Genomic DNA, 115,343 nt, shown 5'->3' with positions numbered 1-115,343 from the left:
TTGTCCAAAACCAAAAATATCAGACTTATATTCGGTCTGCACTTTTAGTAAGGTATGCTCCACTTCCTGTTTAATGCTCTGTGAAGTTGCCTGTTCCAGCATTGCTATTACCGCTCGATCTGTTATTTCTACGTTAGCGGTTTCTTCGTCCAGCATACCGGTCATAGTGATTTTTACTTTGATTTTTATATCATTACCGCTGATCTCGACCTCATTTTTACTTACGGCTTTTAATATTTCTAGAGAGCTGGTCCCGTTACTATTAGGGGTAGGGGATATAACGATACCACTATGTACTTCGCCGATTATCCAGTTGTAGCCTCTTGTTTCCTCACCGTTCAAAAATCCGACCAATCGGTCCTTTTTAAACACGGCTGCTCCTTCAGGGCTCAATTCGTATTCTTCACTTTTCCCTGTTCCTATTTTGGCCTTCTTTACTTTCTGTAGTACCGTAACAACAGGGTTTATACCATTGCCGCTATATGTCTTTAAGAAATCGATAACTTTGGAATCCACGCTTTTCGCATGGACTTTATATTGCCTAAGTATGTCTTCGAGATAGCTTGAAGGAATAATGTTGATTCCACTGGCAATAGTCATACCATCGGCAGCAGAAACATCTTTTACAATTACTAAATGCATTGCTATTCTCGCCTCATGGTCGCGTAAAATCATATCTAGATTTTCTGCCAACCCGTTTCTGGCAAGTTCTTCACTGAACAAAAATCCTTTGGCGTGTGCCACGAATAGCTTGCGATCAAACCGCAACGGTGCCTCGCGGAATGTTTCGGCAACACTTCTGCCGGTAGCTTGTACGTACTTGACGGGTTCAACTTGTTCGCCACCACTCTGAGTGGTTTTTTTGGGATTAATGATCTCAAACGTAGTTTTGATGCCATCATTATCAGCGTCTACGCCTACCAGGCCGACAATTCCAAGCGTATTTAACTCGCGACGATTCCAGCACCCGGTAAGCGATAAAGCTAATACTAATATTATGATGCTGGCAAGCATTTTTTTGCGTAGGCTCATTTGTTTTCCCCCCGCCGTTGTTGGTTGTCCTTGGCAATAGCTGGCGGCCTTTTTTTCATCGCCCATAGCGGAAATCTAAGATAAAAATCCAGAAATACGCCTTGATCAGAAGGTGCTAACGAGGAGGTATAGGGAACACCAAAGGAACGCAACGAAACTGCGTGCAACACAATGAGGAATAAGCCGCACACGACACCATACAGGCCCATTACGCTGCCTGCAATTAAGAAAAGAAATCGATAAAACATGATAGCTTCCGATAAAGCCGGCACGATAAACCCGGCAACTCCGGTAACGGCAGTAACAATAACCACGGGAGCACTTACAAGACCGGCATTTACCGCGCTTTCGCCAACAATCAGCGCACCGATGATACTGATTGCCGATCCTACTGCCCGGGGAAGTCTGATGCCTGATTCACGGAGCAACTCATAAAAGACAACCATGATAAGCATTTCCGCCCCAGCCGGAAAGGGTATATCCGAGATTGAGCCAGCCATGCGCAATAGTAGTATTGTTGGAATCATTTCCTGATGGTAAGTCTGAAGCGCGACATATAAACCGGGTACAAAGATACTAAAGAATAGTGCTGTAAGCCGGATTATTCTCCACCCTGCTGCCATGAATGGCCGCATGTAATAATCCTCACAGGTTTGCAGTGTCTCGACAAGCAAGTGGGGAACAGTGAGTACATGCGGAGTCCCATCACAAAATATGGCTACCCGGCCTTCGAGTAGTTTGGCCGCCAGAATATCAGGCTTTTGGGTATTGGCAATAGTCGCCAGTGGCGAGAACGGACTATCTTCGATAAACTGTTCAATATAGCCTGTTTCCAGTATCGAATCGGTATCAATCTTATTTAGCCGTCTTCTCACTTCCCCCAGTACTGCCTGGTTTACAATGCCAGCAATATAAGCGATAGCAACATTGGTATTTGTCTGCTTGCCAAGGTTGATATTTTCAAATACTAAGTTGGGGTTTTTTATCTTCCGCCGTAATAAACTGGTATTTGTTCTGATATTTTCAATAAAACCTTCACGGGGCCCCCGAATAACTGACTCGGTATCAGGCTCAACTACCGCTCTGTTTTCCCATTCTCTGGAATCGATAAGCAGGGCTGTATTTACTCCATCAACAAACATAGCTGCATTACCATTTACTAAATCATCTATAATTGCGGACATTTTTTGAGTTTGAACCACGCTAGCTGCAATTAAGCTTGTAATAGTTTTTGGGTCAAGAGGCGTATTTGCTTGCAGTTCTTTCGATTTTGTAATAAAAGAATCAACAACATCGCGTCGTAAGGTTTCCTTATTTACTAGCCCGTCAATATATACTATTAAGAATTTTACACCCGATGAGGTAGCAAATTCATTAAACAAGACGTCGCCACTTTTTTTGAACGCATCCTCCAAAAATGTTTTATTGGCCGCTACGGCTGAAAAGACAGTTACATCTTCTACGTGTCTAAGTTGGGCAATAATCTGGGATAGTTCGCCTGTGGCTTTCTTGCTTTCTATAATTAGTTGTCTAAGAGCATCAAGCTTGTTCTTGATTGTGGCATGTGAATCTTCAGGCATCACATGCGATAGCGTATTTATGGGACAGTTTGGCTCTTTCATTACCATACACCACCTAAAACTACCTGCATATGTTAGTATTACACTATACGGGGCTTTTACTCAGGGTTACTGGTTTATGTAGTAGGAAACACTTGATAAGGTATACGAAATCAGCCGGCAAACAGAGTATAAGTAAATTAAGTAAGAAGGTGTTTCTACGTATATTTATGTAGATCTATGTGAACGGTTTGCCTGTGAAATGTGCGGCACCTGTTGCCGTAATTCCTGGCAGGTAACCTTGAATGAAACCAGCTATCGCCGCAATGAAGCATTGTTTAGCAGCACTGGCCGCAAGGCTGAATTTGACCAGGCGTTTATCAGGCTGAATGAGGCTGCAGGGTATGGTGAATATGCCTATATTGCCAAACAGGATGGGGGTGGTTGTTGGTTTTTGGATGAGTGCAACCGCTGTCGGTTGCATAAAGAAGCCGGTCACAGCCAGCTTGATGCCGTTTGTCAGACTTATCCACGTTACCCGATGAGTACCTCACGGGGAATTGAACTGACGTTCAGCTTCAGTTGTCCGGCTGTATTGAAGCTGGCTGACCGAGAGGCACCGCTGGTTATTAAGAGAGGCGACCAGCCGCCAATTGCGTTCCCGAAGAATAACTACGCTGTCGAAATTTATCCTCAGCAGCAGTCAGCCTGGGAACCACTGCATTACTACTTTGAACTGGAAACTCATTTTATCGATATCCTGCAGTGCCGGAGCCTGCAGCTTGATGAGCGTCTGGACTTGCTGACTAAAACAGTTAAAGCAATAAATGATTTACCCCAGAACGAAACCCTTGCCAGAGAGCTAACAGCCTTATATAATCGTAATTATGACTGGCTGGAAAAGCTGGCTGCTGATAGGCTGCCGTTAGCAGCAGGGCCGGGAGCGTTCTTGCTGGAAAATTTTTTAGTGAGTTTTATCTTTAGAAAACCTTTCTATCTTTATGGTTTGGAGAAAACATTACTACTGCTTGAACGTATGTGGCAGCAAATGAGTAATACCAAAGATATTGCTGCAGCTATCATGCAGTTTGAATTTCAATATGGTCATAACCGTCAGGCGTTGTGGCGGTAAAGAAAATGTGTATGGAATAGTAGTGAATTAGTGTTAAGGAATAATTTATGGTATGATGGTATTGGACTTTGTAATGGTACCTATTTTCGGAGTTGAAATTAGTCTGACAAATAGTATTATAGGTGGGAGAAAACAATGATAAGTGTTACGAAACTTCTATTTTCAACTGAATATTTTGGCGATTCGTTGCGCTACAACCAAAATTCCAAGGGAGCGCGCCATGGGGTTACCTGCGATGCAGGACCGGTTGTTGTCTGGAATTCTACGAGAACCTGCAATCTTAAATGCCGTCACTGCTATATGGATTCGGATGCGAAAAAATACCAGGGTGAATTAACCACCAATGAGGCCAAGCAGTTTATTGATGACTTAGCAGAATTCCGGGTTCCGGTCTTGTTGTTTTCCGGTGGGGAACCGCTTATCCGTCCGGATTTTTTTGAACTGGCAGCCTATGCTGCTGCCAGGGGAATTCGCCCGACACTGTCGACGAATGGTACTTTAATTACGCCAGAAGTTGCACGAAAAATCAAGGAGATCGGTGTAGGTTATGTCGGTATTTCTTTGGACGGTTTGCGTGAAGTAAACGATAAGTTTCGCGGTAAAGAAGGCGCTTTCCAAACCGCAATGCAGGGAATTCAAAACTGTGTTGCGGCTGGCCAGCGTGTAGGGCTGAGATTTACCATAAACCGTCACAACCTGCAGGAATTAAATAATATCTTTGATTTTATTGAAACGGAAAAAATTGATCGCGTTTGTTTTTACCACTTAGTGTACTCCGGGCGCGGCAACCAAATGATGGATGAAGATATAACTACTGCTGAATCCCGCCAGGCTATGGATATTATTATTAACCGGACCCGCGACTTTGAAGAACGCGGGTTGGTTAAAGAGATTCTAACAGTTGATAACCATTGTGATGGAGTATACCTTTACCTGAAAGCACTTGACGAGAATAATCTTGCATTGGCTGAGAGAATAAAAGCCTTGATTTCACTTAACGGCGGTAACCGCTCAGGAATTGCTTTTGCGGAAGTGGATCCAAGCGGGTTTGTTCATCCCGACCAATTCACCCAACACCATACCTTTGGTAATGTGCGGGAACGAAAATTCGGGGAAATCTGGACTGATCTGACGAATCCAATTCTTAGCGGACTTAAAGACCGAAAACCATTGCTTAAAGGCCGGTGCGCTGCTTGCCGGTACCTTGCTATTTGTAATGGGAATTTCCGGACGCGGGCTGAGGCAATGACTGGGGATTTCTGGGAGGCTGATCCCGCATGTTATCTTACAGACGAAGAAATTGGGATAAGATAAGACTGGTTATTGCAAAGCCAATGCCGTTACTGACTAGGTGACGGCATTTTTGACGCTTAGATTTCATGCAAATTTTCCGTGGAACCGGAAGTTCGACTAGCGGATTTGGCTGCATAGTGGAGAATTATCTACGGACAGCACGACACAAGCTGGCGAAGCAGCCTGTAACATGTAAAGGGGTGTTAATATATTCATCAGCTCAGACAAAGCGAAACTGCACGACTGCAAAGTATGCAGGCCAAGAAACGGAAGCAGCTGGAACAAGCGAATGATAACTTTCTTGAATCTGATGACACTTTTTACTTTATAGCGGGATATACTGAAAATGGATTTCTTTTGGGATTACGTGGCTGGAAGCAGATCAATGAAACGTCCCCGTTGACACAATTGCTGTGTTTGACTAAAGTATGAGAAAAACATCCCTCTGTTGCGGCAGAGGGATGTTTTTCTGGTAATAATATTCTCTCTCACCCTTTTGGGGGATCTCTTTGGATAACAAGTGCTCTAAGATTAGAATTGAACCTGCACCTTTGAGACGATTATTTTAATTACTTGCCAGGAAAAGGTAAGATGCGGGATCTGTTTGACTCGAAATTGAGAAAATAATTTGGGAGGTAAGAGAGAAATGAAAATCGTTGCGTTTAATGGAAGTCCGCGTGGTAAGGCAGGCAATACCGACCGCATTCTGCAGCCCTTCATGGCAGGCGCGCGAGAAGCGGGAGCAGAGACGGAAACGGTATACCTTAAGGACAAGACAATCAACCACTGTGTCGGTTGCTTTTCCTGCTGGTTGAAAACACCTGGGATATGTGTTTATCAAGACGACATGGCCCAGGTGTTGGAAAAATTCCGAAAAGCGGAATTGGTGGTTTATGCTACCCCGCTGTACATTTATACAGTTAGCGGGTTGATGAAAGATTTTATGGATCGTGCTATGCCACTCATTCGTCCATACATCGTCAAACGGGGTGATCAGTACATTCACCCAACACGGTACGAGGAAGAATGGCCTAAAAAAATGGTGCTAATCTCAAATTGTGGGTATCCGGCGAGGCATCACTTCGCAGGTCTGGTTGAGACATTCCGTCAGTTCTCCGCTTCTGCTCCCGATCTTGAACTGGCAGCCAGCATTTTATGTGCAGCCGGAGAATTATTTAGCAATTCCCAAAATGAAGGAATGCTGCAGTGGTACACTGATGCTGTGCGCCGCGCAGGACGGGAGATGGTGGAACAGGGGCGTATTATGTCGGAAACACAGGAAGTGCTGGATCGTGACCTTATTGATCCGGAAACATATGCTCACGGAGCTAACGCCTACTTTGATAGTATCATTGGCTGCCAGCCGGATCTTAAAGCCGCAGATGATACTTGAGTTGAAAAAAGAATCAAATGTAATAAAAAACATCTTTTGCTGCGGCAGAGGATCTCAAGGTATATTGCCAGTTAAGATGTAGAATATTTTGTATAAATATTCTACATCACCCGTTTGGGTGATACATTTTGGATAAAGAAGTGTTATAAAGTAAGGAACATCCCATGTTCCTTACTTTAGTTTCAAAAAGGGAATTTCTGATGGGACACATTATAGGTGCCAAAGAAAGACGCTAGGATTTAGTTAACAAAAAAATTGCTTATTTTACCTTTTCGCGGCGATGGGCATTGCCCAAGTAGTGTTTTTATTAAGTACTTGCAGCAGCGTGTTTCCAATATTTTCAGAGGTTCCAGGTGATTCTCAATATCGCTTGGGCCCTCTATTTGTTTATTTATTGCGTTATGCAGGAAAAAACAAAGAATCCACGAAGTAAAAAAACAACAATTATATAAATAATTGGAGTGAAGTTATGAAGCTTTTAGGTGTTGAAATTGCGGATGGACTACCGGATGAGAAGTGATGGCCTGAGCAAAATGGTTTCTTTGCCTGATTATATAATTACTGAAGAGATTTGTCAGTATGACCATTTTAAAGTCTGCCGGGCTCGAAAAATTTATGGCCAACGACCGATTATTATTAAAGCCCTTACGGCTGGAGCCAACCAGCTTGATATCGCGAAAATCATTAACGAATATGAAATTACCCGCAACCTAGGCATTAGCGGAATTATCAAGCCGATAAAACTGGAATGGTCTGGACTAACCGTTGCTTTGATTGTGGAAGATATCACGGTTATACCGCTTAAAGAATACATGCGTGCTAATCAACTGGACCTATCTGGCTTTTTTTTCATTGCCATTCAACTAACAGAAACGCTGGGAGAACTCCACCAAAAAGACATTATCCACAGGGACTTAAAACCAGATGCCGTTTTTATCCACCCTGATACAAAGCAGGTAAAAATCGCAGATTTCAGTATCGCAACCATTATGTCACGGAAAGGTCACTCTGAGTTGCCTTCTCATACTTTTTCAGGAACTCCGGCCTATATGTCTCCAGAACAGATTGGCCGAATGGGTACTATTGACCACCGCAGTGATTTGTATTCTTTGGGAGTCGTATTGTACGAAATGCTGATCGGGAGACTTCCTTTACATGCAGACAATGACGTGCAGTGGGTCCACGCACACATGGCCAAAAAACCAGTAGACCCCGGGAAAATTAATCCGAGTATTCCCCTGGCAGTCACCGCAATTATCATGAAGCTGCTGGCCAAGACTGCCACAGAGCGCTACCAAAGCGCCGCCGGCCTTTTGGCGGACCTGGAAGAATGCCGGCGGCAGTGGAGCCAAAGCAACACGATTGAACCGTTTACCCCCGGCCAGCGTGACTTTGCCGGAAGTTTTCAACTTCCCCGCAAACTCTATGGACGGGAAAAAGAAGCAGCGGCTTTAACAACTGCTTTTGAGCGCGCCTGTTCTGGACAAAGCGGACTAATGTTGGTGCACGGCTATGCAGGCACCGGAAAAACGGTATTGATTCAGGAAACACTTCGCCCGCCGGCGACCAAAAAAGGCTATTTTATAACCGGAAAATCCGACCAGCTTCAGCGGAATAATCCTTATGCCACCTTCATTCAGGCTTTTGGTAATTTGCTGCGCCAAATATTAACAGAAAGTTGGGAAAGGCTGGCTGGCTGGAAAAGAACACTTAACCGGGCGCTGGGTAAGAATGGAGCAATAATTACCGAAGTCATTCCGGAAGTTGAATTGATTGCAGGACCGCAGCCTGCGGCGGAAAGACTGCAGCCACGTGAAGCCCAAAACCGCTTCCGGCTGATATTCCGCAATTTTGTCCGTGCTTTTGCCCAGAAAGCGCACCCGTTAGTCATCTTTCTGGACGACCTGCAATGGGCGGATCCGGCGTCACTGGAATTGGTCCAGTGTCTGAGCGCAGATACAGACATCCGTTACCTGTTGCTGCTCGGTGCTTACCGGGATAATGAAGTAACCGGTACTCACCGGTTGTTAACTGCCATTCAAGAACTGCAAACAGCGGACATCTTGGTACAGCAGTTGGCGTTAACGCCTTTAACGCCAACTCGTACCGGACAATTCATCGCCGATACCTTACACTGTGAACAGGCGAAGTCAGCACCGCTGGCAGAAATTATGCACAGGAAAACGGGCGGCAACCCTTTTTTCCTTGGACAGTTACTACAGTCGGCGTATGAGGAAAATCTCCTGGTTTTTAATTTAAAAGACGGCTGTTGGGAGTGGCAAACGTCAGCTATTCAGGATATGTCACTGACCGATGATGTGATTGATTTTATGCTCGGCAAGCTGCAAAAACTTCCGGCTGCGACCCGCAATGTGTTGCAACTCGCCGCGTGCATTGGCAATATATTCGACTTAAAAACTCTGGCCATCGCTTGTGAACAGACACCTGGGCAAACAATCGCCGCTCTCCGGTTAGCGATTGCGGAAGGGCTTATATTGCCGTTAAATGCTCCAGGTCAGACGCAGGAACCATTATACCGGCTGGACGACGCCCTAGTTGATTTTGCCGCCAAATATGAGTTTCTACATGACCGCGTTCAACAGGCAGCTTACTCACTGATTCCGGAAGAGGAAACAAAAGAAGCGCATGTAAAGATTGGCCGGTTGTTTTTGCAGAGTATGGATCGGGATGAACTGAACGAAAAAATTTATGACATTATGGACCACTTGAACCGTGGTCTGGATTTAATCCATGACCAGGCCGAAAAAATCAAACTGGCCGGCTATAACTTACTGGCCGGCAAAAAGGCTAAAGCCGCTATAGCGTATGCAGCAGCTTTGAACTATTTTAAAATCGGTATAGTTCTTCTCCCTGATGATGCGTGGCAGGATTATTACCAAGTAACTTATGACCTTTATCTGGAGCGTTTTCAGTGTGAACATCTTTGTGCTCATTTCGACATAGCAGAAGTACTATTTGATTTAATTTTATCCAAGGCTAAGACAAACCTGGAAAAAGCCAATCTATATGAAATAAAAATCTTATTGAATTTAGGAATTGAAAGATATCAGGAAACACTACTCCTGGGAATAAAAGGATTAAACCTGCTGGGTGTCAATTTGCCGGAGAGTCCCGGGAAATTCGCATTGCTCAAAGAACTTTTACCGGCTAAATGGCACCTGCAGAGCCACAAGCTGGGCGATTTTGCTAATCTGCCGGAAATAACCGATCCGGTGCAAAATGAAGTAATGAAGCTTCTCTTCACTCAGGCGCTTGTTGCCAGTATCGTCAACCCGGAATTATATACATTTATTTTGCTAAAAATAAATAACCTTTCCCGGAAATTCGGCAATACTTATTGCTTTACGCTTAGCTCTATGTGTTATATTTTTTGCGCTGGCAGAGTGTTGGGTGATTATAAAACAGTGCTCGAATATAAAAAAGATGTCCAGCAACAGTTTGAACAATACACCAGCAGTTTTGATAAATACCTGCTCTATCATTCGATTGGCACCTATGTAAGCCACTGGACGGAACACGTTCAAACCGGCATTGATTACTTACAAAAGGCTGTTGATCATGCGCTTGAAGGCGGGAAACTGCTTTTTGCCGGCTATGCAATGACCCTGCTTATTGAAAATAAATATATTTCAGGGGTTTCTTTGGCCGATCTCTACCAGGAATGCCAGCAGTATTATCACTTTTCCAAACTGGTAAGGCTTTTATATTATCAAACGCTGATAGCAAATTTACGGGGCCTGACCGGTGAAAACGCAATGTTCGGCAATGAGAATTACGCTGAAGAAACTTGCCGGGAATTAAAAGACCACAAAAAAGCAGTCATGGCCCGGGATTTTGCTAAAATACAATTGTCATACCTGTATGGCGATTACGGAAATGCTCTGGCGACAGCGGAGCAAGCTCAGCAAAACATCAATGCAATTAAGGGGTTTTTGCTTTCCGCCGAATACAGTTTCTATTATTGCCTGGCAATTACTGCAAGGTTTGATGGCCTGCCGGTAAAGCAACAACAAAAATACCGGAAAATACTAAAAAAGCACCGGGATTTGCTGCAAAAATGGTCTGACTCCTGCCCGGCGAACTTCTTGCATAAATACCTGCTGGTTGCCGCCGAAACGGCCCGCCTTGACAACAAGGACAGCGCTGCCATGGCTTTATATGACCAGTCGACCCAATCTGCCCGGGAGAATGGCTACATACAAAATGAAGCGATCGCCGGCGAGTTGTCAGCAAGGTTTCACCTAGCTAAAGGCCGGGACAAGATTGCTCAAGTCTACCTGTCTGATGCCTGTCATAGATATCTCAAATGGGGAGCAACCAGAAAGGTGAGGTATCTTAAAGACCAGTACCCGCATTTGCTGGGTGGCACATCCCCTCAGGAGGAAGTGCTGAAAACTGCGGAAATATTGAAAAATGCCTGTCGCTTCACCGGTGCCGGTGTCAGCGGCTTCGCCAGTGATCCGGACCTGTGCACTATACGGAAGGCAGTGCAGAAACTGGCTGAAGGAACAGAACCGCCGGCATTGCTGAAAAGCCTCCTGGAAATAGCTTGCGAGAATGCCGGAGCCGATAAAGGATATTTGATATTGGGAAAAAGCGAAAATCTGCTCAGCGAAACTGCCAAAAGTGGTAAACCGTATCCTGCAATAACGCTAATATCGCACTCGGTAGGAAAAAGAGTTAACTTCTCCCGGACGACGGTCCGCTATGTTGCCCGGATGCTTGAACCTGTGGTGCTTAACGATACGGAACAGGCCGGCATTTTCGCCGGCGACCCCTATCTTGCCGGACCTTGTCCCCAATCTATTATCTGTCTGCCACTGTTATGTCAAGGCTTATTTGTTGGCGTGCTTTATCTGGAAAACACATTGATGTGTCAGGTGTTTACACCGGACAGGCTGGAAATGTTAAAACTTTTGGCAAGCCAAATGGCCTATATTCAAAAATTGCAGTTATCCGTAACCGAGGATGCCGCCGCTGTAACGGAGAAAACACCACTGTTATTGGCTGACTTCCTTACCGAACGAGAATTGGATGTACTCAGACTGATAGCTGCCGGTATGTCCAACAGGGAAATTGCCCAGGAACTGCAGTTGACGGTGAACACCGTTAAGACTCATATTCTCAATATTTATGGAAAACTCCAGGTGAACAAGCGAGTACAGGCCATAGCTAGAGCCAGAGAATTAAAACTGATAACCAAAGAATAAATTTTTAATCTTCACCCTTTGAGGTGATGTTCTTTCAAGGTAAGTGGTGTAAGTTTAGAAGGAAACCTAGTTATAAGTTTAGAAGGAAACCTAGTTATATATAGGAGGAATAAATTATGTCGAGAGTAAGAAAAATTATGGCAGATTTTTATGAAAAAATGGATCCGAAAAATACCCTTGAACAGAGTCGCCAGGTGTTTGCGGAAATTGGTAGACAAGAACAACTTCCAGAAGGTACCACAGTTGAAAAGATACTTGCTGCAAATTTACCGGCAGAGTGGGTAAAGGCGGCCAATGTTGCGCCCGAGAACGAACAGGTGATTCTCTATTTCCATGGAGGTGCATTTACACTTGGCTCCTGTGATACGCATCGCCGTCTCGCTGCGCTCATTTCCGAAGCCAGCGGGGTACAGGTATTGGTAATTGAATACCGGCTGGCCCCGGAGCACAAATATCCTGCCGCTAACGATGACTGCCTTGCAGCCTATCGCTGGCTCATTGAAAAAGGTATTTCCGCTGGGAATATTATCATCGGCGGAGATTCATCAGGCGGCACTCTGACGTTAATGACTTTGCTGTCACTACGTGACGCAGGCGATCCGCTGCCGAAAGCCGCATTCTTCTTGTCACCGCTTTTGGACATGATCTACTTTGACGGCGAATCATATATCAGCCGGGCAGGGCTGGATGTAAGCACATTAGAAGCTGCCAAGTCAGTTACCGGGTTTTATGTTGATGCTGCGCTGAAACCCTTACCGCCGATTTTATCACCACTCAATCAAGATTTGCGTGGATTACCTAATCTATTCGTCCAGATTGGTGACCACGAGGTATTGTTGAGTGACTGCACCCGCTTGGCCGAACGGGGCAAAGCGGCCGGCGTCAATGTCACGCTGGATATTTGGGACGAAATGTGTCATGGCTTTCAGTTCTTGTCGGCATTCGTACCTGAGGTAAAACCGGCTATTGATAACGTAGGTCAGTTTGTGAAGATACAATTTAATGAAGTAGTTAGTGCAAAGCATACAAGTGATTGAGAAATTTAAGCCGATGCCGCCGGATGTTTTTGCTGTTAAAGCCCTGAATGCTGTTGCCAGGAATGAAGCAATCATTGTTATTCCGAGCCGGTGGAAATTTTTTTGATGGCTTGACCGGTTATCCCAACATGGAATTTACGCCTAACTCAACAGAGAGTCGCTGAATACTTTAAAAAGTGAGGGGTTTTAAGATGTCATCAAGCCATTCTTGATTTACTGGACATACTCAAGCCTGATGCAATAATAGAATTCTGTAACTGGGGTTGCAAAACTTCCAGCGGGGGTTCAGCCCTTTTGCAGAAAACTTTACAGGCAAATGGAATATCATCTTTAGTTTTGGAGGGCGATAGTGTCGACCGTAGAAACGGACACAGCGGGCAGCAGCAAACCAGGCTGGAGGCCTTCCTGGAAATGGTCAGGCACCAAAGTAGGAGGAGGTAATAGGGTGCTGGGCTATGTGTGTAAATATACCCCCATCGAGGTGCTGCAAGGCTTCGGTGCAGAGGTGGTAAGAATAGACTCTGCCATTACCGGTTTTGCCAGAGCCGATGGGCTGCTGCATCCCAACATTTGTGTTTATGCCAAGGCTGTTTTGGAAGAGCTCTTGAGCAAAACTGAGGACAGAGACTTAGACGGCATTATTTTGGTACCCTGTTGTGACAGCATCAGAAGGTTGTACGATGTGTTGAAAAGCCACTGGGGTGGCAAGTTTGTCTATATGATAGATGTACCGAGAAAAATTGATTTTTTTGCCGTCAGATTTTTTGTTAATGAAATTAAAAAGTTGATAAGTAGCTACAGGGATTTTACCGGCAAGAACTTTGACGATAAATGCCTGTTGACAATGCTTCCTGCTAGCAGATATGCTGCTAAAAACGAGGCAGTCAACCTCGCTCTTATGGGGGCACGGTGCAAAGACTCAATCTTCGATACTATAAAGAAAGCTGGGGCCGAGGTGGCCTATGATTTTACCTGCACGGCCAGTCAGCGAGACTTTGTAAGGCATACCTTTACGGCTAATGAGGATAATGCTCTTTTTAGCTATGCTCACAGCCTGCTTCATACTTATCCCTGCCTACGGATGGCAAATATCGACGGACGATTAGGGTGGCTGCAAAAGGATATCGGCAATATAGCCGGTATTATCTACCATATAGTCAAATTTTGTGATTTTTACTCCTATGAGTATGCCCAGTTAAAGAATAATCTGAGTGTACCGGTCTTAAAGCTTGAAACAGACTACACCGAACAGTGTGAAGGCCAGATACGAACGAAGATAGAGGCTTTTATCAAAACCTTAAAAGCACAAAGACAAGAAACTTCGAATTTCAAAGTGCCAAGTATCACTGGGAAAACGTATTTTGCAGCAGGAATAGATAGCGGCTCTACCTCCACTAACGCCGTTATTATTGATGGTTCTATGCGAATTATTTCTTACGCGGTAGTACGGACTGGGGCTAAAAGTATTGACAGTGCTAATAAAGTGTTTACTGAAGCCCTCGCTAAAGCCAATCTGACCCGGGAGCAGGTGTCTAGGATTGTAACCACCGGTTACGGGAGGAGCAGCATACCTTTTGCAGATAAACACGTCACCGAAATTACCTGCCACGGCAAAGGTGCCCATTTTATCAATAACCAGATTAGCACGGTCATTGATATCGGTGGGCAGGACAGTAAAATTATCAGGCTTAATGATAAGGGGGAAGTCGTTGATTTTGTCATGAATGATAAATGCGCCGCCGGGACAGGAAGATTCTTGGAGATGATGGCTAGAGCCCTGGAAATATCCATTGAAGAAATGGGGCCAGTTTCCCAAAAATGGCAGGAAGAGATCAACATTACCAGTATGTGTACCGTCTTTGCCGAGTCGGAAGTTATCTCATTGATTGCCCGGAATAAAGAAAGGGCGGATATCATCCATGGCCTTTGCAACGCTGTGGCCCGCAAAACTGTTTCCCTGATGGGGAAAGTGGGGAAAGCAGGAGAATACATGATGACTGGTGGCGTCGCCAGGAATGCCGGGGTGGTCAGATCAATTGAGGCCATGGTAAGGGAAAGAATTTTTATCTATGACCAACCCGAACTAGTAGGGGCAATAGGTGCTGCGCTCATAGGGTTGGAAGAATGGAATAATGATGTATTATAAATAAAAAGATATTCTATAAAGCATTCCTCTGCTGCGGCAAAGCCGATGTTTTCGCCGTCATCATGAAATTAAAGAAAAGGTATTATACATTTGTGACGTATAACGCAGTTTTCTCCCTATTCCGTTTGGGTTCGATTTCTAAGATACATGTTTGGGAGGAGGTAAATGATTAATTGTTTTCTGCGCAAGCGCAAATTATATTATTTTAGGAGGCTTAACTAAATGGTAACAGAGATTTTAAGATCGCGAATTTGCCGTCGGTCAATATTAGCTATCGTGTTGATTGGTGTTTCTTTGCTTACTCAGATCGCATTCGCACAAAATGGGTTAACAAAAATAGCGGATAACGTTTATTGTTATGTAGACACAAAACCCATGATACCGCAAAATAGTTTTGCTGCCAACACCGGAGTCATTATCGGCCAAGACGGGATCGTAGTTGTCGATACTCTTACTTCGGCCAAAGAGGGGCAGCGGCTTATCAATGACATTCGTGCGATTTCTGATAAGCCTATAAAGTATGTCGTCATTACCCACTGGCATTCTGACCATGTCCTGGGCAGTTCGGAGTTTGTGAAGCTCGGGGCAACTATCATTTCCCAAGAGACCGACAAAAATAACCTAAAAAAGGCCGGCCCAACTATGCTGCAGTATGTCCAAAATAGTTGGGGACTTACGGAAAAAGATATGGAAGGAACGACCATCGCCTACCCTACCCTGACCTTTAACGAGCAAATGGAAATAGACCTGGGCGATCAGACAATTAAGCTAATCTATCCTGGGCCTTCTCATACGGATGGTAGCATCCTTGTCTATCTGCCTGGCAAAAAGATCCTGTTTACCGGCGACATCTTGTTTACAGGCTATCACCCCTATATCGCCGATGGGAATATCCCCAGTTGGCTTACCGTGCTTGACTATATTCAGAAGATGGATGTTGATCAGATCATTCCGGGGCATGGTCCAATATCCGGTAAAAAGGATATTGCAGACATGAAGGAATACCTGGGTATTTTTGATAAAAATGCCAAAAAACTCTGTGCAAAATCAAACGATATTGAGTACATCTTCTCCGAACTTAAAAAGGTCCTGCCACAGAGAGATAGCGAAATGATGATACAAGGGAACCTCAGGATAAAGTATCTGAATAATAAATAACAGCCAAATAATAATGGAGCAAGATATACTTATTTGGGTTCCAGGGGATTTTGAATATCGCCTGGAACCTCTATTTATTTTATTCATTGCACCGTGCAGGAAAAAGCAAAGAGTCCTCGAAGTGAAAAAATAACATTTTTAAAAATAACTGGAGTGATGGTATGCAACTATTAGGGGTTGAAATTGCATATGGACTATCGGATGAGAAGTGATGGCCTGAGCAAAATGGTTTCTTTGCCTGATTATATAATTACTGAAGAGATTTGTGAGTATGACCATTTTAAAGTCTGCCGGGCTCAAAAAATTCATGGCCAACAGCCGGTTATTATTAAAGCCCTTACGGCTGGAGCCAACCAGCTTGATATTGCGAAAATCATTAACGAATACGAAATTACCCGCAACCTAGGTATTAGCGGAATTATCAAGCCGATAAAGCTGGAATGGTCTGGATTAATCGTTGCTTTGATTGTGGAAGATATCACGGTTATACCGCTCAAAGAATACCTGCGTGCTAATCAACCGGACCTATCTGGTTTCTTTTCCATTGCTATTCAACTGACGGAAACGTTGGGTGAACTCCATCAAAAGGGCGTTATTCACAGGAACTTAAAACCCGATGCTATTTTGATTCACCCTGATACAAAACAGGTAATAATAGCGGATTTCAGCATCGCAACCTTTATGCCCCGGAAAGGTCACACTGAGTTTCCGCCCCATACTCTGGCAGGAACCCCGGCCTATATGTCGCCGGAACAGATTGGCCGGATGGGCAAGGCTATTGACCACCGCAGCGATTTTTATTCCCTGGGAGTAGTGTTATACGAAATACTGACTGGACAGCTTCCTTTCCAGGCAAGCCATCAACTTCAGTGGATCTATGCCCACATTGCCCAAAAACCGGTTAACCTCAGAGATATCAATCCTGACATTCCGCCTGCGCTTTCCGCCGTCATCATGAAATTATTGGCCAAAATGGCCGGAAAACGATATCAAAACGCCTTGGGACTTCTGGCAGACTTGGCAGAATGCCAGCGACAATGGAACCAGAGCGGAGCGATTCAGCCGTTTATCCTCGGGCAGGTAGACTTGTCTGGACGTTTTCAGTTTCCTAACAAGCTTTATTGTCGGGAACGGGAGATAAAAGTTCTCACAGATGCCTTTGAAAGTGTGCGTTTAGGCCGGGCTGGACTGGTGCTGGTGTATGGGTATGCAGGTACCGGAAAAACGGTATTGATTCAGGAAGGATTTAGACCTCTTGCGATCAAAAAAGGATACTTGATAACCGGAAAATCAGACCAGCTTCAACAGAACATCCCCTATGCCCCGTTTATTCAGGCGTTTAGAGATTTGATGCGGCAGTTTTTGACTGAAAACCAGGAGAGTCTTGTTGCTTGGAAAGAAAAACTTTTGCGCGCTCTGGGCCGGAATGGCGCGGTGATTACCCAAGTTATTCCTGAAGTAGAATTGATTATTGGGACCCAACCGCCAGCTGAATTACTTCAGCCGCGGGAAGCTCAAAACCGCTTCCGATTGGTATTTAGAAATTTCATCCGGGTATTTACCCAAAAAGAACATCCCTTAGTCATTTTTCTGGATGACTTGCAATGGGTCGATTCCGCATCACTAAATTTGCTCCAATACTTATGTGAAGATCCGGACAGTCACAACTTGTTTTTTATCGGTGCATACCGGGATAACGAGGTAACCGGCGTGCACCCACTACTGCTCACCCTGAATGAACTGCAAAAAATGAAAATCCCTATACAACATATATCACTGGCGCCCCTGGATCAAGCCTGCACCTTTCAATTTGTCGCCGATACCTTACACTGTTTAAGAGGGACTGGCAAGTCACAGCTGCTAGCAGAAATGCTTTACCGGAAGACAGGCGGCAACCCCTTTTTTCTTGGTCAGTTGTTACAGTCCGCGTATGAGAAAAATCTTCTGCGCTTTAACACGAATGACCGGTGTTTGGAATGGGAGTCGGCTTCTATCGATGAAATGCCCATGACTAACGATGTAATTAATTTTATGACAGACAAGTTGCAAAGGCTTCCGGCCGAAACCCGTAATGTCTTGCAGCTGGCCGCTTGCATCGGTAATACATTTGACCTAAAAACGCTATCCCTTGCTTGTGAACAGACACCTGGCCAAACAATTGCCAACCTCCGGTTGGCAATTATTGAAGGCCTCGTACTGCCCAGAAATGGTTTTGACCATACTTATCGATTGTTCTGTCATGTATATAAGGCTATCAATTCTGAAACAAAATACGAGTTTTTGCATGACCGTGTCCAGCAGGCAGCTTATTCCTTGGTCCCGGAAGAGAAAAAACAGGAGATACACTTGCAAATTGGCCGGTTGCTTTTGCAAAATACGGCTCAGAATGAACTGGATGAAAAGATTTTTGACATTATGGACCACTTGAACCGCGCTCTGGATTTATTCGATTACCTGGCTGAGAAGATTAAATTAGCGGAGTACAATTTGCTAGCCGGTCAGAAGGCCAAAGCTTCAACTGCTTACGGTTCAGCGCTGGAATATTTTAATTCCGGCATAGCCCTCCTCCCTGACAATGCTTGGCAGGAGTATTACCGCTTGACTTATGACCTTCACCTGGAACGTGCTCAATGTGAGTATCTTTGTGACCATTTCGACACAGCAAATCAATTGTTTAATTTTCTAATGGACAGGGCTCAAACAAACATGGAAAAGGCCAATATCTGTCTTATTAAAATGACTTTGAATTTAGGAATTAAAAAGTATCATGAAACGCTTCAATTAGGAATAAAAGCCTTAAAACTGTTGGGGTTCGATTTGCCGGATAACCCTGGAAAATTTGCTTTTATCAAGGAAGTTTTGCTGGCAAAATGGTACTTGCGACACCGCAGATTGACCGATATTACTAATTTACCGGAAATGACCGATCCAGTGAAAAAGAAAATTATTCGGCTTCTCATAACCCAAGCGTGTGCGGCAGCTATGATCAATTCAAGATTATGTATGTTCATTATGCTAAAAGTTGCCAATATATCTATTAAGTATGGCAATACCGATTTTTCTCCTACTGGCTATATCAACTACACTGTCTTTTTCGGCAATGTGCTGGGAGACTATAAAACAGGGCATGAGTTTGAACAAAAGGCCTTAAAACTTATTGAGAAATACGATAATAGTTTTGCCAAGTGCATATTCTATTTTACTGCCGGCATATATGCCAGCCACTGGACTAACCATGGCAGCACCAGCGTTGATCACTTGCAGAAAGCTGTTGATTATGGTCTCGATGCGGGAGAATTGCTGTTTGTCTGGTATGCGAAGACCTTGATTATTGAAACAAAGTATTTGCTAGGAGCTTCTTTGCCCGAGCTTTATGAGGGAGGACAGCGCTACTATAACTTTGCAAAACGGGTGAGACTATTAAATTATCAATTACTGATAGCCAATTTAATAGGATTGGCCGGAAACCTTGAAACCCTAAGCAATGCTGATTACACGGAAGAAGATTTCCGAAAATGCTTACAAGAAGATCATACAGCTATTATGACTTATCATTTTTCAAAAATCCAATTATATTACCTCTATGGTGATAACGCGAAAGCCTTGGCCCTGGTGGAACAAACTTGCCAAGACTTTAAGATAATCAGCGGTCTATTGCTTGCCGCCGAGTACATTTTCTATTGTTCCTTAGTAATAACTGCTAGCATTGACCAACTGCCGAAAAACCAACAGAAGAAATACCGGAAACTACTTAGAGAAAACCAGCAACGGATGAATAAGTGGTCAAATTCCTGTCTGGCAAACTTTCTCCACAAATACCTGCTGATTGCCGCCGAAATAGCTCGCCTGAACGGTGAAGACAATGAAGCCATGACCTTGTACGACCAGTCCATTCAATCTGCCCGCGAAAACGGCTATTTGCAGAATGAGGCTCTCGCCAACGAGTTGGCAGCCAAGTTTTATTTCGCCAAAGGACGGGATAAAGTTGCTCAAGTCTATCTAATCGACGCTCGCAGCGGATATACCAAGTGGGGAGCCAACAGAAAGGTACAAAATCTTGAAATCCAATATCTGCATCTGCTGGCTGGAACATCTATTGTAGATGAAGAGCTTGAAACCATAGAAATATTAAAAAAAGCCTACCAAGTTGCTGATGGTGGCAATAACGAAGCTACTGGTAAACTGGAACTGTATACTGTCGTGCAAGCGGTACAGAGAGTAGCTGAAGAAACAAACCCAGCCAAATTGTTGAAAAGCGTTTTAGATATTGCTATTGAGAATGCCGGAGCTGATAAGGGTTATCTAATTCTGGAGAAAGATGAGATACTGTTTATTGAAGCCGCTAAAGACAATGGTCCACACTCGGCGGCGACAGTAACACCACTTCTCCTGGAAAAAAGCGTTAATCTCTCACAGATGATGGTCCGCTATGTTGCCCGGACACTGGAACCCGTAATCGTAAATGACATCAAACAAGCTGGAATCTTTGCTAAAGATCCCTATATTATTCAGTCGTGTTCAAAAGCTGTTGTTTGTCTGCCTTTGATCCTTCAGGGCATACCTGTAGGGGCCCTGTACCTGGAAAACAGCCTGTTGACCGGAGTGTTCACACCGGAACGAGTGGAAGTATTGCGATTGTTATCCAGTCAAATAGCCTATATCCAGAAGCTGCAAGCATTTCTAGCAGAAGCTGCCGCCACAGTAGACGCTACCCCGTTGCCAATGATTGAGCCGCTCACAGAGCGGGAACTGGATGTCTTACGCCTAATTGCCGCCGGCATGTCGAACAAGGAAATTGCCTTGAGATTGAAGCTCACTGTAAATACCGTCAAGACCCATATCCTGAATATATATGGCAAGCTGCAGGTGAGCCGGAGAGTACAGGCCGTAACCAGGGCTAAGGAATTAAAGCTGATAAACTAAGAAAAACATTCCTCTGCGCTGTTGAAGGGATGTTTTTTTGAAAATATCACATCTCACCCGTTTGGGTGATCCTCTTTGGCTAATAATACAGTAATTTTAAAATTAGCCTATGTATCTAAGGATATCAAGTATTAATAAAAAGACTGTTATTATTAAAGGAGGTGTTTGATAATGTTAACTGTAAGTGCAAAGTGTACCCAATGTGGTACTTGCGTAGAAGTATGCCCGGCTATGGGAATTATTGAAATGCGGCAGCAGGGGCTGGAACTGCTTTTGCCGGAAGTATGTGTTAAGTGTGGGCATTGTGTTGCGGTATGCCCGGTAGGGGCGTTAGATCATCCACAGGTACCACTTAGTAAACAAGTGCCTGTAAATGATCTTCCTGTGCTGGACCCGGCGGCTGCTGCCCGTTTTTTAAGATCGCGCCGGTCGATCCGCTCTTACAAGCAGGAGGCCGTCCCGCAAGAGCTATTGCTGCAACTGCTGGATATTGCCAGATTTGCACCATCCGGTTGCAATAGCCAGGGTCTGTCATACCTAGTCGTTACTAAGCGGGAACTGATGGCAAAGCTAACTGAGGTGACGGTGCAATATCTGGAAGAACAAATTGGGAACAACGTGGATTGGGTTATGCCGTTCAAGGGTTCTGTGGACGTTTACCGAAACACCAAACAAGATGTTATCCTGCGAGATGCACCACATTTGATTGTTGCCATGGCTCCCAAAGAGCATTTCCTCGGACGGGACAATGCGCGCCATTCATTGGATTATGTTGAACTATTCGCGCCAACCCTAGGGCTGGGAACTTGTTGGGCCGGCTTATTGGAGATATGTGGTTTTACCGGTTATCCTGAAATGTACCGGCTGCTGGACATCGGGGAAAACATGGCTATAGTCGGGGCGCTGATGGTGGGCTATCCCCGCTATACTTACCAAAGGCTGGTTGATAGGAATCCGTTGGAAGTAACCTGGCGATAAGAATCGATAGGGGAGGAGGAAAAGGAAAATGGCAACCCAACAAATGGTAACTATTGGACAGGGGAACAATAACGCTGTACTCAACGTTCCACTGAAATCGATCGATCTGGCAAAATGGTTTTTTAGCCTTACGGATGAGGAATACAGAGCATGTTCGTCCGGACATAACGGTATGGTACAAGGCCGTCTACCGAGTGGTAAGCGAGTTGCGGTAAGTGTCGAAACAATTGGTGGTAATTTTATTGTGAATAACTTTATCGAGGACCTAGCTCAGCCTGATCACGTACGCACTGTATCCAGCTCGGTTATGTGGATCGGGGGACCGGATGGAACCTTTTCAGTATTGGTTAAAGTTACCTGGGAACTTAAAATTGCAGCTGAGTCTGCCCAGTCATGTAGGCTGACCTGTAACGTTATGGCTGAGACGGCAGATATGACGTTCCTCTCAATGCTTCAGAATCTTCTGCCTAGTGATTCTGATCCGACGCACGAACATTTCATCAGTGAGACCCCTCTTTTCGCAGCAGACATAGAGCAAAAAGCAAAGGCCGGGATATTTTATTAAGGAGAGGAAAGAGAAATGAAGATTACTGTTATAAATGGAAGTCCTAAAGGTAAAGACGGCAATACCAGTATAATGGTGAACTCTTCTCAATACTTCTGAAGCAGCAGTACGGCCGATTATTGAAAAGTACCTGCAACTTTTAGAAACGGCAGGCAAAGAAATTGTTACTAAGAACAAGCTAGCGGAGGAAACGGAAAAATTGCTGGAACAGAACTTTATTCCTGATGATATTTATATAGAACAAGTTAACAATTTTTTTGATGGTTTACTAACTAAGCTAGAACATCCTTACTTGAAAGCGTAGAGAGAAGTGGCAGGTACAACTATTGCTTTGGATTGGTTAACTCCGGAACGTGCCGCATCTCTAGCTGAAATAATACAAAAGAAATCGATCTATATACAACGCGTTAAAGATTTTTGCAGGCGGATAACGCTAGTGGTGCAATACACCATCCGTCTGTTAGGTTTGTTAAACCACAAAGAACACAAAGAGCGCAAAGGGATACGAAGTGTAGATCGGAATATATAAAAACATTATTGGAAATAAACTGTCAACAACCCGTTCCTCAACAGTTTCATTTCATGAGCGTGAGAAAATAGATTGCATCTCTGTGCGCTATGCGCAAAGATGCAATCTATTTTTTCTCACACTTTATTTTTGGTATAAGGTATAGTTACTCAGGGTAGTACCATTTTGGTCGATAAATTGGATATGAATTGGATTGTCAAAGTTTAACGTCAGACGGTCAAGGGCGATAACGTCATTATTGATAGTTGGTGAGAGTCGGTGGTTTTCCAGGGGGCTTTTTGTCCTGATGGTAACAGTCAGGTTATTGCCTGTTTGGACAACCTTTTCAATACCAATGCCGTAACCTTTACTAGCTACTGATCCGATATGTGCGTAGAGTACAAGCTGCCGGCCAAAATTAATCGGTTCTACTTTATCGACAATGATGCCAGGAATATCTGCAATATCGGCTGATTCAGGCTTGGAGAGTAAAACGCCGACTTTCATATCTGCCGGGTAGACACTTTCGTGCCAGGTCCAATTGGTAAAGTTGTTGTTGTTATATAGTGTCTTCTTAGTAACCGTTGTTACCGGTGCGGTAGCTGCGCCTAGCGTTCGATAACCATAGAGGCTGGCTGGACGATAGGTGGCAGGGTATTTGCTGTTGCCGATGCCGCGAATTGTGGTGATTATCCATTTTGTGCCGCTTCTTTCCAGATCAACTTTAAAGGTTTGGCCACTGGTTTTTACCTGGACAATGGCTTTGCCACCCGAATTTGACAATAGTGTGAAGCTATCGTCGTAAGCATCAAACCCGAAGGTGGCCGCATTATCTTTTACAACTTCTACCGGGTCGCCTAAGTGGATAACACTATCATCATGACCGCCGGTAACGACCTCTGTTACACTATTAATTTTCCAGTCATCAGCTGTTTTGCTTAGACGGACCTTGTAGGTTTTGCCCCTATCGGTGCGAACCACGACCACAGCTTCTGTCGAACTATGCCATTGTAGTGAAAAACTGTCATGCCGGGCATCAAAGCCATAGGCAGTAGCTGCTGCCTTGACGGCGGCTATTGGTGAAGACTGCTGCTCAGCGGGGCGTTCTTTATCACGGTCACGGTTCGCAGCATTCTCTTGAGTAGTTTCCCTGTTATTATCTTGTTGGCCTTCAGTGGGAGGATTGGCCTCAGTACTCGGAGACGGGGCTGTGATAGCTGTATTCTCTGCAGCATGAGCATGGGACAGGGGAAGTCCTGGCAGCATAGCTGAGGTTACAACAGCAGCACCGGCAAGGGCGGCCACTAGACGCTTGCACCTGCGTTTGGCACTTTTTCTACGGCTGGTGTGCTTCATAGTCTGCTCCTTTCTATACCAAGTTTTTATTATTGTCTGCCAAAATAGAAGATAGCAACCGCGACAGTTTATGGATGATTAGCCAATTTTAAAAAAAACAGGATCAGACAAAGTGAGCGCTCGTTTGTCTTAAAAATGTATTATTTGAGGCCGCCTGAGGGTAGCCTTTTTTGTTTTAGTTAAAAAACTTTGCTGACTATGGCAGGATTTTATCAAATAAAGTAGAAATCTACCGGAGTTTTGAATAGTAGTAAAGCGGTAGCTATCTTAAAGGTGGGAAAGGTTGGGTTTATTATCAGGCTGGTTTGTTGGGATGAATTTTACACGGAGTTGCAGCAGGATTGCAAACTCTTTATTTTCATAGTAGGAGTCTTCTGTTTATTTCGCGTTGGCTTTATCGTGGTCATGCATTCCTTTTTGAGCGAAGCCGTGACCGTGAGCGACATTGTTTCAGCACTATATTATGGTTTGCGAATCAGCTTGAAAAGTGCGGGAATGCTGGTGCTGGTGCCGTTTGTTTGTTGTACGGGCGTGCGCTTGTTTCTTCCCTGGAAGCGGCTTAGCCATATTCGCTTTTATCTAGGGGCGGGTTATGTTACGATACTTAGCTTTTTATTTCATGCGCGTATTCCCTACTACCAGGAATTTCGTATGGCCTTTAATCAATTATTGTTCAATACGTTAAATGATGATGTGACGGCAATTGTGCATACTGTTGTCGAGCAGTATAATTTGCCTGTCAGAGTGTTATTGGCGAGCATGACAGCCTTGTTATTGTGCAAAGTACTGCAGCGGTGGTTGGCTGCTAAAACCTTCAGCTTCCCCCGGTTATCTAAATGGTATCAAAACATTGCTATTCGTGCGGCTCTGCTTGTAGTCATTTTTTATCTGGCTATTTTTATTCGGTTTGGTGGAACCATGACTTATGCCTATAATATCGACTGGGAGAATTCCGGAGTTACTAAAGATCAGCTGCTTAATGAAGCTATTTTGGATGATGTGCAGGCATTGTATCGGGCCTATGTTTTACATGAACGGGTTTGTTCTTCTACTGGTCTGGATATGGAGCCGGCGCGGCTAAATGATTATGGCAGCTATCTGGCGGGAAAACAAGTGAATTCCGTTAATTTGGATGACTTTTTACGCAAAAAAGTAATAGTAGGAACAGAGGCGCCGCCCAGACAGGTATTTCTTATTATTGCCGAAAGTTATGCCAATTGGCCGCTACTGCCCCAGTACAGTAACCTTGCTATTGCGGGCGGCATGAAGGAGCTCATTGCGCAAGAGGACGCCGCCTATGTACCTAATTTTTTACCAAATGGTATGAGTACTATTTCCGGCGTAATGGGTGTACTTACCGGCTTAGCTGAGGCTAACCTGTATCTAAACTATTTGCCGGAGTCTTACAAAGAACCGTATGCTACTGCACTGGCACCACAGATGAAGCGGCTGGGCTATACTGCTGATTGCTGGTATGCAGGGCCTGCCACCTGGGAAAAAATCAGAGATTTTACGCTGGCACAGGGCTTTGAATCATTTCATGGTATGGGCGATTTTACTAGTGGAGGCGGCAATGTTTGGGGTGTAGATGATGCCGATTTGTATCAAGCTGTGCTTGGACAAGTGAAGAATGACAAACCTGGTTTCCATGTTATTATTACGGTATCCAATCATTCGCCCTATACGGTCGATCTGGCCAAGGAAGATTTTGATCCTGCTATTGTTACTGCCGGCTTACCAGATAAATGTAAGAATGACCAGGAGCTTATTAAGAAGCTGGGGCATTTTTGGTATGCGGATAAAATGTTGACCAAGTTTGTTAAAGAGGCCCGTCAGCAGTATCCGGACAGCCTGTTTGTTATTGTTGGCGACCATGCTGACCGGGTTAATGTGGAGACAAATCCAGCCATGTTTGAGCGGTATGCCATCCCCTTTATTGTCTATGGCAAAAATATCAGCAAAGAGACTTTTCCTGAGCAAACGGCAGGCAGCCATATTAATGTTATACCAACCTTGCTGGAACTTGTTGCTCCTAGCGGGTTTGAGTATTATTCTGTGGGACGCAGTCTGACAAATGGCAATGATTTTGGTATGAATTATGGTTTTTGGATTACGCCAGGCTATATGGGCAACGCCGATAATGATTACAAAGAAACGCACTTGTCCAAGACTGGCCTCTTACCGCCAGACCAGGATAAAATTCGCCAGGAAATTGATTCGGCCAGGGCTATATCCTGGTGGCGAATAAAGTACGGAAAAATGTTGCAAACGGTAAAATCAATTTAAACTATGTAACCTAATGTGATATACTAATATTTGGATAACAAATAAAAGAAGAGAGTGATCTTATGAAAAAATATGTAACTACGTTTATCTTGCTGCTTACATTATTGGTACTTTCAACGGCAGGTTGTGCCGGCAGCAATACCAGTTTGCCTAAGCAAGCAGAGAATACTCTGCCACAAACACAAACAGATGGTTCCACGAAGAAAAACAGTGTAGCATTGTTCGAAACCTCGCAAGGCAATTTCCGGATAGAATTGTTCGAAGATAAAGCTCCGCAGACCAGCAAAAACTTTATTACCCTTGCCGATAAAGGGTTTTATAATGGCTTGATTTTCCACCGGGTTATTGCCGACTTTATGATTCAAGGCGGTGATCCCAAGGGTAATGGCACAGGTGGCCCCGGTTATACAATACCTGATGAATTTCACAGCGACCTCAAGCATTCGGAAGGTGTCATCTCGATGGCAAATGCTGGTCCCAATACCGGCGGCTCCCAGTTTTTTATTACGCTGAAAGCAACACCCTGGCTTGATAACAAACATGCCGTTTTTGGCAAGGTAATTGAAGGTATGGATGTTGTTCAGGCTATCGGCAAAGTTAAGACAGGCCCGCAGGATAAACCAGTAGAAGATGTTGTTATTAAGAAGATTACTATTGAACAAGCCAAGTAGTCTGTAAGCAAGACAAGCTAAAGCCGGGATCTTTAGGTTCCGGTTTTTGGTACATGAAGAAAGTATAAGTATTTTTAACCGCAGAGACGCAGAGTACGCAGAGGGAACGTCTCGATATACATCTCTCTTCTGCGCTCTCTGTGGTTAGCCGTATCTTCAAGGGCGCGATAGCGCTTTTTTATATCGGTATAATACTATTGCAGCGAAAAATAGATTACCTTTGACATGAGGGGTGTGTATGTTTATTGCTGAGTAATGGGGCTTATTTGCGGAGTGTGAAAGTAGAACGCGAGCAGATAAAATCGCCGGCAGAGTATCCGTTTTGCCTGCCGGCATTTAAGGATTTAGATAGTATTGAGTTTCATCCTAAAGTGACGATGATTGTGGGCGAAAATGGTACGGGAAAATCCACATTTTTAGAGGCCATTGCGGTGGCTTGGGGATTTAATCCGGAGGGCGGAACCCTTAATTTCAATTTTGCGTCCAGACCCTCTCACTCGGAATTATATCAATATATCCGCCTTGTGAAAGGGATTAAAAGGCCTCGCACTGGTTTCTTTTTTCGGCTGAAAGTTTCTATAATTTAGCGACAACAATAGAAGAGCTTGACCGGGAAGGTGCAGGTGCGAGAGTAATCGATTCTTATGGTGGGCGGTCACTTCACGAGCAATCACATGGAGAAGCATTTTTTGCAACTTTTATGAACCGGTTTGGGGGACAGGGCCTATACATCTTAGATGAGCCTGAAGCAGCGCTATCTCCATTACGTCAAATGGCTATGATTTCGCGGATTCATGAGTTGGCTCAGCAGGATTCACAGTTTGTCATAACAACTCATTCGCCGATTATTATGGCTTATCCTGATGCAAAGATAGTACAGCTGACAGAAACCGGCCTGGCAGAAATTGAATATGAGCAAACTGAGCATTATGTTATTATGCGTGAATTTATTAATAACCGGGAAAAGATGCTGAAGATATTAATGAACACTTAGAAAATATAGTGTAACATAGGCAAATGGAGGGAGAACTTTGGAACTACAGACAATCGAACAAGCGGTGATTGACTTTATCGCCGGTACACCGCTTAATGCTGCGGCTGAAATTGGCCTGGACAAAATCTATGATAAACCGTTGGTAGGTGTGTCTCGTGCAGAGGATGCTTTATTTGAGACGTTAAAGGCAGATAATATTGTCGGCCCCAATCATTTGTCACCGCGTGAATGGCTGCCGGCGGCTCAAGCAGTAATCGCTTATTTTTTGCCTTTTAGTCAGGCTGTACGGAAGGCTAACCGGCGAGGTGAGCTGCCGGCTGCTGAATGGCTGTATGCGCGGATTGAAGGCGAAATGGTCAATGACGCTCTGCGCAAGTATTTGGTAGAGTGGTTTCAAGCGGCCGGTTATCAGGCTGTAGCGCCAGGGCTTGATGAACGGTTTGCTGTAATTAATCGCAAAAGCAATTGGTCTGAGCGGCATATTGCCTATATTTCCGGGTTGGGTACCTTTAGTTTGAACAGATCATTTATCACTAAGGCCGGTGCTGCCGGGCGGCTGGGCAGTGTTATTGTCACGACAGATATTCTTCCTACGCCGCGCAGTTACCAGACCTATGATGAATATTGCAGTAAATGCGGTGCCTGTATCAAGCGCTGCCCGCCCCAGGCCATTGATGCTACAGGCAAAAACAATGATATTTGTGCTAAGTATCTTGACGGCACAGCGGTGCGCTATAAACCACGCTATGGCTGCGGTAAATGTCAGACTGCCGTGCCATGCGAAGCGACTGTACCGATTAAGTCTTTTCCAAAAGAACACAATATACTGAGAGTTATGCCGTAAATGCAAGATTTTTAATACAAACATTAACCCCGTTTACGCAAACGGCGCTTTTTATTGTTTCCAAACTTTAATACGGTAAAGTAAAATAAGGGTAGAATTTAGGGAGAGTGGAGGAGTTAGAGTGAGAAAATTAATAGCAGCTATGTTAGTGTTACTGGTGGCCGGAATGTTGGTAGCCGGATGCGGCGGAGCCGACAAGAAAAAAATTGTGGTTGGCCTTGATGACAATTTTCCACCCATGGGATTCCGGGATGATAAAAACAACATTATCGGTTTTGACGTCGATATGGCGAAAGAAGCTACCAAGCGTATGGGCGTAGAAGTTGAATTTAAACCTATTGATTGGAATAGCAAAGAAGCAGAACTGAGTGGTAAACGGGTCGATGTGCTATGGAATGGTTTGACGATTACGGAAAAGCGCAAGGAGAATATCCTCTTTACCAACGCTTATATGGAAAATCGCCAAATTATTGTTGTGGCCGCTAATTCGCCGATTAAAACCAAGGCTGATTTAGCTGGCAAAGTAGTAGGTACGCAGGAAGGCAGCAGCAGCATTGAGGCTATTGAGAAAGATGCTGCTGCTATGAAGTCGTTTAAAGAACTCAAGAAGTTTGGCGACAACGTAGCTGCACTTATGGATTTAAAGACCGGCCGTCTCGATGCGGTCGTGGTGGACGAAATTGTTGGCCGGTACTATATAGCTAAAAAACCGGGCGAATACACGATCTTAAAAGATAACTTCGGTTCAGAGGAATATGGTGTAGGCTTGCGTAAAGAAGATAAAGAACTTTTAGGCAAGCTGCAAAAGGCTCTGGATGAAATGAAGAAAGACGGTACCTCAGCAAAAATTTCCCAGCAATGGTTTGGCGAAGATATTGTGAAGTAAGGAAGACATAAATGGACTATGTACTAGGAATTCTGTCGCCGCTTCTGGAAGGCACGGTAGTGACGCTGCAAATGTTTTTTGCCACTATTGTCCTTGCCTTGCCTCTGGGTTTGCTATTGGCCTTGGCCCGTATTTCCCGGTTCAAGGCCCTGAGCAGTGCGGTCGGTGTATACATTTGGCTGTTTCGGGGAACGCCCCTGATGCTGCAACTCCTGTTCATCTATTTTGGGCTGCCGTTCTTACCCTATGTTGGTGTGCGGCTGCCTGATTTTTCGGCGGCGCTATTGGCCTTTGTACTCAACTATGCCGCTTATTTTGCTGAAATATTCCGGGCAGGCATTCAATCCATTGATCGCGGTCAGTATGAAGGCGCCAAGGTATTGGGCATGACCTATATGCAAACAATGCGCCGTATTGTTTTGCCTCAGGTCATTAAACGCGTGCTGCCGCCGGTGAGCAATGAAACCATTACGCTGGTCAAAGATACTTCCCTGATCTATGTTCTGGCTATGAATGATCTGCTGCGGACAACCAGAGCCATTGTACAGCGGGATTTTAATACAATGCCATTTATTGTTGCTGCCGTATTTTACCTGATTATGACATTGGCACTTACCTGGTTGTTTCAAAAGCTGGAAAAGAAGTATGCTGTATATGACGAGTAGGAGCAAATGGCGATGAACATGATTAAAGCAGTAAACATTCATAAACAGTTTAACCAACTTGAAGTTTTAAAAGGCATATCGCTTACGGTGGACAAAGGCGAGGTTATTGCTATTATCGGTCCCTCCGGTTCAGGCAAAAGCACTTTTTTGCGCTGCCTGAACCGCTTGGAAACCATTGATCAAGGGTCTATCGAGATTGAGGGCGATGTGCTGGTAACAGATAGCGGTCAGGGAAAAGTCAACTATGCCGCTGAAGCCGAGGCCAGACAGATTTGCCGCCGGATGGGGATGGTATTTCAACAGTTTAACCTTTTCCCCCATCTTACTGTGCTGGAAAACGTTATTGAAGCGCCGATTACGGTCAAAGGCTGTAAACGCGAGGATATTGGGCCTCAGGCTGAAGAACTTTTGCGCAAAGTCGGGCTAGCTGAAAAACGCGATGTTTATCCCTCACGCCTGTCAGGTGGCCAAAAACAGCGAGTGGCTATTGCCAGGGCGTTGGCCATGAATCCGGACATCATGCTGTTTGATGAACCAACCTCAGCACTTGATCCGGAACTGACCGGCGAAGTTCTGAAATCCATGCGTAAGCTGGCTGAAGAACATATGACCATGATTGTTGTTACCCATGAAATGGCGTTTGCCAGAGAAGTAGCCAACCGGGTTATTTTCATGGACAATGGCGAGATTGTTGAAGCAGGGTCGCCGGACGCTGTATTTGGTTCGCCGTCACAGGCCCGGACAAGGGCCTTCTTACAGAGGGTAGTGTAGGTAAAGAGTATTAAAAAGCGAGATTGTTTCACTGATACCCCAGTGAAACAATCTCGCTTTTGGTTTCGTGTTGTTACTAGATGCTGCTGTTGTTTACTTTTTCAAACTCATCAAGAATTATCTGTGCTGGTGGAGTATCAAAAATACTCACAACATAAATTGCCAGACAGGACAAGATAAAGCCAGGCACGATTTCATACAGCCCAAACAGTGCCAGTTGTTTCCAGATAAGTACGGTGATGCCGCCGACAACAATGCCTGCTAAGGCACCGTTACGGGTCATGCGATTCCAGAAGAGTGATAATATCAGTGCTGGGCCAAAAGCAGCGCCAAAGCCGGCCCAGGCATAGGATACCATATCTAATACGAAGTTATTGGGGTCAAGGCCGATAAGAACGGCAATAACGGTAGCGCTAATTACAGTCATACGACTAACCCAAACCAACTGTTTTTCACTGGCGTTTTTGTTAATTAAGGCTTTATAAAAGTCTTGGGATACAGCTGAGGCTGTGACTAACAGCTGGGATGAAGCAGTACTCATGACAGCTGCCAAAACGGCCGAGAGAATAAGGCCGGCAAAAAAACTGGAAAAAAGATCATGAGTCATAACCATGAATACAGTCTCGACTGCCGAACCTGTGAGCGGTTGTTGTAAATAGACCCGGCCTACCATACCGACCAGCACGGCGGCTGATAATGACAGGACAACCCAAGTCATAGCGATATGGGTCGCTTGCTTGATTTGTGCAGATGATTTAATAGCCATGAATCTGACTAAGATGTGCGGCTGACCGAAATAACCAAGTCCCCATGCCAACAGAGAAATAATAGCAATAAGCGATAACGGCTTACCTTCAGGGGTGGTAAAAGGATTAAACATTTCGGCATTTAAGGTAGCTAGAGCCGCAACAGTAGTTGCGGGGCCGCCCATCATAAAGGCGGCGGTGACTGGTACAGCCAGAATGGCAAAAAACATCATGACGCCTTGCACAAAGTCTGTCAAGCAGACAGCCATGAAGCCGCCGAGAAAGGTGTAAAATACTACGACAAAAGCGCCTAAAATCATTGCCCAAGTATAGGGAATGCCAAAAACGGTGTTAAATAATTTTCCACCGGCAACAAAGCCTGAAGACGTATAAATCAAAAAGAAAATAAGAATAAATACTGCTGATATAACCCGGAGAAGTTGAGAATTATCCCGAAAGCGGTTCTGAAAATAATCAGGCATCGTTAGTGAGTCATTGGCGATTTCGGTGTACTTGCGCAGCCGTTTGGCGATAAACTGCCAGTTGGCCCAGGTCCCTAAAATAAGTCCTAAGGCAATCCAGCCTGCGCCAAGCCCGGCCACATAGGCATAACCTGGCAGGCCCATCAGCATCCAGCCGCTCATATCAGAGGCTTCGGCGCTCATTGAGGTAACCCAGGCACCTAGCTGACGACCGCCTAATATGTACTGAGACATTTTTTGTTCCTGCCGCCAATAATAGATACCAATTGCCATCATTGCACCTAGATAGACCACAAAGGCAATAACGACTCCCATATTCAATTCTAACATGTATATATCCCTCCCTTGCAATATGTAAAATTATAACCCTAATACGTAAAACTGTGCAATAGGTAGAGACTTTAATTGTAAAGTATACAAGAAGGTTTGAAAGAAGGTAAGATGTTGTAAATTGCGTTTTAAAAAGAATTTTGACAGCAATGACTGCCTTGCGGTAAAATATAAAGGTATTTGCTAGAAGTAAGAGGAGTAAAAAAATGAGTGTGTTAACTGTTGAAAATGTATCCCATGGTTTTGGTGCCCGCGCTATTCTTGCTGAGGCTTCTTTCCGTTTGTTAAAAGGCGAGCATGTTGGTTTGATCGGCGCGAATGGCGAAGGGAAATCGACCTTTTTAAATATCATTACAGGCCAATTGACCCCTGACGAAGGTAAAGTGGAATGGTCTAACCGCGTGATTGTCGGTTATCTTGACCAGCATTCGGTGCTAACCAAGGGTAAGACCATCAGGGATGTACTGAGAGAAGCATTTCAAAACATGTTTGATATGGAAGCCGAGATGCTGGGCCTTTATGATAAAATGGCTGAGGCTGCCCCGGAAGAAGTAGAAAAAATGATGGAAGACGTCGGCGAGATACAAGATATGCTCGAACATGGCAGCTTCTATATTATTGATGCTAAGATTGAAGAAGTTGCCAATGGCTTAGGGCTGGGCGATATCGGTCTCGACCGCGATGTAGCGGACTTGAGCGGCGGCCAGCGAACTAAGGTGCTGCTAACCAAGCTGCTATTGCAGAATCCCACCATTCTTATTTTAGACGAACCTACTAATTATCTTGACGTTGAACATATCGAGTGGCTGAAGCGTTACCTCAAAGCTTATGAGAATAGTTTTATCCTGGTATCGCATGACATCCCTTTTTTGAATGAAGTTGTTAATGTTATTTATCATGTGGAAAACGCAGTTCTTACTCGTTACACTGGTGATTATGAGCAATTTCAGCAAATGTACGCAATGCGCAAAAGCCAGGAAACCAAAGCCTATGAGCGGCAGCAGCAAGAAGTTGACCGTCTGGAGGACTTTATCGCCCGCAATAAGGCCCGGGTGGCTACCCGGGGCATGGCTAACAGTCGTCAGAAAAGACTGGATAAAATGGAGATTATGGAAAAACCGCGGGAGAAGCCTAAACCCACTTTCCAGTTCCGCGAAGCCCGGACGCCCAGCCGTTTTGTTGTTGAGGCCAAAGGATTGGTTCTGGGCTATGATGAGCCACTTACTAAACCGGTGGATATTACCTTAGAGCGCGGTCAGAAAGTAGCTATTAGAGGTGTGAACGGTCTTGGCAAATCAACGCTGCTTAAAACCTTGCTCGGATACATCAAACCGGTTGATGGTAAGGTCGTCTTGGGTGATTATCTGCAAGCCGGTTATTTTGAGCAGGAATCCAGCCGTAATAACAGCCGTACTGCCATAGAAGAGGTGTGGGATGAGTTCCCAGGCCTGACCAATTTTGAAGTACGGGCCGCACTGGCGCGTTGTGGCCTAACCAATGAGCATATTACCAGCCAGATGATGGTGTTAAGCGGGGGCGAGAATGCTAAAGTGCGGCTATGTAAACTTATGCTTAAAGACGTTAACTGGTTGGTACTGGACGAACCTACCAACCACCTTGATATCGAAGCCAAGGCCGAACTAAAACGGGCTCTAATAGAGTTCAAAGGCACTATTCTCCTGGTTTCCCATGAACCTGAATTTTATGAAGACTGGATAACAGCAGTATGGAATGTCGAGAATTGGACAACAAAGATAGTGTAAACATATTGGCCGGTCGCATGCAACTGTTGCAGTGGTCGGCATTTTTTCGCTCTGGATACACAACCTATACAATAGTTCTTTTCGACAAGCAAGTGCCTATGTTATAATCCGAACTATACTGAGTGAAATAATTGCCAAATGTTTGGCCGGTAATGGAGGTTGAAATTTGTTCACATTGCTTAATGTAGTGCAGCCAGATACGCTGGAAGCTGCTTATAGTATTTTAAAAGAGAAAAGAAGCAATGCCGTGCTGGGCGGCTGTGCCTATCTGCGGCTGGGCTCTCAGACCATTCATACCGGAGTTGATTTGTCGAAACTTGGTCTGAGATATAGTAAAGATTATGGCAGCTATATCGAAATTGGTGCCATGACAAGTTTGCGTGATGTAGAAACAGATGCAGCGCTAAATAACTATGCCGGTGCTTTATTGCCAAAAGCAGTAGCCAATATTATTGGTGTGCAGTTTCGTAATGTTGTGACTGTTGGTGCGTCTGTCTTTATGCGGTATGGTTTTTCTGATTTTCTTACCGCCTTATTGGCGCTTGATACCGAAGTTGAATTAGTTAAAGGCGGGCGGATGACGTTAGCGGCCTTTTTAGATACGTCACGCAGCAAAGATATTTTGACAAAAATAATCATTCATAAAACCAAAGGCCATGCTGCCTATCAGGCTTTGCGTAACTCAGCCAGTGATTATCCCTTGTTGACGGTGGCGGTATCCCAACTTGAGGGTGAATGGAAAATTGCCGTTGGCGCCAGACCTACTCGCGCCAGACTAGCTATTCAGGCGGCCGCACTACTTCGAGATAGCGGTAATGCTATGACTGCCACGGTCATGGAGCAGGCTGTACAAACAGCCGTAGGCGAATTGTCCTTTGGTGACAACCGGCGCGCTTCAGCTGTGTATCGTCAGGCTGTAGCCAAAACACTCATTAAACGGGCTATTGCGGAGGTGGCAGCATGCAAATAACAGTTATCATCAATCACCGGCAGGTTACTCTTGATGTTCAGCCTGGCGATTTGCTTGTAGATACGCTGCGCCAGCAGGGCTTGTATAGTGTAAGAAGAGGCTGTGATACTTCCTGCTGTGGATTATGCACGATCTGGCTGAACGGTAAACCGACTTTGTCCTGTTCTACATTATCCTTTCGCGCGGCTGGCAAGCATATTACCACTATTGAGGGGTTGCGTCATGAGGCAGAGGAGTTTGCTCACTTTATGGCGGCAGAAGGAGCTGAACAGTGTGGTTACTGTAGTCCCGGCTTTATCCTGACAGTGTTGGCCATGAAACGGGAGCTGGTTAATCCTGCCGAAGATGATATTGTTCACTATTTGACAGGTAACATGTGCCGTTGTACCGGTTATCAGGGACAGCTCAGGGCAATCAAGAAGTACCTGGGGGTGACAACTGGATGAAATATGTAGGTCAAGCTTTGCCTAAAACGGATGCAATTGCTATTTGCACAGGTAAGCCTGTATATACCGAAGATTTGGCACCCGCCAATGCACTGGTGATAAAAATCCTGCGCAGTCCGCACGCATTTGCTAGAATCAAGTCGATTGATATAACTAAAGCGCGTAATTGTAAAGGGGTAGAATGCATTCTTACCCATAAAGATGTTCCTAAGGTACGGTTTACACTGGCTGGCCAGTCTTATCCGGAACCATCGCCCTATGACCGGTTGATTCTTGACCCTATTGTCAGGTATGTTGGTGATGAGGTAGCTATAGTTGCCGCTACCAGCGAACAGGCTGCCAATGCGGCCTTGAAACTAATCAAAGTTTCCTATGAGGTGTTTGAACCAGTGCTTGATTTTGAGCAGGCCATTGATCATGCCTCAGTCATTCATCCGGAAGATGATCTTTTTTGCAATTTTGATATTGGTCTGGCAAAAGAACGTAATATTTGCGCCTCCCATACCTTGGCAGTAGGCGATGTTGAGCAGGAACTAAAGAATTGTGATATTGTTGTTGAAGAAACCTATTATACGCAGGCCCAGGCACCGGCGATGATGGAAACCTTTCGCGCGTTTACCTATCTTGACCATACTGACCGCTTGGTTGTGGTTACTTCCACGCAAGTTCCTTTCCATATTAAACGACAAGTAGCGCGGGCTTTAGAATTGCCTGCTACGCGAGTGCGGGTTATTAAACCACGGATTGGCGGTGGCTTTGGCGGCAAACAAACAGGTTCAGGCGAAGTATTTGCCGGATTGGTGACTCTTAAGACCGGTAAACCGGCCATGTTTATCTATAGTCGTACCGAGACCTTTGGCTGTACTACCAGCCGTCATGCTATGCGGCTGAAAGTCAGATTAGGTGCAGACAAAGACGGATTTATCCGCGCCCTTGATATTGAGAATCTATCAGACACAGGGGCTTATGGTGAACATGGGTCAACTACTTTCTCAGTGTGTGGTGATAAGACGTTGCCACTATATAATAAGACCAGAGCTGTCCGGTACCACGGTCACGCTGTGTATACGAACAAAACGCCGGCAGGCGCACTCCGGGGATATGGAGCTACCCAGGGAACCTTTGCGCTGGAATCGACAGTCAACAAATTGGCAGCCAGGCTCAATATGGATCCAGCCGAGCTTAGACTCAAAAATATAATCAAGGAGGGCGAAACCGCGCTTGCTTACCATGGCAATGTGCTTGGCAGCTCGACTTTGGAGCTTTGTATCCAAAAAGGCAGAGAGATGATTGGCTGGCAAGATAAATATCCCCGCCAGGAACTGCCAAACGGCAAAATACGGGCTGTTGGTATGGCGGTAACCATGCAAGGTTCAGGCATTGCCGGTATTGACACGTCTTCGGCGGCCATTCGCCTGAATGAGGACGGTCACTATGTTTTACTCATCGGTTCCACCGATATGGGGACAGGTAGTGATACAATGCTCGCCCAGGTTGCCGCAGAGGTATTGGATACACCGCCGGAGAAAATTATTGTTCATGCGGCAGATACCGATGTTTCACCATATGATCCGGGTTCGTATGCCTCAAGCACAGCCTATGTTACCGGTATGGCTGTACTGCAGGCGGCCGAAGATTTAAAAAATCAGATTATTGCCCAAGGTGCCAAAGTGCTGGCTGTGACGCCGGAACAAATTGAATTTGACGGTCAGCAGCTTACCGCCCTTAACGGCAGTAAGGTAATCAGCCTCAAAACGCTGGCAGAATCATTGGTTGTGGGGACCGACAAGTGCCAGTTGGTTGGTAACGCCACCTATGGCTCGCCGATATCACCACCACCATTTATTGCCGGTTTTGCTGAAGTGGAAGTAGACCCGGAGACCGGGAAGTTTGAACTTATTGATTATGTAGCGGTCGTAGATTGTGGTACGATACTTAATGCCAACCTGGTCAAAATCCAGGTGGAAGGGGGAATCGCCCAGGGTATTGGTATGGCTATGTATGAGGAAGTTCGCTATGACGAACGTGGCCGGCTGCAGACCAACAATTTTATGCAATATAAGATTCCTTGCCGGAAGGATGTAGGCAGGATTAACGTGGCTTTTGAGGAAAGCTATGAACCAACAGGCCCGTTTGGCGCCAAGTCGATTGGCGAAGCGGTTATCAATACACCATCGCCCGCAATTGCTCATGCTGTTTATAATGCAGTGGGTGTCAGCATTACCCGTTTGCCAATTACTCCGGAAAAGGTGTTTATGGGGATGAGGCGGGAATCTTGACTCGTATCCAAAGATAACGTTAATCCCCAAAGAATAGAAGGAGGGAAAATGGTATGCAAGAAAACCAAACCAAGCATCCAGTGGATGAAATACTGCCACTGGGCCAATTGTTTACCTACGGCTTGCAGCATGTGTTGGCTATGTATGCCGGAGCTGTGGCTGTACCGCTCATTATTGCCAATGCGCTGGGCCTGAGCAAAGAACAGTTAATTTACCTGATTAACGCTGATTTATTTACCTGTGGTATTGCGACCCTGATTCAGACCATTGGGTTTGGAAATATGGGTATTCAGATGCCTGTTATTCAAGGGGTATCTTTTGCTGCGGTGACGCCCATGATTATTATTGGCAAGGCTCACGGACTGACAGGCATGTATGGCTCCATAATGGTTGCCGGTCTTGTGACTTATCTAATGAGTCCTTATTTTAGCCGGCTTATCCGTTTCTTTCCGCCGGTTGTGACAGGTACCATTATCACGATCATTGGTGTCACTCTGATGCCGGTTGCTGTTCGCTGGGCTGCTGGCGGCAATCCGGCAGCCAAGGATTTTGCGGCCTTTCCTTATATCTGTATGGCGCTTGTTACCTTGATACTTGTGCTATTTTTCTACCGCTATTTCAAAGGCTTTTTAAGCAATATTGCCGTTCTTTTGGGAATAATTGCGGGCACGCTGATTGCTATTCCCCTGGGGATGGTTAATTTTTCCCAGGTTCCTACCGCCGCGTGGCTGGGAGTTACCACGCCGTTTGCTTTTGGATTGCCAACCTTTGACCTGGCATCCATTCTCGCCATGGTATTGGTTATGTTGGTAATTATGACTGAAACGACAGGTGACTGTATCGCTATTGGTGAGATTATTGCAAAGCCTGTTACGCAAAAAGATTTGACCAAGGGGCTCCGCGCTGATGGGTTTTCCACCATTCTGGGCGGGATATTGAATAGTTTCCCGTACGCTGCTTTTGCGCAAAATGTCGGCTTAGTTGGTTTGACAAGGGTTAAAAGCCGATTTGTGGTAGCAACTGCCGGGGTTATCCTGATAGTCCTGGGCTTATTCCCTAAGGCAGCTGCCGTTATTGCCACTATTCCCAACCCGGTCTTGGGCGGAGCCGGAATTGCTATGTTCGGTATGGTAGCTGCCAGTGGGATTAAGACCTTATCCAAGGTTCAGTTTGATGGTACTCATAATATTATGGTGGTTGCCGTCAGTATTGGTGTGGGCATGATTACGCTGGCTGTACCTAACTTTTATCAGAATTTCCCCAGTTGGGCACAGGTAATTCTCCACAGTGGCATTACTGCCGGTAGTGTGACAGCGATCATTTTGAACGCTGCCTTGAATGGTACCGATACACCAGGTGAAACCGCTATTGGCAAGCAGGAATATATCGGTTAAATACCGAAACTATAAAGGCGACAGCCACATAACGTGGTTGCCGCCTTTATAGTATTTATCCAGGTGGTGAAAATATGCTGATAGATGCCATAGGCCTAAAGCAGCCCGGTGTAGTGGCTTGCGTTGGTGCGGGAGGTAAGACATCCTTAATACAGTCACTTGTTGCTGCCGGCCTGGGATGGCCTATTGTGGTTACAACCACAACCAAGATGTTTTATCGCCAGATAATTCATTATCCTCTGGTGGTGACTGATAACTATGGTACAGGGGCGATAAAGGTTATGCAGGCACTGGCAAAGCAGCAACAGGTGGCTTGGTTTTCCCGGCAAGAGGGTGAAAAGGTAATAGGGGTAGTGCCCGACTGGGTAGATAAGTTGGCCGCTGCTTTACCTGGTGCCTGTATTTTGGTCGAAGCAGATGGGGCACGCCATTGTCTTATTAAAGCTCCGTCGGCCCAGGAGCCGGTTATACCTGTCAGTACAATGCGAACTATCGGCGTAGTTAATATAGGTGCTTTGGAGCAACTGTTATCTTCAGCTAATACTCATCGATTAGAATTAGTGACTCATATAATTAATAAACAGCCGGGTGAACCAATCACCTGGCAGGATATTGCCCGGCTGGCCGTGCATCAACAGGGCATCTTTCAATATGCCCGGGGAAGCAAGGTTTTATTGCTTAGTGGCAGCGACGGTCAGGCTGCCAGGCAAGCAGCCAAACAAATTGCCGGCTATGTTAAGGTGGCTGATGTGGGCATTGACCGGGTAGTGGTGACCTCAGGCTACGGCGTTGCTATGCAGCCAAGCGAGGTGTACACGCTGTGAGTAATCGAATTGGTGCAGTAATTTTGGCGGCAGGTACTGCCAGCCGAATGGGCCGGCAAAAGCTGCTGCTGCCACTGGCCGGCCAACCCTTGTTAAGCCATGTATTAGGTGTTGTGCGCAAACTCCCGTGGGCCGATTGTGTTGCCATTATTGGGGAACCTGAGGCCAAGCTGGCTGCGCTGTGCCAGGCGCAGGCTATTCGCTCAACCTATAATTCCAAACGACAGCAGGGGCAGGCTGCGTCGATTGTTTTGGGTGTCCGGCAGTTAGTCAGGGAGCTTGACGGTATCATGTTTTTTTTGGGCGATCAGCCATTGGTATCGCAAGCGCTGATTGAGACTCTACTTACTCACTTCGTGCAGTCAGCCAGCAGTAAAACTATTATTGTGCCTTGTTATCAGGGACAACGCCATAGTCCTGTATTATTTGGCAGCTATTGGTTTACTGCGCTTACTGAGCTGAAGGGTGATACCGGCGGACGGCAGATTATGCGTGCTAACCCGACGCAGGTTGTGGAAGTTAACTGGCCTGAAAAGGCGGCCTTTTACGATGCTGATACCTGGGAAGACTATCAAAAGTTAAAACAGATATTTGCCTAATTCTTGCAAAAGAGGAAACGCTTGAGGGAAGCGTTTTTATTTTCACATGGGATTTTTTGGAGGAAAATCGGGTTTGATACAGAATAGATAAAAATAGGATAGTGTCACAATCTACAAGTCTGACATGATTAGAAAAGGGGGTGGGTAAAGCAGTTGGGCAGACCATAGTCATAAACTATTTCTCTGATAAGAGGAGGGGGTTACTTACTATGTCGCGTGTACAACTGGTTGTGTTTGATATGGATGGTCAGGAGTTTGGTATTGATGCCAGACTGATAAGTGGTATCCTGAGGGCTAAACGGTGTAATATCCAAAAGGAGTCAAGTATGCCCAAAGAGATTGAAGGCAGCATAACTTTACGGGGTAATGTCAGTTATGTTTATAATTTGCGCTATAAATTAAACTTGGAAAATACACCAATTAAAGAAGAAAGTAAAATTATTATAGCTTGTACTAATGATATGCCTATAGGCTTAGGCTGTATTGTTGATGAAATAAAAGATATTGTTTACTTTGATGAGGAAGAAATCGAGCGGCCAAACTGCCATGGAACCGAAGAGGAAACACGATATATTGACGGTATTGGCAGAGCGGGTGAAAGAAGAATTACTATTTTAGATTTTGACCGCCTGCTGGCAGAAGCAGAGCAGGAAACAAATATTCAGCAGTTAGCTTAGTTGTTTACAAAAAAGTTGTTAGGAGGCGCAGTCCTTTTGACAACTTTTTCTGTTTTTGTTACAGTAAGAAGGATTATAGTAATATTTTTGACAAGAGGCGATATAGTTGTATTTTGACACTAATGAGGGGATGGTGTTTCGTCCCCCCAGTGAAGCGCATAGTTTCATTTTGCGGATAACAACAGGCTGCTCACATAATGCCTGTACCTACTGCACTATGTATCGTTCGGTTGCCTTTTGCGTACGGCCCTGGGAAGAGGTCGTGGCTCAGATCGAGGCGGCTAAGCCGTATGCCCGGCACATTCGCCGTATATTTTTGGCAGATGGCAACGCAATGGTGCTGGCAACAGACAGGTTGTTAGCAATATTGCATGTTTTGCAGCAATCGTTTCCCCGTTTGCAGCGGGTATCATGTTATGCCGGTCCTAAGGATATACTAAATAAAACGCCGTTAGAATTAGCGGCGCTGCGAGAGGCTAGGCTTAGGCTGGTTTATTTTGGGTTGGAGTCAGGTGATGAGCTTGTATTAAAGCAAGTAAATAAAGGCGTTGGGGCAGCAGAGGCTATTGCGGCTGGCCGACGTATTGTAGAGTCAGGCATTAAGTTGTCAGTAATGGTTATTGCCGGTCTCGGTGGTCAAGTCCATTCTAGCCCTCATGCCTTGCATACCGCTCAGGCAGTCAACGCTATTAGGCCCCAGATGCTGAGTGCCCTGACGCTTATGTTATACCGTGGCAGTGAACTGTTAGCTGAATTTGAACGTGGTGAATTTGTGCCGCTGCCGCCAGCGAAGATTATGGGTGAACTGTACCAATTGGTGAGTAACATTGACTTACCGCCAGGCAGTCACTGTTTGTTTAGAAGCACCCATAGCTCTAATCATGTTGCCCTGGCAGGCACTTTGCCCAAGGATAAGAACAGATTGCTTGCAGAACTGCAAATGGCTGAGGCCCGATTAAGCCGGCTGACCGATTGGGACCCCTATAATAACGTCGAATGAGAAGTGAGGAGAGCTATTAGAGAATTCCATATCTTGACAAGGGTTGCCCTATGGCTTAAAATTATGAAAGCTTTATCTCACTACTGAGCATGCAGAGATGAGGGGAAGAAGCTTCGCTGGCAGGATGTTACACGAATTTTAAGGAGGGGTTTTATGCGACGAACCATTCAAGTGGAAGAAAAATTGCCGATGATTGAGACGCTGCCGTTAAGTCTGCAACACTTATTTGCCATGTTTGGGGCCACAGTCCTTGTTCCGATTTTATTTAAGATTAACCCGGCTACAGTGCTATTGTGGAATGGTATCGGTACACTGCTCTACATTTTGGTTACTAAAGGAAAAATTCCTGCCTATTTAGGCTCAAGTTTTGCCTTTTTATCACCGGTGTTTTTGGTCTTGGCCCAATACGGTTATGGTGCTGCACTTGGTGGGTTTATCGCAGCTGGTCTTATTTTTACCATAGTAGCGTTAAGTATTGGCGTTGTTGGCACGAAATGGATTGATGTTGTCTTCCCACCGGCCGCCATGGGCGCCATTGTTGCTATTATCGGCCTGGAACTGGCTCCTGTTGCTGCTGATATGGCCGGGCTGCTGGCTAAGGAACCTGATCCCCAGGTGATAATGGTATCTATCTTTACGCTGGGGGTAACCATTCTTGGTTCTGTTTCATTCCGTGGTTTTTTTGCTGTCATTCCGATATTAATTGGTATTGCTGCCGGTTATGTTCTGGCCTTGGCGCTGGGGATGGTTAATTTGGCAGCCGTATACACAACCCCCTGGTTTGCGCTGCCTACCTTCTATACGCCTGAATTCAATCTGCAAGCCATTTTAATTATTATTCCCGCGTCGTTGGTAGTTATTGCCGAACACATCGGCCACTTGGTAGTTACCAGCAATATTGTTGGTCGCGATTTGTCGGCATCACCAGGTTTGCATCGTTCCTTGTTAGGCAACGGCCTATCAACAATGGTATCTGGTTTCTTTGGCTCAACGCCCAATACCACATATGGAGAAAACATTGGTGTTATGGCTTTATCCCGGGTCTATAGTGTCTGGGTAATTGGCTTTGCTGCAGTCCTTGCTATTGTATTATCCTTTGTCGGTAAACTGGCAGCCCTTATTCAAAGTATTCCCAGCCCGGTTATGGGTGGCGTATCACTGTTATTATTCGGGGTTATCGCAGCTTCCGGTGTTCGGATACTGGTAGAGTCGAAAGTGGATTATAACCGTTCACGCAACTTGATTTTAACAGCTGTTGTCATGATTATCGGTGTCAGCGGCGCCCACATGACCTTTGGTTCGGTCACTCTTAAAGGTATGGCGTTAGCAACCATAGTAGCTATCATTCTTGGCTTGACCTTTACGATATTTGACAAGCTGGGTCTTACTAATGATAATGATATTGCTGAAACCCAGCAAAGTCAGGAGTAATAACAACAAGCCGGGGTGGCAAGCCCCGGCTTTGTTGTTATTATATTCATGTCAAAGGAGGCTAAGAGTCATTATGCGAACAATGCGGGGACGGTTTGCTCCCAGTCCCACAGGTGAAATTCATTTAGGCAATGCCTGGACGGCGCTGTTGGCCTGGTTGCAGGTGCGGGCGGCTGGTGGGACCATGGTACTGAGAGTAGAAGATCTTGATCCTGACCGGTCACGGCCTGAATATGGCGAAAAGGTGATGGTTGATATGAAATGGCTGGGACTCGATTGGGACGAGGGACCGGATGTTGGCGGGAACTATGCGCCTTACTGCCAGGCTGAGCGGCGTGGGCTGTACCAGGCGGCACTTGAACGACTGGCGGCAGCGGGCTTGGTATATCCCTGCTACTGTACCCGGGCTGATCTGGCCGCATCGGCGCCGCATGGCGGCGAAAATGAACGTGTTTACACCGGTATCTGCCGGCGGCGTAAGCTTGACGATGCCAGGCTGGTAAGCCGGCAGCCGGCGCTGCGCTTAGCCGTACCACCGGGAGAAACCAGTTTTTCAGATTTGCATGCAGGATTCCTCAGCCAGGATATCAGCCGGGAGGTTGGGGACTTTATCGTGCGGCGTTCGGATGGTATTCATGCCTATCAATTAGCGGTTGTGGTGGATGATGCCGCCATGAACATTACTCATGTTTTACGCGGGGATGATCTTTTAAGTTCAACGCCGCGCCAACTGCTGTTATATCGGCTGTTAGGGCTAAAAGCTCCAGTTTTTACGCATGTGCCGCTATTAATAGATCAGGAAGGTCATCGTTTATCCAAACGGCAGCAGGCTTTATCGATTGCCGCACTTCGGGAGCGCGGCGTGAAAGCGGAAAGTATTATTGGTTATCTGGCCTGGAAAGCCGGTTTGCTGGAACAATGCCAGCAAGTTAAAGCGTCAGAACTTATTGCGGGGTTTGCACTTGACAAATTGCCGTCCGGCCAGCTTATTGTTGAATATCCGCTGCCAGTGTAAAAACAGATTCGTTTCCTTAGAAATTTGTAGTTTTGGTACTTTTGTATTAGAATGGTAGATAATCACGTTTTTATTCTCTTGAAATAGGGAGGCTTTTTCTGTGTTGTTCGATACCCATATTCACACCTGTTATTCTTCTGATTCCAACATGGACATTAAGACGGCTGTCAGCAGGGCCGCTGACTTAGATTTAGGGATCATTATTACTGAGCATATGGATTTGGCTTACCCTGAGCCAGATGTCTTTACTTTTGATGTAAAAACATATTTCCGGGATTACGCTCAATACCGGGGCGATAAGGTGCTGCTTGGGATTGAGGTAGGTATGCGTCCTGATTGTTCGGAGGAAAACCGGCACATTATCGAAAATAATCTATTTGATTATGTTATTGGTTCAATTCATGTTGTTGACAATGTTGACATTTACCATAGCTCGTTTTACGAATCAAGGCCTAAGCAAGAGGTATACGACCGGTACTTTGAAGTTATGCTGCAGTGTTTAAAGAGCCATGATTTCATTGATAGTCTGGGTCATATTGATTATATTGCCCGCTATGCCCGCTATCAGGACCCGAATATTCATTACTGCGAATTTAGCGACAGAATTGATGAGATACTAAAGGTTGCGGCTCAGCAGGAGAAAGCTATGGAAATTAATACCCGTCGTCTAACAAGTTTGGCGGCGGTAGAGCAGTTGCTGCCGATTTATAAACGATTTTCTGAATTGGGCGGTAAGCTGGTGACTATTGGTTCTGATGCACATAAGCCGGAGGATATCGGTCGCGCTCTGGCGCTTGCTCAGGGTATGGCAGAAGCCTGCCAGCTAAAAATAGTCTATTTTAAACAGCGAAAACCTGAATGGGGGAAAGCTTTATGAAAATAACACGGGTGGATACTACAATTAGTACAGACAAACTAACGGAATCCAAAGATTTTTATATGCGGCATTTTAAATTTGAACTTGTCTACGAAAGCGACTGGTATATTGAATTGATTGCGCCAGAGCTTTCGGTCGGAGTTAGCTTCACCAAGCCGCAGCGCGATGCCGGTGAGTTTTTCCATGGCTCGGGTATTATTATTTCCTTTGAAGTAGAGGATGTTGATGCCGAGTATCGGCGGTTGAAGGAAGCGGAGGTGGAATTTTGTGAGGAGCTTGTTAATAAGCCATGGGGGAACGTAGCTTTGTTATTAATGATCCCAGTGGTGTTCATATCTATATTTATAAATCCATTCCGCCGACAGATGAGTATCAGGTGCTTTATGATTCATTTAAAAAATAGGATAATTAATTATTGGCAAGCGGGAGAAGCTATTTATTAGCTTCTCTTTGTTCATTTGAAGGAAAACTGTTCCAGATTGCCGAAAAAGAATACTTAACTTCTTAGTAAGACACTACATAGGATAAACAAAATGGTAAAAGCGAGGTAACGATATGTCCTTTAAGACTGGTAAAACCTATCACGGCTTTAAGCTGCTAGAGGCTCGGCATGTTGATGAGATTAACTCTGATGCTAAATTGTTTGTGCATGAACAAAGTGGCGCGAGGCTGCTGCATTTGGGCAATGAAGATGATAACAAGGTATTTTCTATTACCTTCCGTACCCCGCCAGAGAACTCAACCGGTGTGCCGCATATTGTGGAACATTCGGTGCTCTGCGGTTCACGAAAATTCCCGATAAAAGAGCCGTTTGTTGAACTGGTAAAGGGTTCGCTCAACACTTTTTTGAATGCCATGACCTTTGCCGATAAGACCATGTATCCTGTTGCTAGCCGCAATGAAAAGGATTTTCGCAATTTGATGGATGTTTATCTTGATGCTGTATTTTATCCACAGATGCTGGAAACGCCTGCGATTCTTATGCAGGAAGGCTGGCACTACGAGTTGCCTGATAAAGAGGCTGAGCTTACTTATAAAGGTGTTGTCTACAATGAAATGAAAGGCGTATTTTCTTCTCCGGATGCCATCTTAGAACATCAGATTTATGCCAGTCTGTTCCCAGATACCACCTATGGCGTTGAGTCAGGCGGTGACCCCGAGTTTATACCAGAACTTACTCAGGAACAATTTGTTGCTTTTCATAAAAAATACTATCATCCCGCCAACAGCTATATTTTTCTTTATGGTGATATGGATTTGGCAGATAATCTGAAGTTTTTGGATGCTGCCTATCTCAAGGACTTCACAGGGGTTGAGATTGACTCTGAAATTCCGCTGCAAAAACCGTTTAATGAAATGGTTGTAAAAGTTGTAGATTACCCGGTGTCGCCGGATGAGTCAACAAACGATAAAACCTTTATTACGTTAAATATTGTAGCTGGTAAAGCCACTGATCCTGAAAGTTATCTGGGCCTCATGATGCTGGAACATATTCTATTAGAAACCCCGGCAGCACCACTGAAAAAAGCGCTTCTAGATGCTGGGCTGGGTAAAGAGGTATTTGGCAGTTATAATAAAAGTATTCTTCAGCCAACTATGACCTTTGGTGTTGGCGGCGCTAATCCTGAGCAAGTAGATTTGTTTAAAGAAACGGTTTATGATGTACTAAACAAGCTGGCAACCGAGGGCTTGGATAAAAAACTGGTAGAGTCATCTGTAAATATATTTGAATTCCACCTGCGGGAAGCCAACTACGGGAAACATCCAAAAGGCTTGGTTTACAACATAAAATGTCTTGATAGCTGGCTTTATGATAAAAATCCGCTGATCCATTTAGCGTACGAACCGGCTTTGGAGAAAATTAAACAGCAATTTAGGCACGGCTATTTTGAACAGCTAATCAAAAACTGCCTGATAAAGAACCCTCATCAGGCGCTGGTCACACTAAAGCCTAATAGCAAGCTTGGCGCGAGCAAGTCGGCTGAGAGTAAGGCCAAGCTGGCCAAGTACAAGGCTGGGTTAAGCCAAGCTGAGTTAGCTGCGCTTGTAGAGCAGACCAAGGCATTGAAAAAGCGTCAGGAAACCCCTGATGCACCGGAAAAACTTGAACTGATTCCGCTGGTGGAATTAAAAGATATTGATCCGAAAACAGAGAAATTGGTTGCCGAAGAGCATAAGCAGCAGGGCATAACAGTATTGCTGCACCCCTTGTTCACTAACCGAATTGCGTATCTTAATCTTTATTTCAACACCGGCGCCGTAGCTGAAGCCGAGTTGCCTTATTTGTTTTTACTGGCTGATATTTTGGGCAAGGTTGATACTGAAAAATATCCTTATGCTGAATTAGCGAAAGAGACTAATATTCATACAGGTGGTTTTTCCTATGATGTTTTTGGTTTTTCAGAGAACAGTGATGATCAAGTATACACCCCAATGTTTCGGGTTAAAGCCAAGGCGCTTGTGAGCAAGCTACCCGAGTTGTTTGGCTTATTAGGCGACATAACCGGCGGCAGTTTGTTTACAGATGCAGCCCGTTTGAAAGAACTCATCCGCGAGCTCAAAGCAACCTGGGATACCGCGCTCTTTAGGCGTGGCCAGCAGGTGGTGGCCAGCCGACTATTATCCTATTTATCGCCTGTTGCCAAATATAATGAAGTAGGTCAGCTGACCTATTACAAATTTATTGTAGAACTGGAGCAAAATCTGGATGCCAGGGTAAACGAAATTGGCCAGACGCTGGCGAAGGTATCAGAGACTATCTTTAACCGCAATAACCTTTTTATCGGCATAACCTGTGAAAACGAAGATTATCAGGCTTTTTGCCAGAGCTTGCCTGTACTTCTTGGCAAACTGGGAACAAGGCAATATGAGCCGGTTACCTACAGTTTCCAGGCTAAGGCTCGTAATGAAGGCCTGATGACATCGGGAAAGGTACAATATGTTGCCAAAGGGGGCAACTTCCGTCGTTTAGGATTTGGCTATCATGGCAGCATGAAGGTGCTGGAAACCATCTTGCGTTATGATTATCTGTGGAATCGAATCCGGGTGCAAGGCGGAGCGTACGGTGCTTTTGCCCAATTTGACCGTAGTGGTAATGTCGTGTTTGGTTCTTACCGCGATCCCAACTTGGCTGACACCATTAAGGTGTATGATGAAACGGTAGACTATCTGAACAACTTCACTGCGGAAACAGTTAGTAAACGCGAAATGACCAAATATATCATTGGCACCATAAGTACTATGGATACCCCGCTGACGCCGCAGATGAAGGGTGAACGGGCAGATGTTGCATATATTCGTAATATTAGCCAAAGAGATCTGCAGCAGGAGCGGGATGAAATCCTGGCGACTAAACAGCAGGATATTCATCAATTAGCCCAACTTGTCGATACGGTAATGAAAGCCAATACCTTATGCGTTTTAGGCGGCGAGCAACTCATCAAGGCTAACAAAGAGCTGTTTGGGGAGTTGGTGACAGTAATAGAGTAATAGAAAAAATTGTCACGCTTAGCACGTGCAATGACGAAGGTTTTAAGAGTAGTCATTGAGTGTATCGCGTGGCAATTTTACTTTTCTAAAATAGTATCCCTTTTCGCTCTTTGTGTCTTTGTGGTTTAACAAACCTAACGCTTCCGCTTTTGCCAAGGGCTCGGCGCAAGCTGTGTTTTCTTTAATTTTAATCAACTCACGCCTCTATAAGAGGCGTGGGTGAGGTAAAATTTTACCTGAAGATTCGTTGTTCAGCTTTGCTGAACGAGTTCACTCTGTCAAAATTCCTTGTGCCAATAAGATATCGTCTTTCTCCCAAGCTTCAACAATTACCTGTGCTGTAGGATAGTCAAATCCCATACCCATCAAATAGGCGATTAACGCCAGTTCGGTTAGGGCATGACGTGGATTGCTTTCTAACAGTTCAGCTATTCCATGACGGATTGCAGGTTCAACCTGTAATAAAAAATAACCAGTTGTCAGCGGCTGACCGGGAACAAGCTGGAATATTGGCGCAGGCCTTGAACTGCGTCCCCCGGACAGTAGCTTGCGGAATGTAGGCATGTAGCAGCCTCCTTTAGGGCTTTTATTACAGTTTATGTATTGGCATAAATATTGTGAGTTATGTTAAGAAATTAAATAAAAAACCCGATAACAGAGATAATCATAGTAATAACGATAGATCCTTAATTGGATTGATATGGGGAAGGAATGGCATGAGAAAGGCGAGTGACGATGATAATTAACACCATTAATGATATCCGCTCAGTCCAAACTACATCGACAGTTAAACCTGAGGCTGAGCAAGCTGGCCAACCAGATGAGACCACCCAAGTACAGCAGAATTCATCAGGTAAGACAGCCAATTCACCGCAAGCAGTATTGGTGGCTTTAGAAAACATTATTACAACTGAACTAAGTGAACTTTCGCAGACTGTTGCCAACAGATCGGCGCTTATCAAAAGCTTACCACCGGAAATTAGGGAGCTTGTTCAGCAACTGGTAAGCCAGAATCAGGCAGCACAGACTACCCTGCAGGAGGGGTTAGTTGCGCTGCTTAAATCATCAAAGACAGGCGCAGAAAAGCTGGCAATGCTGGCTGATATTATAGAACAGGCAGCTGGCCTCACGGTTGAGGAGGGTCAGGGGCCTGCTGCAAAGCAGCTAGTTTTAACCATAATGCAACAGGAAGAACCGGCTTCACAAGCAGGCCAGACAAAATCTAACCAGCAAAATCCTTTAACACAACAAATTCTGCTAACTAGTGAGATGGATGAACTTACGCAAACGATTGCCAACCGGCCAGCCAAAAGCTTACCACCGGAAACTAGGGAGCCTGTTCAGCAACTGTTAAGTCAGAATCAAGCCACGCAGACAAGCCTGCCGGCAGGTATAGTTGCGTTGCTTAAATCATCAACGACAAGAGCCGAAAAGACGGCGATACTGGCTGACAGTATTGAAGGTCAGGGGGAGGCTTCAACTCCGGCAGCAGCGGGTAAACAGCAATTGCAGACAGAACTCACGGCTGCTTTACAGGGAAAAAATCCTGGTGATTTGCAAGAAATGGCCAAAGTACTGCGGCAGTTGGCTGCACGCTCCAATGTGCCAGGCAATAATCAACAGGATATGCAGGCTGCTAGCCAGCAACCTGACGGTTTGGCAAGCCAATCGTCAGAAAAAACGGCAGTAGCGGTGCAGCCAGGTATAGTGGAAAAACAACCAGAGTTAGCGCCAACTAACAAGTCTCCTAACCAGAGGCTTGAGGCCAAGCAGTCTCAAATGCCGCAGAGTCAGGATAATTCTGCCAGTAGCTCGCAGAATTTGCCTACAAAACCTGCCCTGCCAGCAGGTAATGCGGGTAAGTCACAAGAAACGGGCCAATTACTTAAGGCGTTTACCACTCAGCCTGAGCTGGCTGAAAGCCTGCCACCGGAGATTAGGAAAATAGTTTTAACTTTATTGCAACAGGAAGAATCAGGTCAAGATCAAGCCGCGCAGACTACCCTGCCGGAGGCCACGGAAGGTCAGAGGTCTGATGCAAAGCAGCCTCAAATGCTACAGCGTCAGGATAATTCTGCCAATAACTCGCAGAATTTGCCCACAAAACCTGCCCTGCCAGCAGGCAATGCGGGTAAGTCACAGGAATTGGCCCAATTTCTCAAGGCTTCTACTACTCAGCCTGAGCTGGCTGAAAGCCTGCCGCCGGAGATTAGGAAAATAGTTTTAACTCTATTGCAACAGGAAGAATCAGGTCAAGATCAAGCCGCGCAGACTACCCTGCCGGAGGCCACGGAAGGTCAGGGGTCTGGTGCAAAGCACTCTCAAATGCCGCAGTGTCAGGATAATTCTGCCAGTAACTCGCAGAATTTGCCCACAAAACCTGTCCTGCCAGCAGGCAATGCGGGTAAGTCACAGGAATTGGCCCAATTTCTCAAGGCTTCTACTACTCAGCCTGAGCTGGCTGAAAGCCTGCCGCCGGAGATTAGGAAAATAGTTTTAACTCTATTGCAACAGGAAGAATCAGGTCAAGATCAAGCCGCGCAGACTACCCTGCCGGAGGCCACGGAAGGTCAGAGGCCTGGTGCAAAGCAGTCTCAAATGCTACAGCGTCAGGATAATTCTGCCAATAACTTGCAGAATTTGCCCACAAGGCCTGCCATGCCAGCAGGTAATGCGGGTAAGCCACAGGAATTGGCCCAACTACTCAAGGCGTTTACCACTCAGCCTGAGCTGGCTGAAAGCCTGCCGCCGGAGATTAGAAAAATAGTTTTAACTCTATTACAACAGGATGAACCAGCATCGCCAATAGCACAGGCAACACAAAAAGCACAGCCAACGCAGATGCCAGCCCAAACAACCCCAATAACCCAAATGATCCAGAATCAAAAGCTTCCAGCACAACAAATACCAACAAGCCCAACCTCTCAATCGTCGTCGCCAACGCTGACAGCACAGGCTTCATCGCCGCAAACCGGGCAACTGATGCAAGCATTGCCGGCGGCAGTAGCTGCATTGTTGACAGCTCTCAAAAAATCACAGCAGTCACCAATAGAGAAGATTATCGTGTTTGCCAATATTCTGGAACAGGCGGCAGAACTGCTTGCTCCTAAGCAACCACAGGCTGCTCAGTCATTTGGTCTTAGCCAGCAGGCTATGGTGGAACTGGCCAACATCTGGCAGGGAAAAAGTCCGGAAGAGGCTAAAGAGGCCATCAAAGTCGTGCGGGAACTGGCTGAGACTATGTCTAAGCCAAGTGGTGTAACAGCGGAACGACAGGACGCCCAGCGGGTATTGACGATAGCGGTGCCATTATACTTTGGTGACGGCCAAACTGTATATCCGGCCTACATTCATGTATATTATCAAGAGGAAGAAGACAAAAAAAATCCCGGCCAGAAAGTGACCGAGACATGGTTGAGAATTTGCCTGGAAACCGAAAATATCGGCGTGGTAGATGCGGCGTTTCGCTTATATGACGGGAATAACCTGGATGTAAAGGTACGCTTTACCGATGCAGAAGCGGCCAGCGGCTTTACCGACAGTATGGAAGAGGTAAGAGCGCGGTTAGGACAACTGCCGCTCACCTTAGGAGAGTTTTTGGTAAGATAAGTTGTTATATGATGGGAAGGTAAAGCGTGGTGATAAAAGATGGCGCAGGATGAAAATCGTTTGATTGCCAAAGCGCAGGAGGGTGACAAGGCAGCCCTTGATGAGCTGGTTACTACTTATTGGCCGCCTATTTACCGCTTGGCTTTAGCTAAGACTGGCAGCCCAGAAGACGCTCAGGAAATCGCGCAAGACACCTTTTTGCGGGCGCTGACGGCGTTGCCGCGGTATAAAGAAACAAACGCCACCTTCAAAACTTATCTGTCACGCATTACGCTTAATCTTATTATTGATTATTACCGTAAACGTGGTCGGGCTCCCCATATGGTTGATATTGCTCAATATAATGAGCCCATAATTGACACAAGTACTCGTCCTGACGAAGCCGTCGTGAGTGCGGAACAACGCAGGGAAGTGAGCAGGCTGTTGGAACTTTTGCCTGAAGAGCAACGACGGGTGATTGAATTTAGAATTCTTCAAGGGGTTGCCATAGCTGATGTTGCGAGAATCATGGGGAAAAGTAGTGCTGCCATAAAAATGCTGCAGCAGCGGGCGCTCAAAAAGCTGAAGGATTTATTTGATGAAAATGGCATTACAGGAGGGAGGGAAGCTGGTGCAGGATAACACGAATACGGAAAAAGGACAAGCAGAAGCATTGTCAGCCGCTTTGGATGAACTTAATCAGGGGATGACATTAGAAAACACGCACGAGGAAGAACTCGTCGAACTCGTGCGTACTGCCCAACTAATTAAAGCGGCAGCCGCGCCGCCAGCTGTACCGCCTCCGGCAGTACGAAACTATATTGTGGAGCAAGCAGCTATTTCGATTGCCAGGGCCAAGCGAAAAAAACGCTTGGCCTGGGGCGCAGCTGGTTTTGCTGGTACGGCAGCAGCGGCGGTGTTATTAATTACATTTTTTAATATTTTGCCACCAGCCACACAAGAACAGCAATTGGCTAAGAGTCCGCAATCGGTACCTGTGCCTGCCATTGAAACGCAGCAACCGTCATCTATTGTGGAAACACCGCCTAATCTAACAGTGCCGCCAGCCAAAGACAAGCTACAGGCTTCGACTACTCCTGATTCTCAAATTACTGAGTCAGCTCAACCAGAGTCTGACGCCGTCCAGGCGCCGGGTGCAGCCTTGACTGTGCCTTCTCCTGCCGTACCATCAGGGGAAGGCACTATGCTGGCCTTGGCTGGCCGTAAAGCTGATGTTGTCACAATTGATACAATCAGCAAAACGATTAGACAAGTGTACCATCAGGGTGCTGCTGATGAAATCATCATTTCCCAGGCCCCAAAACCAACCAATACGCTCCGCTCGGTGCCGGTGCCGCCCCAGGTACAGGAAAAAATGGCCATCCCTAGGGAAGCCATTACCAGTAAGTTGCCAAACCGTAATAAGGTAACAGTCATTATTGATAATAATGAAGTAACGCTGGAAGGCGCAGCCAGCCAGGAAGAACTACTTAGCCTTGCCAAAACATTAACCAAAGTAAGCGTTGCGAGATAAGCAAAGAGTGGAGACTTGCCTATGTTCAGGCTAGCTAGTTGGTTTAAAGGTCTGCTGCAGGTTTGTTTGCCGGGTTGAATTGGTACCCAGTTGCAGAACCTCTGCGAGGGTGAATACTTTAGTAATAAAAGTTGTCAGGTGTCTTGTCAAATCAATTTCAGGGCCATTTTTCAGCTTGTGACCGCTTGCATCAAGGAGAACTTTTACAGTTGGCCGGGTTTGTAGTCCGGGAATTACTCGTGTTACTACCGCGATGTCACCTGTATTAAGCTGGACGATGCTGCCTAGCGGATAAAGGGCAATTTGATTTAGAAAAGTCTGTAAAATAATTGGATCAAAGTGGGTATTAGCCAGTGACATCATGATTTCATAGGCTTCGTGCGGCAAGGAAGCTTCTTTGTAAGGTCTGTCTGAGGTAAGTGCATCATACACATCGGCAATGGCTACTATGCGGGCATACTCATGAATGTTTGTGCCCGCAAGGCCGCGGTTATAACCATTGCCGTCAAATTTTTCATGGTGCTGAAAGGCAATATGGGCTGAGACTAAGGGGATGTCGCTTTGTTTACGGAGAATATCAAAACCAAGGTCAGAATGTTTTTCCATAAGTTTACGCTCGTCATTTGTAAGCGGAGCAGGTTTGAGGAGGATTTCTTGTGGAATGAGCATTTTGCCTGCATCGTGAAGTAAGGCGCCTAATGCCAGTTCTTTGAGATTAACCATGTCATAGCCTAACTGAACGCCGGTGAGGGTAGCTAATACGCAGACATTGACCGAATGTCCAAAGGTATAGCCGTCATGGGCCCGGATATCTGTGAGATGAATCATAGCTCCGCGATTTTTGATAACGTCATCAAGAATTAAATCAGAAATTGCCTTAAATTGCTGTGTGTCAAGATTCTGCAGGATAGTAAGGTTTTGAAAAGCGGTATTCACCAGTTGGACGGCCTGAACCCTTGTTTCTTCGCGGACAACTTCAGGGATGGTATCTATAAGGTCGCCATAGGGGATTGTGTCAGTAAAGGGATTTTTTATATAGATACTAGGTAGGCCAAACTGCTGTAAGCGTTCAATTTGCGTAGCATTGAGTACTGTATCGGCGCTTAGAAGCAATACGCCTTCGGTGCTGAAGATATTACGGGCAACTACCATGTTAGGTTGAAGCTCTGATATGGCAATTTTTTGCATGATTTAAGATGTCCCCTTCTGCTAGTCTATTGAATTTATTCGACAGGAGGTAGTGGAAAATCCTTTAGCTTTTTTATTGCTTTACAAGATAATCCATAAGTGGTATGAATATCATTGGAGGGGTCAAAAAATGGTAGTTTATAATGTTGGAATTTGCCAATTAGGTGTTGTGGCAGATAAACAGGGCAATATTTGTAAAGCAAGGAGTATGATTGCCGAGGCAGCTGACCAGGGCAGTCATTTGGTGGTATTGCCGGAGATGTTTAATTGTCCCTATCAGTCGGAACTCTTTTCTCAATATGCTGAAATCTATCCGGAAGGGCCGACTATTGCCATGTTGGCCGAGTGTGCTGAAAAGCACAAAATAATTCTTGTTGGTGGTTCAATTCCGGAACGGGATGAAGTAGGTAATATTTATAATACCTGCTTTATTTTTAATGAGCAGGGTAACCTGATTGGCCGCCATCGCAAAGTACATTTGTTTGATGTGGACATTAAAGGAGGGACAGTATTTCAGGAATCTAAGACGTTAGTAGCCGGCAGCAGTATGACGCTGGTAGATACATCACTGGGAAAGATTGGGGTGGCAATTTGTTATGATGTGCGTTTTCCCGAACTGGCCAGGACAATGGTGCTGCAAGGAGCCAAAATCTTAGTGTATCCAGGTGCCTTTGGCCCGGTGACAGGTCCGGCCCATTGGGAGTTATTGATGCGTGCCAGAGCCGTTGACAATCAGGTATATGTAATTGGAGCGGCTCCAGCATTAAATGCTGCCGCCGAGTATAAGTCATATGGGCATTCCATTATTGTTGACCCCTGGGCCAGAGTACTGGCACTTGCCAATGAAGCCGAAACCGTGATTACCGGCAAGATTGATTTTAGAACATTGAACAGAGTGCGGGAAGAATTGCCGTTACTGCGGCACCGCAAGCCAGAAGTATACAGGATCTGAGGAGGAACAGAGAGCAGTATGGAAGCCTTTATTCATGGTATTATTTTAGCTTTTGGGCTAATTTTACCATTAGGTGTGCAAAATCTATTTGTCTTTAACCAGGGAGCCATACAAGCCAATTTGTGGCAGGCTATGCCTGCCGTAGTGACAGCCGGGCTTTGTGATACGCTGCTTATTCTGGCCGCGGTACTGGGTGTATCGCTGGTAATACTAAGTTTTGCCTGGCTGAAAACAGTACTATTGGCTGGCGGATTTGTCTTTTTAGCCTATATGGGCTGGGTCGCCTGGCAAAGTAAGGCTGAAGACAGCCAAACACCTGATGGAATAGGCTTGTCTCCTGGTAAACAGGTCGTGTTTGCAGCTTCGGTATCACTGCTTAACCCTCACGCTATCCTAGATACTATCGGGGTTATTGGCACTAGTTCATTGCAGTATGGCGACAGCAGCAAACTATTGTTTACGGCAGCATGTATTCTGGTATCCTGGCTGTGGTTCTTCTCCCTGGCTCTTGCCGGGCGTTTGGTGGGAACCTTAGACAGCTCAGGAAGGTTACTGGGATTGCTGGGGAAATTTTCAGCGGTATTTATTTGGGGGGCCGCCTTATATTTGGGCTATAGCTTGGTGGCTCAGGCTTAATGCCAGCCACTATTTTTTTGTAGCAGCAAGGTAGGTAATGTAAAATGGCAGTGGCTATTCCGGCCTTACCCAGGGACAGGATGTTAGCAAAGTTGACAGGAGATAGCTTGCGTAGTGTAGTCTGATATGCTATAATTACTACGCATAAATTTAATTTAAATGGCTCTATAAAGTGAGGTGCAAGATATGCAAGAAAAGATTCATCCCCAATTCAACGAAGCCAAAGTTGTCTGCGGCTGTGGCAATACATTTGTTACTGGTTCGGTGAAAAAAGAACTGCGTGTAGATGTATGCTCCAAATGCCACCCGTTCTATACCGGTCAACAGCGTCAGGTAGCAGCAGGCGGCCGTGTAGAAAGATTCAACAAGCGTTTTGGCAGCAATACCAAAGAATAATTGCCGCTTGGCTAATTGAAGAACATCTGGGCAGCAGAGCAGGAATGCTCTGCTGTACTTATATGTGAACACAGGTGGTCGGAGAAAGTTTTGATAGAAGGAGGGCTGGCAGCATGAGTCAAAAAAAACCTTTTGTTGGCGGGCAGGCTGTTATTGAAGGTGTTATGATGCGCGGTCCGGAATTTATTGCCACTGCCGTTCGTGAACCGTCCGGCAACATTACGATTCAAAAGGAACGGTTGACTTCGATTACTGACCGGTATCCTATTTTGAAAAAACCGATGATTCGCGGGGTTGTCGCTTTAGTAGAATCGCTGGTTTATGGCTTGAAGGCCTTATCATTTTCCGCACAAGCGGCCGGTGAGGAGGAAGAGAGTTTATCGACAAAAGAAATCGCCATGACCATGGTATTCTCGCTGGGATTGGCTATTTTACTGTTTGTGATTATCCCAACCTATGCTGCAAAATATATTCATAGTGCAGTCACTGATTCCCGTTTACTTAATACGTTTGAGGGTATTTTGCGGCTGGCGATTTTTTTCCTCTATATTGGGGGAATATCAATCATGAAAGATATTCAGCGAGTATTTCAGTATCATGGCGCTGAGCACAAAACTATCCATACCTATGAGGCCGGCGAGGAACTGACGGTGGAGAATATCAGAAAATACAGTCGGCTGCATCCCCGTTGCGGCACCAATTTTTTGCTCATTGTCATGGTAGTAAGTATAATTATGTTTGCTTTTTTAGGCTGGCCGGACCTGTGGCTGCGGATTTTGTCCAGAGTGGTTTTGCTGCCGGTAGTGGCCGGCATTGCTTATGAAATAATCCGCTTTGCCGGACGAAGTAAAGCTCGCTGGGTTGCTTGTGCCATTACACCAGGCCTGTGGTTGCAAAAGTTGACTACCCGTGAGCCTAGTGACGATCAGATTGAAGTAGCGATTGCAGCCTTACAGGCTGTGCGGCCTGACCAAGAAATAGAGGTGAAAACAAATGCTGGATAAAATGCAGGCAATGGAAGATAAATTTCTCGAACTGGAAGGCCGGATCAGCGACCCGGCGGTCATGGCCGACATGGCCGAATGGCAGAAACTGACCAAGGCTCACAGTAAAATGATTTTGATTATGGAAAAGTTCCGGGAATATAAGAAAACATTGCAAGCTGTTGAGGATGCCCGTGAAATGCTCAAAGATAAACTTGATGATGAATTTCGTGAGTTGGTGGAAGCTGAGTATAACGAGGCGTACTCTAAAATAGAGGGCTTAGAGAAAGAACTGCGAATTCTGCTTCTGCCCAAAGACCCTAAAGATGATAAGAACGTTATTGTTGAAATCCGGGGCGGTGCCGGTGGTGATGAGGCCGCGCTGTTTGCGGGTGATTTATTCCGTATGTATACCCGGTATGCTGAAAATCAGGGCTGGCGGACTGAGATGCTTGATGCAAATGCACCGGATCTTGGTGGTTTCAAGGAAGTGGTATTTTCTATTCAAGGAGAAGGGGCCTATTCTAAGCTCAAGTATGAGAGTGGGGTGCATCGCGTGCAGCGGGTGCCGACAACTGAGTCAAGCGGCCGGATTCATACTTCCACCGTGACAGTAGCGGTATTGCCTGAAGCCGAAGATGTGGATATTGAAATTAACCCTAATGACCTGCGCATTGATACCTATTGCGCCAGTGGCGCCGGCGGTCAGCATGTCAATAAGACGGAATCGGCGGTGCGTATTATCCATTTGCCGACAGGAGTTGTGGTAACATGCCAGGATGAAAAATCGCAGCTTAAAAATAAGGATAAGGCTATGCGTGTGCTGCGTTCCAGAATATTAGAGCTGGCGCAGTCTGAGCAAGCCGCTGAGATGGCGGAGAACCGCAAAAGTCAGGTAGGCACTGGTGATCGCAGTGAACGAATTCGGACCTATAACTTTCCACAGGGCCGCGTTACCGATCATCGCATTGGTCTAACGCTGCATAAACTTGATTTTGTCCTCAACGGCGATTTGGATGAGCTAATCTCGGCGCTGGTAACTGCCGGTCAAAGTGAAAAATTACAAGAAGTACAGTGAATAAATAATAAAGTTAAGGACAGTAAGAAATGCCAAACAGGCATTTCTTACTGTCCGGGTGGGTGCAATGACTGAACAATGGACCATCACTTCAATTGTACAATGGACCAGGCAGTACTTCGACTCCAAGGGGATTGATAATCCTCGCCTGGATGCTGAGGTACTGCTTTCCCATATATTAGGCAAAGACAGGCTGTATTTATATACTAATTTTGATCAGCCGCTAACGTCAGATGAACTGGCTGCTTACAGACAAGCTGTCAAACGTCGGGCCATGTATGCGCCGGTAGCTTATATTAATGGCTACAAAGAGTTTATGGGGCTGGATTTCATGGTTAATCCGGCTGTACTTATTCCCCGGCCTGATACCGAAATATTAGTGGAGGCCGCACTTGACCGCCTGGCTGGTACAGAGGCACCGGTTATTGCTGATTTGGGTACAGGCAGTGGCGCCATAATAGTTAGCTTATTATCAAAACTAATTACTGCGGTAGGCGCGGCGGTTGATATTTCTGCCGAGGCGCTGGCAGTTGCCGGAGAAAATGCCGTTAGACAAGGGGTTTCTGAACGTCTGGCGCTCTTTAGGGGTGATATGCTGCAGCCGCTGGCAGGTAAAAAATTCGACGCAATACTAGCTAATCCACCGTATATTCCGGATAGTGAGATCCCCGGATTAAGCCCTGAGGTGCGTCAGGAACCACGACTGGCGTTGGCTGGCGGGCCTGATGGTCTTAATTTTTACCGCCGGATTGTGGCGCAGGGAGCAGGCTACCTTAAACCGGATGGCTTCATTGCCGTCGAGGTAGGAATTAATCAGGCCGGACAGGTAGCAGCGTTGGCTGATACCGGCAGTAGGCTGATACCGGAAACTATTATTAAAGATTATGCTGGTATCGAACGTGTTGTAATTTTTCGTTTTACTAATGGAGATGATCACAGTGCATACTAATTATTATAAAATAGACCCGTTCAACCCGGATATAGCTGTTTTGACAGAGGCAGCTGCTATGCTGCGACAGGGACAGTTGGTGGCGTTTCCTACCGAAACCGTGTATGGTCTTGGTGCTAATGGGTTTAATGTGCAAGCGGTAAAAGCGATCTTTCAGGCCAAAGGACGGCCTTCAGATAACCCGCTTATTTTACATATTGATGCTGTTGAAAAAATATACACGTTGGCAGCGTCTGTGCCAGCCAATGCGTTGGCTCTGGCTGAGCGCTACTGGCCTGGACCACTCACAATGGTGGTTGAGCGCCAGCCACTGGTGCCTGATGCTGTGACTGCCGGTTTGGATACGGTGGCTATTCGTTTACCTTCGTCACTGGTGGCCAGGGAGCTAATTCGTCTGGGCGGTGTGCCGGTGGCCGCGCCTAGTGCAAATACTTCAGGAAGACCAAGCCCGACGACAGCGCAAGCTGTATTGTCAGATCTTGATGGCAAAATTGCCGCCGTAATTGATGCCGGTCCCTGTGAGATTGGTGTAGAATCAACGGTGGTTGATTGTACCACCCCGGTGCCGACATTGCTGCGACCAGGGGGAATTACTTACGAAATGCTGGTCGAAGTGTTGGGGGAAATTGAAATTGATCCGACGCTCTCTGGTGCACAGGTGATACCAAAATCGCCTGGCATGAAATATACCCATTATGCGCCTTTGGCACCGCTATTTTTAGTGGAAGCCGAACCGATTGTTGCGACTGCGCTTTTAAAACGGGAGCTTGATCAAGCGCTGGCGACAGGGAAAACAGTGGGAGTTATTGTTTCTGCTGAATTAGCAGACAGTTTGCCGCCTGAGGTTATAGTCTATGTTTACGGACAACGCGACGACACGGCTGCCATTGCAGCCAATCTTTACACTGCTCTTAGGAGTTTTGATAATATGGCGGTGGACGTCATTTATGCTGAAGGTATTAGCGAGCAGGGGTTGGGGCTTGCTGTCATGAACCGATTACGTAAAGCTGCAGGATATCGTATTATTCGCCTCTAGCTTGAGGAATGCTTCATATTGCCTCTTGGTGGTACATATACATTACCGCGGAGGTGAAAATATGAGCCTGTTTGAACTGGTTGTTTTGAGTGCCGCTTTGGGAACCGATTTGTTTTCAGTGGCGGTGCCTATAGGAATGAACAAGGTGCGCCGGCTGGTGATTTTTCAGTCAGCCTTTGTGTTTGCGGTATCCCATATTATTATGATTCTAATTGGATATCATATTGGACACTGGTTGGGGAGTATTGTTGAACACGTGGGAGCCTACCATATCAACTGGCCGGTGGTTAACGTCCAGAATATGGCGACAATTATTGGCGCCGTGGTGCTTGCCGGCTTAGGGGCCTCAATGATTAAGGACAATATATGTGACTCACAGGATACTATGCCATGTAATCCCTTGCATGGCGCAGCCCTCCTCTTGTTGGCTGTCAGCGTGAGTATTGATGCTCTGGCGGCTGGTTTTAGCCTAGGCATGATTGATGTAAATTTATTCGAACTAAGTTTGGTTTTGGGGATAGTTATCTTTGCCATTGCCCTGCTTGGTTTGGCATTAGGCCGTAAGTTGGGGAGGTATATTGGCGGACGGGCTGAACTGATGGGGGGCAGTGTTTTAGTACTTTTAGGAGTACATATCTTATGGACAACAATCTGCTAGAATTATATATGTAGGTATGAGAAATTTTTTCCTGGTACAAAATAGGAGGGGTTGAACAAAGATGTTTAAGGTACTACTTGTATGTACCGGCAATACCTGTCGTAGTCCCATGGCTGCTGCTATACTTGCCGATATGGCAGTACAAGCGGGGGTGGCTGATAAAATTGCTGTCACCTCGGCTGGGCTTTCCGCCTGGCAGCAGCCCGCTTCGCCTCAGGCTCAGGCTGTTATGCAGCAGGCTGGCCTTAGTTTGGACAGGCATTGCTCAGTGCAGCTTGATTTGGCACAATTGATGGCGGCAGATCTGGTACTTGCCATGACAATAGCGCATAAGCAGGCGATTATGAGGGTGGCACCAGGTGTGGTGGAAAAGACGTACACGTTATCTGAGTTTGCCGGTAAAACAGGTGATGTTGCTGATCCGTTTGGTGGCAGTGAGGTTAAGTACCAGGCTTGTGCACAGCAACTGCGACAACTGCTGATGTCAGCGTGGGAAAAAATTGTAAGTTTAGCAGGAAAAAAGTAATTAGCGTTGAAAATGAAGAATGGCGTGTAAATATATACATAGGAAGTGTTACTGCAATGAAAGTAGCAATTGGCAGCGACCATGGCGGTTTTCGACTAAAAGAAGAAATTAAAACCCTATTAACTGAGCTTAAGGTAGATAACCATGATTTTGGTACATATACCTTAAGCTCAGTTGACTACCCCGACATTTCCCGTCAAGTAGCCGAAGCAGTGGCAAAAGGCGAGTATGAACGGGGCATTATTGTTTGCGGTACAGGCATTGGGGTTAGTATGGCGGCTAACAAAATAAAAGGGATCAGAGCCGCTCTTTGTAATGATGTCTTTTCGGCACAGATGTCACGCGAACATAATGACGCGAATATCCTGACAATGGGAGAACGCGTGATTGGCTCTGGTTTGGCCAGAATGATTGTTGAGGTATGGCTTAAAACTGAATTTGCCGGAGGACGTCACGCTTGCCGGGTGACCAAACTCATGGAGTTGGAAAAAGACTGCTAGTAAATTGGAGTGGATGATCGTGGACACAGACTTGGCAACGATCGGTCGCCAAACAATACAGGCGGCTGAAGAATTGATAAAAACAGCCCAGCTAAAGCCAGGACAAATACTGGTAGTGGGGTGTAGTACTAGTGAAGTTCAGGGGATGCACATTGGCTCCTATGGCTCTGAGGTAGTGGCGGCCCGGATTTTATCAAGTCTCTTAAAGGTTTGTTCCTGGTATCAGGTTTCCCTGGCGATACAGTGCTGCGAACATCTTAACAGAGCACTTGTTGTCGAACAGGCTGTAGCTGCTGAGTATCATCTCGAAGAAGTCACAGTCATTCCGGTGGCCAAAGCCGGTGGTTCGCTGGCGGCACAGGCTATGCGCGAATTTACCAAACCGGCGGTGGTGGAAACCATCACTGCCCATGCCGGCCTCGATATTGGCAGCACGCTTATCGGTATGCATATCAAGCGCGTGGCCATTCCTGTGCGTTTAACGCTAAAGCATATTGGACAAGCTTATCTGACGGCGGCTCATACCAGGCCCAAGCTAATCGGCGGTGTACGCGCTGTTTATGAATTATCCTAAAGAGAATTGCTTATTTTGGGGAGGAATATACATGACAATACTTGCTGGAGTAGATCCTGAAGTAAAAAAAGCTATTGACCTTGAATTAACCCGTCAGCAACATAAGCTGGAACTTATTGCGTCAGAAAACTTTGTCAGCAAAGCCGTAATGGAGGCACAGGGATCAGTACTTACTAATAAATATGCCGAGGGGTATCCCGGACATCGCTATTATGGCGGCTGCGAATGTGTTGATATTGTTGAGCAGTTGGCCATTGACAGGGCTAAAGAAATCTTTGGTGCCGAGCATGTTAATGTGCAGCCGCATTCAGGTGCGCAGGCTAATACAGCCGTGTATTTTGCGTTCTTGAAGCCTGGCGATACTATTTTAGGTATGAATCTTGCCCATGGCGGTCATCTGACTCATGGCAGCCCGGTGAATATTTCCGGACAGTACTTTAATGTAGTTGCCTATGGTGTTAATGAGGATACTCATCTTATTGATTACGACCAGGTAGCGGAGCTTGCTTATAAGCATAAGCCTAAGATGTTGGTGGCTGGTGCCAGCGCCTATTCACGAATTATTGATTTTGCCCGCCTGGGACAAATTGCCCGCGATGCCGGGGCGATGTTTATGGTGGATATGGCGCATATTGCCGGTTTAGTGGCAGCCGGTTTTCATCCCAGCCCGGTGCCATATGCCGATATTGTTACCACAACGACCCACAAGACACTACGCGGCCCGCGTGGCGGTATGATCCTGTGCCGGGCCCAATATGCCAAAGCCATTGATAAAGCCGTATTCCCCGGCATTCAAGGTGGACCGTTAATGCATGTAATTGCTGCCAAAGCAGTGGCTTTTAAAGAAGTACTTAGCCAGGAATTCCGTCTTTATCAGGGCCAAATTATAAAAAATGCCCAGGCTTTAGCCGAAAGGCTCAAACAAAAAGGGTTTACGCTGGTATCCGGCGGCACCGATAATCATCTGATGCTGGTTGATTTACGGACGCAAAATGTTACTGGTAAGCAAGCCGAACATCTTTTGGATGAGATCGGTGTAACAGTCAATAAAAATGCTATCCCTAATGACCCAGCCAGTCCTTTTGTGACAAGTGGTATCCGTATTGGCGTGCCCGCAGTTACTTCCCGCGGGATGGTAGAGGTCGATATGGTGGCAATCGGTGATATTATCGCTATGATACTGACCAACCCGGATGACAGCGCAGTACAAGATAAGGCGCGCTCGCTGGTGGCCAAGTTATGCCGCAAATACCCATTGTACGCATAAGTAAGGAGAAGATGATATCATGCAAGTAAAAATAATTGATCACCCGCTTATTCAACATAAACTTTCGCTCATTCGTGATGTTAGGACAGGAACCAAGGAGTTTCGAGAACTCTTGGAAGAAATTGCGATGCTCATGGCTTTTGAGCTGACCCGGAATATGCCTTTGGAAGAAACCCAAGTCGAAACGCCACTTACAACTTGTACTTGTAAAGTACTGTCAGGTAAAAAAATTGGTGTTGTACCGATTTTACGTGCCGGCCTAGGCATGGTAAATGGCATTATAAAACTTATTCCTGCTGCCAAGGTCGGGCATGTTGGTTTATATCGTGACGAGAAAACGCTAAAACCGGTGGAGTACTACTGCAAACTGCCGAAAGATGTTGATGAACGTGAACTTATTGTTATCGATCCTATGCTGGCTACCGGCGGCTCCTCAGTCGCGGCTATTGACCTCTTAAAAGCCAAAGGTGCCAAGAATATTAAACTAATGTGTCTGGTGGCTGCACCGGAAGGTATTAATTTGGTTAATGCCCATCATCCTGATGTTGAGGTGTATGTAGCTGCTGTTGACAGTCATCTCAATGAATACGGCTACATTGTGCCTGGGTTAGGGGATGCCGGTGACCGGATTTTTGGCACCAAGTAAACGGTTATTTTTTACTGGGGGCAGGAATACACTGTTAGTACATTGTTTGGCCAAGGGAGTAGAAGCGCATGAGTGAGAATCTGGAATTTACCCGACCGTCCTGGGATGAGTATTTTATGGAAATAACCAAGGTTGTTGCTACCCGCTCAACCTGTTTGCGTCGCCACATTGGGGCTGTGATTGTTAAAGATCGGCGTCTCTTAAGCACCGGCTATAATGGCGCGCCTTGTGGTTTGCCCCATTGTGGCGAAATTGGCTGCGTACGTGCTGTTAATCAGGTACCATCAGGCGAACGTCAGGAGCTCTGCCGGGGGCTTCATGCCGAGCAAAGTGCAGTAGTTCAGGCAGCTATGTACGGGGTTCCTATTCGTGATGCCACGATTTACTCGACCCATCAACCTTGTTCATCTTGTACCAAAATTCTTATAAATGCGGGCATTAAACGAATTGTCTATCAGTATAGCTATCCGGATAAACTCGCGGAACAGTTAATTGCTGAGGCCGGCATAACTTACGACTGCTTCGGCTAGGCAGTAAATAAGAGGAGAGTTCAATGGTAGAAGCTATTTATTTACCAAAACTTAATAATCTTACCCCGACACTGGATTCAACGCTGCTGAAGGCTATGGAAGAAGCCGGAGAATTAGCCCGTGCTGTACTTAAATTTATGTCCTGGGAGAAATTAAGTCCGGAGGAATTCGCAAATCAACCGTTGGCTTCAAGGTTACTTGCGGATGTTAAAGAAGAACTTTTGGATGTTGCGCAAACTTGTGTGACGATGATTTTTGTCATGGAAGACTACTTTGTGATTGATGCTGACAGCCTGATTGGCGAGCACCTTGCAAAATTATTGAATAAAGGCTATGCCTATGATAATAATCAAAGTTATCGCATCACTACGATACAAAACCGCTATGGCGGCAACTACAAATATATTAGTCTGCCACACCTTCAGATTACGGACGTCACACTGCTTACTACGGTGTGCAAAATTCAGGAAGAACTTGGCGAACTTACCCAGTTCCTTGGCAAACATGCCGGTGCATCAGGTGAACAAAATTGTCTTGCTGCCGATGAGGTTAACAAGGGAGCGGCTTTGGAGTTATTAGATGTAGCTCAATGCTGTTTTACGATGATGTATATTTTGGCTGAACGGTATGCTGTAAATATACCAGAGCTTGTTGAGGGACATGTGAATAAACTGCGTCGTAAAGGATATTGTCGGTAGTATTAGAGAATTACTATAATTGCAAGCATATTTCTCCATTTGCTGCGGATTGACAACTTTCACTCGGGGAGTTACAATTGGAGTTGTGTAGAAATGAGGTGTAAGCATATGCAAACCTATGTAGTGGCTTTTTCTGTTGCTTTGGCAGCAGCTTACTTTATCACGCCGCAGGTCAAGGAACTAGCCATTAAGGCAGGAGCTTTGGATGCCCCGGATGCCCGTAAAGTGCATACTACTCCAATTCCACGGATGGGTGGATTAGCAATATATTTTGGCTTTGTACTTGCTGTATTGTCCAGCATGCATATTAGCCATGAAATTTTAGGATTATTATTAGGTGGTACTGTTATTTTGGCTGTAGGTATTATTGATGATATGATCCAGTTGTCGGCTAAGGTAAAGTTGTTAGGTCAGATTATGGCTGCAGCTGTGCTAATACTATTTGATGTCCGGATTGAGTGGTTGACTAACCCTTTCGGTGATATGATTTATGTTAATTATCTGGCCATCCCGATTACCATTATGTGGGTAGTCGGATTGACCAATACGGTTAACCTAATTGATGGCCTGGATGGTTTAGCTGCCGGGGTATCGACAATTGCATCACTTACTATTTTGTTAGTGGCATTGGAACAAAATTTCTGGACAGTAGCTATTTTGACTGCCGCACTAGCTGGCAGTGCACTTGGTTTTTTGCAGCATAATTTTAACCCGGCCAAGATCTTTATGGGCGATACCGGCAGCATGTTTTTAGGATATATGCTGGCCGCTGTTTCCATATTAGGGGCTGTTAAAAGCGCGGCAACCATTGCGCTGATAGTTCCTATTGTGGCATTAGGGCTGCCAATTATGGATACTGCTTTTGCTATAATTCGCCGGTATATGAATGGCCGGCCAATTTTTAAGCCGGATAAGGGGCATTTGCATCATCGCCTGTTGGCTATGGGTTTAAGCCAGAAACAGGCTGTATTGTTGATGTATGTAATAAGCAGTTTTTTAGGCGTGAGTGCGATTGTGCTTACTGAAGTTAGCAAAGTATCAGCCGGGTTAATTGTTCTGGTCATTATTATTGTGGCCTGTCTTGGTGCCAAGAAAATTGGTGTGCTGAGTAATAATGATGGCGTGCTTAAACACACTGATTCAGTGAAAAGCCATTAATAGTGATTTTGAAATTGAATATGTAATACAAGGCGGGCAATTTTGCCCGCCTTGTATTTAGCAGCGGAAAAAGTGAAAAACGCCACTTGTTTCCAGCGGAAGGAGCTTTTTATGTCACGCATTAAAGTTATGACTGTCTTTGGCACTAGGCCTGAAGCCATTAAAATGGCACCTGTTGTACTTGAGTTAGCAAAGCATTCCGAATATATAACACCGCTAGTGGCAGTTACTGCCCAACACCGGGAGATGCTTGATCAAGTACTTGGTTTATTTAAGATTACGCCTAATTATGATCTGGACATTATGAGTCAGGGCCAAACCCTATTTGACATTACCTGCCGGGCCATGCAAGGCCTCAATCAGGTGTTGGCCGGGGAAAAACCGGATATTGTCCTGGTTCATGGCGACACGACGACGACCTTTGCCGGAGCACTGGCCGCCTTTTATCACCAGATTGTAATTGGTCATGTCGAAGCAGGATTACGTACCGGCGATAAGTATTCGCCATATCCGGAGGAAATGAATCGTAAGCTGACAGGTACATTAACTGATATCCATTTTGCGCCGACATCCACAGCCAGACAAAACCTACTGCAGGAAAACGTAGACCCTAAAACCGTATTTGTGACAGGTAATACCGTTATTGACGCGCTGAGGGCTACCATCGACTCTGCCTATAGATTTATTGACCCGCTACTGCAAAGCATTGACTACGACAGCAGGAAAGTTATCCTGGTTACCACCCATCGCCGCGAAAACCTGGGTGAACCTATGCGACATGTCTATCAGGCATTAAAAGCGATTGTTGATAGTTTTTATGATGTTGAAATTGTTTTTCCAGTCCATAAAAATCCCCTTGTGCGCCAAGTCGTTGAGGAAGAACTTGGCGGGCTCAGCCGCGTACATTTGATTGACCCGCTTGACTACCAGCCCTTTGCCAACCTCATGGCCAGATCCTATTTGATCCTTACTGATTCGGGTGGTATCCAGGAGGAAGCGCCGGCCCTTGGTAAACCAGTGCTGGTTTTACGTGATACGACTGAACGTCCGGAGGCAGTAACCTCTGGCACGGTTAAACTTATCGGCACCGATAAGGACCGGGTATATAATGAGACTCGGGAACTACTTGTAAATGACAAGGAATATCAGCGGATGGCAAGTGCAGCAAATCCCTATGGGGATGGTAAAGCTTCCAGTCGGATCGTGAATGCTATTTTGTATAGGTATAACTTGAGTTCAACGCTGCCAAATGAATTTAAGGCCAGTAGTAAAGAATAAAAGTGTTCTAAATTATGCAAATACGTGAAATTTTTATTGTTTTCTGTAACATAATAGCAGGAATTTTCACATACAGCATAGAATATATTGACAGGATACAGATTTATTGTTGCTTGATTGCTCTCCAATGATAACTAGCGAACATTTGGGTCATAATAAGCAAGTAGCTCGCAATATATAAGAGGTGAAGCTATGCCGGGAAAACCTGATGGGACATGGTCGGCGCTTAGTGTGGCAATGAACATTGGTCTTACTACGGTGGCTACGGTAGCGGTAGGGCTGTTTTTAGGTCGTTGGGCTGATAACTATTGTGGCAGTTTTCCTTGGTTCACTGTATCAGGGATTGTGCTAGGTATGCTGGCTGGATTATGGGCTACCTACAAAAAAATTGTCAAGTCATGAAGGGTGTTCTTTTTGCTCAAAATAGAGTTTTCTGATAACTATACCGGTCAAGTGCGGCGAACGTTACTGCACCTTTTGGCTTGGGGTTTATTTATAACCATTGGTGCTTTAGTATCAGGTAGAATATCCATTATACCTGGTTTATTGACTGGCTGGGCAGGCAGTTTGCTTTATTTTTTGCTCATGTGCCGCCGGGTAAAGAAAAGTGCCGAACTACCGCCTGGACAAGCAGTTGCATCGATGCGAACAGGTTGGTTGCTCAGGTATGGTTTTATGGTTTCGATGCTTGTTTTATCAGTTCATGTGCCGGGTATTGATTTTATGGCGGCAGTAGTGGGGTTATTCTCACTTCATATAGTACTTTTCTTGAATGCCGTATGCATTGTGGTTTCCGGACTTATAACAAATTTTGGAAAGTCCAAAATAAACTGATAGAAAGGAGTGAAAATGAATATGGGACATGGTGGAGGACATGAGATTGGTGGACATAAGCTGGCGCACTTTGCCGGACTTACCTTTAATATGGACACCTTAACTATGACGTGGTTGACTATGGCAATTGTCATAGTATTGGCAATTGTTGCTACTAGACGGGCAGCGATTGTTCCCCGAGGCTGGCAAAACTTCCTGGAAATGGCTGTTACCGCCTTGTTAGACCAGATTGATAACACGATGGGACCCAAAGGCCGAAAGTTGGCACCACTAATTATCACATTGTTCCTGTTCCTTGTTGTTGGCAATGAATTAGGCCTGGTGCCGGGATTTACCTCACCAACCAATGATATCAACACAACACTGGGGCTGGCTTTGATGGTTGTTATCCTGGTACATATTATCGGTGTTAAGGAAAAAGGAGCCGTTAGGTACGTTAAGCATTTTTTTGAGCCTTATATCCCCTTTGTTATTATCAACATTATCGAAGAACTGGCTAAACCGATTACATTATCCTTCCGTTTATTTGGCAACATTCTGGCAGGCGAGATTTTGCTCATTATTTTGGGTATGCTGGTGCCATATGTTATTCCGACAGCATGGTTGGCTTTCAGTGTGTTTGTTGGTGTTGTTCAGGCATTTATTTTTACCATGTTGTCCATGTCGTATCTGTCCAACTCATTAAAGAATGAGCATTAGTTTTTAGCTTACTCTGTAAATCAATAACTGAACAAACAAAAAGGAGGAGTTTTCTGTGGAACATGCTATTATTATTGCGGCTTCTGCGATTGGTGCCGGTTTAGCTATTGGCCTTGCTGCCATTGGTGCCGGTATTGGTGATGGTGCCGTAACCGCCAAGGCAATTGAGGGTATGGCAAGACAGCCGGAAGCAAAAGGAACTATTCTCGTAAACATGCTGATTTCCGTAGGTTTGATCGAGTCTATTCCTATTATTGCTGCTGTTATTGCAATTGTACTTGTATTTGCCAATCCGTTCATTAAGTAATCTAAGCGTTATCGGGCGACTGGCAGGATGCATTATGCCTTCTGTCAGCGCTCCCCTTATACGCCGGAAAGAGGAGGGGCCCTCAATTGGTTGATTTGAATGCGACGCTTATAGCGCAAATTATAAATTTTCTTATACTTGTAGCTATTCTAACAAAAGTGGCATATAAACCGCTGATGCAGGCGCTGGCTGACCGGCAGGCCAAAATTGCTGACAGTCTGGAAACGGCTGAACAGGAAAAGCAAGCTGCTGAGAAACTCAAGCAGGAATATCTTGCTCAACTGGCTGAAGCACGTACTCAGGCACAGGCTATTGTTGAAAAGGCCGCCAAGCTGGCTGAACAAACCAAAGAAGAAATTCTCAAAGAAGCCCGTGAAGAAAGTATTCGACTAGTAAAGGCCACCCAGGAAGAGATAGCCCGCGAACGCGAACGCGCCATTGCCGAGCTCAAAGGCGAGGTTGTAACGCTGGCCGTCGCAGCTGCTTCCAAAATTATCGCCCAGAACATTGACGAGCAAGCCAATGCCAAGCTTGTTGATGATTTTATCAATAAACTTGACGGCAAGGAAATTGGTGGTTTGCCATGCTAACCAATATGTTAGCGCTCAAATACGCGCAGGCCGTGTATGAACTTGCAAGTGAAAAGGCTATGCTGGACGTAGTGGAAAAACAGCTTAAGCTGGTAGAAGCCACCATTGCCGGACATGCTGATTTGGCTACACTTATGTACCATCCACTGGTACCGGCCCCGGCCAAAAAGGATACAATAACCCGTGTTTTTGCCGGAGATTTGGATGGTTTTGTCCAAAATTTTTTGTTACTTTTAATTGATAAACGACGGGAACCAGCGCTACCGGCCATTATTAGTGAATATACTCGCTTGGCCAATGAAGCCAGAAATATTGCCGAGGCCGAAGTCTTTACCGCCAAAGAACTCAGCACAGAACAGCTTGAGGCGCTAGCGGCTAGACTTAGCAAAGTTACCGGCAAAAATATTGTGCTTAAGACAACCTTGGACCAGGAACTTATCGGTGGAATTGTTGTCAAAATCGGTGATAAACTGATTGACGGCAGTGTACAGCGTCAGCTTAAAGCGCTGAAAGCGGCGCTACTCACTAATCAAGCCGTTGCAGTGTAATCTTTTTTAGTAGCTTATGGATAAGACTGCTTATGTCTTGAGCCGCCTTGCTGTAGACTTTATGATTGGGGTGACATACGAGATATGAAAATGAGGCCAGAAGAAATAACGGCCATCATCAAGCAACAAATTGAGAATTATCAGGTAGAATTAAATGTTGATGATGTTGGCACTGTTATCGAAGTAGGCGATGGCATCGCCCGGATTCACGGCCTGGAAAAGGCTATGGCCGGCGAATTATTAGAATTTCCGCACGAAGTATTTGGCTTGGTCCTCAACCTAGAAGAGGACAATGTCGGCGCTGTACTTTTAGGCGGTGAAATTGAAATTAAAGAAGGCGACAATGTTCGCCGGACCGGACGTATCATGCAGGTGCCGGTAGGGGAAGCAATGGTTGGACGGGTTGTCAATGCACTTGGTCAGCCTATTGATGGCAAAGGTCCAATTAATTCTACTGAGTTTCGCCCGGTTGAATACCGTGCTCCTGGTATTGCCGACAGACAGTCGGTTAAAGAACCGTTGCAAACAGGTATTAAGGCTATTGACTCCATGGTACCTATTGGCCGCGGCCAGCGCGAGCTCATTATCGGTGACCGTGGTACAGGTAAAACAGCTATTGCTGTTGATACTATTATTAATCAAAAAGGTCAAGGCGTAATTTGTATTTATGTTGCTATTGGTCAAAAGGCATCGACGGTTGCCCGTGTTGTAAAAACACTGGAAGAGGCCGGTGCCATGGAATATACCATTATTGTAGCCGCTACTGCCTCTGATAGTGCGCCACTGCAATACCTGGCACCTTATGCCGGTGTTTCTATGGGCGAATACTTTATGTATAAAGGCGGCTCTGTTCTCTGCGTGTATGATGACTTATCTAAACACGCTACGGCGTATCGTGCTATGTCGCTTTTACTTCGTCGTCCTCCCGGTCGCGAAGCTTATCCAGGCGATGTATTTTACTTACACTCCCGCTTGCTTGAACGGGCGGCTAGGTTGTCGAGCGATTTAGGCGGCGGCTCAATTACTGCCCTGCCAATTATTGAAACCTTGGCAGGTGACGTATCTGCTTATATACCAACAAATGTAATTTCCATTACTGACGGTCAGATATTCCTGGAAAGCGAGCTGTTCTACTCCGGTATTCGTCCGGCCATTAATGCAGGCCTTTCGGTATCCCGTGTTGGTGGTTCCGCTCAAATAAAAGCCATGAAGCAGGTTGCAGGCCGCCTGCGACTGGATTTGGCGCAATACCGGGAACTCGCGGCATTTGCCCAATTCGGCTCTGACCTTGATAAGGCCACTCAAGCGCAGCTTGATCGTGGACAACGGACAATGGAAATTTTGAAGCAGCCACAATATGCACCAATGGCAGTCGAAGAACAAGTGATATCCATTTACTGCGCTATTAATGGATATCTTGATGATGTGGCTATTGAGAATGTAACGAAGTTTGAACAAGACTTCATCAAGTTCATGCGCAGCAACTATGCCGAAGTGACTAAAACCATCAGAGAAAAGAAAAATATTGATACCGAGACTGAAGCCGTTCTTAAAAAAGCGATTAAAGAGTTTAAAGACACTTTTGTTAAAGTTGAAGCGGTGAGGTGATAATACATGGCTAGCGCCAGCGATATCCGTCGCCGTATCAAGAGCGTAAAAAATATTCAACAGATAACCAAAGCTATGAAAATGGTGGCTGCGGCCCGGCTGCGCCGGGCGCAGGAACGAGCCATTGCCAGTAGGCCTTATACCCAGAAGGTTAGAGAAGTATTGGCCAGTGTGGCGGCCAATGCCCGTGATGCCTCCCATCCACTGCTTGCGGTGCGGGAAGTAAGGCAGATTGGTTATTTGGTATTAAGTGCAGATAAAGGTTTGGCTGGGGCGTATTCATCGAACCTGATTAAAGAGGTTTTACCGCAAGTGCGCGGTAAAGATAATGCCAGATTGGTTACTGTTGGACGTAAGGCCCGTGACTATTTTAAGCGGCGGGGTTATACCATTGATGGCGAGTACACCGGCTTTTCAGAAAGACCATCCTATCAGGATGCTGCTGCGTTGGCACAATTCATGGCTGATAAATTTGCAACAGGTGAGTATGATGAAATTTATTTGTCATATACTCATTTTTATTCGCCGATTAATCAGCAGCCAACAACAATTAAGCTATTGCCGGTAGCCGAAATCGGTGCAGGGGAAGAAATGACCCAGACTGAGTACATTTTTGAGCCGTCAGCTAATGAGGTTCTTAGTTTACTCTTACCGCGTTACCTGGAAACAGTTATTTACGGAGCTCTTTTACAAGCGGCTGCAAGCGAGCTGGGTTCCCGTATGACTGCCATGGGGTCGGCTACTGATAACGCACAAGAACTCATTTCCAAACTGACCTTAAACTACAATAAAGTTCGTCAGGCCACCATTACCCGGGAAATTTCCGAGATCGTGGGCGGCGCAGAGGCACTTAAGTAGAGGGTTCTAAGAAGTTAAGGAGGGGAAACCCCGTGAATATCGGTAGAATTATACAAGTTATCGGTCCTGTTATTGACGCTGAGTTCCCCCCGGAAAAACTGCCTGCCATATATAATGCTGTCACAATTGACGAAACAGTTGGCGATGTTCATGTTAAGCTGACTGCGGAAGTAATGCAGCACCTGGGCGACAATACCGTCCGTTGCGTAGCTATGTCTTCTACGGACGGCCTTACTCGTGGCATGAAGGCAGTAGATACCGGGGCGCCAATTAAAATTCCGGTTGGTAAAGGCACATTAGGCCGGGTATTTAACGTACTTGGTGAAACAGTAGATAAAAATCCGGAGCCAGTAGTTGCTGATGATTTTTGGCCTATTCATAGGCCGGCACCGGCGTTTGAAGACCAGGAAACATCTACCCAAATACTGGAAACAGGCATCAAGGTTGTTGACCTGATTGCTCCTTATGCACTTGGCGGTAAAATTGGTCTGTTTGGTGGTGCCGGTGTAGGTAAAACTGTACTGATTATGGAGCTTATCCGCAACATCGCCACAGAGCATGGCGGCTACTCCGTATTTGCCGGTGTAGGTGAACGTACCCGTGAAGGGAACGACCTGTGGAATGAAATGATTGAATCAGGCGTTATTGATAAGACGGCGCTTGTTTACGGTCAGATGAATGAACCACCCGGAGCCAGAATGCGGGTAGGTCTTACCGGTCTTACTATGGCCGAATATTTTCGTGATATTGCCGGGCAAAATGTGCTGTTGTTTGTAGATAACATCTTCCGCTTTATCCAAGCTGGTTCCGAGGTTTCGGCGCTCTTAGGGCGGATGCCGTCGGCGGTAGGATATCAGCCTACTCTGAGCACAGATGTTGGTGCATTGCAAGAGCGGATTACCTCAACCAAAAAAGGTTCCATTACCTCAGTACAGGCCGTATATGTACCTGCTGACGATTTGACTGACCCGGCACCGGCGGCAACTTTTGCCCATTTAGATGCCACTACAGTTTTGTCCCGTCAAATTTCTGAGCTTGGTATTTATCCTGCTGTTGATCCGCTGGATTCCACGTCCCGGATTATGGACCCGCATGTACTGGGCGAAGATCACTACCAGGTTGCTCGCGGTGTTCAGGAAGTGTTACAGCGATATAAAGAATTGCAAGATATTATTGCTATTTTGGGTATGGAAGAATTGTCTGATGACGACAAGCTGACTGTTTCCCGGGCTAGAAAGATCCAAAAATTCCTCAGCCAGCCGTTCTTCGTAGCCGAAGCATTTACAGGCACTCCTGGTAAATACGTACCGCTCAAAGAAACTATTCGGGGCTTTAAAGAAATCTTGAGCGGGAAATATGATGATTTGCCGGAAATGGCTTTTTATATGGTAGGAACGATTGAGGAAGTAGTGGAAAAGGCTCAGAAGATGAAGGGGGAATAATACATGGCCAATAAAATTCGGCTGGATATTGTTACTCCTGATCGGATGGTTTATTCCGCAGACGTCAATATGGTTATTGCCAGAGCCACTGACGGTGATCTGGGTATTCTTCCCGGTCACGCACCCTTAATTGCCGGTCTTGAGATCTGGCCGCTGAGAATTCAGACAGACGAAGGCGAGAACTTGTTTTCCGTATGTGGCGGCTTTATTGAAGTTCGTCCTCAAAAGATAACTGTGTTGGCAGGTTGCGCTGAGTTGCCGGAAGAAATTGATATTGACCGTGCCGAATCTGCCAAAGACCGTGCCGAGAGACGTCTAAGGGAAGCTCAAGCCGCGACTGACATTGATGTTAGGCGGGCTGAAGTGGCACTAAAACGAGCTTTAGTGCGTCTTAGGGTTGCAGAGAAAAAAATGTAATAGTTGTGAGAAATAAAGGATTGTGACGCTAGCGTTACAATCCTTTTTCTTACTCACCATAATTTACATGGAATAACCGGCCTAAATACTGGCAAAAATGAAAGTAAAGGCTTTATTTTAAATAATTATAGGACTAGGAGCTCTTGCTTTAGCTACCACGGTAATGATAAACTAGGTTAGGGAAATTTGAATTGTACTTACCGCTGTGGTGGGAGGAAATTTTGTGGAAAAATTAATTGTTCGAGGGGGCAAACGGCTTTCTGGCACAGTAAAAGTCAGCGGAGCTAAGAACGCAGTGCTGCCGGTAATTGCGGCAACATTGCTCGGGACAAGTCCCAGCACATTAGAAGAAATACCAGATTTAGAAGATGTGCGCACAATTGCCGAGGTGCTTACGCACTTGGGTGCGGCGGTTAAAATTGAACCAGGTGCGTTTTATGTTGATAGTACTACTATAACAACCTGCGAAGCCCCATATGAGCTTGTACGGAAAATGCGAGCATCTTTTCTGGTTATGGGGCCACTCCTAGCGCGAGAAGGCTGTGCGAAAATTTCGTTGCCTGGTGGCTGTGCAATTGGCACTAGGCCAATTGATCTACACTTAAAAGGGTTTGAGGCATTAGGCGCTGAAATAGTAATGGGCCATGGTTTTATTGAAGCTAAAGCGCCGCAAGGCTTAAAAGGGGCGCGAATATATCTGGATTTTCCCAGTGTTGGCGCTACCGAAAATATTATGATGGCCGCAAGTATGGCCAAAGGTCAAACTATTATTGAGAATCCGGCAGAAGAGCCTGAGATTGTAGACTTGGCCAATATGCTCAATCATATGGGCGCTAATGTCCGGGGTGCTGGCACCAAAATGATAAGAATCGAAGGTGTCCGCGAGTTAAAAGGCGCTTGTCACTGTATAATTCCTGATCGGATTGAAGCTGGTACCTATATGGTAGCGGCTGCGATCACAGGGGGCGATGTTTATATAGAGAATGCCCTGATTGAACATTTAAAACCAGTGATTGCCAAGCTAAAAGAAGCTGGGGTTACCATTGAAGAAGATGTAAATGGCGTAAGAGTCTGCAGTAATGGCAGCATTCGTGCTGTTGACATTAAAACCTTACCGTATCCTGGTTTTCCAACCGACATGCAGGCTCAATTTATGGCTCTAATGACGGTGTCCAAAGGTACAAGTATTGTCACCGAAACTGTCTTTGAAAATCGGTTTATGCATGTTGATGAACTGAAACGGATGGGTGCGTCGATCAAAATTGACGGGCGCAGTGCGGTGGTAGAGGGGGTATCATCCCTTACCGGTTGCCCAGTGAAAGCTACTGATCTTAGAGCAGGGGCGGCGCTTGTGCTGGCAGGATTGGTTGCAGAAGGGCAGACCGAGATTGGCTATATCCATCATATTGACCGTGGCTATGACAAATTAGTGGAAAAATTCCGTAGTATTGGTGCAAATATAGAACGAGTAGATTGCTAGTCATATCGCTGAACTAATTATAATATATAATATTCTAGCTTAAAGAAGTTTACATGAGCCGGCAAGTGGGTGTAACCTAACTTTGACGCATAGTATATAATAAACGCAAGCGAGATTGCTTCACTATATTGGAAATGACCTAGGGGGAATATGATTCACTGGTCATTTCCAGTATCAGCAAAGCAATCTCGCTTTAGGTTTTTCACTTACCCTTTTTGCTCATAGCAGGCAGCTTGTTTGCATAGTATGAATATAGGCTAGTTTGCTAAAGAAGGTGAGTTGGTGAGGTATATAGCCATCGTCAGCATATTGCTGGTGATTGTCTCAGTAATTGCAGTTCCATCGATCGTGGTGCTGCTAAGCTCGTATGACACAAACCGGGTGGCAGTTAATCAGTCAACTGTTTTGCGGGGTGAAGATATTACCATAAAAGTATATATGCATGATAGTAATCAGATTGTATCTATGAATCTTGAAGATTATGTAAAAGGAGTAGTTGCTGCCGAAATGCCTGCTGAGTTTGAAGTTGAAGCACTCAAGGCACAAGCTGTAGCAGCACGCACCTATGCGGTAAAGCATATGGAGATATTTGGAGGTACAGGCGCGGGCGATCATCCTGGGGCCGATGTCACCACAGACCATAAAGATAGTCAGGCTTGGTATAATGAAACTAAGCTAAAAGAAAATTGGGGAACAAATTATGATAAGTATTGGCGTAAAGTTTGCACAGCAGTAGATCAGACACAAGGACTGATAATTACCTACCAGGGCGAACCCATTAACGCCGTATTTCATTCCACGAGTGGGGAACGTACCGCAAGTGCCAAGGAGGTATGGGGATTCGATTATCCCTATCTACAAAGTGTGGCCTGTAGTTGGGATCAATCGTCGCCGCGATATCAGGATACCAAAGAAATATCGTTTGCTGAACTAGAAGCGCGCTTAGGCACAGATGCCGGTATTATGGCAACTGCTCAGAGCGGAGGAAGTGCCGGGGTTGCCAGCATTATTGATTATACCGACTCAGGAAGGGTCAATAAGGTAAGAATTGGGTCTAAAACGTTGACCGGGCTTGAAGTTCGCCAGCAATTGGAGTTGCGATCAGCAAATTTTAATGTCCAGGCAGCTAATGATAAATTGATATTTAGAACAATTGGCTATGGGCATGGGGTTGGCTTGTGTCAGTATGGGGCTAATGGGCAGGCAAAGCAAAATCGCGATTTCAGGCAAATTTTGACATACTATTATACCGGGACAGCGCTAAAAAATATTTTTGGCTCCTAAAGAAGGTGCTATATTTAGACACGAATGGGCATACTAACCATGAGGTGAGTATATGCCTGGAAGAATTTTCGCTAAGATAAGACGCCCTGGTTATGTAGGGCAGGCAGCAACAGCGGGAATGCTGCTAACAATAGCGGCGTTGCTTATGTTTGCCGTTATTAGTACCTTGGAACCGGTGGCAAAACCGCCAGTAGCTAAAAAAGCGCCGGTATCAGAAACTTTGCAACAGGCCCAGTCTCCAGTTCCTGCTAACATTGCTCCAGCTTTGCCGGCATCTCAGCCGAACTCCGGCGTTTCTGCGTCAGTAGAAGTAGAAAACAATGCAGCCGCCGATAGTCAAGTTATTAGCGAGCTATGGAACGGTGTAATCACGCAGAAATTTGGCTGGCAGTTTCATCCCCTATACCAGGATTGGCGATATCATAATGGTGTTGATATCGCTGGGGGTGAAGGGAAAATCGTGCCAGCGCTGGTAAATGGTAAGGTAATTGAAATTTATACTGACAAACAATATGGGCTTACAGTAGTCGTAGAAAGTGACAACTATCTAATTTACTATAGCTCACTTGCCAGCGTTGCTGTGCAGGAAAATACGGTAATAAAAAGAGGCAGACCAATCGGTTCAATGGGGATTACCCTGTCTGAGCCCGAGCCACACCTGCACTTGGCGGTCCAGACAAAGGACAAGCAAGAGTATCTTGCTCCTCACGAAATATTTCCCAATATCCCGGAGTAAAATAGAAACATTCTCACAGCTCCTCTGCACACAGCAAAGCTAGTCGTAATGATTTACGAGTGCTTGGCTTAACCAGGGGGGCTGTCTTTTGTAAGTTGAAAGCCATAAAGTTGACCGGAGTTATTGTGGAAAATTTAAAAATCACATATTCTGCTTCCCTCAGATACCGCATATACATGGTAGCAAAGAGTTAAAAGGACGGGCGCGAGGGGGAAGAGAATGGATGAAAGAATACATTCGCAAGCGGGTGCTGGATATATGCAATCACATCATGGAAACAAAACATACAGTACGCCAGGCAGCCACGGTTTTTGGGGTAAGCAAGAGTACGGTTCACAAAGATATGATTGAGCGTCTACCAGAAATAAATAAACGATTGGCTGCCAAGGTGAAAAATATTCTCGAAATGAATAAGGCTGAACGCCATATTCGCGGTGGTGAAGCTACCAGGAAAAAATACAAAGAAGAAAAAGAAGATAACAGTTGTAAATAAAAAGGATTGAGGTTTAAAAGATAGCAAAAAATAGAGGACTTTTAAATTATATGTAGAAATATTAATACACTTGTGATTATCTTACTGCCACCTCTTTTTTTCTTTTAAGAATAGTAGGACAAGTTTTGAGCAGGCATAAGATAGGTTGAAAGGGGATTGGAATTTTACATGTTTGGATCTATGGATATTGGCGTCGATTTGGGAACAGCCAACGTTTTAGTATACATAAAAGGAAAAGGTATTGTACTACGGGAACCTTCGGTGGTGGCAATTGACCGCGACAGTAACCGCATTTTGGCGATTGGCGAAGAAGCGCGCCGGATGCTGGGGCGGACACCAGGCAATATTATTGCCACTCGTCCTATGCGTGAGGGTGTCATTGCCGATTATGATACTACTGAAAGTATGCTCAGACACTTTATTCAAAAAGTAGCTGGCAAGAATTACTTCTTTAAGCCCCGAATTATGGTTTGCATTCCGTCCGGGGTGACTACAGTAGAAAAACGGGCTGTACTGGAAGCTGCTATGCAGGCAGGTGCCAGTAAGACCTATCTAATTGAGGAACCACTGGCTGCCGCTCTTGGCGCAGGACTTGAAATTGCGGAACCGTGTGGTGCTATGGTTGTTGATATCGGTGGCGGTACCACTGATGTGGCTGTACTCAGCCTTGGCGGTATTGTGGTTAGTGAATCGCTGCGTATTGGCGGCGACAAATTTGATGAAGCGCTTATTCGCCATGTGAAAAAAGAGTACAATGTTTTGATTGGTGAGCGTACGGCTGAGGAAATAAAAGTTGCTATTGCCACCGCTTATCCTAATGGCCGTAACGAAACCTTGGAAATACGCGGTCGTGATTTAGTATCCGGTTTGCCAAAAACCCTGCGTGTGAATTCGGCTGAGACGCGGGATGCCTTGGCTGAGCCGGTAGCGCTCATTGTCGAATGTGTTAAATCGGTGTTGGAAAAGACACCGCCTGAATTAGCTGCTGATATTGTTGATCGCGGGATTGTAATGACTGGCGGTGGTTCGCTTATTCATGGGCTGGACAAGCTAATCAATCAGGAGACCGGTATTCCTACCTATTTAGCTGAGGATCCTTTGTCTTGTGTAGCGTTAGGGACCGGAAAGGCACTGGATTCACTGGAGAGCCTGCAGGATACATTGACAACGCTCAAAAAAGGCAATCTGACCGAGTAAAATCTAATAGTAATAGGTGTTAAGAAACCGGAGAATATTTACGATAATATGAAAAGAGGTGATACCATTGATTCGGGGTATTTATACAGCGGCTTCGGGTATGATTGTTGAAACCACCAGAGCCGATACTATAGCCAACAATCTTGCCAACGGCAATACAGCCGGCTATAAGAAAGATGTAGCCATATCCAAGGATTTTGCCAGTGTTTTAATCCAGCGTGTCAATGACGGCCCGGAGGCGCCGGTTATTGGGGGGCTGGGTGTAGGCACTGTGATTGATGAAATAGCTACTATTCAGTCCACCGGTGCTATGCGCAATAGCAGCAATCCATTGGATTTTGCTATTGATGGTAAAGGATTCTTTGCTGTTCAGACAGCGGCGGGAATACGTTATACCAGAAATGGTGCATTTACCCGCAATGCGAGAGGGCAATTGGTAACGGCTGATGGTCAAGCAGTTTTGGGACAAAACGGTCCGATTACCTTACCGGATGGCGGACAAGTTACCGTTGACAGCACTGGTAATGTGTCAGTTGAGGGTGCTACTGTTGGACAACTTAGAGTTGTTGAATTTGATAACGAACGTGAATTAATAAAAGAAGGTGCTAACTTATTTCAGGCACCTAATAATGGACGTCAGGCAACTGGCAAAGTATCTCAGGGTTTTTTGGAACAATCAAATGTTAATGTTGTTTCTGAAATGGTCAACCTGATAAGTGGTTATCGGGCCTATGAACTGAATGCAAAAACCGTGCAAGCTCATGACCAACTGCTTGATAAAGCTGTCAACGAAGTAGGTAAGGTCTAATAATAATACGGGGGTAATGCTATGATTCGAGCTTTATGGACTGCCGGAACGGGCATGGCTGCTCAACAAACCAATCTTGATGTTATTTCTAACAACTTATCAAACGTAAATACTACCGGTTATAAAAAAAGCCGGGCTGATTTTGCTGATCTTATGTATCAGAATATGCGGCAGGCTGGTGCTTCTACCGGAGGTGAGAATCAATTGCCAAGCGGCATTCAAATGGGGCATGGTACACGTCTGGTGTCTACGCAAAAAATATACACACAAGGCAGTTTGCAAAGTACTGGCAATGAATTGGATATTGCTATTCAAAAAGATGGCTTTTTCCAAATAACTCTGCCTGATGGGACACTGGCTTATACTCGAAACGGCTCGTTTGAAAGAGACTCTGCGGGGCGGGTAATAACTTCTGAGGGGTACCCGCTGGAACCAGCGATTACTATCCCTGATAATGCTACTGCCATAACAATTTCATCTGAAGGAATAGTTACAGCTACCATACCTACGGGGACGCAAGAGTTGGGTCAGATAACTCTTGCCCGGTTTATTAATAATGCTGGTTTGGAGAGTTTGGGCGGCAACCTGCTTAAAGAAACTGTTGCTTCCGGCGCGCCGATTGTGAATAATCCTGGAGAAGAAGGTGCCGGGACATTGGTTCAACAATATGTTGAAATGTCTAATGTTCAGGTAGTGGAAGAGATGGTTAATATGATTGTGGCTCAACGAGCCTATGAGATTAACTCCAAGGCGATTACGACAGCTGATTCTATGTTAGAAACAGCTGCCGGACTTAAACGATAGGAAATAATTTATGAAAACTAACCTATACCGGCTTATCATGGTGATTCTATGTGTTGCCGGTATATTCTTTACCGGCCATAGTGTTCAGGCTCAGGAACTCACAGTTAGCATTCCCCAGGAAGCCACCATTACCGGACAGTATTTTACCTTGGGAGATATCGCTAGTATCAATAGCGACGATAGTGAACGCATTGACCGCTTACGGCAAATTCGGCTGGGGCATACACCTCAGCCAGGCCAAAGCTATGTACTTGCCGGAGATATTTTAATGGCCCGGATGAGAGCGGCACGCGTTGATTTATCAGGTATCACCTGGCAGCTGCCACCGCAGCTTAAGGTAACGGCATTGGCACAGTCAATCAGCGGGCAGGAGCTTGTTAAGCAGGCTAAGCAATATCTAGGGGCTTGCTTAACCGGAGAAGTTATGATTACCTCAGTTGGGCAACCCCGGGATATTTTGGTGCCGCCAGGGGAGATAGCTTTTAACATGGCATTGCCTTATGGGATTCGCTATAACGCCCCTACTAACGTAAGTATTGGTGTTCAAGTGGCTGGTCGGTCATTTTCTACAGCTATGTTGCGGTTTTATGTTAAAAAATACCAACAAGTTGCCATTGTCAGTCGGGTAATCAATGCCAATGAGCCTATAACAGCTGATAGTATTATCTTTGAGCGGCGCGATATTGGCCGGTTGACGCCAGGCTATTTTACTAAGCTTGATAAAATACTGGGCTTACCGGTAAAACGCCAATTGGCTCCCGGGATCGTCATAACCGAAAACATGCTGGGGCAAACTGTACTTATCAGACGGGGACAACCAGTCACAATTACTGCTAAAAATGGCGGCATAGAGGTAATGGTGTCAGGCATTGCCTTACAAGACGGCAGTAAAGGTGAGTTTATCCGCGTGAAAAACAGCAATTCCAAAAAGGTAATTAGCGGTCAGGTAATTGATGATACAACTGTTCGGGCAAATATATAAAAGTAAGGTGATATAATGCGCAAGCTAATAGGTTTTTTACTGGCATGTACATTGATTATTGCGTCTGCGCTTAATGCGGAGGCCAATTCCCTTTGGGTAGATAGCTCGCCGGCTGCCAACTTATTTTACGACCATCGGGCTCATGCTGTTGGTGATGTTATTACCATTATTATCAGCGAGTCTTCGAGTGCCAAACGTGTTGGTAGTGCTTCTAACGCAAAAGATGCCAGTGCCAGCCTGAAAGATGGTACCGGGTTATTTACTTTTATCAACGCACTTAGTGGCTCAACTTCTGACAGCTTTACTGCCAACGGTTCTTTGTCTAACACCAACAAAGTAACGGGAAGGATTACCGTTAAGGTAACGGAAATTCAACCAAATGGTCAATTGGTTATAAAAGGCACGCAAACCATTAGACAAAATACCGATGTACAGACAATTACCATTACTGGTATAGTCAGGTCAGACGATGTGACTGCTGCCAACACGGTGCTATCAAGCAATGTAGCTGATGCTCAACTTAAGATCGAAGGCAAGGGTCCGCTGGCTGGCAAACAGCGCCAGGGAATATTAACACAGGCATTCAACTTTTTATTCTAGGACATGATAAATGAGCAGTTCTAATTGTTCTAGAAATAGTATTGGAGGACATATGCGCAAAGTCACAGCAATCCTTCTAGCCGCCGTACTGGTTGTAAGTATGACGATTCCGTCAATAGCTGACGCCCAAGTCAGCACCCGGATTAAAGACGTAGCCAAGGTGCAGGGCGTACGCAGTAATCAATTGGTAGGCTATGGCTTGGTGGTCGGTCTAAATGGTACAGGCGACGACAGTAATAAAAGTAAATTTACTATCCAGTCGATAGGCAATATGCTCAAATCCTTCGGCGTTTTTATTGATGCAACGCAGGTCAAAACCAAAAATGTAGCTGCTGTTATGGTAACGGCTAATTTACCGCCTTTTGCCAAAGCTGGCGATGCTATTGATGTTACCGTTTCTTCTATGGGTGATGCTAAAAATTTGCAGGGGGGTACACTACTGCAGACACCACTGCGGGCAGCCAATGGACAGGTATATGCTGTAGGTCAGGGAGCAGTATCAACAGGTGGTTATGCCGCCGGCAAGGGTGGTAACAGCCAACAAAAAAATTTCCCTACCGTTGGCAATGTACCGAATGGAGCGTTAGTGGAACGGGAAGTACCGATGGCCTTTACTGACAAAGACAACGATAAAATTACATTGTCGCTCAGTCAGCCGGACTTTACTACCGCTAACAGGGTTAGTGAAGCTATTGGCCGGAATTTTGGTCAGATCGCGTTGCCCCAGGATCCTGGTACAGTGACTGTCGAGATACCTTCTTATTACAGTAACAATTTAGTAGCTTTTATTGCGGCTATCGAGGAATTACCCATTACACCGGATAATGCCGCGAAAGTTGTTATTAATGAACGTACCGGTACAGTGGTTATTGGCGGCAATGTATCAATTGACCAGGTAGCTGTTGCTCAAGGCGGTCTTACTGTAAAGATTGGACAGACGAAGAATGTTTCTCAGCCATCACCCTTTTCATATGGTGACACAGTGGTAACAACAGATACCAGCGTTGAAGTTAAAGAAAAGCCTGCCGGACTTGTTGAGTTGCCAGATTCGTCCAGTGTTGGTGATGTAGTTGCCTCTCTTAACGCAGTAGGTGCAACTCCGCGTGATATTATCTCTATTTTGCAGGCCATAAAAGCAGCAGGAGCCTTGCATGCCGAGTTACAAATAATGTAAAGAACAATCTCAATTTCCTTAGGTGGTGATCAAATGCGAATTAACTCCAACAACTTGATTCAGCCCAGTACAATTTCCGCCGGTAGTGGTGGGATAACCATGCCGGATCAGGGAGCGGATTTTGCCGATCGACTGGGAAAAGCTGTTCAGGCTTCAGAACAGGCCAAAACTACAGCGACTGCAACAGCGACAACGGCAACCGGCGAAGATGCCAAACTCAAAGCTGCTTGTAAGGAGATGGAAGCTGTCTTCCTTAATATGATGATGACACGCATGCGGGCTACTGTTCCTAAAGATGGGTTATTTGGCAACAGCCAGGAGGAACAAATGCTGACCTCAATGTTAGACACTGAATTAACCAAAAATATGGCGCAAGCCGGCGGCATGGGCTTGGCCAATATGCTTTACCGTCAGTTGAGTAAAACTACTGTTAAAAGCCAGGCTACTCGTTAGCCTGGTTTTACTCTATATATATCAGGAGGTGTGGAATAGATGTTTAATCATTTTAGGCAAAGATTATCTTTTGCCACTGTAGTCACGGCCATGGTTATCTTTGTAATGCAGAGTGTTGTTTGGGCGGCTCCGGGTAATGTTTTGAGCAAAGTCCGGACAAGCCAGACAGCTGACAAAGTGCGAATTGTTTTTGATGTAACAACTTTGCCTGAGTATTCAGTAACAACCCTCGAAAACCCGTCGCGGTTGGTCATTGACATGCCAGGTATTAGCAATAACATGGCTAGTCAATATGTTTTTAATGATGCGACAGTAGACAAGTTGCGGTTATCAACAGATGAAACAGGTAAAGTCAGAGCCGTTATTGATCTTAAAACAGAGTATACATATAAAGTATTTACCCTGAAAAATCCTAACCGCCTGGTTGTCGACATCATCAAAAAATATGATCGCAAACTTGTTGAGCAAGTAGCTCCTGGTATTACCTATACCTCGTGGCTGAAAAGTTCTGCCAGTGGTCCAGTCTTGGCCCATATTCTTGATATTGATCCTAAAGCGGGCTTTACCCTAAAACCAGTCATTTCTAATGGCGTTGTGCAAGGCCTGGAGCCGTTACTATCTATGGTTGAACGTACACAGGCGCTAGCTGCTGTTAATGGTTCCTATTTTGGGCTTGATGGTTCCATTATCGGTTTACTCAAAATTGATGGTCAAATTGCCAGTACATCGGAACTGCCACGGACAGCCCTGGGAATTATGCCGGATGGGAAACTGCTGATTGATCAGGTACAATATGACGGTAAAGTGGAATTGCCTGACGGACAGACTGTGACAATTAATGCAGTAAACCGGGAACGCGGTGAAAATGAACTGATAGTATATAATGGGTTGTATGCTCCTGCCACTGGTAGTAACAACTATGGACAGGAATATGTTGTAGTAAATGACAAAGTAACTGCCATTATTCCGGGTAATTGCCCAATACCATCTGATGGGGTAGTACTGTCAGTTCATGGTGAGGCAGCCAAACTAATGTCCACCCTTAAAGTTGGCGATACCGTTAGGGTCCAGCAAACACTGGGAACGGCATGGGATAAGACTGAGCATGTGCTTGGGGCCGGACCCATGTTGGTTAAGAATAGCAGTGTATTTTTGACTACAAAAATTGAAGGATTTGGCTCAGATGTAGCTGGTGGCCGTGCCCCGAGGACAGCAATTGGTCTTAAAGCTGACGGCCAGATTTTGGCAGTGGTTGTTGATGGCCGGCAAGAAGACAGTATTGGTATGACACTTTTGGAACTAGCCTTGTTTATGCAAGATTTAGGGGTTCAGGACGCTATGAACCTGGATGGTGGTGGTTCCAGTGAGATGGTAGTAAAAGGAAAGATTGTTAACCAACCGTCTGATGGCCATGAGCGGCGGGTAGGTGATGCATTAGTAATTGTGCCTTCCTCTGTTGCTAATTAAAAAAAATACGTTATAATAAAAGTAAGAACAGCCTTTTAAGTAAAGTAAAGGTAGGTGTTATGTATGGCCAACAAAAAAAATATTATTGCAATTACCGTATTGCTAGTGATCGGTGTGGTTGCCTGGTCATTGGCTGCCGGTCAAACTGTTGATCAACGCGGTGTGCTGTCAGGCAATGTTTTATCAAATGGTCTTGTTGCTGCAGGCGCTACGGCGCGTGAAGGTGATATTCTGGTATATGTTGAAACCATCACCGGCCCGGCTGTTGCAGTACGTGCCAATGTTGATGGCGTTGTCCGTGAAGTATTGGTCAGGCCTGGCGACAAAGTCAAAGCAGGTGATACATTAGTTAGAATTGAACCAATTAAACGGTGATTTTGGGAAGGATGAATATTTTGTCGATACTTATGAGGCGCTGTCTGACAGCGCTGGTAGCCGTATTTTTTCTGCTGCCAATTGCTTACGCCCAGGCCGCGCCTGAATTTTTGCCTGTAGACCAAATTACTAAAGGTATGCATGGTATTGCCAAAACGGTTGTTGCCGGTAATACCATTGAGGAATTTGGTGTTGAAGTTCTGGAAGTTATGAAACAAAAGGGTCCGTCAGGGGATCTGATTTTAGTTCGTACCTATGGTGATGTAATAGACCGTACAGGTGGTATTGCTCAGGGAATGAGCGGCAGCCCGGTATATATTAATGGCAAGCTGGTAGGCGCTATTGCCTACGGCTGGTCATTAACCGATCATAAAATTGGTATGGTAACACCGATTGCCGATATGCTAAAACTATGGGATATTACTGATAGCCAAACTGAGCAGAAGGTACCGGATGAGGAGCCGGCAGCTATTCCGGTTGCCACGCCACTGATGGTAGCAGGTTTTGGTGAACACTCTTTGAAAATGCTGGCAGATAAGCTCAAACCCTATAATCTTATCCCCTATGCAGTAAATGCCAGTATGACTGATGACAACAATGGGATTGCTTATAAAACAGTGGAACCTGGCAGTACTATCGGCGTACAATTAGTGCGTGGCGATGTCAGTGTAGGCGCATTAGGAACAGTAACCTATGTGGAAGGCGACAAAATATTGGCGTTTGGTCATCCTTTTCTAAAACGGGGGAAAGCCAATTACTTTCTCACTGACGCTGATGTTTTTACAACAATCAGTGGCTTGGAAAACTCCTTCAAAGTGGGAACACCCACTGAAGCTATTGGTGTAATTAACCAGGACAGAGGAGCTGGAGTTGCAGGTAAGCTGGGAAATTTTCCCGGCATTGTGCCGTTGCGAATCACGGTTACTGATAAGAACCTGGGGCAGACCAATGAGCTGTGGGCGCAAGTAATCCGGGATGAAGAACTGGCGCCTACTCTGGCGGCAGTCAGTGTCTTTAATGCCATTGAAAAAACGACTGATCGCATCGGTTCCGGAACAGCAAAAGTCAGCTTTGAAATCAGTGCGGCCGGTATTCCCGGCCAGGCATTAAAACGTGAAAATATGTTTTATACCCAGGGAAACATTGGTGAACTGGCAGTAGCTGAAGTGCATGAAGCCTTGACGCTTTTGGCAGGCAACCAGTTCGCCGCTATTGACATCATGGATGTCAAAGTAAATATCGACATTGATGCCGAACGGCGGACAGCCACTATTATCGAGGCCAAAGCCGCTAACGCTGCTGTTAAGCCAGGTGACAATGTGGATATTGCAGTTAAACTCAAACCCTTCCGCAATGAGCTTATTACGCGTCATATTACCTACACAGTTCCCAAAGATCAGCAAGCAGGAACACTCACGCTGGTAGTACGCGGCGGCGGGATGGTTTCAATGGCACAACTACTTGGTAAGCAACAAAATGGGGAAGAAGATATTGCCAAGCTATTTGTTAAAGCCCGTCCTAAGTCATTGGATGAGACCGTCAATGAATTGGTCAAGCGGGACAGAAATAATGACATTGTGGTAGAATCGCTTGATATGAATGTTCCTGGAGTTACCCAAAATAGTGATGGGAACCCTCAAAAGCCGGTAACTGGAAAATTTGAAACAAGCCCTAGCCCAGCTTTGCATGCTGCCACTATCAAATCGGGACTAACTGGTAATGGCAATACAACCACCAAAGTCACTAAAGGCGATGACGGTCAACGTAAAGTATGCATCAGTACTGACTATATCATTGATGGCGATACCCAACTCGTACTCACCGTAAATAAGTAAATTATTATTTTCAAAAGAAGCCGAATATCGGCTTCTTTTTCAATGCAACAAAGGAGCGGCGCGGCAAACGACAGTAGAAGCCGGTATCTGGTGCATTTGAAAATTTAATTTAACAGGAAAGCAGCAGGGAATTACAAATAAATATTGAATATTTATAAACACAATCTGAACCTAATACAGGGTAAGGAGCCTGGTTATGTTTATCGAATTTTTCGCCCGTATCGGTAGGATGGTTATCGGCATTTTAGAAAATATAGGAGAAGTCTTGATTTTGTTTGGTCAGACTGTCTATCATTTACGCCACATAAATAGCAGGCTGCTGCTGCGGCAAATGGCACATTTGGGGGCTGACTCGCTGCCAATCGTGCTGCTGACTATGTTATTTACCGGCATGGTCATGACGGTACAGACTGCCCATGAATTTGTAAAATATGGGGCCCAGTCGTCAGTCGGCGGGTTGGTAGCGGTGGCTATGGGACGTGAATTATCGCCAGTGCTGGCAGGGGTAGTATTTGCTGGGCGGGTAGGGGCGGCCATTACCGCTGAGATTGGCTCAATGAAGGTAACCGAGCAAATAGATGCCCTGCGGGTTATGGCGATAAGTCCTGTTGCCTATCTGGTAGTGCCTCGTTTACTTGCCTGTATGGCCATGTTGCCCATATTGGTCATTTTTGCTGACGGTATTGGTATTATAGGCAGTTATCTGATTGCTACCTCCTATGCCGACATTACGCCATTTACCTTTTTTAATTCGATTAAGGTATTTGCTGTGCCGCACGATATTATTGGCGGAATGATTAAAGCCATGGTGTTCGGGTCTATTATTGCCATTATCGGCTGTCATAAAGGATTAACCACTGCGCAAGGTGCTGAAGGGGTAGGACAGGCAACGACAGGTTCAGTGGTCTTGTCGATAATTCTAATTTTTATTAGTAACTATTTTTTATCAGTAGCGCTATATCGTTAATGTAGAAATGTGGGGTCAACCATGATCAAGCTAGTTAATGTCAATATGAATTTCCGCGGAAAACAAGTCCTCAAAGACATTAACCTGACAATTGAACAGGGGGAAATAATGGTCATTATTGGGCCAAGTGGCTCGGGGAAAAGCACCCTGCTCAGATTAATTATCGGTTTATTGAAACCCACTAGCGGGGAGATTTGGGTTAATGGCCGGGAAATTACTACTATGACCGAAGATGAGCTTAATAAGATTAGGCTGGAGATGGGTATGGTTTTTCAGTATTCGGCTTTGTTTGACTCCATGTCAGTAGGGGAAAATGTGGCATTTGGCTTACGACAGCATACCGATATGCCAGAAGAAGAAATTGCACGAACCGTGCGGCGTAAGTTACGAATGGTTGGTCTACGGGGGCAGGAAACTGCGATGCCCAATGAACTATCCGGCGGGATGAAAAAGCGGGTCAGCCTGGCCCGGGCGATTGCGATTGATCCGCACATTGTATTGTATGATGAGCCTACAGCCGGCCTTGATCCTATTATGTCAAATACTATTAACAGGCTGATTGTTAGTACCAGACGGATGATTGACGCCACTTCGGTTGTTGTTACTCACGACATGGCAAGCGTTTTCAGTATTGCCGACCGAATTGCAATGATTTATGGCGGCAGTATTATCGAAACTGGCACACCAGAGAAAATTAAACAATCCGAAAATCCGATTATGGTCAAATTTATCCAGGGAGGATCTGCAGAAAGTAAAGGGAGGTCCAGAGTATGAATACGGAAGCAAAAGTCGGAGCCATAACACTGGCGGGCCTTGCCTTACTGGTCGGAATGATTTTTTATTTGAGCGGTATGAGTTTTGGTGATAAAGGGTATCCGGTGCATGCAATGTTTGGGCAGGTAAGCGGTTTGAAGCCAGGTAACATTGTGCGTTATGCCGGTGTCGATGTTGGCAAGGTGGCTGATGTAAGGGTACTGCCTGATGGTGTGGTTGCCGATATTATGCTGAATCCTGGGGTAAAGGTTCCTGCCGGTTCAAAATTTACCATCGGATCAGATGGCCTATTGGGGGAAAAGTTTATTAATGTAGTGCCACAGCGGGACGTAAAAGGTTTTTTAGTTCCTAACGACACCGTTTATGGCGAAAATCCTCAGGGAATGGATGAACTCCTGGTATCAGCCAATGAGGTACTGGCTGAAATCAAAACGCTGGTTAAGGCGCTCAATGATGTTATCGGTGACGAAAAGGTTAGGGCAGCACTTAAAGAAACGGCGCTAAATACCAGGGATATAACAGATAACCTTACTAGGCTGACCGCTACTTTGGCGATGATGGCTGATGAAAGCCAAGGTGACGTAACATCCATGGTCAGTAACTTAAAGGATATGTCTATTAGTCTCAAAGCTACGGCTGCCCGGGTGGATACCATGCTTGCCGATGTGGATAACAATGGACAAACAGCCAAAGACTTGCGGGAAACTATTGCGGCACTTCGTCAAACCAGCAGTCGGGTTGAAAAGATGGCTGCTGCCTTAGAGGGAGTCGTAACCGACCCCGAAACGTCCAGGGATCTCAGGGAAACTCTGAGAAATGCCCGTGATGCTTCAGCCAAAGCTAATCAAATGCTGAACAAGGTAGCAAATATTAAAACCGAGGCCAGTATCGAAGCCCTTTATGATGCTGATAATCGCAAATACCAAAGCAACGCTAATTTTACCATTAACACTTCACCTAGTGATTTTGCTGTCATTGGTGTTAATGATATCGGTGAAGACAATAAAGTAAATCTGCAATTAGGTAAAAGTGGTCCGGCTGTAAGCCGGCGGGTAGGTATTATTGATAATAAGGTCGGCGTTGGTTTGGATGCCAAACTGGGTAATGAACTGCGAATGTCGCTGGATGCCTATGATCCCAATGATGTCCGGGTCAAACTGCGCACTCAGTACCAGCTAGCTCCAGACACCTTTCTTGTAGGACAGACCGACAGTCTTAATAAGCAGGAGGAAAGAACTTCATATTTTGGCATAAAACAGTTATTTTAGCGGTAGTTTGCATTGACACCATCAAGGGGTGGACATATAATTATAAGTGTTTGACTAAACAGTCACCACCTGAAACACGTGATAACATCAAGGAGGTCATATAAAGATTATGGTAAAATTTATCTTATCCAGTCGTAGGGTCAAACAGGTATCAGCCTTACTTACAGGGACGATGCTAATGGCGGTATCGCTGCCAGGTTTTGCCGCACCAGTAGAATTGACGCTTGATGAAGCTGTCGCAATGGCACTCAAGAGTAATCCTTCTGTAAAAATTTCTGAATCAGAGATGGAAAAAGCCAACTGGGATGTAAGCGTTGCTAAAGCGGGGAAAGCACCGTCGGTAAGCTTATCCCATAATGCTAGTCGTTATAAGACGGCGGCATCAAGTACTTTATATTATAATGGAACATCGGTTGCTAAATATCCTATTCCGGATTATTTAACCACCCTCTATGCCAACACTATTGACCTGACACTGCCTTTATACACCGGTGGTAAGCTCGAAGGCACTATTGATAAGGCTAAGTTGGCAGTGAAGGTCGCCGACTTAGGTATAACCGAAGCCCAACAGCAGATCAAACTGGATGCTACAAACGGTTATTACAGTATTTTGCAAACCCGTAATTTGGTTACTCTTCGCGGAGAATCTTTAGATCGTCTTGCCGAACATTTGAAGAATGTAGAGGCCCAGTATAATGCCGGCACTGTGGCGAAAACTGATGTATTACGCTCAGAAGTGGAAAAAGCCGATGCCGAGCAAAATCTGATTATAGCCAAAAATTCTTACGAACTTGCGGTATCCAGCTTAAATAATATTATTAGTTTGCCGCTTGATACTGAACTTATCGTTAAAGATGAGCTGAAATACCAAAAATTTGATAAAACGCTGGAAGATTGCATTAAGGTTGCTTTGAACAACCGGCCTAGTCTGGCCCAGGCACAGGTCAATGTCGATATTGCCAAAACCAGTATTAAAGTAGCCGAAAGCGGCAATAAGTTAACGGTAGCGGCCACAGCATCCGAAAAATGGCATGACAGTGATTTTCCAGGTACAGAAAACAACACCTGGTCGATTGGCATAAATGCCAGCTACAATTTGTTTGACGGCGGCTTAGTCAAAGCGCAAGTCAAAGGTTCCAAGGCTGAACTTACGAAAGCGACAGAACAGCTGCGTCAAACCAAAGACAGCGTGCAGCTTGAAGTCCGCCAGGCATATCTCAATATGCTGGAAGCCGAAAAGCGGATTGAGACCAGTAAAGTAGCGGTAGTCAAGGGCGAAGAAGACTATAAAATTGCTCAAGTGCGTTATAGTGCCGGGGTTGGCACTAATCTTGATGTTATTGATTCCCAGGTTGCCTTAACCTCAGCTAAGACCAATTATGTACAAGCCCTGTACGATTATAATACCAGTCGTGCGAAGCTTAATAAGGCTATGGGTATAGCAGTAAAATAGGTTTGTTGTAGTGAATTTTAAAAGGGCTGTTTTGATAACTAGTCAAAACAGCCCTTTTTTATACATAAAGTATAGTTTTTTGAACCGCAGAGACGCAGAGTACGCAGAGGGAATGTCTTGATATACATCTCCCCTCTGCGCTCTCTGTGTCCTCTGCGGTTAGAGCCGTATCCTCAAGGGCACGATAGCGCTTTTTTAATAGTAATGCAAAATTTCCAGGCTGGGGTAAAAGGAAGAAGCAACTGATTCGTCGAAATAAGCAGTACCGAACAAGCCGAGGAGGCGCACGATGCGAATCAAAGCAATTGCTTTACTTATAATAGTATTTATAGCTGGGCTGGCTGTTTTTAGCTGGTGGTCAACCCACAGTCAGACTGTTTTTGCTGAACTGGAAGGAACCTTAGCTGCCCAGTTGACCAATTCGTTGGGAACCAAGGTAACAATTGGCCAATTGCATACGGCAGGACTCACTTCAGCTACCGTAGATGATGTAACAATATTTGATAAGCAAGGCCGGGAAATGGCGGCTATCAAGCAGGTTACTGTTTCCTATAACGTATTTGCTTTGCTGCGTGGTCAGACGACCATGGATGCTCTCAAAAAAATCACACTTACGCAAGCGGCAATTGTATTGGTAGAAGAAGCTGATGGTACCTGGAATGCGGCATGTTTAAAGCAGGAAGCTAAGCCTGACAGCCCGGAATTTAGTGGTAATGTAGTCTTAGAACAGGCAAGTATTCAAGTCCGTTCACGCAAAGGCCAATGGGATTTTGATGAGATTGATGGTCAGTTTACTATCGACGGGAGTCAAACCATTGATGCAATTTTGACCGCCAGACATAATGCCTCGCCACTGCAAATACAAGGCTCGCTTAACAATTCCAAAAACAGCCTATGGCTGACAGTCAAAGCAGAGCAGCTGGATCCAGTCAATTATCAGGCATTGGTACCTGACGGTACAGAACTTACTTTTATCGCCGGTTTGCTCAAACAGGTAGAGGTTACAGTTACTAACAGTCCTACTGGCTTGCGTTATGCCGGGAAATTCGGCCTGGATAACCTTGCGGCACAGGTGGCAGGTATACCAGTTGAGCAGGCGCAAGGTGATGTTATGTTTTCTAATGAAAGTGTTTACATATTAGGCAATCATGCGCTTGTTGCCAGTCAGCCAGTGACTGTGTTGGGAAAAATCGGCATAGCCGGTGACCAGCCGGTGTTTGATTTGAAGGTAGGATCTCCTGGTTTTGATCCGACGGTCATTAACGGAAATTTGCCGGTTACCGGGATAGTTAAGTTTGAAGCTACGGTTGCCGGGACACTGAGCGATCCGGTTGTGGCTGCTAAAGTTACTGCAGCGCAGGGGACAGTTGCCAACTATTCCTTGCAAACAGCCAAGGCAAACCTCAGATTTGCCGGCAATATTCTTACGCTTGATAATTTTTCTGCCAGTATGCTTGGTGGGCAGGTACAAGGGCAGGGAGAATTCGATATTGTCAGCAGCCGCTATCAATTGCAGCTTGCTGGTGAAAATTTGGATGTAGCTGCTGTTCAAGAGCTACCACTGGAACTAAGTGGGCGGGGAAAAGTCAATCTCTCTGTCAGCGGGCAAGGCAGTGACTGGCAATCAATGGCCGGTATGGCTGCTGTGACCCTGGCTGCAGGGAACATCAATGGGATACCGTACAATACTATGTCAACTCTCATCGAACGCAGTGGCAACAAGACAACAGTAGAATACTTTAATGCAGCGCTGCCAACAGGCTATGTTGCCGCCAATGGCATGCTGCAGGGAGAGCAGCTGACAATGAAGGTTAGCGGCCAGGGGATAGCATTGCAGGATATTGACGATGCTATTGTGAAAAATAGTAATTTTGCCGGAATAGCGGCATTTGACGGTGAAATTACCGGTACAACAGCTGCCCCGGTCATTGCCCTTACTTTCGATATTGCCAACCTAAAGGCCAATGAACAATTATTAGGAACAGCTACAGGTAAGCTTACAGCCGATTGCCAACAGGTAACTTTGAATCAGGTTCTCCTTACCGACGGCACCGCCAGCCATGAAGTTACCGGCAAAATCCTGTTGACAGGCTCTGAGCCGCAGCTTAATCTTGGGGTAATGTCTCACGCCGCCCGGGCTGAGACATTTGCCAGAATGATTATGCCTGAACTAAAAGTAACAGGCAATGTGGAACACGAGCTAAGCCTGACAGGGCCGCTGAGCAATCCAAACTTTCAAGGAAAAATTATCTTGACGCAAGGAAGTCTGTATGGTCAGCTTATTGCCAAAGCCGAGGGGTCTTATGAACGTAAAGATGGTGCTATTACTGTCAATAATCTGGATGTAGTATCACTGGGTACCAGCATAAAACTATCTGGGACAGTGGCAGCTGATAATAGTTTAAATTTTGCTGTAAACGCCCAAAATGTAAAACTTGGCAGACTGCGGGTAAATTACCCTTACCCAGTTATAGGCAAAGTGAATATTAGTGGTCAAGTAACAGGTACTGTGGCTAACCCCAGACTGGAAGGACAACTGGAAGCGCCGCTAGTCCTGTTGAACGGTCAGGAGATTAAAAACATTTTTTCGCACTTAACGTATCAAGACGGACACGCCACTATACGCGAACTCCGTTTTGCTCAAGGTACCGGCAACTACGTTTTCGCGGGGGCTGCTGATCTAAATACAAAAGAAATTGACGGCTTGCTCAAGGTGGAAAATGGTGAATTGGCCGGTATTTTGGCGATAGCTAATATACCGGAGCGAGGTATTCGCGGCCGGCTTAACGGAGAAATTGCCTTAAATGGCAGCATAACCAATCCCGACGTGCTATTACGCGGCGCCATCTCCAGGGGACAGATCAAAAACTATTCGCTTGACAGTATCGACATTGATGCTGAGCTTACTAACCAAATTATTACTATCAATAAATTTATGGGTAAACAAGGGGTTGATGGGATACTTGTTGCCAGAGGGCAGGCCGATCTGAATGGGGCTATTGATATGGAATTTGGTGGTCGCGATATTGAGACCGGAATTTTACCGGCCTTGTTTGATACAACCGTTGAGACCAAAGGGAAATTTAGCTTTAATGCCCAGGCTACCGGCCAAACAGCCGACCCCAATGTAGCCGTATCGTTGGAGATCAAAGACGGTAGTGTTGCTAACGCTGAATTTGATAATCTTTACGGGTTATTCATCTATAATCAAGGCAGTATTCATGTTAATCAGCTGTTTTTGGCGCGCGGACCTTATAAAGCCAGCGCCTATGGCGTAGTACCGTTAAAAGCCCTCAATAGCCAGGGCCGCAGCAAAGCTGATATAACCGATAGAATGGATCTGAAACTACGCCTTGATAATGCGGATCTAAGTATACTGCCGATGCTGACAAAAGAAGTGGCCTGGGCTACTGGTCCAACTACCGGTGAAATCAGTGTTGGCGGTACATTGGCCCAGCCTGCCTTAAATGGTCACCTAACAGTAGTTAAGGGCACCATTAAATTGGCCGACCTTAATGAACCTATCCAAAATGTAGGGGTTGATATTCGGTTTCAAGATGATACAATTACTATAAACGACTTTGATGGACAAATGGGGGGCGGTTCCTATGCGTTAAACGGTTCTGCCCGTCTAAATGGCTTAGCGCTTGATAATTACAACCTCAAATTAAGCTTGGATCATTTGGGAATTAAACACAAATACTTTGCCGGACCGCTAGATGGTGTGGTATCATTAACTAGTGAAAAAGGAAAACCGCAACTATCAGGGAAACTGACCATTGAAGATGCTACCGTTAATATACCGGCGGTGCCTGAAGGCGGTGAGCTTGCTTGGGATACCGGGCTGAATGTCGAGCTAGTCATTGGCAATAAAGTCCGGATGTATAATCCATATCTTTATGATTTCCGGGCTGCGGGTAAAGTGAAGTTTTCCGGTACATTACAAAAGCCGCGAGCTGCTGGTCGCATAGAAGCGAGGCGCGGTACGGTAAAATACCTGACAAACCGTTTTAACATTGAAAGTGGCAGCGCCGAATTTACCCAATACGATTCAATTATACCGATAATTAAGTTAAAGGCTAACGCCAAACTGCAACGAACCCGCATTGATCTGGTGATCAATGGCCCTGCTACGGCGATGGATCTCACTTTAACCTCTGACCCAGCCATGAGCCAGCAGGAAATTATGTCAATATTGACGCTCAGCGGCGGTGATTTTTCTAAATCAAATAGTCAGGCCAGACATGACAGTGTGTTAGGCCATGATCAGTTAGTCAACCTGCTGAATACCGGCTTGCAGATGCGTTTTATTGCCGAGATAGAGAATTCCATGCAAAATGCTTTGGGGGTTGATGAGTTTCGGCTGGCAAAATCATCAATATTTGATACCTATAGTAGTCGGGAAAGTCAAGATAATAGCGATAGCAGTTTCCAGGGATACAATCTGGAAATAGGCAAATATCTAACAGATAAATTGCTACTAAGCTATACCATGGATCTTGATCAGCAAAAAAATAGTGTAAGTCTGCGTTATGATTTGAACAAGCGCCTTTCCGTCGGAGGAACCTTTGGGGGAACGAATAATGGGCTATTCATAATCGAGACAAGAGCTAATTTCTAAAAAGGGTGGATACCATGATTCTCAGTCAGTATTTGGCCGAACTGAAAAATATTCGAACCTTGTTACCGGAAGAAGAACAGAGCTTATGGCAGAGTTATAAGGTGGACGGCAACCTGGAAAGTCGCCGTCGCCTTATCGAAAGCTATCAGCCCCTGGTTTTTAAAACAGCCATGCGCTGGCGTCTGCCTGAGCCGGCTATGCTGGATAGTATTCAGGAAGGGACAGTGGGACTCATTGAAGCTGTTGAAAAATATGACCATACCAGGGGGGTAGCTTTTAGCCTGTTTGCTGTGCATCGCATTAAGGGCCGGATTATTAATCACCTGAAAGGCGAAGACGGCAGCTTGTTGCATATCGACAGCCCGCTAAACGAGGGGGCGAACCAGACAACAATTGCTGACTTGTTAGTTGACGCTCAGGCGGAGGTAGCTGCCCAGGCAGAGCAGAACTATCTTGTCGAGCAACTCAAAACGGCCATGGATCGTCTGCCGGCCAAAGAGCAGCAGGTCTTACAGGGCGTGTTTCTTGATGACTGCCAGCCCAAAGAGTTGGCGGCTGCAATGGAGGTTAGCCTGTCACATATCTATCGTCTGCAAAAACAGGGAATCAGGCGCTTGCGAGGGATGATGTCCAAGCTAATGGGAAACTGGTAGGAAACTGGCGATAAACGCCCATCTGCACGGGCTGTTATAACAAGACTACTGCCACAAACTGCCGTAAAGTATTTTCGTAGGCGACGGTGTTGCTCCTCGAAACGCTTGCTTGCGTACGCCTTGTACGTGGCGCTGTACGTTTCTCCGGTGCGCCTCGCAGCTGAACCTTTCTCGCCAGTTTCCGGAAATTAAGGTAGCGTGTTTTACCAAACACGCCGAAGGCGACTTCAAAATAACCAGCAAATACGTCAAAACTACCCGAAATAGCGATTAAAATCGAGATAAATGCGATATTTCCCCGTATTTGCGTGTTTGCTAATGACCAGAATCTGGCCTCTTCACAGGAGTATAAATAGTGTTTATAATAGGGGTGGTGAATGTGGCGGATTGTAAACAAAATGTTAACAGGCATTTAAACTCAGCCCAGCAATGGCTTTCAGAGGCTGAACAGGCTTTTGACAAAGACAAAGACATTCGCGGCGAGCTTAACTTGTTTTTAGCTCAGGCTGAACTCACCCATGCCAGGGAAGTTAACCGTTCCCGGCAGTGGCGCTACAAATATCCGGTGCTGCGGCATAGTCTGGCTTTGGGGTTGGCTGTGACGGTAGCTATTGGCGGAGTAGGTGTCAGTTATTGGTGGGGAGGGCGCCAGCAACAGGAAGTACAGCTAATAGCTGAGACTCAACAGTTAGTTCCGGCGGTAGAACAAAGCTCCGTCCAAGTTCCGCCGGCTGTAGCGTCTGCCTCACTACCAGTAGCTACAACAGGTGCGGTTGTTCAGCCTGCAACTCATAAACAGACTGTACAGTCTACTTATGAGGGTCCGGAGCCATCAGAACAAAAAAGATCCGCTTCCAATGCCGACCAAAGCAAAGAAGTTCCCCTGACAACGGATGAGATTAACAAGCTAATCCGCACAGCTGGACAATCGTTGCGAGGCCAATAACAAATAAATAAGGAGGTAATAGATGAAGAACGTTCTACGCTGCAGAATTCTTGTTATTGCTGCGCTTGTTTTAAGCATGACCGCTTCGTTAGTTCTGCCTGCTTATGCAGCAGCAAATATTGAAGGCAAAACGGCTACAGCCATAACAATTACCGGCATTAATCACGTTGCCGAAAGCACTGTTAAGGGTGTGGTAAAAATTCAGCCCGGTGATACCTTAACCGCCGAGAAAGTTAAACAAGACATGCAGGCTATCTACGATTTAGGCTACTTTTTTGATGTAGTAGCCAACTTTAATGAAGTGCCTGAAGGCGTCAACGTGGTATATACCGTTATGGAAAACCCAAAGTTAGCCGACATTGTTGTTAAAGGCAATACCAAAGTATCTGCAGACAAAATTAAAGAATTAGTGACTACCAGCAAAGATAGTATTTTGAACACCAGAACCCTTAACACCAATGTTCGGGCTATTGAACAATACTACCATGACCAGGGTTATATCCTGGCAAAGGTAACTGATGTGGCCATGAGCCCGGCTGGTGTACTGACACTGACCATTAGTGAGGGTGTATTGGAAGGTATTGTTGTTAAAGGTAATGATAAAACCAAAACCAATGTTATTACCCGTGAAATGAAAGTTAAACCAGGCGAACCTTTCAATGTAAAGGATGCCAAACGCAGCATGCAAAAAGTGTACAACCTTGGTTATTTCGAAGATGTTAATATGAAACTTAATCCTGGTAAAGAGCCGAATGCTGTTGTGCTTGAGGCAGGAGTTGTTGAACAGAAAACAGGTACCTTCTCCATCGGCGGCGGTTACAGCAAATCTGACGGTATGATTGGTATTATTGAGGTGGGTGACAACAACTTCAGGGGCAGTGGCGACAAAGTCAAATTTCACTGGGAGTTTGGCGGTGCCAGCGACAAAAACTATGAAGTTAGCTTTACCCGCCCCTGGCTTGACAGCAAACAAACCTCGCTGAGTTTCAGCGTATACAACTTGACCAATGAGTATACGGATTACTATGACGGCACTGATGATGAGAAGTCAACCTATGACAAAAATCGTAAAGGTGTTGACATTACCCTGGGCCGTCCGTCAGGTGAATATATCCAAAATTATGTCACCTTTAAAAACCGTAAAGACACATATGAAGAATGGGAAAGTGGAGAAAACTATTTTAATGATCCACAATATCTCAAAGATAACTATGGTCTGACCCGCAGCATTACGTTAATGCGGGTGTTTGACTCGCGGGATAACGTTTTTGCTCCGTCTGAGGGAGCAAGGTACTCTCTGTCCGCCGAATTTGCCGGTTTAGGCGGCGACTTTAATTTCAACAAATATACTCTCGAAGGACGTAAATATTTCAAAACCGGGCCTAACCACGTAATCGCTACCCGTCTCACGGCCGGTTATGCCGATGGTAATATTTCGGATGCCAACCGGTTTGAAGTCGGCGGTGCCGATACACTCCGCGGTTATGAGGATGAACAATACAAAGGCGACAAAATGCTTGCCGGTTCTGTCGAATATCGCTTCCCGGTCATTAGCAAAATTCAGGGTGTAGTATTTACTGATATTGGTAATGCCTGGACCGGTGGCGGTTACAAACTCGATGACCTTAAAACCAGCGTTGGTGTTGGTATCCGTATGACAACGCCAATTGGGCCGGTTCGTATCGACTTTGCTAAAGGCGAGGAGGGTGGACGTACCCACTTCAGCTTTGGCGGTCAGTTCTAAAACATTAGCTAATGAGTCAGGCCACTGGCCTGACTCATTTACTAAGAGGGAGGTGCGAGTTATTAGCAGAAAATGCCCACGCCAGATACTCCTAGTTCTCAGCGTTCTCACTTTGCTGAGCCTATGGCCGGGAGCCGGTTCAGCTGAAACCGAGACAGTGGATAAAATCGTGGTAACTGTTGCAGCTGCTGAGCCGCCTCCTGCCAGAATTGCCAAGCGAATGACCGCAAGTATTATGACAGTGGGAGAACAGATTCTTGTTGGACGAACCCTTAGTGATGTAGAGACAAATCAAGCCAACTATGAAGATCTTGTCAGGGATATATTCAACAGAGTGCTTATTGGTTATACAGTCGAGCAAGTTAGATTAACTCCGGGTACCAGTACCAATATTTTAGTGGCAGTTAGACCCTGGGGTGATGTCGTGCGCGACATTTCGCTTGAAATTGACATTGGTGGCCTCTCACCTAAGGTAATGACATTAATCAAAAATGACATGGGTAAAATAGAAGATCAAGTTGCCGATGTTTTGATCGGCTTGCCTGTAGACTCAGTAGAATGGGCAGGCGGAATATCCAAGACGGTTATCCGCGAATGGTTGGCAACCGAACTACCGGAATTCCGCAGTAATCTTGAGATTACTGCCGGGCAGCATACAAGCATCAAACTATCGCTAATTCCCACAGGACCAACAATTAATAATGTTGAACTTTCACTGCGCTCTAGTACCATTCCCAATATCTTGCTGGCTGAGGCCAGGCCCCCTGTCCGTGAAGCGGCGGACATGCTGCATGGTTTGCCGGTAGCCTTTGTGGAGCGGCATAAAGAGTATTTTACCACTGAGATACAAAATACGGCGGCTAAGCACCCCATAGTTAAAAAGTATGGCTTGGTATTAACTCCTGTTGTAAATCCCGGTGTTGATACTGCAATAACACTTCAGGCCGAAACTACCAAATACCGGGTAATTCTCGAAGGCAGTCTGGATATGGGGCGAGAGAAAGATAATACATTGGCGAAACTTCATTTTGGTAAATTTACCGGCAGCCGGGATGAAGTTTTTATGGAAATTAAGTTTGTCCCTAATAACATGAATTGGGAGTTTGAACCAGGCTGGGGTCATAAATTTACTGAAAATACTGTAGCCGGTCTAAAGTACAATATTTCAGAAAATGGAAGTATTCTATGGCTTAATCACTACCTTGGCCCCAACTGGACGATTCGTCTGGAAGATATGCCTAAAACTGATTACTACGAATTTGGGGTCAGATATAAGCTGCATGAGTTTCTAAGTGCTGAATATGTTATTACTGAAAAAGAAAACTGGCTTAGAATGATAGCCAATTTGTAGACTTGCTGAATAGGGTAGGGCCTGTTATAATTGGTAAGTGGAGGAGAAAATTTATTGCCAGGTGGCAGGAAAGAAGGAAAAAAAGTGTTTAAAAACAAAAAAGTTGCTAAAATGGTTGCTGTTACGATAGCTGCAGTATTCTTGCTGGGGGTCTTTGGTTTGGCGCTTTCTCAAACTGGTACAGGCCATGCGGCTAAAGCTGGTAGTGAATCTAATATCGGCAAAGTAAACAGGTCGCTACTAGTACAACAGCATCCTGATCTGGCCAAAGCAGAAGAAACCATGAAAACCGAAGTAGAACAAGCAAGAGTCGAATTTGAATCCAAATCAGCTAATATGGCAGATAAAGAAAAACAAGACTATTACAAACAAACTATGCAGCGGCTTGAACTGAGACAACAAGAATTATTTGCACCAATTCAGGACAAAGTGGATGCAGCCATCAAAGCAGTAGCTGATGCCAAAGGAATTGCTGTCGTATTTGATGTCAGCAACGTAGTTTATGGTGCCCAGGATTTGACAGACGATGTTAGCAAAAAAATTACCGGCAAATAATATAAGGTTCCGGTAAATTGAGCCGAGCCGGTTTAGTCTGTGCTCGGCTTTAGCCTTACCGTAAACAAACCTGTAATCCTGAACCTTAACACTAGAGAGGGTGATTTGGTGTTTACAACTAAAAAACAAACAACACCAATACGGTTTCTGGTAATCCTGATCCTTAGTACTGCTTTCTTTGCAGGTTGTTCCCGTTCGGCGACACCTGAAACCAAGCCCCCCGAAGTGCCCCAAGTTGGCGTAATCGACATGGATAAGGCCGTAAATGCTCATCCTAAATATCAGGAGTGGCAAAAACTCAAACAACAGGCAGCCACCCTTCGCCAACAACTAAGCGGGCAAGTTAATCAAGCGCGTAATGCCACAGAAACACCAGTCATGGATCTGCAAGGCAGTGTTGCTGATGGACTCCAAACCGCAGCTGTACAGGAATTTAATGCCAAAATGGCAGCAAAACAACAAGAATTGCAGGCTAAGCTTGCCAAAAAAGCTGATAAAGTTCATGGTGAACTATCGGTTGAGCTTAAGGCCTATGCCCAGGAACTGGATAAGGAATATCAGCCACAGATTTTTAATCAACAGCTAAAATTACAAACTGTCCGGCTGGATGAAAAACAAGCGGCTGAAGCAAAAAAGATTCTGGATGCGTTGAAAGCAGAGCAAGCCCAAAAACTGGCAGCCAAAGAAAATGAGTTGGGTCAAAGCTTAGATGCTTTGCTAGCACCTGAAAAAGCTGCTATCGAGCAGGAACTTGCCGCCTATGCCCAACAAGTAAATGCGGAGCTCAATGCCAAAATACTGGCTCAAACTGCCAATTTGTCTGCCCCAATAGCCCAGGCAATAAAACCCCCGGATGGAGCTGCGGCTAATAAGCAGCTAGAGCAGCAACTGGGCATGAAACAACAAGAAATCAATGTGCTTGAAGAAACTATTTTAAATGATATCCGTGATAAAACGGCCAAAGTGGCAATTGAACGCCGTTTGGACACTGTATTGACAGGATATCAAGTTAATGTTAAGGCTGTTGATATTACTAACGCGGTGATTGCCGCGTTTAAGAAATAATTTGCGTGCATATACTATAATTAAGTGATGAGGGTTCCAAAGGAGGAGTTTTTCATGAATAAGCAAATTAGAATTGCTTTGGTGTTAGTACTTGTTTTTGTTGCTGGTTTGGCGCTTGCAGGTTGTAATAGCCAAACGACCATTGGTGTTCTTGATGTAAATAAAGTTATGTCTGACAGCCCGAAAATTAAACAGTTTCAAGATCAGCTTAATGTTAAAGGCAAAGAATTGAGTGACCAACTGGAAAAAGACAAAGCCAGTATCAGCGCGGAAGAATTTCAAAAACGCCAGGAAACTGCATATGGTGAATTTCTAAAAACCAAACAAGAGCTGGAAACCCAGATTGACACTAATATCAAACAGGCCATTGAGCAAGTAAGCCAAGAGAAAAAGATGGGCGTTGTACTTTATAAAAACAGTGTAGCTACAGGCGGTACAGATATAACTGATGCCGTTATTCAGAAAATGCAATAAATGGAGGCGTCCAGTGAAAAAAACATTAGCTGAGATTGCCGCATTGGTTAACGGAACAGTCATTGGTGACGCTGACAGGGAGGTTACCGGTATAACAAACATTGAGGATGCAGGCCCTGGTGACATTACCTTTGCTGTATCTCCTCATCTTGACAAAGCCGCTAAATGCGCCGCCGCAGCGGTAATCATTCCTGATACAATGGAGGATTTTCCCAAGTCGGCTATCCGGGTAACTAACCCCCGGATGGCCTTTACCACATTACTTGCTTTGTTTACTCCTAAACCGGCGATACCTATCGGTATCCATCCGACCGTTGTTCTTGGGACTAATGTAAAACTGGGAACAGCGGTGGCTATTATGGCCCATACCGTCATTGAAGATAATGTCCAAATCGGCAATAATACCATTATTTACTCCCATACTTATATTGGCAGGGATGTGACTGTGGGTGATGATACAATCATTTATCCCAATGTCACCGTACGTGAAACCTGTCACATCGGTAACCGGGTTATTGTTCAAAGCGGCGCTGTCATCGGCAGCGATGGCTTTGGTTTTGTCACTGTTGGTGGCCGCCATCAAAAAGTACCCCAAGTGGGAAATGTCATCATTGAAGATGATGTTGAAATTGGTGCCAATTCTTGTTTGGACAGAGCCACAACCGGCAGTACCATTGTTGGAAAAGGCACCAAGATTGATAACCTGGTACATTTGGCTCACAATGTAGTAGCTGGTGAAAACTGCTTCTTTGTGGCACTGACAGGCATTGCCGGCAGCACCAAAATCGGCAATAATGTTACCTTTGCCGGACAATCAGGTTGCAGCGGGCATATAACCATTGGTGACAACTGTGTATTTGCCGCCCGTACCGCTCCAATTAATGATATTCCTGCTAATTCCTTCTGTGCCGGTTTTCCTGCCCGCCCGCACCAGGAATGGCTTCGTTCCGAAGCCGCCATCGGTCACCTGCCGGAACTAGTTAAAAAAATTCGCAAACTCGAACAAAGACTTGCGCAACTGGAACCTAAGTAAGTGAGAATGCAGTGGACGGTTATGGTGTATCACTCAAAATGATACACCATAACCGTTTTTTAAATTCCATAAATTACGCAGTGATGGTAAGCAGGATTTGGGAGCCTTATGGGGAATACATATAAACTCGTACCATAAAAACTACACTTCTATTAAGGAGAACCACTCATGAAAAAAACAATTTTTGCGGCTATAACCTTTTTTTTGACGGCGACGCCTGTATTCGCGGCACCTTCTGTCAATGGCTCAACAGGCCTGATTAATACTCCTTCTGCCGATGTTCTGCAGGAGGGGCAATTCTCTTTGGGATACCATCATTTAAAAGATGGTGGTGTTGGTACCTTTACTATGAATTTGACTGGCAAACTTGAAGTTGGTGCAGCAGGATTTCGTTATGATAACGACTCCGGTCGCGAAGATCACACCTATGTTAATGCTAAGTATGGTCTGGTTCCGGAAACCGTCTTAACCCCAGGTGTGGCTATTGGCGTTGAAGATATTGCCGATTTAGACAAGCGCACAGCCTATGTATCTGCCAGCAAAGCATTACCCTTCGGATTCCGTATTCATGCCGGTATTGGCAATGGCCGCTATGATGGCGTATTTGCTGCCGTGGAAAAGACCATTAACCCACTAGGCATACTTACCGGCAACAATGTTTTTCCGGCAACAACGCTGATTGCCGAATGGGATGGCAATGACATGAATTATGGCGCGCGTGTGGCAGTAGTGCCTGGACTTAAAGTTGATGTTGGCCACCGCGAGCATCAGACTTACTTTGGTGCCAGCTTTACCTACTAAAAAGGGGGGACTGTGGAACCGTCCCAAGGCTCCCAGAAAACTAAAAAAGAAGCGGCAGAACCGTCCCGATGCTCCCCTGCCGTAGCTTCGAGGAGGGACAAAAAGTGTTGTATTATCTGGTAAAAATAGTAAGCCGTTTTGTATGTATTTTGCCGCGAGCTTTACGGCGTAACCTGGGTATGGCTATTGGCAGGCTTTGTTGGCCGCTGGTATCGAAAAAGCGCCGGAAGATGGCTATTGATAACATCAGCCGTGGTCTTGGCATTACTGAGGAGCAAGCGGCAACCGTAGCTAAGACCAGTGGAATTCGTTTTGGACCGATGTTTATGGAAGTACTCCACATGCCCAGACTGAACAAAGACAACATTAATAAGTATGTCACCCTTAGAGGCAGTGAGCATCTTGAAGCTGCGCTTGCTAGGGGACGGGGAGTTGTACTGGCTACCGCACATAGTGGTAATTGGGAGCTTCTAGGGGCAGCGCTGGCCATGCATGGATTTCCTTTAGTGGCCGTAGTCCAGCGTCAGACCAATGCTGCCATGGATACCTTTATTAATGAATACCGTACCAAAGCCGGTATGCATGTCACCTATAAGCAAGGGGTGCGGGAAATGGTCAAGCTGATGGGATCAGGCAAAATTATCGGTTTGTTAATGGATCAAGACAATCACAGCGGTGGTGTATTTGTAGAGTTTTTTGGGCGTATGGCTTCCACGCCGCAAGGGGCTGCCGCACTGGCCAGACTGGGCAACGCCCCCATAGTACCGGCCTTTATCACCGAGAACCCGGATGGTACCCACATCGCCATCCTTCACCCACCTGTCCTGGTTACTAAAACAGAGGACCGTGCTGAGGATATCCGTAATACTACCCAGCACTTGACCCGAATTATTGAACAGCATATCAGACAGCATCCCCAGGAATGGTTCTGGCTGCACAACCGTTGGAAGACGGTGCCGCCTGATTTTAAAGATAAATGTTGTAAGTAGAAAAAGCGAGATTGCCACGTTGGTGCTCGCAATGACTGTAAAGGGAAACGGTACCACCATCCCGGTCATTGCGATGACAGCCCAACAGGGCAAACTTGCTTTTTTGTAAGATAAAAAAGTATAAGTTTTTTGAACCGCAGAGACGCAGAGTACGCAGAGGGAATGTTCTTGATATACATCTCCCCTCTGTGCTCTCTGTGTACTCTGCGGTTAGAGCCGTATCCTCAAGGGCGCGATAGCGCTTATTTATATATAACAGAAAGTAAAAAAATGCAGAGGCTGTTATTACCGCAAGGGACACAAAGTACACCAAAGTACGCAAAGGGTTAACGGTATCGTGGACTATAGCATTACTATTATATTAAAAATGTATATAAATTATATAGTAATTTTGATATACTTATTTACATAAAACTGATATATGTGATATAATGTACTCCAGAAATGGGGTGACTAAAACGTATGTTAAAAATGAAAATAATGAGAACAATTAGACGCATATGTAAGGATTCTATTCAACGAGACATTGTAACGCTGCTTACTGTAAGTGTAATTATCGGCTCATTGGTAGCTAGTTCGGTCTCCATGGCCGCTAATGCCTATTTTTCGAATACACTAGCCAGCCTTGTGGGTGACTATGGTGAATATGACTTAGTAATTCAAGTCAGGGAAGAAATGAAAGACGATACAGCCATACAGGTGAACAAGATTGTTGCCGAGGTGTTTCCTGGCGGCACGGTAACTCAAGGACCGACAGTTACCGGCAAATCGTTTTTTTATGTTACTCTGCCTGACCAATATAAAACCAAAGAAATATATGAAAATCTGTCGAAAACCTTTGGCAGCATCCCAGGCGGTGGCAGTGTCGGCATGATGACTGAGCCGCGCCTTAATATTCGCGGCGTGCCAGACGGTGCAAAGAACATGTTGATTGAGCGTATCATGCAAATGGAGGGTGTTCGGTTTGCTTTCCGTGATGGCAGCAGTGTTGGTGTTATTTTAACTTCACTGGATAAGTCGTCAGCTGTAAGCAACAGTATCAAAAATATTTTAAAAGACTATCAAGTTATTGAAATTACCTTTCCGGTAGGTAGCGAACCGGCCAATCCAGTACGTCTGGGTGAAGGTATTTCAGAAGCCATGCAAAAAGATCTGCACCTGGAATATGCACAGAATGTATCGATTGACGGCAAAAATGATGATATGACCTATATGGTCAGCACCATGATCGAATTGAAACGGTTCCTGTCAGCCTATGCTTCCCAAGTCACGCTAACCCCGGCTGCTGGCATTAAACTGGCAAAAGGGGATATTGTTGTCTTTCAGGGTCAGGCTGCGCAGCTGCCTCAGGCTGGACAAGTACCGGAAAAAAGCAATGTAATTGTGGAAATCACAGCTGCTCTTGCCAACGGCATGGCAGAAGGTCGTATCACCCAGGGTGATGCTTCCAAGTTAGGCAACACACCAGGTTATAAATTAGAAAAAGAGGTAGTTGGAGCGCAAACTGCTATCGCCACCTATAAAAATCCACGGCAGGAACTGGGAAATGCATTAGGCGAGACAGGTAAGCTTGTCGGACAAATTCCCGGTTTTGCCCAAGATGCCAAAAGCCTGAGCGGCATTGCGCTGGGTGCACTTGATAACTATGACGGCAGTGTAAACGCGTTAGCAGGCACTTTATCAAGTTTGCAGGTGGCAGGTGGTACCATTCAGGCTGCTACCAATGCTCTGGCTGGTATTGACACCCGCGGTATCCGTTATCAGCTTGACAGCTCATCCCGTAACATCGGCGGTTTGGTTACAAGTCTGCAGGTATTAAAGTTGCTCAATGGTGATGTCAACTCGACTATCAGCACGCTGACAGGGGCACAGCAAAATCTGGGCAGTTTAAGTTCCAGTTTGGCCTCTCTTGATAGTGTGGCAGCTAATGCCCGCCAGGCTAAATCAGCTATTGACAACATTGTTGCAAACGGAGAAACAACACTTGGTACATTGCGCGCTTTTGATGCGCAGGGAGCCAAGCGGGGACTGACAGATGCCAATGTCCGCCTTAATGGGTTACAGGAAATTAATGTGCCCTTGATTACAGCTCAGGTTCAATATCTGGCAAGCGCTGTGCCTAATCTTAAAGATGATGAAATCAGTCATTCAGTTACCTTACTGGATAAATTTATCGCCGGACAAGTTATTCCCGGTGCCAGGATTCAGATTTTGACAACCAGCAGTATCGGTACAGAGGCTGTGGCCCCTATTGTTTATGCACAGGCCGGACATAATAACGTATCACTATATTCGACTGCATTGGGTGTAATTGAACCCAACGCGCGCGGCGAGCTATACCAGGTGCTTAATGAAGTAAGAGGAGTGTTGGCAGGCATGACAGCCATCATTATCACCATTTTGTTCCTGGGACTGGACCACACAGCCATCATGACAGTCATTCGTCGTAAGCGCTTAGCGAAAAAGCTGCCTGCCACAGGCTGGCGCAAAGTAGCAAAGCGTATGACTGGAGCTTTTACTGCACCTGAGCGTCGCTATGGTATGGGCGTAGGTGCAGTTATGCTGACAGCCATGTTCATTCTCGCCGGCGGTGGTATTCCGTACCTGCCTTGGATTGGAGTGCCTATTATCGGTGCATTGCTTGGCTTGTTAGTGGCTGCCTATACCGAAAAGATTAGCCCGGTTGCCGGCGAAGAGGTTATGGCCGGTGAAGCACTGGGTCTGTCTCTCGACGAAGTCATGCGAGAGATTGTTATTCCCAGCGGCCGTCCAGGTCTTATGCAAAAGTTGAACCAACGTAAGGTAAAGTTTAAGTAATATGTGACTAGAATGGAGGTGAGCAGTATGCTTGCCATCCAGAACCTGTATAAAAAATTTGGCAGTCTGGTCGCTGTCAACAACCTTAGCCTGGAAGTGGCACCTGGTGAGACTGTTGTCATCATGGGGCCGTCAGGTTGTGGTAAGTCAACAACCATCAGGACAATTAATCGCCTGATTGAACCAGATAGTGGCTCGATTGTTTTTGATGGCAGGGACATTACCCAATTAAGGGAGGATGAGCTAAGAAAGGTGCGTAAGCGTATCGGCTATGTATTTCAGCACTTTAATCTTATCAATCGTCTTAGCGCGATTGAAAACGTTATGCTGGGATTAGTTATGGGGGGACAAGCCAAAGAGGAGGCCTATGACAAGGCACTTGCTGCCATGACCAAAGTAGGTATGGAACAGTTGCAGGACCATAAACCAGAGCAACTGTCCGGCGGTCAGCAGCAACGGGTAGGCATTGCCCGGGCGCTGGCCTTTGAACCAGAACTCATGTTGTGGGATGAGCCTACTGCATCCCTTGACCCCATGTTAGTAAGAGAAGTTCTTGTCGTTATGGAGGAACTGGCAAAATACCGGGCGGCCACTATGCTGGTGGTGACCCACGAAATTGCTTTTGCACTACATGTAGCAGACCGTATTGTGCTGATGGAAAAAGGCACTGTCGTAGAGTCTGGTATTCCCAGCCAAGTGTTTGTTAATCCGGTTTCTCACGTTGGCCGTCAGTATAAAGAACTTATTGAGTACCAACTCAATACCAGTGCCCGTACACTGGCTGGTAAATGTATTGCATAACTATTCGTTTCCTTAAGTTTATTAACATACTTGCACAAAATCTCAATATCCTGTAAAATTAATTGGACTTAGACAACTCAGGAGGAAACCTATGGATCGCCAAACCACAGTAGCTTCGCGAGTAACTTATACCGGTATCGGCTTGCATTCAGGGCGGGATGTAACCATTGCTTTGAACCCGGCACCTGCCGGTAGCGGCATTGTATTTGCCCGGACTGACCTTACTGGTATACCTCATGTTGCGGCTAAGGCAAGCAACGTAACCAATACCATGCGGGCAACTACGCTCGAGGCTGGCGAGGCCAGAGTTTTTACCGTGGAACACCTATTGGCTGCGTTTGCCGCGATGGGTATTGACAACTGCCTGGTGGAAATTTCCTCTGTGGAACCACCGGTAGCTGACGGCAGTTCCTTGCTTTTTCTTAAACTATTTGAAACAGCAGGCATCCAGGTACTCTCTGAACTGCGTCGTCCGCCCATTATCATTGAACAAGCCATAACAGTGCGCTATCCTGAAAAATTTATTACTATTTTACCTTATGACGGATTTCGCATCACCTTTACTTCAATTAACCCGCACCCACTGTTAGGCGTTCAGTTTGGTGACTATGAAATAACTCCTGAAGTTTTTGCCCGGGAACTGGCTCCGGCTCGTACCATCGGTTTTATGCACGAGGTAGAGGCCCTTAAAGCACAAGGGTTGGCTTTGGGAGGCAGTCTGGATAATGTAGTAGTATATGATGATGAAAATTGCTTAACGCCGCTACGGTTCTCTGATGAACTGGTCCGGCATAAAATTTTAGATGTAATTGGCGATTTGGCATTAGCCGGCCGTATTGCCGGCCATGTTATTGCCGTAAAGTCAAGTCATGCGCTTAATACGGCGTTAGCCAAAGAGATTGTAAAAGCAAGTATGTGATGAAGATTTGAGGAGGCGTTTCCTAGATGATTTTGACAGCAACAGAGATTCAAGCCATTATTCCGCACCGTTATCCTATGCTACTGGTGGACCGTATTATTGAACTTGAACCAATGAAACGGGCGGTAGGCATAAAAAGTGTAACCATCAATGAACATTTCTTCGCAGGACATTTCCCGCAAAAACCGGTTATGCCGGGAGTTCTTATATTGGAAGCTATGGCCCAGGTTGGCGGTGTAGCTATGCTATATCCTGAGGAAAACCGTGGCAAGCTGGCTGTTTTTGGGGGGATGGAGCGGGTTAAATTCAGAAAACCGGTTACGCCTGGTGATCAGCTCCTAATGGAAGCTGAGGTTCTGAAAATTCGCGGTTCAATCGGCAAGTTATGGGCACAAGCCTCTGTTGACGGTCAGGTTGTGGCGGAAGCCGAATTTTTGTTTGCACTTACAGCAGTATAATGATTGAAAAACGGATATAAATACTGAAAGACGGTTGATAAATGCCAGTAATGTACGTATTTTAGAGAGTATGGCTTTATTTTGCCCAAAATCGGCATGTCATTTTTCGACTGTCCAGTCGGAATATATATAACAATAAACGACATATATAATATGCTTATATAGTTCTAATTCTAGTGGGGAGTTGATTTTGATATGAAACCGGAATCGGTGGTAATACCATTGCATAAAATACATGAAACAGCAGTAATCCATCCCAATGCCCGGATTGGTAAAGATGTAGAAATCGGGCCTTATGCCGTTATTGGCGAAAATGTGCTCATAGGAGACGGTACGCAAATTGGCGCTCACGTAGTGGTTGACGGTTGGACTAGTATTGGCAAAAACTGCGTAATCTATCCCAGTGCCTCTATCGGCGCTGAACCGCAAGATTTGAAATTTCGTGGCGAAAAAAGCTACGTGTTTATCGGGGATAATACCAAGATCCGTGAATTTGCTACAGTTAATCGCGCTACCGGCGAAGGGGAAGAAACCCGGGTTGGTTCTAATTGCCTGCTGATGGCCTATACTCATGTTGCTCATAACTGTATTGTTGGCAACCATGTAATTATGTCCAATGCTGCAACCCTGGCTGGTCACGTAGTTGTAGAGGATCGTGCCGTTATCGGTGGTTTGGCCGGTGTGCATCAATTTGTGAAAATTGGCCGGAATGCGATGATTGGCGGTGCTTCCAAGGTT

103 protein-coding genes (2 of these 103 only partly in view) are annotated in these 115,343 nt (G+C 45.6%); 97 read left to right on the top strand and 6 right to left on the bottom strand.

Annotation, left to right across the window (positions count from 1 at the left end):
- Window positions 1–1,032: the 5' portion of a Ger(x)C family spore germination protein gene (locus AC1ECB_RS17870; RefSeq protein ID WP_485665042.1), read on the bottom strand. It extends 141 nt beyond the left edge of the window; 1,032 of the gene's 1,173 nt are visible here — the first part of the coding sequence; the start codon lies at window positions 1,030–1,032; its stop codon lies beyond the left edge, outside the window.
- Window positions 1,029–2,654, bottom strand: a complete 1,626-nt coding sequence (locus tag AC1ECB_RS17865) for a spore germination protein (RefSeq protein WP_485665041.1) — start codon at window positions 2,652–2,654, stop codon at window positions 1,029–1,031. The genes AC1ECB_RS17870 and AC1ECB_RS17865 overlap by 4 nt, the downstream gene beginning before the upstream one ends.
- Window positions 2,655–2,817: 163 nt before the next feature.
- On the opposite strand from AC1ECB_RS17865, the gene fliB reads away from it, so the two are divergent.
- The 11 genes from fliB to AC1ECB_RS17810 all read left to right on the top strand — a co-directional run bounded on the left by fliB (window position 2,818) and on the right by AC1ECB_RS17810 (window position 22,447).
- Window positions 2,818–3,723 carry a flagellin lysine-N-methylase gene (gene fliB / locus AC1ECB_RS17860; RefSeq protein ID WP_485669366.1) on the top strand — a complete coding sequence of 302 codons (906 nt, stop codon included), beginning with the start codon at window positions 2,818–2,820 and terminating at the stop codon, window positions 3,721–3,723.
- Window positions 3,724–3,858: 135 nt separating this feature from the next.
- Window positions 3,859–5,037: a putative heme d1 biosynthesis radical SAM protein NirJ1 gene (gene nirJ1, locus AC1ECB_RS17855; protein WP_485665040.1), complete on the top strand. Its 1,179-nt coding sequence runs from the start codon at window positions 3,859–3,861 to the stop codon at window positions 5,035–5,037.
- A 625-nt stretch (window positions 5,038–5,662) separates the two neighbouring features.
- Window positions 5,663–6,409: a flavodoxin family protein gene (locus tag AC1ECB_RS17850; RefSeq protein ID WP_485665039.1), complete on the top strand. Its 747-nt coding sequence runs from the start codon at window positions 5,663–5,665 to the stop codon at window positions 6,407–6,409.
- Window positions 6,410–6,891: 482 nt separating this feature from the next.
- A complete protein-coding gene (locus AC1ECB_RS17845) occupies window positions 6,892–11,640 on the top strand; it encodes an AAA family ATPase (RefSeq protein WP_485665038.1) in 4,749 nt (1,582 codons plus the stop codon).
- Between the two features lie 116 nt (window positions 11,641–11,756).
- Entirely contained in the window at window positions 11,757–12,677 is a 921-nt protein-coding gene (locus AC1ECB_RS17840) for an alpha/beta hydrolase (RefSeq protein WP_485665037.1), read from the top strand.
- Window positions 12,678–12,881: 204 nt separating this feature from the next.
- Window positions 12,882–13,118 (top strand): 2-hydroxyacyl-CoA dehydratase family protein, encoded by a 237-nt coding sequence (locus tag AC1ECB_RS17835; RefSeq protein WP_485669365.1) that lies wholly within the window; start codon window positions 12,882–12,884, stop codon window positions 13,116–13,118.
- The gene (locus tag AC1ECB_RS17830) at window positions 13,027–14,823 is read left to right on the top strand and encodes an acyl-CoA dehydratase activase (protein ID WP_485665036.1); all 1,797 of its coding nucleotides are present in this window, start codon (window positions 13,027–13,029) and stop codon (window positions 14,821–14,823) included. Before AC1ECB_RS17835 ends, AC1ECB_RS17830 begins: the two co-directional genes overlap by 92 nt.
- A 222-nt stretch (window positions 14,824–15,045) precedes the next feature.
- Window positions 15,046–15,981: an MBL fold metallo-hydrolase gene (locus AC1ECB_RS17825; RefSeq protein WP_485665035.1), complete on the top strand. Its 936-nt coding sequence runs from the start codon at window positions 15,046–15,048 to the stop codon at window positions 15,979–15,981.
- Window positions 15,982–16,170: 189 nt separating this feature from the next.
- On the top strand, window positions 16,171–20,904 hold the full coding sequence (locus AC1ECB_RS17820; RefSeq protein ID WP_485665034.1) for a helix-turn-helix transcriptional regulator: 4,734 nt from the start codon (window positions 16,171–16,173) through the stop codon (window positions 20,902–20,904).
- 171 nt (window positions 20,905–21,075) lie between these two features.
- Window positions 21,076–21,882: a nitroreductase family protein gene (locus tag AC1ECB_RS17815; RefSeq protein WP_485665033.1), complete on the top strand. Its 807-nt coding sequence runs from the start codon at window positions 21,076–21,078 to the stop codon at window positions 21,880–21,882.
- Between the two features lie 28 nt (window positions 21,883–21,910).
- The gene (locus AC1ECB_RS17810) at window positions 21,911–22,447 is read left to right on the top strand and encodes a hypothetical protein (protein ID WP_485665032.1); all 537 of its coding nucleotides are present in this window, start codon (window positions 21,911–21,913) and stop codon (window positions 22,445–22,447) included.
- Window positions 22,448–23,099: 652 nt separating this feature from the next.
- On the opposite strand, the gene AC1ECB_RS17805 is transcribed toward AC1ECB_RS17810, so the two are convergent.
- The gene (locus tag AC1ECB_RS17805) at window positions 23,100–24,311 is read right to left on the bottom strand and encodes a hypothetical protein (protein WP_485665031.1); all 1,212 of its coding nucleotides are present in this window, start codon (window positions 24,309–24,311) and stop codon (window positions 23,100–23,102) included.
- A 240-nt stretch (window positions 24,312–24,551) separates the two neighbouring features.
- Here AC1ECB_RS17805 and AC1ECB_RS17800 point away from each other — a divergent pair, with 240 nt between their 5' ends.
- From AC1ECB_RS17800 to AC1ECB_RS17765, 8 genes are all read left to right on the top strand, one after another.
- Window positions 24,552–26,597 carry an LTA synthase family protein gene (locus AC1ECB_RS17800; RefSeq protein ID WP_485665030.1) on the top strand — a complete coding sequence of 682 codons (2,046 nt, stop codon included), beginning with the start codon at window positions 24,552–24,554 and terminating at the stop codon, window positions 26,595–26,597.
- A gap of 62 nt (window positions 26,598–26,659) precedes the next feature.
- The gene (locus tag AC1ECB_RS17795) at window positions 26,660–27,268 is read left to right on the top strand and encodes a peptidylprolyl isomerase (RefSeq protein WP_485665029.1); all 609 of its coding nucleotides are present in this window, start codon (window positions 26,660–26,662) and stop codon (window positions 27,266–27,268) included.
- A gap of 275 nt (window positions 27,269–27,543) precedes the next feature.
- Window positions 27,544–27,855, top strand: coding sequence for an AAA family ATPase (locus tag AC1ECB_RS17790; RefSeq protein ID WP_485669364.1), 312 nt, complete (start codon window positions 27,544–27,546; stop codon window positions 27,853–27,855).
- Between the two features lie 113 nt (window positions 27,856–27,968).
- Window positions 27,969–28,262 carry an AAA family ATPase gene (locus AC1ECB_RS17785; RefSeq protein ID WP_485665028.1) on the top strand — a complete coding sequence of 98 codons (294 nt, stop codon included), beginning with the start codon at window positions 27,969–27,971 and terminating at the stop codon, window positions 28,260–28,262.
- A gap of 37 nt (window positions 28,263–28,299) precedes the next feature.
- Complete coding sequence (locus AC1ECB_RS17780; protein WP_485665027.1) at window positions 28,300–29,106, top strand: 4Fe-4S binding protein; 807 nt, start codon at window positions 28,300–28,302, stop codon at window positions 29,104–29,106.
- Window positions 29,107–29,227: 121 nt separating this feature from the next.
- On the top strand, window positions 29,228–29,992 hold the full coding sequence (locus AC1ECB_RS17775; protein WP_485665026.1) for an amino acid ABC transporter substrate-binding protein: 765 nt from the start codon (window positions 29,228–29,230) through the stop codon (window positions 29,990–29,992).
- Between the two features lie 11 nt (window positions 29,993–30,003).
- Window positions 30,004–30,657 (top strand): amino acid ABC transporter permease, encoded by a 654-nt coding sequence (locus AC1ECB_RS17770; protein WP_485665025.1) that lies wholly within the window; start codon window positions 30,004–30,006, stop codon window positions 30,655–30,657.
- Window positions 30,658–30,669: 12 nt separating this feature from the next.
- Window positions 30,670–31,428 carry an amino acid ABC transporter ATP-binding protein gene (locus AC1ECB_RS17765; RefSeq protein WP_485665024.1) on the top strand — a complete coding sequence of 253 codons (759 nt, stop codon included), beginning with the start codon at window positions 30,670–30,672 and terminating at the stop codon, window positions 31,426–31,428.
- Window positions 31,429–31,504: 76 nt separating this feature from the next.
- On the opposite strand, the gene putP is transcribed toward AC1ECB_RS17765, so the two are convergent.
- Window positions 31,505–32,986: a sodium/proline symporter PutP gene (gene putP, locus AC1ECB_RS17760; protein WP_485665023.1), complete on the bottom strand. Its 1,482-nt coding sequence runs from the start codon at window positions 32,984–32,986 to the stop codon at window positions 31,505–31,507.
- A gap of 206 nt (window positions 32,987–33,192) precedes the next feature.
- Between putP and AC1ECB_RS17755 the strand changes: the two genes are divergently transcribed.
- From AC1ECB_RS17755 to AC1ECB_RS17690, 14 genes are all read left to right on the top strand, one after another.
- A complete protein-coding gene (locus AC1ECB_RS17755) occupies window positions 33,193–34,749 on the top strand; it encodes an ABC-F family ATP-binding cassette domain-containing protein (RefSeq protein ID WP_485665022.1) in 1,557 nt (518 codons plus the stop codon).
- Between the two features lie 166 nt (window positions 34,750–34,915).
- Entirely contained in the window at window positions 34,916–35,719 is an 804-nt protein-coding gene (locus tag AC1ECB_RS17750) for an FAD binding domain-containing protein (RefSeq protein WP_485665021.1), read from the top strand.
- A complete protein-coding gene (locus AC1ECB_RS17745; protein WP_485665020.1) occupies window positions 35,710–36,165 on the top strand; it encodes a (2Fe-2S)-binding protein in 456 nt (151 codons plus the stop codon). Before AC1ECB_RS17750 ends, AC1ECB_RS17745 begins: the two co-directional genes overlap by 10 nt.
- On the top strand, window positions 36,162–38,444 hold the full coding sequence (locus tag AC1ECB_RS17740; RefSeq protein ID WP_485665019.1) for a xanthine dehydrogenase family protein molybdopterin-binding subunit: 2,283 nt from the start codon (window positions 36,162–36,164) through the stop codon (window positions 38,442–38,444). Before AC1ECB_RS17745 ends, AC1ECB_RS17740 begins: the two co-directional genes overlap by 4 nt.
- A 53-nt stretch (window positions 38,445–38,497) precedes the next feature.
- The gene (locus tag AC1ECB_RS17735; RefSeq protein ID WP_485665018.1) at window positions 38,498–39,838 is read left to right on the top strand and encodes a nucleobase:cation symporter-2 family protein; all 1,341 of its coding nucleotides are present in this window, start codon (window positions 38,498–38,500) and stop codon (window positions 39,836–39,838) included.
- Between the two features lie 74 nt (window positions 39,839–39,912).
- Entirely contained in the window at window positions 39,913–40,662 is a 750-nt protein-coding gene (gene yqeC / locus AC1ECB_RS17730; RefSeq protein WP_485665017.1) for a selenium cofactor biosynthesis protein YqeC, read from the top strand.
- A complete protein-coding gene (locus AC1ECB_RS17725; RefSeq protein ID WP_485665016.1) occupies window positions 40,659–41,261 on the top strand; it encodes a nucleotidyltransferase family protein in 603 nt (200 codons plus the stop codon). Before yqeC ends, AC1ECB_RS17725 begins: the two co-directional genes overlap by 4 nt.
- Window positions 41,262–41,470: 209 nt before the next feature.
- Complete coding sequence (locus AC1ECB_RS17720) at window positions 41,471–41,938, top strand: chemotaxis protein CheW (RefSeq protein ID WP_485665015.1); 468 nt, start codon at window positions 41,471–41,473, stop codon at window positions 41,936–41,938.
- 106 nt (window positions 41,939–42,044) lie between these two features.
- On the top strand, window positions 42,045–42,938 hold the full coding sequence (locus tag AC1ECB_RS17715) for a radical SAM protein (RefSeq protein ID WP_485665014.1): 894 nt from the start codon (window positions 42,045–42,047) through the stop codon (window positions 42,936–42,938).
- 153 nt (window positions 42,939–43,091) lie between these two features.
- Complete coding sequence (gene uraA, locus AC1ECB_RS17710; RefSeq protein ID WP_485665013.1) at window positions 43,092–44,369, top strand: uracil permease; 1,278 nt, start codon at window positions 43,092–43,094, stop codon at window positions 44,367–44,369.
- A gap of 73 nt (window positions 44,370–44,442) precedes the next feature.
- Window positions 44,443–45,384 carry a tRNA glutamyl-Q(34) synthetase GluQRS gene (gluQRS, locus tag AC1ECB_RS17705; RefSeq protein WP_485665012.1) on the top strand — a complete coding sequence of 314 codons (942 nt, stop codon included), beginning with the start codon at window positions 44,443–44,445 and terminating at the stop codon, window positions 45,382–45,384.
- 100 nt (window positions 45,385–45,484) lie between these two features.
- On the top strand, window positions 45,485–46,261 hold the full coding sequence (locus tag AC1ECB_RS17700) for a histidinol phosphate phosphatase (protein WP_485665011.1): 777 nt from the start codon (window positions 45,485–45,487) through the stop codon (window positions 46,259–46,261).
- Entirely contained in the window at window positions 46,258–46,704 is a 447-nt protein-coding gene (locus AC1ECB_RS17695; protein WP_485665010.1) for a VOC family protein, read from the top strand. The genes AC1ECB_RS17700 and AC1ECB_RS17695 overlap by 4 nt, the downstream gene beginning before the upstream one ends.
- A gap of 112 nt (window positions 46,705–46,816) precedes the next feature.
- The gene (locus tag AC1ECB_RS17690) at window positions 46,817–49,750 is read left to right on the top strand and encodes an insulinase family protein (RefSeq protein ID WP_485665009.1); all 2,934 of its coding nucleotides are present in this window, start codon (window positions 46,817–46,819) and stop codon (window positions 49,748–49,750) included.
- 270 nt (window positions 49,751–50,020) lie between these two features.
- Here AC1ECB_RS17690 and AC1ECB_RS17685 read toward each other — a convergent pair whose 3' ends face one another.
- Window positions 50,021–50,314, bottom strand: coding sequence for a hypothetical protein (locus tag AC1ECB_RS17685; RefSeq protein ID WP_021169378.1), 294 nt, complete (start codon window positions 50,312–50,314; stop codon window positions 50,021–50,023).
- Between the two features lie 165 nt (window positions 50,315–50,479).
- On the opposite strand from AC1ECB_RS17685, the gene AC1ECB_RS17680 reads away from it, so the two are divergent.
- From AC1ECB_RS17680 to AC1ECB_RS17670, 3 genes are read left to right on the top strand one after another with little or no spacing between them, the layout of a single operon-like run.
- Window positions 50,480–53,359, top strand: a complete 2,880-nt coding sequence (locus tag AC1ECB_RS17680; protein WP_485665008.1) for a hypothetical protein — start codon at window positions 50,480–50,482, stop codon at window positions 53,357–53,359.
- A gap of 39 nt (window positions 53,360–53,398) precedes the next feature.
- Window positions 53,399–53,980, top strand: a complete 582-nt coding sequence (locus AC1ECB_RS17675) for an RNA polymerase sigma factor (RefSeq protein WP_485665007.1) — start codon at window positions 53,399–53,401, stop codon at window positions 53,978–53,980.
- Complete coding sequence (locus tag AC1ECB_RS17670; protein WP_485665006.1) at window positions 53,937–54,872, top strand: hypothetical protein; 936 nt, start codon at window positions 53,937–53,939, stop codon at window positions 54,870–54,872. Before AC1ECB_RS17675 ends, AC1ECB_RS17670 begins: the two co-directional genes overlap by 44 nt.
- A 30-nt stretch (window positions 54,873–54,902) precedes the next feature.
- Here AC1ECB_RS17670 and AC1ECB_RS17665 read toward each other — a convergent pair whose 3' ends face one another.
- Window positions 54,903–56,060, bottom strand: coding sequence for an HD-GYP domain-containing protein (locus tag AC1ECB_RS17665; protein WP_485665005.1), 1,158 nt, complete (start codon window positions 56,058–56,060; stop codon window positions 54,903–54,905).
- 130 nt (window positions 56,061–56,190) lie between these two features.
- On the opposite strand from AC1ECB_RS17665, the gene AC1ECB_RS17660 reads away from it, so the two are divergent.
- The 61 genes from AC1ECB_RS17660 to lpxA all read left to right on the top strand — a co-directional run.
- Window positions 56,191–57,012: a carbon-nitrogen hydrolase family protein gene (locus AC1ECB_RS17660; RefSeq protein WP_485665004.1), complete on the top strand. Its 822-nt coding sequence runs from the start codon at window positions 56,191–56,193 to the stop codon at window positions 57,010–57,012.
- Window positions 57,013–57,030: 18 nt separating this feature from the next.
- Window positions 57,031–57,648 carry a LysE/ArgO family amino acid transporter gene (locus AC1ECB_RS17655; RefSeq protein ID WP_485665003.1) on the top strand — a complete coding sequence of 206 codons (618 nt, stop codon included), beginning with the start codon at window positions 57,031–57,033 and terminating at the stop codon, window positions 57,646–57,648.
- A gap of 186 nt (window positions 57,649–57,834) precedes the next feature.
- Window positions 57,835–58,044, top strand: coding sequence for a 50S ribosomal protein L31 (rpmE, locus tag AC1ECB_RS17650; RefSeq protein ID WP_021169371.1), 210 nt, complete (start codon window positions 57,835–57,837; stop codon window positions 58,042–58,044).
- Between the two features lie 113 nt (window positions 58,045–58,157).
- Entirely contained in the window at window positions 58,158–59,048 is an 891-nt protein-coding gene (locus tag AC1ECB_RS17645; protein WP_485665002.1) for a DUF1385 domain-containing protein, read from the top strand.
- On the top strand, window positions 59,038–60,105 hold the full coding sequence (prfA, locus tag AC1ECB_RS17640; protein ID WP_485665001.1) for a peptide chain release factor 1: 1,068 nt from the start codon (window positions 59,038–59,040) through the stop codon (window positions 60,103–60,105). The genes AC1ECB_RS17645 and prfA overlap by 11 nt, the downstream gene beginning before the upstream one ends.
- 67 nt (window positions 60,106–60,172) lie before the next feature.
- Window positions 60,173–61,054, top strand: a complete 882-nt coding sequence (gene prmC / locus AC1ECB_RS17635) for a peptide chain release factor N(5)-glutamine methyltransferase (RefSeq protein ID WP_485665000.1) — start codon at window positions 60,173–60,175, stop codon at window positions 61,052–61,054.
- Window positions 61,044–62,090, top strand: a complete 1,047-nt coding sequence (locus tag AC1ECB_RS17630) for an L-threonylcarbamoyladenylate synthase (protein ID WP_485664999.1) — start codon at window positions 61,044–61,046, stop codon at window positions 62,088–62,090. Before prmC ends, AC1ECB_RS17630 begins: the two co-directional genes overlap by 11 nt.
- 61 nt (window positions 62,091–62,151) lie before the next feature.
- Complete coding sequence (locus AC1ECB_RS17625) at window positions 62,152–62,748, top strand: manganese efflux pump MntP (RefSeq protein ID WP_485664998.1); 597 nt, start codon at window positions 62,152–62,154, stop codon at window positions 62,746–62,748.
- Between the two features lie 61 nt (window positions 62,749–62,809).
- On the top strand, window positions 62,810–63,274 hold the full coding sequence (locus AC1ECB_RS17620) for a low molecular weight protein arginine phosphatase (RefSeq protein WP_485664997.1): 465 nt from the start codon (window positions 62,810–62,812) through the stop codon (window positions 63,272–63,274).
- A gap of 56 nt (window positions 63,275–63,330) precedes the next feature.
- Window positions 63,331–63,774 carry a ribose 5-phosphate isomerase B gene (gene rpiB / locus AC1ECB_RS17615; protein ID WP_021169364.1) on the top strand — a complete coding sequence of 148 codons (444 nt, stop codon included), beginning with the start codon at window positions 63,331–63,333 and terminating at the stop codon, window positions 63,772–63,774.
- A gap of 19 nt (window positions 63,775–63,793) precedes the next feature.
- Entirely contained in the window at window positions 63,794–64,348 is a 555-nt protein-coding gene (locus tag AC1ECB_RS17610; protein ID WP_485664996.1) for a TIGR01440 family protein, read from the top strand.
- Between the two features lie 31 nt (window positions 64,349–64,379).
- Entirely contained in the window at window positions 64,380–65,615 is a 1,236-nt protein-coding gene (locus AC1ECB_RS17605; RefSeq protein WP_485664995.1) for a serine hydroxymethyltransferase, read from the top strand.
- 19 nt (window positions 65,616–65,634) lie between these two features.
- Complete coding sequence (gene upp, locus AC1ECB_RS17600; RefSeq protein ID WP_021169361.1) at window positions 65,635–66,261, top strand: uracil phosphoribosyltransferase; 627 nt, start codon at window positions 65,635–65,637, stop codon at window positions 66,259–66,261.
- A gap of 68 nt (window positions 66,262–66,329) precedes the next feature.
- On the top strand, window positions 66,330–66,791 hold the full coding sequence (locus AC1ECB_RS17595; protein ID WP_485664994.1) for a deoxycytidylate deaminase: 462 nt from the start codon (window positions 66,330–66,332) through the stop codon (window positions 66,789–66,791).
- Window positions 66,792–66,814: 23 nt separating this feature from the next.
- Complete coding sequence (locus AC1ECB_RS17590) at window positions 66,815–67,489, top strand: nucleoside triphosphate pyrophosphohydrolase family protein (protein WP_485664993.1); 675 nt, start codon at window positions 66,815–66,817, stop codon at window positions 67,487–67,489.
- Between the two features lie 108 nt (window positions 67,490–67,597).
- Window positions 67,598–68,647, top strand: coding sequence for a glycosyltransferase family 4 protein (locus AC1ECB_RS17585; protein WP_485664992.1), 1,050 nt, complete (start codon window positions 67,598–67,600; stop codon window positions 68,645–68,647).
- A 111-nt stretch (window positions 68,648–68,758) separates the two neighbouring features.
- Complete coding sequence (gene wecB, locus AC1ECB_RS17580; protein ID WP_485664991.1) at window positions 68,759–69,925, top strand: non-hydrolyzing UDP-N-acetylglucosamine 2-epimerase; 1,167 nt, start codon at window positions 68,759–68,761, stop codon at window positions 69,923–69,925.
- Window positions 69,926–70,117: 192 nt separating this feature from the next.
- Complete coding sequence (locus AC1ECB_RS17575; RefSeq protein WP_485664990.1) at window positions 70,118–70,327, top strand: AtpZ/AtpI family protein; 210 nt, start codon at window positions 70,118–70,120, stop codon at window positions 70,325–70,327.
- A 12-nt stretch (window positions 70,328–70,339) separates the two neighbouring features.
- Complete coding sequence (locus AC1ECB_RS17570; RefSeq protein WP_485664989.1) at window positions 70,340–70,759, top strand: ATP synthase subunit I; 420 nt, start codon at window positions 70,340–70,342, stop codon at window positions 70,757–70,759.
- A 21-nt stretch (window positions 70,760–70,780) separates the two neighbouring features.
- Window positions 70,781–71,458 (top strand): F0F1 ATP synthase subunit A, encoded by a 678-nt coding sequence (gene atpB, locus AC1ECB_RS17565; protein ID WP_485664988.1) that lies wholly within the window; start codon window positions 70,781–70,783, stop codon window positions 71,456–71,458.
- Between the two features lie 55 nt (window positions 71,459–71,513).
- Window positions 71,514–71,765: a F0F1 ATP synthase subunit C gene (gene atpE, locus AC1ECB_RS17560; protein ID WP_021169353.1), complete on the top strand. Its 252-nt coding sequence runs from the start codon at window positions 71,514–71,516 to the stop codon at window positions 71,763–71,765.
- Between the two features lie 86 nt (window positions 71,766–71,851).
- A complete protein-coding gene (gene atpF / locus AC1ECB_RS17555) occupies window positions 71,852–72,355 on the top strand; it encodes a F0F1 ATP synthase subunit B (protein ID WP_485664987.1) in 504 nt (167 codons plus the stop codon).
- Window positions 72,349–72,903 carry a F0F1 ATP synthase subunit delta gene (locus AC1ECB_RS17550; protein ID WP_485664986.1) on the top strand — a complete coding sequence of 185 codons (555 nt, stop codon included), beginning with the start codon at window positions 72,349–72,351 and terminating at the stop codon, window positions 72,901–72,903. Before atpF ends, AC1ECB_RS17550 begins: the two co-directional genes overlap by 7 nt.
- 84 nt (window positions 72,904–72,987) lie before the next feature.
- Complete coding sequence (gene atpA / locus AC1ECB_RS17545) at window positions 72,988–74,511, top strand: F0F1 ATP synthase subunit alpha (protein ID WP_485664985.1); 1,524 nt, start codon at window positions 72,988–72,990, stop codon at window positions 74,509–74,511.
- Window positions 74,512–74,517: 6 nt separating this feature from the next.
- Complete coding sequence (gene atpG / locus AC1ECB_RS17540; protein WP_485664984.1) at window positions 74,518–75,369, top strand: ATP synthase F1 subunit gamma; 852 nt, start codon at window positions 74,518–74,520, stop codon at window positions 75,367–75,369.
- A gap of 32 nt (window positions 75,370–75,401) precedes the next feature.
- Complete coding sequence (gene atpD / locus AC1ECB_RS17535; protein WP_485664983.1) at window positions 75,402–76,811, top strand: F0F1 ATP synthase subunit beta; 1,410 nt, start codon at window positions 75,402–75,404, stop codon at window positions 76,809–76,811.
- A gap of 3 nt (window positions 76,812–76,814) precedes the next feature.
- Window positions 76,815–77,228 (top strand): F0F1 ATP synthase subunit epsilon, encoded by a 414-nt coding sequence (locus AC1ECB_RS17530; protein WP_021169347.1) that lies wholly within the window; start codon window positions 76,815–76,817, stop codon window positions 77,226–77,228.
- A 223-nt stretch (window positions 77,229–77,451) separates the two neighbouring features.
- Complete coding sequence (murA, locus tag AC1ECB_RS17525; RefSeq protein ID WP_485664982.1) at window positions 77,452–78,708, top strand: UDP-N-acetylglucosamine 1-carboxyvinyltransferase; 1,257 nt, start codon at window positions 77,452–77,454, stop codon at window positions 78,706–78,708.
- 282 nt (window positions 78,709–78,990) lie between these two features.
- Window positions 78,991–79,992: a stage II sporulation protein D gene (spoIID, locus tag AC1ECB_RS17520; RefSeq protein ID WP_485664981.1), complete on the top strand. Its 1,002-nt coding sequence runs from the start codon at window positions 78,991–78,993 to the stop codon at window positions 79,990–79,992.
- Between the two features lie 52 nt (window positions 79,993–80,044).
- The gene (locus tag AC1ECB_RS17515) at window positions 80,045–80,728 is read left to right on the top strand and encodes a M23 family metallopeptidase (protein ID WP_485664980.1); all 684 of its coding nucleotides are present in this window, start codon (window positions 80,045–80,047) and stop codon (window positions 80,726–80,728) included.
- A gap of 223 nt (window positions 80,729–80,951) precedes the next feature.
- On the top strand, window positions 80,952–81,221 hold the full coding sequence (gene spoIIID / locus AC1ECB_RS17510; protein WP_485664979.1) for a sporulation transcriptional regulator SpoIIID: 270 nt from the start codon (window positions 80,952–80,954) through the stop codon (window positions 81,219–81,221).
- A 168-nt stretch (window positions 81,222–81,389) separates the two neighbouring features.
- Window positions 81,390–82,418, top strand: a complete 1,029-nt coding sequence (mreB, locus tag AC1ECB_RS17505; protein ID WP_021169342.1) for a rod shape-determining protein — start codon at window positions 81,390–81,392, stop codon at window positions 82,416–82,418.
- A gap of 67 nt (window positions 82,419–82,485) precedes the next feature.
- Entirely contained in the window at window positions 82,486–83,226 is a 741-nt protein-coding gene (gene flgF / locus AC1ECB_RS17500) for a flagellar basal-body rod protein FlgF (protein ID WP_485664978.1), read from the top strand.
- A 21-nt stretch (window positions 83,227–83,247) separates the two neighbouring features.
- Entirely contained in the window at window positions 83,248–84,030 is a 783-nt protein-coding gene (gene flgG / locus AC1ECB_RS17495; RefSeq protein WP_485664977.1) for a flagellar basal-body rod protein FlgG, read from the top strand.
- A 10-nt stretch (window positions 84,031–84,040) separates the two neighbouring features.
- Complete coding sequence (gene flgA, locus AC1ECB_RS17490; protein ID WP_485664976.1) at window positions 84,041–85,012, top strand: flagellar basal body P-ring formation chaperone FlgA; 972 nt, start codon at window positions 84,041–84,043, stop codon at window positions 85,010–85,012.
- 15 nt (window positions 85,013–85,027) lie between these two features.
- On the top strand, window positions 85,028–85,612 hold the full coding sequence (locus AC1ECB_RS17485; RefSeq protein ID WP_485664975.1) for a flagellar basal body L-ring protein FlgH: 585 nt from the start codon (window positions 85,028–85,030) through the stop codon (window positions 85,610–85,612).
- A gap of 52 nt (window positions 85,613–85,664) precedes the next feature.
- A complete protein-coding gene (locus AC1ECB_RS17480) occupies window positions 85,665–86,786 on the top strand; it encodes a flagellar basal body P-ring protein FlgI (RefSeq protein WP_485664974.1) in 1,122 nt (373 codons plus the stop codon).
- Window positions 86,787–86,819: 33 nt separating this feature from the next.
- On the top strand, window positions 86,820–87,239 hold the full coding sequence (locus AC1ECB_RS17475) for a rod-binding protein (protein ID WP_485664973.1): 420 nt from the start codon (window positions 86,820–86,822) through the stop codon (window positions 87,237–87,239).
- 39 nt (window positions 87,240–87,278) lie between these two features.
- The gene (locus tag AC1ECB_RS17470; protein WP_485664972.1) at window positions 87,279–88,706 is read left to right on the top strand and encodes a phosphodiester glycosidase family protein; all 1,428 of its coding nucleotides are present in this window, start codon (window positions 87,279–87,281) and stop codon (window positions 88,704–88,706) included.
- Between the two features lie 63 nt (window positions 88,707–88,769).
- Window positions 88,770–89,081 (top strand): biotin/lipoyl-containing protein, encoded by a 312-nt coding sequence (locus AC1ECB_RS17465; protein WP_485664971.1) that lies wholly within the window; start codon window positions 88,770–88,772, stop codon window positions 89,079–89,081.
- Between the two features lie 11 nt (window positions 89,082–89,092).
- Window positions 89,093–90,916: a SpoIVB peptidase S55 domain-containing protein gene (locus tag AC1ECB_RS17460; RefSeq protein WP_485664970.1), complete on the top strand. Its 1,824-nt coding sequence runs from the start codon at window positions 89,093–89,095 to the stop codon at window positions 90,914–90,916.
- Between the two features lie 196 nt (window positions 90,917–91,112).
- A complete protein-coding gene (locus AC1ECB_RS17455; RefSeq protein WP_485664969.1) occupies window positions 91,113–91,883 on the top strand; it encodes an MlaE family ABC transporter permease in 771 nt (256 codons plus the stop codon).
- 21 nt (window positions 91,884–91,904) lie between these two features.
- A complete protein-coding gene (locus tag AC1ECB_RS17450) occupies window positions 91,905–92,657 on the top strand; it encodes an ABC transporter ATP-binding protein (protein WP_485664968.1) in 753 nt (250 codons plus the stop codon).
- Entirely contained in the window at window positions 92,654–93,925 is a 1,272-nt protein-coding gene (locus tag AC1ECB_RS17445; protein WP_485664967.1) for an MlaD family protein, read from the top strand. The genes AC1ECB_RS17450 and AC1ECB_RS17445 overlap by 4 nt, the downstream gene beginning before the upstream one ends.
- A 109-nt stretch (window positions 93,926–94,034) precedes the next feature.
- Window positions 94,035–95,378, top strand: a complete 1,344-nt coding sequence (locus AC1ECB_RS17440) for a TolC family protein (RefSeq protein WP_485664966.1) — start codon at window positions 94,035–94,037, stop codon at window positions 95,376–95,378.
- 289 nt (window positions 95,379–95,667) lie between these two features.
- Window positions 95,668–99,999 carry a translocation/assembly module TamB domain-containing protein gene (locus tag AC1ECB_RS17435; protein ID WP_485664965.1) on the top strand — a complete coding sequence of 1,444 codons (4,332 nt, stop codon included), beginning with the start codon at window positions 95,668–95,670 and terminating at the stop codon, window positions 99,997–99,999.
- A 14-nt stretch (window positions 100,000–100,013) separates the two neighbouring features.
- Entirely contained in the window at window positions 100,014–100,652 is a 639-nt protein-coding gene (locus AC1ECB_RS17430; protein ID WP_485664964.1) for a sigma-70 family RNA polymerase sigma factor, read from the top strand.
- A 355-nt stretch (window positions 100,653–101,007) separates the two neighbouring features.
- Window positions 101,008–101,598 carry a hypothetical protein gene (locus AC1ECB_RS17425; RefSeq protein ID WP_485664963.1) on the top strand — a complete coding sequence of 197 codons (591 nt, stop codon included), beginning with the start codon at window positions 101,008–101,010 and terminating at the stop codon, window positions 101,596–101,598.
- A gap of 22 nt (window positions 101,599–101,620) precedes the next feature.
- Complete coding sequence (locus AC1ECB_RS17420) at window positions 101,621–103,342, top strand: BamA/OMP85 family outer membrane protein (RefSeq protein ID WP_485664962.1); 1,722 nt, start codon at window positions 101,621–101,623, stop codon at window positions 103,340–103,342.
- Window positions 103,305–104,693: a hypothetical protein gene (locus AC1ECB_RS17415; RefSeq protein ID WP_485664961.1), complete on the top strand. Its 1,389-nt coding sequence runs from the start codon at window positions 103,305–103,307 to the stop codon at window positions 104,691–104,693. Before AC1ECB_RS17420 ends, AC1ECB_RS17415 begins: the two co-directional genes overlap by 38 nt.
- Before the next feature lie 84 nt (window positions 104,694–104,777).
- Window positions 104,778–105,248: an OmpH/Skp family outer membrane protein gene (locus AC1ECB_RS17410; RefSeq protein ID WP_485664960.1), complete on the top strand. Its 471-nt coding sequence runs from the start codon at window positions 104,778–104,780 to the stop codon at window positions 105,246–105,248.
- 108 nt (window positions 105,249–105,356) lie between these two features.
- Window positions 105,357–106,313 carry a molecular chaperone Skp gene (locus tag AC1ECB_RS17405; protein WP_485664959.1) on the top strand — a complete coding sequence of 319 codons (957 nt, stop codon included), beginning with the start codon at window positions 105,357–105,359 and terminating at the stop codon, window positions 106,311–106,313.
- A gap of 54 nt (window positions 106,314–106,367) precedes the next feature.
- On the top strand, window positions 106,368–106,787 hold the full coding sequence (locus tag AC1ECB_RS17400) for an OmpH/Skp family outer membrane protein (RefSeq protein ID WP_485664958.1): 420 nt from the start codon (window positions 106,368–106,370) through the stop codon (window positions 106,785–106,787).
- A 13-nt stretch (window positions 106,788–106,800) separates the two neighbouring features.
- Window positions 106,801–107,820 carry a UDP-3-O-(3-hydroxymyristoyl)glucosamine N-acyltransferase gene (gene lpxD, locus AC1ECB_RS17395; protein WP_485664957.1) on the top strand — a complete coding sequence of 340 codons (1,020 nt, stop codon included), beginning with the start codon at window positions 106,801–106,803 and terminating at the stop codon, window positions 107,818–107,820.
- 168 nt (window positions 107,821–107,988) lie between these two features.
- Window positions 107,989–108,621: a YjbH domain-containing protein gene (locus AC1ECB_RS17390; RefSeq protein WP_485664956.1), complete on the top strand. Its 633-nt coding sequence runs from the start codon at window positions 107,989–107,991 to the stop codon at window positions 108,619–108,621.
- A gap of 104 nt (window positions 108,622–108,725) precedes the next feature.
- Window positions 108,726–109,610, top strand: coding sequence for a lysophospholipid acyltransferase family protein (locus AC1ECB_RS17385; protein ID WP_485664955.1), 885 nt, complete (start codon window positions 108,726–108,728; stop codon window positions 109,608–109,610).
- Window positions 109,611–110,072: 462 nt separating this feature from the next.
- Window positions 110,073–112,427: a hypothetical protein gene (locus AC1ECB_RS17380; RefSeq protein ID WP_485664954.1), complete on the top strand. Its 2,355-nt coding sequence runs from the start codon at window positions 110,073–110,075 to the stop codon at window positions 112,425–112,427.
- A gap of 27 nt (window positions 112,428–112,454) precedes the next feature.
- Window positions 112,455–113,228 (top strand): amino acid ABC transporter ATP-binding protein, encoded by a 774-nt coding sequence (locus AC1ECB_RS17375; RefSeq protein WP_485664953.1) that lies wholly within the window; start codon window positions 112,455–112,457, stop codon window positions 113,226–113,228.
- 91 nt (window positions 113,229–113,319) lie between these two features.
- Window positions 113,320–114,147, top strand: coding sequence for a UDP-3-O-acyl-N-acetylglucosamine deacetylase (lpxC, locus tag AC1ECB_RS17370; protein ID WP_485664952.1), 828 nt, complete (start codon window positions 113,320–113,322; stop codon window positions 114,145–114,147).
- Between the two features lie 26 nt (window positions 114,148–114,173).
- Complete coding sequence (gene fabZ, locus AC1ECB_RS17365; protein ID WP_485664951.1) at window positions 114,174–114,605, top strand: 3-hydroxyacyl-ACP dehydratase FabZ; 432 nt, start codon at window positions 114,174–114,176, stop codon at window positions 114,603–114,605.
- Window positions 114,606–114,800: 195 nt separating this feature from the next.
- Window positions 114,801–115,343, top strand: the 5' portion of a protein-coding gene (gene lpxA, locus AC1ECB_RS17360) for an acyl-ACP--UDP-N-acetylglucosamine O-acyltransferase (protein WP_485664950.1). It continues 279 nt past the right edge of the window; 543 of the gene's 822 nt are visible here — the first part of the coding sequence; the start codon lies at window positions 114,801–114,803; its stop codon lies off the right edge, out of view.

The sequence above is a fragment of the Sporomusa sp. 246TCP1 genome (genome assembly GCF_057319775.1).
The sequence above is the reverse complement of the archived record's forward strand: the minus strand, read 5'-3'. Positions and strand labels throughout refer to the sequence as shown.

What these genes read in the sequence shown, in the direction of transcription:
- AC1ECB_RS17605 (WP_485664995.1), top strand. Translation starts at nt 64,380, where the DNA reads ATGACAATACTTGCTGGAGTAGATCCTGAAGTAAAAAAAGCTATTGAC.
- AC1ECB_RS17690 (WP_485665009.1), top strand. Translation starts at nt 46,817, where the DNA reads ATGTCCTTTAAGACTGGTAAAACCTATCACGGCTTTAAGCTGCTAGAG.
- AC1ECB_RS17450 (WP_485664968.1), top strand. Translation starts at nt 91,905, where the DNA reads ATGATCAAGCTAGTTAATGTCAATATGAATTTCCGCGGAAAACAAGTC.
- mreB (WP_021169342.1), top strand. Translation starts at nt 81,390, where the DNA reads ATGTTTGGATCTATGGATATTGGCGTCGATTTGGGAACAGCCAACGTT.
- AC1ECB_RS17665 (WP_485665005.1), bottom strand. Translation starts at nt 56,060, where the DNA reads ATGCAAAAAATTGCCATATCAGAGCTTCAACCTAACATGGTAGTTGCC.
- prfA (WP_485665001.1), top strand. Translation starts at nt 59,038, where the DNA reads ATGCTGGATAAAATGCAGGCAATGGAAGATAAATTTCTCGAACTGGAA.
- AC1ECB_RS17745 (WP_485665020.1), top strand. Translation starts at nt 35,710, where the DNA reads ATGCAAATAACAGTTATCATCAATCACCGGCAGGTTACTCTTGATGTT.
- AC1ECB_RS17480 (WP_485664974.1), top strand. Translation starts at nt 85,665, where the DNA reads ATGCGCAAAGTCACAGCAATCCTTCTAGCCGCCGTACTGGTTGTAAGT.
- AC1ECB_RS17390 (WP_485664956.1), top strand. Translation starts at nt 107,989, where the DNA reads ATGAAAAAAACAATTTTTGCGGCTATAACCTTTTTTTTGACGGCGACG.
- gluQRS (WP_485665012.1), top strand. Translation starts at nt 44,443, where the DNA reads ATGCGAACAATGCGGGGACGGTTTGCTCCCAGTCCCACAGGTGAAATT.
- AC1ECB_RS17795 (WP_485665029.1), top strand. Translation starts at nt 26,660, where the DNA reads ATGAAAAAATATGTAACTACGTTTATCTTGCTGCTTACATTATTGGTA.
- AC1ECB_RS17815 (WP_485665033.1), top strand. Translation starts at nt 21,076, where the DNA reads ATGTTAACTGTAAGTGCAAAGTGTACCCAATGTGGTACTTGCGTAGAA.
- AC1ECB_RS17440 (WP_485664966.1), top strand. Translation starts at nt 94,035, where the DNA reads ATGGTAAAATTTATCTTATCCAGTCGTAGGGTCAAACAGGTATCAGCC.
- AC1ECB_RS17515 (WP_485664980.1), top strand. Translation starts at nt 80,045, where the DNA reads ATGCCTGGAAGAATTTTCGCTAAGATAAGACGCCCTGGTTATGTAGGG.
- AC1ECB_RS17660 (WP_485665004.1), top strand. Translation starts at nt 56,191, where the DNA reads ATGGTAGTTTATAATGTTGGAATTTGCCAATTAGGTGTTGTGGCAGAT.
- AC1ECB_RS17595 (WP_485664994.1), top strand. Translation starts at nt 66,330, where the DNA reads ATGAGTGAGAATCTGGAATTTACCCGACCGTCCTGGGATGAGTATTTT.
- AC1ECB_RS17670 (WP_485665006.1), top strand. Translation starts at nt 53,937, where the DNA reads ATGAAAATGGCATTACAGGAGGGAGGGAAGCTGGTGCAGGATAACACG.
- AC1ECB_RS17805 (WP_485665031.1), bottom strand. Translation starts at nt 24,311, where the DNA reads ATGAAGCACACCAGCCGTAGAAAAAGTGCCAAACGCAGGTGCAAGCGT.
- AC1ECB_RS17675 (WP_485665007.1), top strand. Translation starts at nt 53,399, where the DNA reads ATGGCGCAGGATGAAAATCGTTTGATTGCCAAAGCGCAGGAGGGTGAC.
- atpG (WP_485664984.1), top strand. Translation starts at nt 74,518, where the DNA reads ATGGCTAGCGCCAGCGATATCCGTCGCCGTATCAAGAGCGTAAAAAAT.
- AC1ECB_RS17435 (WP_485664965.1), top strand. Translation starts at nt 95,668, where the DNA reads ATGCGAATCAAAGCAATTGCTTTACTTATAATAGTATTTATAGCTGGG.
- AC1ECB_RS17765 (WP_485665024.1), top strand. Translation starts at nt 30,670, where the DNA reads ATGAACATGATTAAAGCAGTAAACATTCATAAACAGTTTAACCAACTT.
- AC1ECB_RS17850 (WP_485665039.1), top strand. Translation starts at nt 5,663, where the DNA reads ATGAAAATCGTTGCGTTTAATGGAAGTCCGCGTGGTAAGGCAGGCAAT.
- AC1ECB_RS17380 (WP_485664954.1), top strand. Translation starts at nt 110,073, where the DNA reads ATGTTAAAAATGAAAATAATGAGAACAATTAGACGCATATGTAAGGAT.
- prmC (WP_485665000.1), top strand. Translation starts at nt 60,173, where the DNA reads ATGACTGAACAATGGACCATCACTTCAATTGTACAATGGACCAGGCAG.
- AC1ECB_RS17590 (WP_485664993.1), top strand. Translation starts at nt 66,815, where the DNA reads ATGGTAGAAGCTATTTATTTACCAAAACTTAATAATCTTACCCCGACA.
- AC1ECB_RS17375 (WP_485664953.1), top strand. Translation starts at nt 112,455, where the DNA reads ATGCTTGCCATCCAGAACCTGTATAAAAAATTTGGCAGTCTGGTCGCT.
- AC1ECB_RS17530 (WP_021169347.1), top strand. Translation starts at nt 76,815, where the DNA reads ATGGCCAATAAAATTCGGCTGGATATTGTTACTCCTGATCGGATGGTT.
- AC1ECB_RS17820 (WP_485665034.1), top strand. Translation starts at nt 16,171, where the DNA reads ATGGACTATCGGATGAGAAGTGATGGCCTGAGCAAAATGGTTTCTTTG.
- rpmE (WP_021169371.1), top strand. Translation starts at nt 57,835, where the DNA reads ATGCAAGAAAAGATTCATCCCCAATTCAACGAAGCCAAAGTTGTCTGC.
- AC1ECB_RS17470 (WP_485664972.1), top strand. Translation starts at nt 87,279, where the DNA reads ATGTTTAATCATTTTAGGCAAAGATTATCTTTTGCCACTGTAGTCACG.
- AC1ECB_RS17465 (WP_485664971.1), top strand. Translation starts at nt 88,770, where the DNA reads ATGGCCAACAAAAAAAATATTATTGCAATTACCGTATTGCTAGTGATC.
- rpiB (WP_021169364.1), top strand. Translation starts at nt 63,331, where the DNA reads ATGAAAGTAGCAATTGGCAGCGACCATGGCGGTTTTCGACTAAAAGAA.
- flgG (WP_485664977.1), top strand. Translation starts at nt 83,248, where the DNA reads ATGATTCGAGCTTTATGGACTGCCGGAACGGGCATGGCTGCTCAACAA.
- AC1ECB_RS17445 (WP_485664967.1), top strand. Translation starts at nt 92,654, where the DNA reads ATGAATACGGAAGCAAAAGTCGGAGCCATAACACTGGCGGGCCTTGCC.
- AC1ECB_RS17770 (WP_485665025.1), top strand. Translation starts at nt 30,004, where the DNA reads ATGGACTATGTACTAGGAATTCTGTCGCCGCTTCTGGAAGGCACGGTA.
- atpA (WP_485664985.1), top strand. Translation starts at nt 72,988, where the DNA reads ATGAAAATGAGGCCAGAAGAAATAACGGCCATCATCAAGCAACAAATT.
- lpxC (WP_485664952.1), top strand. Translation starts at nt 113,320, where the DNA reads ATGGATCGCCAAACCACAGTAGCTTCGCGAGTAACTTATACCGGTATC.
- AC1ECB_RS17825 (WP_485665035.1), top strand. Translation starts at nt 15,046, where the DNA reads ATGGTAACAGAGATTTTAAGATCGCGAATTTGCCGTCGGTCAATATTA.
- flgA (WP_485664976.1), top strand. Translation starts at nt 84,041, where the DNA reads ATGAAAACTAACCTATACCGGCTTATCATGGTGATTCTATGTGTTGCC.
- uraA (WP_485665013.1), top strand. Translation starts at nt 43,092, where the DNA reads ATGCGACGAACCATTCAAGTGGAAGAAAAATTGCCGATGATTGAGACG.
- AC1ECB_RS17430 (WP_485664964.1), top strand. Translation starts at nt 100,014, where the DNA reads ATGATTCTCAGTCAGTATTTGGCCGAACTGAAAAATATTCGAACCTTG.
- spoIIID (WP_485664979.1), top strand. Translation starts at nt 80,952, where the DNA reads ATGAAAGAATACATTCGCAAGCGGGTGCTGGATATATGCAATCACATC.
- AC1ECB_RS17865 (WP_485665041.1), bottom strand. Translation starts at nt 2,654, where the DNA reads ATGAAAGAGCCAAACTGTCCCATAAATACGCTATCGCATGTGATGCCT.
- AC1ECB_RS17585 (WP_485664992.1), top strand. Translation starts at nt 67,598, where the DNA reads ATGCAAACCTATGTAGTGGCTTTTTCTGTTGCTTTGGCAGCAGCTTAC.
- AC1ECB_RS17550 (WP_485664986.1), top strand. Translation starts at nt 72,349, where the DNA reads ATGCTAACCAATATGTTAGCGCTCAAATACGCGCAGGCCGTGTATGAA.
- nirJ1 (WP_485665040.1), top strand. Translation starts at nt 3,859, where the DNA reads ATGATAAGTGTTACGAAACTTCTATTTTCAACTGAATATTTTGGCGAT.
- AC1ECB_RS17785 (WP_485665028.1), top strand. Translation starts at nt 27,969, where the DNA reads ATGAACCGGTTTGGGGGACAGGGCCTATACATCTTAGATGAGCCTGAA.
- atpB (WP_485664988.1), top strand. Translation starts at nt 70,781, where the DNA reads ATGGGACATGGTGGAGGACATGAGATTGGTGGACATAAGCTGGCGCAC.
- AC1ECB_RS17740 (WP_485665019.1), top strand. Translation starts at nt 36,162, where the DNA reads ATGAAATATGTAGGTCAAGCTTTGCCTAAAACGGATGCAATTGCTATT.
- AC1ECB_RS17460 (WP_485664970.1), top strand. Translation starts at nt 89,093, where the DNA reads ATGAATATTTTGTCGATACTTATGAGGCGCTGTCTGACAGCGCTGGTA.
- AC1ECB_RS17575 (WP_485664990.1), top strand. Translation starts at nt 70,118, where the DNA reads ATGCCGGGAAAACCTGATGGGACATGGTCGGCGCTTAGTGTGGCAATG.
- wecB (WP_485664991.1), top strand. Translation starts at nt 68,759, where the DNA reads ATGTCACGCATTAAAGTTATGACTGTCTTTGGCACTAGGCCTGAAGCC.
- AC1ECB_RS17485 (WP_485664975.1), top strand. Translation starts at nt 85,028, where the DNA reads ATGCGCAAGCTAATAGGTTTTTTACTGGCATGTACATTGATTATTGCG.
- AC1ECB_RS17400 (WP_485664958.1), top strand. Translation starts at nt 106,368, where the DNA reads ATGAATAAGCAAATTAGAATTGCTTTGGTGTTAGTACTTGTTTTTGTT.
- AC1ECB_RS17735 (WP_485665018.1), top strand. Translation starts at nt 38,498, where the DNA reads ATGCAAGAAAACCAAACCAAGCATCCAGTGGATGAAATACTGCCACTG.
- AC1ECB_RS17625 (WP_485664998.1), top strand. Translation starts at nt 62,152, where the DNA reads ATGAGCCTGTTTGAACTGGTTGTTTTGAGTGCCGCTTTGGGAACCGAT.
- putP (WP_485665023.1), bottom strand. Translation starts at nt 32,986, where the DNA reads ATGTTAGAATTGAATATGGGAGTCGTTATTGCCTTTGTGGTCTATCTA.
- AC1ECB_RS17455 (WP_485664969.1), top strand. Translation starts at nt 91,113, where the DNA reads ATGTTTATCGAATTTTTCGCCCGTATCGGTAGGATGGTTATCGGCATT.
- AC1ECB_RS17475 (WP_485664973.1), top strand. Translation starts at nt 86,820, where the DNA reads ATGCGAATTAACTCCAACAACTTGATTCAGCCCAGTACAATTTCCGCC.
- AC1ECB_RS17840 (WP_485665037.1), top strand. Translation starts at nt 11,757, where the DNA reads ATGTCGAGAGTAAGAAAAATTATGGCAGATTTTTATGAAAAAATGGAT.
- AC1ECB_RS17695 (WP_485665010.1), top strand. Translation starts at nt 46,258, where the DNA reads ATGAAAATAACACGGGTGGATACTACAATTAGTACAGACAAACTAACG.
- AC1ECB_RS17620 (WP_485664997.1), top strand. Translation starts at nt 62,810, where the DNA reads ATGTTTAAGGTACTACTTGTATGTACCGGCAATACCTGTCGTAGTCCC.
- AC1ECB_RS17645 (WP_485665002.1), top strand. Translation starts at nt 58,158, where the DNA reads ATGAGTCAAAAAAAACCTTTTGTTGGCGGGCAGGCTGTTATTGAAGGT.
- AC1ECB_RS17810 (WP_485665032.1), top strand. Translation starts at nt 21,911, where the DNA reads ATGGCAACCCAACAAATGGTAACTATTGGACAGGGGAACAATAACGCT.
- AC1ECB_RS17685 (WP_021169378.1), bottom strand. Translation starts at nt 50,314, where the DNA reads ATGCCTACATTCCGCAAGCTACTGTCCGGGGGACGCAGTTCAAGGCCT.
- AC1ECB_RS17420 (WP_485664962.1), top strand. Translation starts at nt 101,621, where the DNA reads ATGAAGAACGTTCTACGCTGCAGAATTCTTGTTATTGCTGCGCTTGTT.
- upp (WP_021169361.1), top strand. Translation starts at nt 65,635, where the DNA reads ATGCAAGTAAAAATAATTGATCACCCGCTTATTCAACATAAACTTTCG.
- yqeC (WP_485665017.1), top strand. Translation starts at nt 39,913, where the DNA reads ATGCTGATAGATGCCATAGGCCTAAAGCAGCCCGGTGTAGTGGCTTGC.
- AC1ECB_RS17720 (WP_485665015.1), top strand. Translation starts at nt 41,471, where the DNA reads ATGTCGCGTGTACAACTGGTTGTGTTTGATATGGATGGTCAGGAGTTT.
- AC1ECB_RS17655 (WP_485665003.1), top strand. Translation starts at nt 57,031, where the DNA reads ATGGAAGCCTTTATTCATGGTATTATTTTAGCTTTTGGGCTAATTTTA.
- AC1ECB_RS17755 (WP_485665022.1), top strand. Translation starts at nt 33,193, where the DNA reads ATGAGTGTGTTAACTGTTGAAAATGTATCCCATGGTTTTGGTGCCCGC.
- fabZ (WP_485664951.1), top strand. Translation starts at nt 114,174, where the DNA reads ATGATTTTGACAGCAACAGAGATTCAAGCCATTATTCCGCACCGTTAT.